This window comes from Frankia sp. AiPa1, from assembly GCF_023243075.1.
Classification (GTDB): domain Bacteria; phylum Actinomycetota; class Actinomycetes; order Frankiales; family Frankiaceae; genus Frankia.
The window spans coordinates 173,015-285,919 of record NZ_JALKFZ020000001.1; the positions used below are offsets into that span (position 1 = coordinate 173,015).

At 69.9% G+C, this 112,905-nt stretch carries 114 protein-coding genes and 4 tRNA genes (2 of these 118 only partly in view); 17 read left to right on the plus strand and 101 right to left on the minus strand.

The annotated features are described in order from the left end of the window. The 3 genes from MXD95_RS00655 to MXD95_RS00665 form a co-directional block, all read right to left on the minus strand. Nucleotides 1–1,361 carry the 5' portion of an NAD(P)H-hydrate dehydratase gene (locus MXD95_RS00655; protein WP_250638502.1) on the minus strand. It extends 325 nt beyond the left edge of the window, so 1,361 of the gene's 1,686 nt are visible here — the first part of the coding sequence; its start codon is at nt 1,359–1,361; the stop codon falls past the left edge of the window. 224 nt (nt 1,362–1,585) lie between these two features. After that, nucleotides 1,586–1,942, minus strand: a complete 357-nt coding sequence (locus MXD95_RS00660; RefSeq protein ID WP_250638503.1) for a holo-ACP synthase — start codon at nt 1,940–1,942, stop codon at nt 1,586–1,588. Nucleotides 1,943–2,148: 206 nt separating this feature from the next. Beyond that, complete coding sequence (locus MXD95_RS00665) at nt 2,149–3,144, minus strand: PadR family transcriptional regulator (RefSeq protein ID WP_250638504.1); 996 nt, start codon at nt 3,142–3,144, stop codon at nt 2,149–2,151. Between the two features lie 208 nt (nt 3,145–3,352). Between MXD95_RS00665 and MXD95_RS00670 the strand changes: the two genes are divergently transcribed. After that, a complete protein-coding gene (locus tag MXD95_RS00670; protein ID WP_250638505.1) occupies nt 3,353–3,919 on the plus strand; it encodes an SWIM zinc finger family protein in 567 nt (188 codons plus the stop codon). Nucleotides 3,920–3,970: 51 nt separating this feature from the next. Here the strand turns inward: MXD95_RS00670 and glmS are convergent, their stop codons facing one another. The 6 genes from glmS to rplM form a co-directional block, all read right to left on the minus strand. Next, nucleotides 3,971–5,968, minus strand: a complete 1,998-nt coding sequence (gene glmS / locus MXD95_RS00675; RefSeq protein ID WP_250638506.1) for a glutamine--fructose-6-phosphate transaminase (isomerizing) — start codon at nt 5,966–5,968, stop codon at nt 3,971–3,973. Between the two features lie 136 nt (nt 5,969–6,104). Continuing rightward, complete coding sequence (locus MXD95_RS00680) at nt 6,105–6,533, minus strand: PTH2-like family protein (protein WP_250638507.1); 429 nt, start codon at nt 6,531–6,533, stop codon at nt 6,105–6,107. Next, a complete protein-coding gene (locus tag MXD95_RS00685; protein ID WP_250638508.1) occupies nt 6,530–7,096 on the minus strand; it encodes a DMT family transporter in 567 nt (188 codons plus the stop codon). The genes MXD95_RS00680 and MXD95_RS00685 overlap by 4 nt, the downstream gene beginning before the upstream one ends. Nucleotides 7,097–7,518: 422 nt before the next feature. Next, nucleotides 7,519–8,886 (minus strand): phosphoglucosamine mutase, encoded by a 1,368-nt coding sequence (gene glmM / locus MXD95_RS00690; RefSeq protein WP_250638509.1) that lies wholly within the window; start codon nt 8,884–8,886, stop codon nt 7,519–7,521. 109 nt (nt 8,887–8,995) lie between these two features. Further along, on the minus strand, nt 8,996–9,403 hold the full coding sequence (gene rpsI, locus MXD95_RS00695; RefSeq protein ID WP_250638510.1) for a 30S ribosomal protein S9: 408 nt from the start codon (nt 9,401–9,403) through the stop codon (nt 8,996–8,998). A 94-nt stretch (nt 9,404–9,497) separates the two neighbouring features. Next, entirely contained in the window at nt 9,498–9,941 is a 444-nt protein-coding gene (rplM, locus tag MXD95_RS00700) for a 50S ribosomal protein L13 (RefSeq protein WP_250638511.1), read from the minus strand. A 501-nt stretch (nt 9,942–10,442) separates the two neighbouring features. Here rplM and MXD95_RS00705 point away from each other — a divergent pair. Further along, nucleotides 10,443–12,122: a hypothetical protein gene (locus tag MXD95_RS00705; protein ID WP_250638512.1), complete on the plus strand. Its 1,680-nt coding sequence runs from the start codon at nt 10,443–10,445 to the stop codon at nt 12,120–12,122. A 51-nt stretch (nt 12,123–12,173) separates the two neighbouring features. Here MXD95_RS00705 and truA read toward each other — a convergent pair whose 3' ends face one another. The 36 genes from truA to rpsL all read right to left on the minus strand — a co-directional run bounded on the left by truA (nt 12,174) and on the right by rpsL (nt 36,347). Continuing rightward, on the minus strand, nt 12,174–13,103 hold the full coding sequence (gene truA / locus MXD95_RS00710; protein ID WP_250638513.1) for a tRNA pseudouridine(38-40) synthase TruA: 930 nt from the start codon (nt 13,101–13,103) through the stop codon (nt 12,174–12,176). A 223-nt stretch (nt 13,104–13,326) separates the two neighbouring features. Beyond that, on the minus strand, nt 13,327–13,965 hold the full coding sequence (gene rplQ, locus MXD95_RS00715) for a 50S ribosomal protein L17 (RefSeq protein WP_250638514.1): 639 nt from the start codon (nt 13,963–13,965) through the stop codon (nt 13,327–13,329). Nucleotides 13,966–14,083: 118 nt separating this feature from the next. Further along, on the minus strand, nt 14,084–15,133 hold the full coding sequence (locus MXD95_RS00720; RefSeq protein WP_250638515.1) for a DNA-directed RNA polymerase subunit alpha: 1,050 nt from the start codon (nt 15,131–15,133) through the stop codon (nt 14,084–14,086). Nucleotides 15,134–15,407: 274 nt separating this feature from the next. Beyond that, nucleotides 15,408–16,037 (minus strand): 30S ribosomal protein S4, encoded by a 630-nt coding sequence (gene rpsD, locus MXD95_RS00725; RefSeq protein WP_250638516.1) that lies wholly within the window; start codon nt 16,035–16,037, stop codon nt 15,408–15,410. A 62-nt stretch (nt 16,038–16,099) separates the two neighbouring features. Continuing rightward, complete coding sequence (rpsK, locus tag MXD95_RS00730) at nt 16,100–16,504, minus strand: 30S ribosomal protein S11 (RefSeq protein WP_011435061.1); 405 nt, start codon at nt 16,502–16,504, stop codon at nt 16,100–16,102. Nucleotides 16,505–16,591: 87 nt separating this feature from the next. After that, nucleotides 16,592–16,972, minus strand: coding sequence for a 30S ribosomal protein S13 (gene rpsM, locus MXD95_RS00735; protein ID WP_250638517.1), 381 nt, complete (start codon nt 16,970–16,972; stop codon nt 16,592–16,594). A 215-nt stretch (nt 16,973–17,187) separates the two neighbouring features. Beyond that, nucleotides 17,188–17,397: a 50S ribosomal protein L36 gene (gene rpmJ / locus MXD95_RS29500; protein ID WP_480024039.1), complete on the minus strand. Its 210-nt coding sequence runs from the start codon at nt 17,395–17,397 to the stop codon at nt 17,188–17,190. 46 nt (nt 17,398–17,443) lie between these two features. Further along, entirely contained in the window at nt 17,444–17,665 is a 222-nt protein-coding gene (infA, locus tag MXD95_RS00745) for a translation initiation factor IF-1 (protein WP_006541558.1), read from the minus strand. 282 nt (nt 17,666–17,947) lie between these two features. Then, on the minus strand, nt 17,948–18,793 hold the full coding sequence (gene map / locus MXD95_RS00750) for a type I methionyl aminopeptidase (RefSeq protein WP_250638518.1): 846 nt from the start codon (nt 18,791–18,793) through the stop codon (nt 17,948–17,950). A 241-nt stretch (nt 18,794–19,034) separates the two neighbouring features. Beyond that, nucleotides 19,035–19,688, minus strand: coding sequence for an adenylate kinase (locus MXD95_RS00755; protein ID WP_250638519.1), 654 nt, complete (start codon nt 19,686–19,688; stop codon nt 19,035–19,037). Further along, nucleotides 19,688–20,980, minus strand: a complete 1,293-nt coding sequence (gene secY / locus MXD95_RS00760; protein WP_250638520.1) for a preprotein translocase subunit SecY — start codon at nt 20,978–20,980, stop codon at nt 19,688–19,690. Before secY ends, MXD95_RS00755 begins: the two co-directional genes overlap by 1 nt. Before the next feature lie 437 nt (nt 20,981–21,417). Beyond that, nucleotides 21,418–21,942: a 50S ribosomal protein L15 gene (gene rplO / locus MXD95_RS00765; RefSeq protein ID WP_250638521.1), complete on the minus strand. Its 525-nt coding sequence runs from the start codon at nt 21,940–21,942 to the stop codon at nt 21,418–21,420. A 2-nt stretch (nt 21,943–21,944) separates the two neighbouring features. Continuing rightward, a complete protein-coding gene (rpmD, locus tag MXD95_RS00770) occupies nt 21,945–22,130 on the minus strand; it encodes a 50S ribosomal protein L30 (RefSeq protein ID WP_250638522.1) in 186 nt (61 codons plus the stop codon). After that, nucleotides 22,130–22,741: a 30S ribosomal protein S5 gene (gene rpsE / locus MXD95_RS00775; RefSeq protein WP_250638523.1), complete on the minus strand. Its 612-nt coding sequence runs from the start codon at nt 22,739–22,741 to the stop codon at nt 22,130–22,132. Before rpsE ends, rpmD begins: the two co-directional genes overlap by 1 nt. 62 nt (nt 22,742–22,803) lie before the next feature. Beyond that, nucleotides 22,804–23,178, minus strand: coding sequence for a 50S ribosomal protein L18 (rplR, locus tag MXD95_RS00780; RefSeq protein WP_250638524.1), 375 nt, complete (start codon nt 23,176–23,178; stop codon nt 22,804–22,806). A gap of 10 nt (nt 23,179–23,188) precedes the next feature. After that, nucleotides 23,189–23,725, minus strand: a complete 537-nt coding sequence (gene rplF / locus MXD95_RS00785) for a 50S ribosomal protein L6 (protein WP_250638525.1) — start codon at nt 23,723–23,725, stop codon at nt 23,189–23,191. A 12-nt stretch (nt 23,726–23,737) separates the two neighbouring features. Next, complete coding sequence (rpsH, locus tag MXD95_RS00790) at nt 23,738–24,148, minus strand: 30S ribosomal protein S8 (RefSeq protein ID WP_250638526.1); 411 nt, start codon at nt 24,146–24,148, stop codon at nt 23,738–23,740. Between the two features lie 165 nt (nt 24,149–24,313). After that, complete coding sequence (locus MXD95_RS00795) at nt 24,314–24,499, minus strand: type Z 30S ribosomal protein S14 (RefSeq protein ID WP_011602308.1); 186 nt, start codon at nt 24,497–24,499, stop codon at nt 24,314–24,316. Nucleotides 24,500–24,503: 4 nt separating this feature from the next. Next, entirely contained in the window at nt 24,504–25,088 is a 585-nt protein-coding gene (gene rplE / locus MXD95_RS00800) for a 50S ribosomal protein L5 (protein ID WP_251077549.1), read from the minus strand. A gap of 41 nt (nt 25,089–25,129) precedes the next feature. Then, a complete protein-coding gene (rplX, locus tag MXD95_RS00805; protein ID WP_250638527.1) occupies nt 25,130–25,456 on the minus strand; it encodes a 50S ribosomal protein L24 in 327 nt (108 codons plus the stop codon). A 2-nt stretch (nt 25,457–25,458) separates the two neighbouring features. Continuing rightward, nucleotides 25,459–25,827: a 50S ribosomal protein L14 gene (gene rplN / locus MXD95_RS00810; protein WP_250638528.1), complete on the minus strand. Its 369-nt coding sequence runs from the start codon at nt 25,825–25,827 to the stop codon at nt 25,459–25,461. A gap of 133 nt (nt 25,828–25,960) precedes the next feature. Next, a complete protein-coding gene (gene rpsQ, locus MXD95_RS00815; protein ID WP_374121929.1) occupies nt 25,961–26,308 on the minus strand; it encodes a 30S ribosomal protein S17 in 348 nt (115 codons plus the stop codon). Then, entirely contained in the window at nt 26,305–26,565 is a 261-nt protein-coding gene (gene rpmC / locus MXD95_RS00820) for a 50S ribosomal protein L29 (RefSeq protein ID WP_250638529.1), read from the minus strand. Before rpmC ends, rpsQ begins: the two co-directional genes overlap by 4 nt. After that, nucleotides 26,565–26,981, minus strand: coding sequence for a 50S ribosomal protein L16 (gene rplP / locus MXD95_RS00825; RefSeq protein WP_250638530.1), 417 nt, complete (start codon nt 26,979–26,981; stop codon nt 26,565–26,567). Before rplP ends, rpmC begins: the two co-directional genes overlap by 1 nt. A 3-nt stretch (nt 26,982–26,984) precedes the next feature. After that, a complete protein-coding gene (gene rpsC / locus MXD95_RS00830; protein WP_250638531.1) occupies nt 26,985–28,040 on the minus strand; it encodes a 30S ribosomal protein S3 in 1,056 nt (351 codons plus the stop codon). Continuing rightward, nucleotides 28,040–28,468, minus strand: a complete 429-nt coding sequence (gene rplV, locus MXD95_RS00835; protein ID WP_250638532.1) for a 50S ribosomal protein L22 — start codon at nt 28,466–28,468, stop codon at nt 28,040–28,042. The genes rpsC and rplV overlap by 1 nt, the downstream gene beginning before the upstream one ends. Next, nucleotides 28,461–28,742, minus strand: a complete 282-nt coding sequence (gene rpsS / locus MXD95_RS00840) for a 30S ribosomal protein S19 (RefSeq protein WP_011435043.1) — start codon at nt 28,740–28,742, stop codon at nt 28,461–28,463. The genes rplV and rpsS overlap by 8 nt, the downstream gene beginning before the upstream one ends. Before the next feature lie 87 nt (nt 28,743–28,829). Then, the gene (gene rplB, locus MXD95_RS00845) at nt 28,830–29,663 is read right to left on the minus strand and encodes a 50S ribosomal protein L2 (protein WP_250638533.1); all 834 of its coding nucleotides are present in this window, start codon (nt 29,661–29,663) and stop codon (nt 28,830–28,832) included. A 67-nt stretch (nt 29,664–29,730) separates the two neighbouring features. Then, nucleotides 29,731–30,027, minus strand: a complete 297-nt coding sequence (gene rplW, locus MXD95_RS00850) for a 50S ribosomal protein L23 (RefSeq protein ID WP_250638534.1) — start codon at nt 30,025–30,027, stop codon at nt 29,731–29,733. After that, on the minus strand, nt 30,024–30,752 hold the full coding sequence (gene rplD / locus MXD95_RS00855) for a 50S ribosomal protein L4 (RefSeq protein ID WP_250638535.1): 729 nt from the start codon (nt 30,750–30,752) through the stop codon (nt 30,024–30,026). Before rplD ends, rplW begins: the two co-directional genes overlap by 4 nt. Next, nucleotides 30,749–31,450, minus strand: coding sequence for a 50S ribosomal protein L3 (gene rplC, locus MXD95_RS00860; protein ID WP_250638536.1), 702 nt, complete (start codon nt 31,448–31,450; stop codon nt 30,749–30,751). The genes rplD and rplC overlap by 4 nt, the downstream gene beginning before the upstream one ends. 17 nt (nt 31,451–31,467) lie before the next feature. Further along, complete coding sequence (gene rpsJ, locus MXD95_RS00865) at nt 31,468–31,776, minus strand: 30S ribosomal protein S10 (RefSeq protein ID WP_007514815.1); 309 nt, start codon at nt 31,774–31,776, stop codon at nt 31,468–31,470. 355 nt (nt 31,777–32,131) lie between these two features. Then, nucleotides 32,132–33,325, minus strand: a complete 1,194-nt coding sequence (tuf, locus tag MXD95_RS00870; RefSeq protein WP_250638537.1) for an elongation factor Tu — start codon at nt 33,323–33,325, stop codon at nt 32,132–32,134. 74 nt (nt 33,326–33,399) lie between these two features. Further along, nucleotides 33,400–35,496, minus strand: coding sequence for an elongation factor G (fusA, locus tag MXD95_RS00875; protein WP_250638538.1), 2,097 nt, complete (start codon nt 35,494–35,496; stop codon nt 33,400–33,402). A gap of 6 nt (nt 35,497–35,502) precedes the next feature. After that, nucleotides 35,503–35,973, minus strand: coding sequence for a 30S ribosomal protein S7 (gene rpsG, locus MXD95_RS00880; protein WP_101832667.1), 471 nt, complete (start codon nt 35,971–35,973; stop codon nt 35,503–35,505). Beyond that, a complete protein-coding gene (gene rpsL / locus MXD95_RS00885; RefSeq protein ID WP_009740532.1) occupies nt 35,973–36,347 on the minus strand; it encodes a 30S ribosomal protein S12 in 375 nt (124 codons plus the stop codon). The genes rpsG and rpsL overlap by 1 nt, the downstream gene beginning before the upstream one ends. Before the next feature lie 679 nt (nt 36,348–37,026). Between rpsL and mug the strand changes: the two genes are divergently transcribed. Further along, the gene (mug, locus tag MXD95_RS00890) at nt 37,027–37,869 is read left to right on the plus strand and encodes a G/U mismatch-specific DNA glycosylase (protein ID WP_250638539.1); all 843 of its coding nucleotides are present in this window, start codon (nt 37,027–37,029) and stop codon (nt 37,867–37,869) included. 189 nt (nt 37,870–38,058) lie between these two features. Here mug and MXD95_RS00895 read toward each other — a convergent pair whose 3' ends face one another. The 10 genes from MXD95_RS00895 to MXD95_RS00940 form a co-directional block, all read right to left on the minus strand. Further along, nucleotides 38,059–38,934 (minus strand): RluA family pseudouridine synthase, encoded by an 876-nt coding sequence (locus MXD95_RS00895; RefSeq protein WP_285223472.1) that lies wholly within the window; start codon nt 38,932–38,934, stop codon nt 38,059–38,061. A 173-nt stretch (nt 38,935–39,107) separates the two neighbouring features. Continuing rightward, the gene (locus tag MXD95_RS00900) at nt 39,108–42,998 is read right to left on the minus strand and encodes a DNA-directed RNA polymerase subunit beta' (protein WP_250638541.1); all 3,891 of its coding nucleotides are present in this window, start codon (nt 42,996–42,998) and stop codon (nt 39,108–39,110) included. 46 nt (nt 42,999–43,044) lie between these two features. After that, nucleotides 43,045–46,470 (minus strand): DNA-directed RNA polymerase subunit beta, encoded by a 3,426-nt coding sequence (gene rpoB / locus MXD95_RS00905; protein WP_250638542.1) that lies wholly within the window; start codon nt 46,468–46,470, stop codon nt 43,045–43,047. Between the two features lie 1,027 nt (nt 46,471–47,497). Next, complete coding sequence (rplL, locus tag MXD95_RS00910; protein WP_250638543.1) at nt 47,498–47,890, minus strand: 50S ribosomal protein L7/L12; 393 nt, start codon at nt 47,888–47,890, stop codon at nt 47,498–47,500. Nucleotides 47,891–48,119: 229 nt separating this feature from the next. Beyond that, on the minus strand, nt 48,120–48,695 hold the full coding sequence (gene rplJ / locus MXD95_RS00915; RefSeq protein WP_250638544.1) for a 50S ribosomal protein L10: 576 nt from the start codon (nt 48,693–48,695) through the stop codon (nt 48,120–48,122). Nucleotides 48,696–49,339: 644 nt separating this feature from the next. Further along, complete coding sequence (gene rplA / locus MXD95_RS00920) at nt 49,340–50,056, minus strand: 50S ribosomal protein L1 (RefSeq protein WP_250638545.1); 717 nt, start codon at nt 50,054–50,056, stop codon at nt 49,340–49,342. Nucleotides 50,057–50,150: 94 nt separating this feature from the next. Further along, nucleotides 50,151–50,585 (minus strand): 50S ribosomal protein L11, encoded by a 435-nt coding sequence (rplK, locus tag MXD95_RS00925; RefSeq protein WP_250638546.1) that lies wholly within the window; start codon nt 50,583–50,585, stop codon nt 50,151–50,153. Nucleotides 50,586–50,638: 53 nt separating this feature from the next. Continuing rightward, complete coding sequence (nusG, locus tag MXD95_RS00930) at nt 50,639–51,559, minus strand: transcription termination/antitermination protein NusG (RefSeq protein WP_250638547.1); 921 nt, start codon at nt 51,557–51,559, stop codon at nt 50,639–50,641. A gap of 161 nt (nt 51,560–51,720) precedes the next feature. After that, a complete protein-coding gene (gene secE, locus MXD95_RS28780; RefSeq protein WP_308301418.1) occupies nt 51,721–51,969 on the minus strand; it encodes a preprotein translocase subunit SecE in 249 nt (82 codons plus the stop codon). A 47-nt stretch (nt 51,970–52,016) separates the two neighbouring features. Next, nucleotides 52,017–52,089 (minus strand) — tRNA-Trp (locus MXD95_RS00940). A gap of 301 nt (nt 52,090–52,390) precedes the next feature. Here MXD95_RS00940 and MXD95_RS00945 point away from each other — a divergent pair. Then, entirely contained in the window at nt 52,391–53,599 is a 1,209-nt protein-coding gene (locus tag MXD95_RS00945) for a pyridoxal phosphate-dependent aminotransferase (protein ID WP_250638549.1), read from the plus strand. A 143-nt stretch (nt 53,600–53,742) separates the two neighbouring features. Here MXD95_RS00945 and MXD95_RS00950 read toward each other — a convergent pair whose 3' ends face one another. From MXD95_RS00950 to MXD95_RS00970, 5 genes are all read right to left on the minus strand, one after another. Beyond that, nucleotides 53,743–54,171, minus strand: coding sequence for a MaoC family dehydratase (locus MXD95_RS00950; RefSeq protein WP_250638550.1), 429 nt, complete (start codon nt 54,169–54,171; stop codon nt 53,743–53,745). A 70-nt stretch (nt 54,172–54,241) separates the two neighbouring features. Next, nucleotides 54,242–54,700, minus strand: coding sequence for a MaoC family dehydratase N-terminal domain-containing protein (locus MXD95_RS00955; protein ID WP_250638551.1), 459 nt, complete (start codon nt 54,698–54,700; stop codon nt 54,242–54,244). Nucleotides 54,701–55,019: 319 nt separating this feature from the next. Then, nucleotides 55,020–55,184, minus strand: a complete 165-nt coding sequence (rpmG, locus tag MXD95_RS00960; RefSeq protein WP_009740545.1) for a 50S ribosomal protein L33 — start codon at nt 55,182–55,184, stop codon at nt 55,020–55,022. A gap of 93 nt (nt 55,185–55,277) precedes the next feature. Beyond that, nucleotides 55,278–55,351 (minus strand) — tRNA-Met (locus tag MXD95_RS00965). 101 nt (nt 55,352–55,452) lie between these two features. Continuing rightward, nucleotides 55,453–55,525, minus strand: a tRNA-Thr gene (locus MXD95_RS00970). A gap of 425 nt (nt 55,526–55,950) precedes the next feature. On the opposite strand from MXD95_RS00970, the gene MXD95_RS00975 reads away from it, so the two are divergent. Both MXD95_RS00975 and MXD95_RS00980 read left to right on the plus strand, forming a co-directional pair. Then, nucleotides 55,951–57,309: a GH25 family lysozyme gene (locus MXD95_RS00975; RefSeq protein ID WP_250638552.1), complete on the plus strand. Its 1,359-nt coding sequence runs from the start codon at nt 55,951–55,953 to the stop codon at nt 57,307–57,309. Nucleotides 57,310–57,597: 288 nt separating this feature from the next. Continuing rightward, nucleotides 57,598–58,257, plus strand: a complete 660-nt coding sequence (locus MXD95_RS00980) for a DUF7144 family membrane protein (RefSeq protein ID WP_250638553.1) — start codon at nt 57,598–57,600, stop codon at nt 58,255–58,257. 4 nt (nt 58,258–58,261) lie between these two features. Here the strand turns inward: MXD95_RS00980 and MXD95_RS00985 are convergent, their stop codons facing one another. Continuing rightward, nucleotides 58,262–58,693 (minus strand): gamma-glutamylcyclotransferase family protein, encoded by a 432-nt coding sequence (locus MXD95_RS00985; RefSeq protein ID WP_250638554.1) that lies wholly within the window; start codon nt 58,691–58,693, stop codon nt 58,262–58,264. 42 nt (nt 58,694–58,735) lie between these two features. On the opposite strand from MXD95_RS00985, the gene pyrE reads away from it, so the two are divergent. Beyond that, nucleotides 58,736–59,266 (plus strand): orotate phosphoribosyltransferase, encoded by a 531-nt coding sequence (gene pyrE / locus MXD95_RS00990; protein ID WP_250638555.1) that lies wholly within the window; start codon nt 58,736–58,738, stop codon nt 59,264–59,266. 101 nt (nt 59,267–59,367) lie between these two features. On the opposite strand, the gene MXD95_RS00995 is transcribed toward pyrE, so the two are convergent. Then, nucleotides 59,368–59,452: transfer RNA gene (locus MXD95_RS00995), tRNA-Tyr, on the minus strand. Nucleotides 59,453–59,638: 186 nt separating this feature from the next. Here MXD95_RS00995 and MXD95_RS01000 point away from each other — a divergent pair. Continuing rightward, nucleotides 59,639–60,127, plus strand: a complete 489-nt coding sequence (locus tag MXD95_RS01000) for a YajQ family cyclic di-GMP-binding protein (protein WP_250638556.1) — start codon at nt 59,639–59,641, stop codon at nt 60,125–60,127. A 245-nt stretch (nt 60,128–60,372) separates the two neighbouring features. Here MXD95_RS01000 and htpX read toward each other — a convergent pair whose 3' ends face one another. Together htpX and MXD95_RS01010 are read right to left on the minus strand one after the other, a co-directional pair. Next, nucleotides 60,373–61,242: a zinc metalloprotease HtpX gene (gene htpX, locus MXD95_RS01005; protein WP_250638557.1), complete on the minus strand. Its 870-nt coding sequence runs from the start codon at nt 61,240–61,242 to the stop codon at nt 60,373–60,375. A 237-nt stretch (nt 61,243–61,479) separates the two neighbouring features. Next, nucleotides 61,480–62,400: a Rossmann-like and DUF2520 domain-containing protein gene (locus tag MXD95_RS01010; protein ID WP_250638558.1), complete on the minus strand. Its 921-nt coding sequence runs from the start codon at nt 62,398–62,400 to the stop codon at nt 61,480–61,482. 586 nt (nt 62,401–62,986) lie between these two features. Between MXD95_RS01010 and MXD95_RS01015 the strand changes: the two genes are divergently transcribed. From MXD95_RS01015 to MXD95_RS01025, 3 genes are all read left to right on the plus strand, one after another. Beyond that, a complete protein-coding gene (locus MXD95_RS01015) occupies nt 62,987–64,870 on the plus strand; it encodes a 2-oxoacid:acceptor oxidoreductase subunit alpha (protein ID WP_250638559.1) in 1,884 nt (627 codons plus the stop codon). Continuing rightward, the gene (locus MXD95_RS01020) at nt 64,867–65,928 is read left to right on the plus strand and encodes a 2-oxoacid:ferredoxin oxidoreductase subunit beta (RefSeq protein WP_250638560.1); all 1,062 of its coding nucleotides are present in this window, start codon (nt 64,867–64,869) and stop codon (nt 65,926–65,928) included. Before MXD95_RS01015 ends, MXD95_RS01020 begins: the two co-directional genes overlap by 4 nt. Nucleotides 65,929–66,461: 533 nt before the next feature. Further along, the gene (locus MXD95_RS01025) at nt 66,462–68,570 is read left to right on the plus strand and encodes a hypothetical protein (protein ID WP_250638561.1); all 2,109 of its coding nucleotides are present in this window, start codon (nt 66,462–66,464) and stop codon (nt 68,568–68,570) included. A gap of 30 nt (nt 68,571–68,600) precedes the next feature. On the opposite strand, the gene MXD95_RS01030 is transcribed toward MXD95_RS01025, so the two are convergent. The 16 genes from MXD95_RS01030 to MXD95_RS01105 all read right to left on the minus strand — a co-directional run bounded on the left by MXD95_RS01030 (nt 68,601) and on the right by MXD95_RS01105 (nt 87,609). Next, complete coding sequence (locus MXD95_RS01030) at nt 68,601–69,617, minus strand: polyprenyl synthetase family protein (RefSeq protein WP_250638562.1); 1,017 nt, start codon at nt 69,615–69,617, stop codon at nt 68,601–68,603. 7 nt (nt 69,618–69,624) lie between these two features. Continuing rightward, nucleotides 69,625–71,190 (minus strand): NADH-quinone oxidoreductase subunit NuoN, encoded by a 1,566-nt coding sequence (gene nuoN, locus MXD95_RS01035; protein WP_250638563.1) that lies wholly within the window; start codon nt 71,188–71,190, stop codon nt 69,625–69,627. Beyond that, nucleotides 71,187–72,995, minus strand: a complete 1,809-nt coding sequence (locus MXD95_RS01040) for an NADH-quinone oxidoreductase subunit M (RefSeq protein WP_250638564.1) — start codon at nt 72,993–72,995, stop codon at nt 71,187–71,189. Before MXD95_RS01040 ends, nuoN begins: the two co-directional genes overlap by 4 nt. 1 nt (nt 72,996) lies before the next feature. Then, complete coding sequence (gene nuoL / locus MXD95_RS01045; RefSeq protein WP_250638565.1) at nt 72,997–74,946, minus strand: NADH-quinone oxidoreductase subunit L; 1,950 nt, start codon at nt 74,944–74,946, stop codon at nt 72,997–72,999. Between the two features lie 92 nt (nt 74,947–75,038). Further along, on the minus strand, nt 75,039–75,338 hold the full coding sequence (nuoK, locus tag MXD95_RS01050) for an NADH-quinone oxidoreductase subunit NuoK (RefSeq protein ID WP_250638566.1): 300 nt from the start codon (nt 75,336–75,338) through the stop codon (nt 75,039–75,041). Beyond that, entirely contained in the window at nt 75,335–76,210 is an 876-nt protein-coding gene (locus MXD95_RS01055; protein ID WP_250638567.1) for an NADH-quinone oxidoreductase subunit J, read from the minus strand. The genes nuoK and MXD95_RS01055 overlap by 4 nt, the downstream gene beginning before the upstream one ends. Beyond that, the gene (nuoI, locus tag MXD95_RS01060) at nt 76,207–76,878 is read right to left on the minus strand and encodes an NADH-quinone oxidoreductase subunit NuoI (RefSeq protein ID WP_250638568.1); all 672 of its coding nucleotides are present in this window, start codon (nt 76,876–76,878) and stop codon (nt 76,207–76,209) included. Before nuoI ends, MXD95_RS01055 begins: the two co-directional genes overlap by 4 nt. A 3-nt stretch (nt 76,879–76,881) precedes the next feature. After that, entirely contained in the window at nt 76,882–78,225 is a 1,344-nt protein-coding gene (gene nuoH, locus MXD95_RS01065) for an NADH-quinone oxidoreductase subunit NuoH (protein ID WP_250638569.1), read from the minus strand. After that, nucleotides 78,222–80,843 (minus strand): NADH-quinone oxidoreductase subunit G, encoded by a 2,622-nt coding sequence (locus MXD95_RS01070; RefSeq protein WP_250638570.1) that lies wholly within the window; start codon nt 80,841–80,843, stop codon nt 78,222–78,224. Before MXD95_RS01070 ends, nuoH begins: the two co-directional genes overlap by 4 nt. A 4-nt stretch (nt 80,844–80,847) precedes the next feature. Further along, on the minus strand, nt 80,848–82,176 hold the full coding sequence (gene nuoF / locus MXD95_RS01075) for an NADH-quinone oxidoreductase subunit NuoF (protein WP_250638571.1): 1,329 nt from the start codon (nt 82,174–82,176) through the stop codon (nt 80,848–80,850). A gap of 2 nt (nt 82,177–82,178) precedes the next feature. Further along, nucleotides 82,179–82,892 carry an NADH-quinone oxidoreductase subunit NuoE gene (gene nuoE / locus MXD95_RS01080; RefSeq protein ID WP_250638572.1) on the minus strand — a complete coding sequence of 238 codons (714 nt, stop codon included), beginning with the start codon at nt 82,890–82,892 and terminating at the stop codon, nt 82,179–82,181. Then, on the minus strand, nt 82,892–84,238 hold the full coding sequence (locus tag MXD95_RS01085; RefSeq protein ID WP_250638574.1) for an NADH-quinone oxidoreductase subunit D: 1,347 nt from the start codon (nt 84,236–84,238) through the stop codon (nt 82,892–82,894). The genes nuoE and MXD95_RS01085 overlap by 1 nt, the downstream gene beginning before the upstream one ends. A gap of 13 nt (nt 84,239–84,251) precedes the next feature. Next, entirely contained in the window at nt 84,252–84,980 is a 729-nt protein-coding gene (locus MXD95_RS01090; RefSeq protein WP_250638575.1) for an NADH-quinone oxidoreductase subunit C, read from the minus strand. Continuing rightward, on the minus strand, nt 84,977–85,795 hold the full coding sequence (locus MXD95_RS29105) for a NuoB/complex I 20 kDa subunit family protein (protein ID WP_374121930.1): 819 nt from the start codon (nt 85,793–85,795) through the stop codon (nt 84,977–84,979). The genes MXD95_RS01090 and MXD95_RS29105 overlap by 4 nt, the downstream gene beginning before the upstream one ends. Then, a complete protein-coding gene (locus MXD95_RS01100; protein WP_250638576.1) occupies nt 85,786–86,148 on the minus strand; it encodes an NADH-quinone oxidoreductase subunit A in 363 nt (120 codons plus the stop codon). Before MXD95_RS01100 ends, MXD95_RS29105 begins: the two co-directional genes overlap by 10 nt. A 147-nt stretch (nt 86,149–86,295) precedes the next feature. After that, entirely contained in the window at nt 86,296–87,609 is a 1,314-nt protein-coding gene (locus tag MXD95_RS01105) for a geranylgeranyl reductase family protein (RefSeq protein ID WP_250638630.1), read from the minus strand. 415 nt (nt 87,610–88,024) lie between these two features. Between MXD95_RS01105 and MXD95_RS01110 the strand changes: the two genes are divergently transcribed. After that, a complete protein-coding gene (locus tag MXD95_RS01110; RefSeq protein WP_308301419.1) occupies nt 88,025–88,708 on the plus strand; it encodes a dienelactone hydrolase family protein in 684 nt (227 codons plus the stop codon). On the opposite strand, the gene MXD95_RS01115 is transcribed toward MXD95_RS01110, so the two are convergent. Genes MXD95_RS01115 through mqnC form a run of 3 tightly spaced genes read right to left on the minus strand, consistent with a single transcriptional unit; the run spans nt 88,705 to nt 91,708 of the window. Beyond that, complete coding sequence (locus tag MXD95_RS01115) at nt 88,705–89,415, minus strand: demethylmenaquinone methyltransferase (protein ID WP_250638577.1); 711 nt, start codon at nt 89,413–89,415, stop codon at nt 88,705–88,707. The two genes, MXD95_RS01110 and MXD95_RS01115, sit on opposite strands and share 4 nt — an antisense overlap. Then, nucleotides 89,412–90,491, minus strand: a complete 1,080-nt coding sequence (add, locus tag MXD95_RS01120) for an adenosine deaminase (protein WP_250638578.1) — start codon at nt 90,489–90,491, stop codon at nt 89,412–89,414. The genes MXD95_RS01115 and add overlap by 4 nt, the downstream gene beginning before the upstream one ends. Then, a complete protein-coding gene (gene mqnC, locus MXD95_RS01125; RefSeq protein ID WP_250638579.1) occupies nt 90,488–91,708 on the minus strand; it encodes a cyclic dehypoxanthinyl futalosine synthase in 1,221 nt (406 codons plus the stop codon). Before mqnC ends, add begins: the two co-directional genes overlap by 4 nt. 501 nt (nt 91,709–92,209) lie before the next feature. Between mqnC and MXD95_RS01130 the strand changes: the two genes are divergently transcribed. Further along, the gene (locus MXD95_RS01130; RefSeq protein ID WP_250638580.1) at nt 92,210–93,448 is read left to right on the plus strand and encodes an HNH endonuclease signature motif containing protein; all 1,239 of its coding nucleotides are present in this window, start codon (nt 92,210–92,212) and stop codon (nt 93,446–93,448) included. Nucleotides 93,449–93,482: 34 nt separating this feature from the next. Here the strand turns inward: MXD95_RS01130 and MXD95_RS01135 are convergent, their stop codons facing one another. Together MXD95_RS01135 and MXD95_RS01140 are read right to left on the minus strand one after the other, a co-directional pair. Continuing rightward, nucleotides 93,483–93,776 (minus strand): hypothetical protein, encoded by a 294-nt coding sequence (locus MXD95_RS01135; RefSeq protein ID WP_250638581.1) that lies wholly within the window; start codon nt 93,774–93,776, stop codon nt 93,483–93,485. 60 nt (nt 93,777–93,836) lie between these two features. After that, nucleotides 93,837–95,357: a serine/threonine-protein kinase gene (locus MXD95_RS01140; RefSeq protein WP_518455021.1), complete on the minus strand. Its 1,521-nt coding sequence runs from the start codon at nt 95,355–95,357 to the stop codon at nt 93,837–93,839. A gap of 172 nt (nt 95,358–95,529) precedes the next feature. On the opposite strand from MXD95_RS01140, the gene MXD95_RS01145 reads away from it, so the two are divergent. Next, the gene (locus MXD95_RS01145; protein WP_250638582.1) at nt 95,530–96,510 is read left to right on the plus strand and encodes an NAD(P)/FAD-dependent oxidoreductase; all 981 of its coding nucleotides are present in this window, start codon (nt 95,530–95,532) and stop codon (nt 96,508–96,510) included. A 4-nt stretch (nt 96,511–96,514) separates the two neighbouring features. Continuing rightward, complete coding sequence (locus tag MXD95_RS01150) at nt 96,515–96,913, plus strand: sirohydrochlorin chelatase (RefSeq protein ID WP_250638583.1); 399 nt, start codon at nt 96,515–96,517, stop codon at nt 96,911–96,913. Here the strand turns inward: MXD95_RS01150 and cobA are convergent. The 6 genes from cobA to MXD95_RS01180 form a co-directional block, all read right to left on the minus strand. Further along, entirely contained in the window at nt 96,885–98,348 is a 1,464-nt protein-coding gene (gene cobA, locus MXD95_RS01155; protein ID WP_250638584.1) for a uroporphyrinogen-III C-methyltransferase, read from the minus strand. The two genes, MXD95_RS01150 and cobA, sit on opposite strands and share 29 nt — an antisense overlap. 38 nt (nt 98,349–98,386) lie before the next feature. Beyond that, a complete protein-coding gene (locus tag MXD95_RS01160; RefSeq protein WP_250638585.1) occupies nt 98,387–99,058 on the minus strand; it encodes a phosphoadenylyl-sulfate reductase in 672 nt (223 codons plus the stop codon). Nucleotides 99,059–99,077: 19 nt separating this feature from the next. After that, nucleotides 99,078–99,308, minus strand: coding sequence for an Insertion element protein (locus MXD95_RS01165; protein WP_250638586.1), 231 nt, complete (start codon nt 99,306–99,308; stop codon nt 99,078–99,080). Beyond that, nucleotides 99,295–101,007 (minus strand): nitrite/sulfite reductase, encoded by a 1,713-nt coding sequence (locus tag MXD95_RS01170; protein WP_250638587.1) that lies wholly within the window; start codon nt 101,005–101,007, stop codon nt 99,295–99,297. The genes MXD95_RS01165 and MXD95_RS01170 overlap by 14 nt, the downstream gene beginning before the upstream one ends. A gap of 60 nt (nt 101,008–101,067) precedes the next feature. Next, nucleotides 101,068–101,259, minus strand: coding sequence for a putative leader peptide (locus MXD95_RS01175; RefSeq protein ID WP_250638588.1), 192 nt, complete (start codon nt 101,257–101,259; stop codon nt 101,068–101,070). Between the two features lie 229 nt (nt 101,260–101,488). Next, the gene (locus tag MXD95_RS01180) at nt 101,489–102,499 is read right to left on the minus strand and encodes a helix-turn-helix domain-containing protein (protein ID WP_250638589.1); all 1,011 of its coding nucleotides are present in this window, start codon (nt 102,497–102,499) and stop codon (nt 101,489–101,491) included. Between the two features lie 737 nt (nt 102,500–103,236). Between MXD95_RS01180 and MXD95_RS01185 the strand changes: the two genes are divergently transcribed. Further along, nucleotides 103,237–103,599 (plus strand): response regulator transcription factor, encoded by a 363-nt coding sequence (locus MXD95_RS01185; protein WP_250638590.1) that lies wholly within the window; start codon nt 103,237–103,239, stop codon nt 103,597–103,599. Here the strand turns inward: MXD95_RS01185 and MXD95_RS01190 are convergent. The 8 genes from MXD95_RS01190 to MXD95_RS01225 form a co-directional block, all read right to left on the minus strand. Next, nucleotides 103,590–104,474 carry a menaquinone biosynthetic enzyme MqnA/MqnD family protein gene (locus MXD95_RS01190; protein ID WP_250638591.1) on the minus strand — a complete coding sequence of 295 codons (885 nt, stop codon included), beginning with the start codon at nt 104,472–104,474 and terminating at the stop codon, nt 103,590–103,592. The two genes, MXD95_RS01185 and MXD95_RS01190, sit on opposite strands and share 10 nt — an antisense overlap. Next, entirely contained in the window at nt 104,471–104,719 is a 249-nt protein-coding gene (locus MXD95_RS01195) for a DUF4229 domain-containing protein (protein ID WP_250638592.1), read from the minus strand. Before MXD95_RS01195 ends, MXD95_RS01190 begins: the two co-directional genes overlap by 4 nt. Further along, entirely contained in the window at nt 104,719–104,988 is a 270-nt protein-coding gene (locus tag MXD95_RS01200; RefSeq protein WP_250638593.1) for a hypothetical protein, read from the minus strand. The genes MXD95_RS01195 and MXD95_RS01200 overlap by 1 nt, the downstream gene beginning before the upstream one ends. An 11-nt stretch (nt 104,989–104,999) precedes the next feature. Next, a complete protein-coding gene (gene mqnE, locus MXD95_RS01205; RefSeq protein ID WP_250638594.1) occupies nt 105,000–106,148 on the minus strand; it encodes an aminofutalosine synthase MqnE in 1,149 nt (382 codons plus the stop codon). A gap of 64 nt (nt 106,149–106,212) precedes the next feature. Further along, complete coding sequence (locus tag MXD95_RS01210; RefSeq protein WP_250638595.1) at nt 106,213–106,554, minus strand: DUF4229 domain-containing protein; 342 nt, start codon at nt 106,552–106,554, stop codon at nt 106,213–106,215. Between the two features lie 121 nt (nt 106,555–106,675). Further along, on the minus strand, nt 106,676–107,359 hold the full coding sequence (locus MXD95_RS01215) for a UbiX family flavin prenyltransferase (protein ID WP_374121931.1): 684 nt from the start codon (nt 107,357–107,359) through the stop codon (nt 106,676–106,678). Between the two features lie 44 nt (nt 107,360–107,403). Continuing rightward, nucleotides 107,404–108,360, minus strand: coding sequence for a menaquinone biosynthesis prenyltransferase MqnP (mqnP, locus tag MXD95_RS01220; RefSeq protein WP_250638596.1), 957 nt, complete (start codon nt 108,358–108,360; stop codon nt 107,404–107,406). Next, the gene (locus tag MXD95_RS01225; protein ID WP_250638597.1) at nt 108,357–109,808 is read right to left on the minus strand and encodes a menaquinone biosynthesis decarboxylase; all 1,452 of its coding nucleotides are present in this window, start codon (nt 109,806–109,808) and stop codon (nt 108,357–108,359) included. The genes mqnP and MXD95_RS01225 overlap by 4 nt, the downstream gene beginning before the upstream one ends. Before the next feature lie 441 nt (nt 109,809–110,249). On the opposite strand from MXD95_RS01225, the gene MXD95_RS01230 reads away from it, so the two are divergent. Next, nucleotides 110,250–110,669, plus strand: coding sequence for a PLD nuclease N-terminal domain-containing protein (locus tag MXD95_RS01230; protein ID WP_250638598.1), 420 nt, complete (start codon nt 110,250–110,252; stop codon nt 110,667–110,669). Between the two features lie 78 nt (nt 110,670–110,747). Here MXD95_RS01230 and ccsB read toward each other — a convergent pair whose 3' ends face one another. Together ccsB and MXD95_RS01240 are read right to left on the minus strand one after the other, a co-directional pair. After that, a complete protein-coding gene (gene ccsB, locus MXD95_RS01235; RefSeq protein ID WP_250638599.1) occupies nt 110,748–111,932 on the minus strand; it encodes a c-type cytochrome biogenesis protein CcsB in 1,185 nt (394 codons plus the stop codon). Continuing rightward, a protein-coding gene (locus MXD95_RS01240) for a cytochrome c biogenesis protein ResB (protein WP_250638634.1) crosses the window boundary here: on the minus strand, nt 111,932–112,905 show its 3' portion. 694 nt of this gene lie beyond the right edge of the window; only the last 974 of its 1,668 coding nucleotides appear in the window; its start codon lies beyond the right edge, outside the window; its stop codon occupies nt 111,932–111,934. Before MXD95_RS01240 ends, ccsB begins: the two co-directional genes overlap by 1 nt.

The following is a 112,905-nucleotide window of genomic DNA, read 5'->3' on the forward strand; positions in this document are numbered from 1 at the left end:
CGCACGGTCCCGAGGCGGTCCGCGGCCAACTGCTCCGCGATTTTAGCTGGTTCGTCGCCCAGCGCGCGGGCGACGAACCGGCCGAACTCGCCCTCATGCGGGGTGACGAGCACCGGGGCGGCGCGGCGGTGCAGGCGGGCCCGGTCGGCGGCGAGCAGTTCGCCGAGCAGGTCGAGGGCACCCGCGTCCGCGATCAGTGGGACGTCGGTGCCCACCAGGGCGTCCACCAGCTCGCGGGTGGAGGCGACGCTGGGCAGCCCTGGGCCGACCGCCCAGGCCTGAACCCGTCCGGCCGCGAGTAGCGCCGCCCGGTCCCCGGCCTCGATCTCGGTGACCACTGTCTCCGGATACACCGCGCGCACAAGGTCCCCGGCCCGTCCGCGGATCTCCCCTGACGCCGTATCCGCCCGCCCCTCGGCGACGACCCGCAGATAGCCGGCGCCGCCGCGCAGCGCACCGCCGACGGCGAGGACGGCCGCGCCGGGGTAGGCGTCGCTGCCGGCGAGCAGACCCAGAACGCCCCGGCGGTACTTCGACGCGGCCTCGTCCGGGACCGGCAGCGCCGCGCGGACGTCGGCGTCATCGAGGGAACGCAGGTCCGGCTCGGGCAACGTGAGGCCTATGTCGACGAGCTCGACCGGGCCGGTGTGCGCCGCCCCTGGCATCAGCCAGAGGCCACGCTTGTACGTGCCGAAGGTGACCGTGGCACTGGCCCGGATCGCGTCTCCGGCGACGGCGCCGGTGTCGGCGTCCACGCCGCTGGGCAGGTCGACCGCGACGGTGCGCCGCGGTGGGGCCCAGGCAGCCAGCCGGGCATGTGCCGGGCGCAGACCACCGCGTCCACCGATGCCGAGCAGTCCATCCAGGACGAGGTCAGCCTCCGTCAGCAGGGCGCGCAGCGCCGCGTCCTGCGCCTCGACCCCGCCGTCCGCGTCGGGGCGCGAGGAGCCGGGACGAGGGGCCTGCGAATCCGGTGGCTCGGAACGCGAGAACCCGGGACGCGAGGACCCGGGATGCGAGAACCCGGAACGCCAGGGCTCAGGGTGAGGGTGCGGCCCGTGCAGGCGTCCGCCGGCGGCGAGCAGGGCGGCGGTGCCCTCCTGATGGGTCTGGCTGGGGGCGATGGCATCCACGCGGGCCCCGCGGGCGGCCAGTCGGGCGCCCGCCCACAGAGCGTCACCGCCGTTATCGCCGGGGCCCGCCAGCACGACGATCCGGGCGCCGTGCACCCGGCCGAGACGACCGACGACATAGGACACCAGCCCATGTACCGCCCGTTGCATGAGTGCGCCCGGCGGCAGGACAGCCAGCAACTCCGCCTCGGCGCTACGGACCTGGGTCACGGTGTGCGCGTTCCGCATGCTGCCCATGCTGCCCGTTTGACGGCCCGGCAGACAGCTCACCGGGCAGACAGCTCACCGGGCCGGGCGGATCAACGGGCTGGCATACGGCGGCGCCCCGGTCGGGGACCGGCAACCCGACGGAACGTCGCGGATTCCGGCGGAACGGGGAACCCGACGGAAAGCCGGAAGAGCCTGGAAGCGGAAGGAAGGCGGGAAACCCCGCTCAGGCAACGGGACGTCGGTCAGGATTCGGCGACGACCATGGCAACCGCCATGCCGCCGTCATGGGTGAGCGACAGATGCCAGGAGGCGATGCCGAACCGCGCCGCCGCAGCGGCCACCGTTCCGCCGACGCGCAGGTTCGGACGGCCGCCCACGCCCGACAGCACCTCGGCGTCGTGCCATTCCAGCCCAGGCGGCGCCCCAAGCACCTTGGCCACCGCCTCCTTGGCCGCGAACCGGGCGGCGAGCCGCTCCGGCCGGGTCAGGGCGCGTTCCGCCGGGGTGAACAGGCGCATCGCGAGGGCCGGGGTGCGGGCGAGGGTCGCGGCGAAACGGTCGATGCCCACCACGTCGACCCCGATGCCCACGACCGCCATCGGGCAAGACTCCCACATCGGTACTCTCACCCCCGGGTCGGCGGCGCCGGCGCCGCGGACCCGGCCGAAGTACCAGCTGGCGTGGATGCGGCACGCTGGACACGACCGCCGATCGGGGCGACCGCACGTCGTCGGCGGCAGCCCCGATCGCTGGGACCGTGGATGCCACGATCGACCGCGGGATCCACGTCACCGTGCCCACGCGCTCAGGACTTCGCGTCCCACCGCGGCTGGCCCGGCGTGTCGGGACCGCCTTCCTCGGGCGTGTCCGCCACGGCGGCGGCATCCGTCGCAGACCCCGGCGTGGCGGTGGAACCGGCGGTGGCGGAGCTCCCTGCGGCAGAGCCCTCAGTGGCAGAGCCCTCGGCGGCGTCGCTGGACGCGGGCCTGTCGGCCTCCTCCTCGTCACCCACCAGGATGCGGTAGAGACCGCGGCGGGTCTCGGTGAGCAGGGCACGGGCGGCCGCGATCTGCTCGTCGTCCCCGGCCTGGGCGACCTGGACGACGGCACCGGCCACCGCGAAGGCCAGCGAGCGCAGGCCCACCAGCTCCTCGTCAGCGCCGTCAGCCGCGGTCTCCCAGGGCCGACGCTGGCCGGCCCTGGACTCGACGTGGGCCCGGCCGGTGTCGGTGAGGTGGAAGACCCGCTTGCCGTCGGCCTCCTCGGCCCGGACAAGCCCCTCGTCAGCGAGCATGGACAGCACCGGGTAGACCGAGCCGGGGCTCGGCCGCCAGGTACCGCCGCTGCGCTCGGCGAGCTCGCGGATCATCTGATAGCCGTGCATCGGCTCCTCGGCGAGCAGGGCGAGCAACGCCTCGCGGACGTCGCCGCGCCCCACCTTCGGCCCGCGGCCGAATCCAGGGCCGCCGAAGCCCCCCGGCCCACCGAAACCCGGGCCGGGAAAGCCCGGGAAGCCTCCGAAGCCCCAGCCCGGTCCGCCGCGCCGCCCGCGGCCCTCACCACCACGGTCACGCCGGCCACCGTGGCCGCCGTGACCGCCGCCATGGTCGCTGCCGCGAGTGGCCTGGCTGGTGCGGCCCCGCCCCGAGGACTCCCGTACGGGGGCACGCCAGTCGGCACATCCGGTCAGCGTGTCAAGGGCCTCCGACAACCGCGCCGGATCGACCAGGAAGCCCCGGCCAAACCGAGCGGCCCAGGGACCCCATGGGCCCCACGGGCCCGGAATCGCTTGCGATGTCATGATCTTTTCCTTTCGGAGAGGGGTGCGCCCCATCCAGGCCAGGCCCGCCAGGACGCACTACAGAAAACCAACGACGGCCATCAAACCGTCGTGGCGTACGCTCACGATATATCGCGATCGTACGGATGACAACCCCTCGTGCGGTAGCTCGCAGGCGGGCGGACGACAGGCCGACACCGTTCGCGCGTGAATTCCGTAGGATTAGCCGGTGATCATTTCTGTGTCCGGGGAGAACGGGCACGACGGGGACGCCGTCACCCCGCTCGAAGCGGCCTTCGCCGAACGTGCGTGCGCGCAGCACGCCGGCACCGACGTGTTCGTCGAGGGTGTGAACCTCGCCCTGCTCGGGCGGGTCGAGCAGCTGCGCATCCGGCCCACAAACGCCTCCGGCACGGTGGACGACGACGGGCCGCACGAGGTCCGCCTGGAAGCGGCCGATGACGGGCCGCGCACCGGGTGTACCTGCCCCGAAGGCTCCGCCGGTTCGTTCTGCCGTCATGCCGTGGCAGTCGCCCTGGTCGCGACCGGATCCGCCGGCCTCGCCGACGACGACGAGGACGGTGTCGACGAGGACGAGACCATCGAGGAGAGCTCGCTGTTCGCCGACGATCCGGTGCATGCGGCGATGCGGGTGTTCCTCAGCCGGGTGCCGCGCGCCGAGCTCGTCGAGACCCTGCTCGACGCCGCCGACGAGAACGAGGCCGTGGCCGACGCGCTGTGGGAGGCGACCGTCGCCTGGCACGGCCGCCAACACGGCGCCGCGCCCTCGACCTGAGCCGCGCGGCCCGAGCCGCGTCGCCCGCCAGACCCGCGGCGCGGCCCCGCGTCACTCGACGGTGACGGACTTCGCCAGGTTGCGGGGCTGGTCGACGTCCAGGCCGCGGGCGAGCGCGAGCTCGCAGGCGAATACCTGCAGCGGCAGGGTGGTCACCAGCGGCGCGAACAACGAGGTCGTCTCCGGTACCCGGATGAGGTGGTCGGCATAGGGCTCGACCGCGGTGTCACCGTCCTCGGCGATCACGATCGTGCGAGCTCCACGGGCGCGGACCTCCTGGATGTTGGAAACGATCTTTCCGTGCAGGTTCGCCCGTCCTCGTGGTGAGGGCACCACGACCAGCACCGGCAGGCCCGGCTCGATCAGCGCGATCGGCCCGTGCTTCAGCTCGCCGGCAGGAAAGCCCTCGGCGTGCATGTAGGCCAGTTCCTTGAGCTTGAGCGCGCCCTCCAGCGCCACCGGGTAGCCGACGTGCCGGCCGAGGAACAGCACGGCCTTGGCGTCGGCGAGTTCCCGGGCAAGCTCCCGGATGGGCTCGAGCCGATCGAGCGTGCGCCGCACCAGGTCCGGCATGCGCTGCAGCCGCTCGACGTAGGCGGCTACCTCGTCGCCGTAGAGGACACCACGCACCTGGGCCAGGAAGAGGCCGACGAGCAGGCACGCCGCCACCTGGCCGAGGAACGTCTTGGTGGAGGCGACGCCGACCTCCGGCCCGCAGCGGGTGTACAGCACGGCGTCGGACTCGCGTGGGATGGTCGAGCCGTTGGTGTTGCAGATCGCGAGCACGCGGGCCTTCTGTTCCCGGGCGTGTTTGACCGCCATCAGCGTGTCGAGGGTCTCGCCGCTCTGGCTGATCGCGATGACGAGGGTGGAGCGGTCAAGCACCGGGTCTCGGTAACGGAACTCCGAGGCCATCTCGACCTCGCAGGGCAGCCGGGTCCAGTGCTCCACGGCGTACTTGGCGATGAGACCGGCGTGATAGGCCGTCCCGCAGGCGACGATGAAGACCTTGTCGACGTCGCGGAAGTCCTGGGCGGACAGCCGCTCCTCGTCCAGGACGATGGCGCCGTCCGCGGACAGCCGCCCGCGCAGGGTGTCGGCCAGCGCGCTCGGCTGCTCGTTGATCTCCTTGAGCATGAAGTACGGGTAGCCGCCCTTCTCGGCGGCGCTGGCGTCCCAGTCGACGTGGTAGCGCCGGCCCTCGACGATCCGCCCGGCGAAGTCGGTGACGGTGACCCCGTCGCGGCGGGCCTCGACCACCTGGTCCTGCCCGATCTCGAGTGCCTCGCGGGTGTGGGCGATGAACGCCGAGACGTCGCTGGCCAGGAACGACTCTCCTTCTCCCAGGCCGACGACCAGCGGGCTGTTGCGCCGGGCGCCGACGACGACCTCGGGGAAGTCCCGGTGCAACACGACCAGGGTGAACGCACCCTCCAGCCGAAGGCAGACCCGCCGCAGCGCGCTGGTCAGGGGGTGTGTACCCGGACCCCCATCGGACGCGCCGGCAGCCGCCGCGCCAGCCACCGGCGGGACGACGGCCCCTGCCCCACCTGTCACCGCCCCGGCGGCTGCCGCGCCGGCCAGGTTCGCGCCGGCCAGGTCCGCCCCAGCGGACGGCTCGCTGCCGAGCTCGTCCTCCAACAGGTGTGCGACGACCTCCGTGTCGGTCTCGCTGGCCAGCTCGTGCCCGCGTGCCTCCAGCTCCGCGCGCAGCTGGGCGAAGTTCTCGATGATGCCGTTGTGGATGACGGCGATCGCACCGGTGCAGTCAGTGTGCGGGTGGGCGTTCATGTCGGTCGGGCCACCGTGGGTTGCCCAGCGGGTGTGTCCCATCCCGGTCGTCCCGGGCATCGGATCCATGTCCGGACCCTCGGCGAGTAGCTTCTCCAGGTTTGCGAGCTTGCCTGCCCGCCGGGCCGTCCGCAGCGCACCCGCGCCGACGATCGCGACCCCCGACGAGTCGTATCCCCGGTATTCCAGCCGCCGAAGGCCGTTCAGCGCGATGTCCAGGGCCGACTGGTCACCGACGTACCCGATGATCCCGCACATGCGCTCAGCCTACGCAGGTACCGTCCCAACGCCCGGCACTCCCCCGCGCCAGCCGCGGGTGTTGTCCGAAGTTCACCGAGTCCAGTTCACCGGGTTCGCCGACAGTCACGGGCCGACAGCCCACGGGACCGCATACCTACTCGTGCCGGTCGGCACCGCGGATCACCCGGTCGACCTCCCGCCTGTCCCCGCGGACCGCGATGCCGGCCAGCACCAGCTGATCGGTGGGAACCTCGGCGATAGTCGCCCGGTTGTCGTCGTCGTTGTCCGTCTCGAAGATCGCCTCGGGGTAGACGCTGAAGACGACGTCGCGGCGCAGGGCCCGCGTCAGGATGGTCTTCATGCGCTCGGCGTCCGCCCTGAGGATGAAGACCGGCTGACGGAACATCGGCAGGTACTTGACGCCGTCGCCGTCGACGTACGGTTCTCCGGTGACGTCCTCCACCGTCGCCGCGATGCCGCTGGTGGCGAAGGCGGTGACGTTGAGCTTCTGCCAGGTCTTGAGATCCTCCCGGAGTACCACGGCGATTTTCGTGTCCCAGTCGAACCTGGTGGGGGCGGTCATGGGCGCGGCTTCTGCCTTTCCAGTCGGAGCGGATTCTCCGGCCGCCCGTCGCGGTGGGACGGGATACCACTCGGGAAGGGCGCCGGTCGTGCCTGGTCGAGTTGTTTCGGTCGGTCACCGCTGCCGCCGTGATCCTTATACTCGTCGACCTGGGGCGACGGCGTCGGTTTATTCTCCCGCGCAATCAGGACCAGCCCCAGACCCACGGTCGCGGCGCCGACCGCCTGCACGGCATTCGGTCGTTCGCCAAGTATCGCAAAAGCGAGGACGACCGCGGTCATCGGCTCGGCGAGGTTGAGCGTCGCGACGGAAGCCGGTGTGGCGCGGGTCAGGCCACGGGCGTTCAGCCAGAATCCAAGCGCGCTGGTGGCGACACCGAGATACCCGGCCATGGCCGCGCCCGAGGCGGTGCCGAGCCAGCCCACGCCGGATTCGAGAACCAAGGGAAGGAGAAGTATCCCGGACAGCAAGACCGCGATGGTCGTGACCTCGATGACCGTCGCACCGGCGTCGAGCATCCGGCGGCTGAGCACGGTGTATCCCGCCACGGGATCCTCCGCCACCGGGAACCTTCGGCGCCGCGCTTCGTCTGCCACCGCGCGACCGGCCGCCCCGTCGTTTCCCGAGCGCGCCGGGCTGGCCGTTGAATCCGGCGCCAGGGCACGGCGTGAGGTGAGGGTCAAATTCGCCGCCCAGTGTGACAGACACGCCGGCAAATGGGATGCCGTAGCCACATTCCGGAAAGGATCAAAGAAAGTAGACAAGCCGACTATAGTCAGCGTAAATCGCGCGAGCAAGCTCGGCCCGTGAACTCGGCGCGGCCGGTAGCACGTGCCGGGAAGCCGTTCAGCCCGGACGAGGGTTCTGGTCTCGGTATTCGCGCAGCGTGGAGTGGCCGTACCTGTTCGATGATCCCGAGGGACGGGCGTCGGATGTCGGGTGAGCGTCACCCCCGATGGTCGCGACGGCGGCGCCCGCTCGGTCACTAACCGACAGCGGGCAGGGCTCCCTGGACGACGGCCGCCAGCCGATGGGCGACGTCCCGCGCGGCGTGGTCGGTCTCGGCCTCGACCATGACCCTGACCAGGGGCTCGGTGCCGGACGGGCGCAGCAGCACGCGACCGGCGTCCCCGAGCTCGGCCTCGGCCTCGGCCACCGCGGCGCGCAGCGCGGACGAGCTGCCGACCTGCGTGCGGTCGACTCCGCGCACGTTCACGAGCACCTGGGGCAGCCGGGTCATGACCTTCGCGAGCTCGGCGAGCGGCTGGCCGGTCTCCGCCACCCGGCCGAGCAGCCGCAGCGCCGTGAGCAGGCCATCGCCGGTCGTCGCATGATCGAGGAAGACGACGTGGCCGCTCTGCTCACCGCCGAGGGCATACCCGCCGGCACGCATCGCCTCGAGCACGTACCGGTCCCCGACGGGCGTGGTCACCACCGAGATGCCGGCCTCGCGCATGGCGTGGCGCAGACCCAGATTGGACATCACGGTGACGACGACCGTGTTCGCGGTGAGCTCGCCGCGTTCAGCCAACGCGAGGGCGCATACGGTAAGAATCTGATCGCCGTCGACGACTTCGCCGGCCGCGTCGACGGCCAGGCAGCGGTCCGCGTCCCCGTCGTGGGCGATACCCACGTCGGCACCGTGCTCGAGCACGGCCGCGCGCAGGCTGTCCAGATGAGTGGCCCCGCTGCCCTCGTTGATGATGGTGCCGTCGCCGTCGGCGTGCAGGGGGATGACGTCCGCGCCCGCGGCGCGCAGCACGCTCGGGGCCAGCGTACTGGCCGCGCCCTGAGCACAGTCGACCACGACCCGCAGACCGCCGAGCCGGGTCGGCAGCGCGGCGAGCAGGTGCTGGGCATAGTCGTCGACGAGCCCGGGGACGTCACGGACCCGGCCGACGCCTCGGCCGACGGGCCGGTGGGTCGGCGGATGCGCCATCCGCCGCTCGATGGCGTCCTCGATGTCGTCGGGGAGCTTCAGCCCACCGGCGGCGAACAGCTTGATGCCGTTGTCGGGCATCGGGTTGTGGCTGGCGGACAGCATCACGCCGAACGTCGCCCCGCTGGTGGCCACCGCGTGCGCCACCGCCGGCGTCGGCGCCACCCCGATCCGGGCTACGTCGGCGCCCGAGGCGGCGAGGCCAGCGACCACCGCGGCTTCGAGGAACTCCCCGGACGGGCGGGTGTCCCGCCCGACGATCACCAACGGGCGCGGCATGTCGGGCGAGCCAGCGGCCTCACCGGGCCGCCCGAGCAGCTCCACGGCCGTGGACGCGAGCGCGAGCGCCTGCTCCGCGGTGAGGTCGACGTTGGCGACACCCCGCACGCCGTCGGTGCCGAAGAGCCTCGTCACTGAGGGTCTCCCATGGTTGAAGGATCGGGCGGAGACCCGGACACGCACCGGCGGCGTCGGGCCCCCTGACGCGCGCTCGCCTGAGAGCGCGGCGGTCAGGAGGCTCGGGTCAGCGCTTGCTGTACTGCGGAGCCTTACGGGCCTTCTTCAGCCCGTACTTCTTGCGCTCCTTGACCCGGGCGTCACGGGTCAGGAAGCCGGCCTTCTTCAGGGTAGGCCGGGACTCCTCCTCCGCCAGCGTCAGCGCGCGGGCAATGGCGAGTCGCAGCGCGCCGGCCTGGCCCGACACGCCGCCGCCGTGCAGGCGGGCGATGATGTCGTAGGACTCGGCGCGCTCCAGCGTCTTGAGCGGCTCGTTGACGAGCTGCTGGTGCACCTTGTTCGGGAAGTACTCCTCGAGCGTGCGCCCGTTGAGCGTCCACTGCCCCGTGCCAGGCAGCAGCCGCACCCGGACCACCGCCTCCTTGCGCCTACCCGTGGCGCGGGGGTTGCCCTGTACGTCGGTCACGACAGCCACGTCGCGTTCCTTCCTCGGTTGAAGCGTGGTTCCCGAAGCCGGCGACCAGGACGGCGTCGCGCCGCCCTGGGTACCGACCGGAGGAGGTCCGCGGTTACTGCGCGACCTGGATGATCTCGAAGGGGGTGGGCTGCTGCGCCTCGTGCGGGTGCGTCGAACCCGCGTAGACCTTCAGCTTCGTGCCCTGCGCGCGACCGAGCCTGTTCTTCGGCAGCATGCCCTTGATCGCCTTCTCGACGATGACCTGCGGCCGCGTGTCGAGCAGCTCCCCGTAGGAGGTGCTGCGCAGACCGCCCGGGAACCCCGAGTGGCGGTGGTACTGCGCCTGCTGGCGCTTGTTGCCGCTCAGCGCCACCTTGCCGGCGTTGATCACGATGACGAAGTCACCGGTGTCGATGTGCGGGGCGAAATACGCCTTGTGCTTGCCCCGCAGCAGCGTGGCGGCCTGGGTCGCCAGCCGGCCGAGCACCACGTCGGTGGCGTCGATGACGTGCCACACGCGCTGAACGTCCGCGGGCTTGGGCTGGTACGTGCGCACAGGTCTGCCTTCTCGTTCGGACGGGCCCGTCCGGCGGCTCCCGAGAAGCCGGCGACCTGGACTCGTCAAGAAATCAGGACTCGTCAAGAATGTGGAGTGCGCGGACAGGACGTGTCACGCGCAGCAGTCTTTGAGGTTACCAGGCGACTGGGACAACCCGCGCGGCGACCACCCACCGGCGTCCCCGACACCGGCCCGCCCCGTACCCCGTACCCCGCACGGCCACCAGCACCGCGGCGGACCGGCCCAGCCGTGCGCGACGCCGACGCTCACCGTCGCGAGCTTGCGACCCGACGGGGGTTCGGCCCGACAACGGGGGAAGCGAGCAACCTCGTGGTTCATCACCGTACCCACCTCGGAGCGCCGGCGCCCGGACAGCCGAGAGTCAGAGTCGGTGTCGGCCATACCGTCACCGGGACAGTTCACCCGGAACCCCCATAGAACGGCCGTACTGTGCGCGGGCGTCCGACCCGCCCGCAAACGCTGGCTATTCTGGCCGGGATGACTGAATTGGACGGCGAGGATCAGACGGGGCACAGCACCCCTGGTCACGCGGGCCCCGACTCGCCGGACCTGGCAACCCGGCAGTCCAACGGCCCCACCGGTCACAGGCCCGGCACCACGGGCATCACCTCCCCCCGGGGCGCGGCTGGCTCCCCAGGTTCGGCTGGGCGGAACGCCTCCCCGCCGGGCGCCTCCCCGGGGAGCAGTGCGGCCGGCCCAGGCGCCTCGCCGGGCCAGGCCACGACCTCTGGCCCGGACCTGCACGGCCGCTATGTGACCTACGACGGGTGGACACCCCCGAGCGACGATCCGCTGTTCGGCGGTCCACGCAGCTACGCGTTCTCCTTCGACCACCTCTCGCCCGCAACGTCCCCGGATCAGCCGATCACCTCGGCCCCGTCGGCGTCGGGCTCGGCAGCCGGCGAGCACCCGGCTTCGATGGGACCCGCGCCATCCCCGGGAGCGTCCACGGCGGCTTCTGGCGCACCCGCGGCCGGTCCCGACGGGCCGTCCACCGATCCTGGCTGGCCGACTGGTCCCGGCAGGCTCGCCGACACCAGCTGGGGCGCCGAGGACGAGCACGAGTGGCCGGGCCGGTACGAACGGCCAGCGGCCCGTGCGGCGGGCCCGTGGGGAGGCGCCGCGTCCGATGGAGGCGCGGTGCCTGATGGAGGCACCGCATCCGGCCCGAGGCTCGACGACGGCTATCGCCCTGGCGCCACCGAGACGGCCCAGCCTGGCACGACGGCCTGGACGACGCCGCGTGGCGATGCCGCTCCCGTGCCCCCCCTGCGGGCGACGAGAGACACGGCGCCCGGCTATCCCGGCTTCGACACGGCCAGGTTCTCCGGCGGCGGTTTCGGCCCGAACGATGGTTCCGGCCAGCATGACGATCTCGGCCGCGACGATGGCTACGGCCACGACAGCCACGAGGCCGACGATCAGGAGCCGGGCCGCTCCCCTCGGGCCTGGCGGGTGCTGCTCACGGTCGCCGGCGCCGTTCTGGTGCTGGTGGCGGCGATTGCAGCCGTCGCGCTACGTAGCAACGGCAACGGCGCGAGCCCTCAGCCCGGCACAGCCGCCACGGCCGGTACGATCGCACCGATCCCGGCGAACTTCCTGGACAGCGTCACCACCGACGCGGATCCGATCAGAACCGGCGAGTTCTTCACCGACACCTCGGTCGAGCGCAACGGCCATCAATACCGGCGGCTCGCCGGTCGGCTCGACCACGGCTGCCCGCAGCTGACCAGCGAGCTCGCCAAACTGTTCACCAGCTCCAACTGCCTGCAGGTCGTGCGTTCGCTGTACCTGAGCACCCCCACCGCCGGCGCACGTCAGGTGCTCGCCGGCGTGACGGTGTTCCGCCTCGACACCAGCGCGACGGCGACCCGCGGCGCCCAGGCGCTCAGCTTCGGCGTCGGCGGCATCGCACCGCTGCCGATCCCGGCCGGCGCTCTCTCCGGCCCGCACGTCGCCAGCCCCGGCGGGAACAACTCCTGGCGGGTTGCCCAGGCTCGCGGCCACTACCTCGTGTTCACGCAGGTCGCCTACGTCGACGGAACTGCCGGGGCGGCGACCGACCCCGCGCTGAAGGCGGCCCAGACCGACCTCGCCCAACTCGCGGCCGAACCGATCGGCGACCGCGCCGTCCTCGGCCACGGCCCACGACACTGACCGGCACCGGAGCCACCCAGCTCGAGGTGCCGCGAGCCGTCAACCCGACCGTCAGCCCGACGAGGTGGTGGGAACGCGCACCGCCCGGGTGATCTCGGCCCGGGCGGCGAGTGCCGTGTCCGGCGGGTAGCGCACCTCGACGAGGGTCAGGCCGTGCGCGGGCGCCACCGTGACCGACGGGTCGCGCATCCCACGGCGCAGCACGGCCACCGGCCACTGCGGCGGCCGGCGTCCCTCGCCGACGGCGAGCAGCGCACCCACGAGCGCCCGGACCATCGAGTGGCAGAAGGCATCCGCCTCCACGTCCGCCGTGAGCACACCGTCCCGCTTGCGGGAGACGTCCAGGCGCAGCAGGGTGCGCACTGTGGTCGCGCCTTCCCTGCGCCGGCAGAACGCGCCGAAGTCGTGCTCGCCCAGCAGATGCAGCGCGGCAGCCGCCATGGCCGACGCGTCGAGGGGGCGTGGCCAGGCCAGGGTGTCGAAGCGCCGCAGCGGCTCGGCGCCGAACGCGGCGTCGGTGATCCGGTAGACGTACCGACGCGACAGCGCCGAGAACCGAGCGTCGAACCCGGCGGGTGCCGGGGCGAGACCAGTGATCCGAATGGACCGGTCGAGCACGCCGTTGAGCCGCCGGGCCAGCCCGCCGAGCGGTACCTCGGCCGGCAGATCGACATGCGCGACCTGACCGGCCGCGTGCACGCCGGAGTCGGTGCGTCCGGCGACGGTCAGACGGACCGCGGCGAGCCGGGTGACCCGCATGAGGGCGTCCTCGACGTCGCCCTGCACGGTCCGCTGCGCCGGCTGGCGCGCCCAGCCGGCGAACGGCGTCCCGTCGTAGGCGATGTCCAGCCGAAGCCGGACCAGCCCGTCGGTGGACCCGACCACGGCCGGCAGGCCACGGGGGCCGCGCACGCTCTCGGATCCGGGCGTGCCGTCGGAGCCGGGCGCGTCACGGGAGCCGGCTGCCGTGTCGTCGGACATCTGGTACTCCCCGAGCGATAGGCGGACACGCGACTGTCGTAACGCGCAAGGCCCGCCACCCCGAGACGGGGCAACGGGCCTTCGGCCGTCGGCGTGCGCGACCCGCCCCGCCGCATCTGCGCGCACTCTCCGCGCACCGGCCGGTCAGGACGGTGCCGACAGTTCGATCAGAGCGGCTCTGACGGGTCAGGACAAGTCAACAGGTCAAGAACTCGGCCGGGTGTCAGGAGGTGGTGCCGGAGTCGTCCTTGGCCTGAGTGCTCGCCTGCTCCTCGGTGGCCTGACCCTCGACGGCCTGACCTTCGACGGCCTGACCCTCGACGGCGGAGGGCGCCTCGCTGACGGTCGGGGTCTCGGCCGACTCGGCGGCGACGGCCGCGGCGGTCGGTGACTCCTTCGCCAGGTCCTCGGCAGCCTCGGCGGTGGCACCGGTCGGCTTTCGACGCTCCTCGAAACGGGTGCCACGGGCACGCTCAGCCTCACCGACCGCCTGCTGGCCGACGGTAAGCGCCTCGACCAGCTCGATGCGGGCCAGCGGCGCGTTGTCGCCCTTGCGGTTGCCGAGCTTGATGATCCGGGTGTATCCGCCCTCCCGGTTGGCGTACCGGGGGCCGATCTCGGTGAACAGGGTGTGCACGACCGAGTTGTCCCGGACCTGCCGCATCACCCGGCGACGGGCGTGCAGGTCGCCGCGCTTGGCGAACGTCACCAGCCGCTCGGCATACGGACGCAGCCGCTTGGCCTTGGCCTCGGTGGTGGTGATGCCGCCGTGCTCGAACAGCGCGGTGGCGAGGTTGGCCAGCAGCAGCCGCTCATGTGCGGGGCTGCCGCCGAGCCGGGCGCCCTTCGTTGGCGTGGGCATGATGAGTGCTCCTCGTTCCTTTCACTGTCCCGCCAGGCTGCCCGCCCGTAGGACGGCGGCATGCCGCCACCGGATGTCGTGCGGGGGCCCCCGCGTGTCGCGGAGGCCCCCGGGAAGGTCAGTACTGTTCGGTCTCGACGAACTCGGCGCCGTCGTCGTGCGGGTCGGAGAACGGCGCGTTGTAGGTGTCGGTGCCGTAGGTGTCGACGGCCTGCCGCGGGTCGAATCCGGGCGGGGAGTCCTTGAGCTGCAGGCCCATGGCACCCAGCTTCGTCTTGACCTCGTCGATCGACTTCTGCCCGAAGTTGCGGATGTCGAGCAGGTCGGCCTCGCTGCGCGAGACCAGTTCACCGATCGTGTGGATGCCCTCGCGCTTGAGGCAGTTGTAGGAGCGGACGGTCAGGTCCATCTCCTCGATCGGCAGTGCGAGGTCGGCCGCCAGCGCCGCGTCCGCGGCGGACGGGCCGATGTCCACGCCCTCGGCCTCGGCGTTGAGCTCCTGCGCCAGCCCGAACAGGCCGACGAGGGTCTTGCCGGCACTGGCCATGGCGTCCCGCGGGGAGATCGACGGCTTCGTCTCGACGTCGACGATGAGCCGGTCGAAGTCGGTGCGCTGCTCGACGCGGGTGGCCTCGACCTTGTAGGTCACCTTCAGCACCGGCGAGTAGATCGAGTCGATCGGGATCCGCCCGATCTCCTGGCCGGCCTGCTTGTTCTGGGCGGCGCTGACGTAGCCACGGCCCCGCTCGACGGTCAGCTCGATCTCGAGCTTGCCCTTGTCGTTCAGGGTGGCCAGGCGCAGCTCGGGGTTGTGCACCTCGACGCCGGCCGGGGGCGCGATGTCCGCCGCGGAGACCTCACCGGGTCCCTGCTTGCGCAGGTACATCACGGTCGGTTCCTCGTTGTCGGAGCTGACGACCAGTTCCTTGAGGTTCAGGATCAGGTCGGTCACGTCCTCCTTGACGCCGGGCACGGTGGAGAACTCGTGCAGCACCCCGTCGACCCGGATGCTGGTGACCGCGGCCCCGGGGATGGAGGACAGCAGGGTTCGGCGCAGCGAGTTGCCGAGGGTGTACCCGAAGCCCGGCTCCAGCGGCTCGATCACGAAACGCGAGCGAAACTCGGAGATCGGGTCCTCGACGAGAGTGGGACGCTGAGCGATCAACATGGTGTGGTGATCCTTCCGCCCACGGCGCCCGCCATATGACGCCGTGTGGTGCACGGCCACCGCAGGTGCGGGCGGCCAACGGACGGGACATCGGTCCGCCCCGTCCGGGAGTCCGGCGCGCACGGCGCCGGTGACACCCGTGCCCCTCCAGTGTGCACCGCGACAGGCGGTACGCACCGCACCGGGCCGCCGCGTGCAGGACGCACGACCCGAACGGTGGACTGGAGGGGTGGCGGGTGCCGCCTCTGCCGGGCCAGCCCGGCAGAAAGCAGTCCTACTTGGAGTAAAGCTCGACGATCAGCTGCTCCTGGACCTGGGTGTCAATCACCTGCCGGGCCGGCAGCGAGTGAACCAGGATCCGCATCTGGCTCGGGATGGCCTCCAGCCAGGCCGGCACCGTCCGCCCCTGGCCCGCGGTCTCCCGAGCGATCACGAACGGGGTGAGCGCCTGGGCCTTCGTGGTGATCTCGACGATGTCGTTCTCAGTGACCCGGTAGCTGGGAATGTCGACCTTGCGGCCGTTGACCTGCACGTGGCCGTGCCGGACCGCCTGGCGGGCGGCGTCCCGCGACGGCGCGAAGCCGCCCCGGTAGACGACGTTGTCGAGCCGCGACTCGAGGATCTTCAGCAGCTCGTCACCGGTCTTGCCAGAGCGCCGGTTGGCCTCGTCGTAGTAGCCGCGGAACTGCTTCTCCAGGATGCCGTAGATGCGCGCGCACTTCTGCTTCTCGCGCTTCTGCAGCAGGTACTCGGAGTCCTTGGTGCGGCCACGGCCGTGCTCGCCCGGCGGGTAGGGCCGGATCTCGATCGGGCACTTCGGGGTGTCGCACTTGCTGCCCTTGAGGTACAGCTTGGTCTTCTCGCGGCGGCAACGCTTGCAGTCCGCGCCGGTGTAACGGGCCATCTATTCCTTCTCTCTCGTTTCCTGGCGCGAACTCGAACGCGGCCGGTCACCCAGCCGCATGGTCACACCCTGCGCCGCTTGGGCGGACGGCAACCGTTGTGCGGGGTCGGGGTGACGTCCTGGATCGCCCCGACCTCCAGACCCGCCGCCTGCAGCGAACGGATCGCGGTCTCCCGGCCGGAACCGGGGCCCTTCACGAACACGTCGACCTTGCGCATGCCGTGCTCCTGCGCCTTGCGGGCCGCGTTCTCGGCGGCCATCTGCGCGGCGAAGGGAGTCGACTTCCGTGAGCCCTTGAAGCCGACGTGGCCGGCGGAGGCCCAGGAGATCACGTTTCCGCTGGGGTCGGTGATCGAGACGATCGTGTTGTTGAACGTGCTCTTGATGTGAGCGTGCCCGTGGGCAACGTTCTTCTTTTCCTTGCGCCGGACCTTCTTGGCGCCGGCGGCGCGGGTCTTGGGAGGCATCTTCGCGTCTGGTCTCCGTCTGCGAGAGGTCGTCGATCAGTGGTCATCCGCGGACGGGCCGGACTGGCCCGCCGGGCGGCGCACCGACTACTTCTTGCCGGCCTTCTTCTTGCCGGCGATGGCACGACGCGGGCCCTTGCGGGTACGCGCGTTGGTGTGGGTGCGCTGACCGTGGACCGGCAGGTTACGCCGGTGCCGCAGACCCTGGTAGCAGCCGATCTCCATCTTGCGCCGGATGTCCTGCTTGATCTCCCGGTTGAGGTCGCCCTCGACCCGGTAGTTCGCGTCGATCCAGTCGCGCAGCCGGACGATCTCGTCCTCGCTCAGGTCCCGCACGCGTGTGTCGGGGTTGATCTCGGTGGCGGCGAGCGTGTCCCGCGAGCGGCTACGGCCGATGCCGAAGATGTACGTCAGCGCGATCTCGACCCGCTTCTCACGGGGAAGATCGACGCCGGAAATGCGTGCCATCGAGCGGTGTTTCCTTCCTGCAACCGGAGGTCTTGGGCGATGCCGTCCCGATCGGCGTGGCGCCGATCGGGCCCCGGCCTCCGACCGGGGGTGGCAGCGCCCCGCGCGGGGACGCCTGGCATCGCTCGTGAGGGTGGCACCTGGCCCCGCGGGGCCACGGACGGCGCCCATCCTGGACGCCTGCCCGCACGGCCGGGCCCACCTTGCCCGGGCTTTCAGCCCTGGCGCTGCTTGTGACGCAGATTGTCGCAGATGACCATGACGCGACCGTGACGCCGGATCACCTTGCACTTGTCACAGATCTTCTTGACGCTTGGCTTGACCTTCACGGCTGTTGCGAACCTCCTGCGCAGCCGCGGGCCGCGCGTGGCAAGGGAGACAGGTGGGCGATGGAGCAGATGGACCTGGAGGCGGATACGCGGCACCGGCGACCAGGCGGAACCTGATCACCGGATGCGACGATCCACCACGCTACTTGTAGCGGTACACGATCCGACCGCGGGACAGGTCGTAGGGCGAGAGCTCGACCACGACGCGGTCCTCCGGCAGGATCCGGATGTAGTGCTGGCGCATCTTCCCGCTGATGTGGGCGAGAACGCGATGACCGTTCTGAAGCTCCACCCGGAACATGGCGTTCGGGAGCGGCTCCACCACACGGCCCTCGATCTCGATGGCCCCGTCCTTCTTCGGCATGTCCTCCGCTGTCCTGACGTCGACGAGTAAGCCGGCGGTACGGCCGCGACCGGTCGAGAGGCCCGGGCACAAACCCAGAACAACCCAGGTCACAGCCCCGAACACCCCTGAGGGGAGTCCAGGACTGCCGACCACACTGCCACCGACCGCAACTGCCACGAATCAGGACTGCTATCGACGCGGTGGAGCACACCGGCGTGAGAAGACCGCCAACTGGAGAGTGTACGTGGCCCATCCGTCAAGGGCCAACAGGGCTCGGCCCCGCGGTCGGCAGCCGCCCGCTCAGCCGATGCCACTGGGGGCGTCGGCGGGCTGCCCGCAGGCAATACCGAGGGCGGTGAGGCGGCCGGCCCCGCCGTCCGGCTCCGTCAGCACCCAGGGCCCACGCGGCGTGATCGCGACCGAGTGCTCGGTGTGTGCCGCGAGGCTGCCGTCGCTGGTGGCCACCGTCCAGTCGTCGGCGAGCACCCGGGTATCCGGCTTCCCCATCGTGATCATGGGTTCGATGGCCAGGGCGAGGCCCTCCACCAGCTTGATCCCCCGGCCGGGCCGGCCGTAGTTGAGCACATGCGGCGGCTGGTGCATCTCGGTGCCGATGCCGTGCCCGCCATAGTGGTCGACGATTCCGTAGCCATGGGGGCGGACATACCGCTCGACGGCGTTGCTGATGTCCGTGAGCCGGCCGCCGAGCTGGGCCGCCGCGAGCCCCGCCCACAGCGCGCCCTCGCAGGCCTCGATCATGGCATGGACCTCGGGTGGCACCTCGCCGACCGGCACAGTGATCGCCGCGTCACCGTGCCATCCGTCGACGATCGCGCCGCAGTCGATCGAGATGATGTCGCCGTCGCGCAGCACCCGCTTCTTGCTGGGGATTGCATGGACGACCTCGTCGTTGACCGAGCTGCAGATCGACGCCGGGTAGGGCGGCTGGGCGTAGCCCTTGAACGAGGGAATGCCGCCGTCCGCCCGGATCGTCTGCTCGGCCAGGGCATCAAGATCAGCGGTGGTGACGCCGGGGGCGACCGCCTCGCGTAGCCGGGCGAGCGTCTTGGCGACGAGCAGGCCGGCCACCCGCATCTTGGCGATCTCCGCCGCCGACTTGATCTGGACGTGTTCTCGTCGCGCCACGCTCTCGTCCCAGTGTGTGTCCGTGTGCAGGTCCGTTCCCCGATGCTAGCCGCCCACGCCGACAGCCATCGGCCGAACGACTCGCCAGCCAAGCTCCCGGCCCCGCTGGGCTGCGGGTATCGACGGGCGGCTACCCCTTACACCGCTGTGCCGCAGCCGTCTCCCGTCCGCCCGGCCGGCAGCAGGACTCGGGCGCCCACGCCGGACCCGGCCGGCCCGGGCTGTCTGACCAGCCAGTTGCTCAGTCTCCGTAGTGCCGTAGACCGTCCAGCGCGCGGTCGGTGACGTTGTCCACCGGTCCGGTGGCATCGATACCGATCAGGATGCCCTTCTCGGCGTAGTAGGCCACCAGGGGGGACGTCTGGTCCGCGTAGACCTCGAGCCGGTGGCGGACCGTCTCGGAGCGGTCGTCGTCCCGCTGGAACAGGTCACCACCGCAGCGGTCACACACGTCCTCCACCGACGGCGGGTCGAAGTCGAGATGCCAGATGTGGCCGCAGTTGCGGCAGGTCCGTCGGCCAGACAGCCGCCGGACCACCTCATCGTCATCGACGACCAGCTCGAGAACCACGTCCAGCTTGGTCCCCATCGCATCGAGCATCTGACCGAGGACCTCGGCCTGCGGGACGTTGCGGGGGAAGCCGTCGAGCAGGAAGCCCTTCACGGCGTCGTCCTCGGCGAGCCGGTTGCGGACCATCCCGATCGTGATCTCGTCGGGGACGAGGTCGCCGGCGTCCATGAAGGCCTTGGCCTTGATGCCCAGTTCCGTTCCCTGTCGCACGTTCGCTCGGAAAATGTCCCCCGTGGAGATCTTGGGGATCGACCGCGCCTGGGCGATGAACGCGGCCTGTGTACCTTTTCCGGCTCCGGGCGGTCCCACCAGTACGAGACGCACTACCGGAGGAAGCCTTCGTAGTTGCGGAGCATGAGCTGGCTCTCGATCTGCTTCACCGTCTCCAGCCCCACCCCTACCATGATCAGAACCGACGTGCCCGCGAACGGGAACGGCTGGTCCTTGGTCAGGTTCAACAGTGCCAACGGAAGGACCGTGATCACTCCGAGGAACAACGAGCCCGGCAGCGTGATCCGGTCAAGTACGTGTTTGAGGTACTCCACCGTCGGGTTGCCCGGTCTGAGCCCAGGGATGAACCCACCATACTTCTTCATGTTGTCGGCGACCTCCGTTGGGTTGAAGGTGATCGCAACATAGAAGTAGGTGAAGAAGATGATGAGTGCGAAGTATGTCACCAGGTAGAGCGGATGGTCGCCGCGTGAGAGATAGCGCTCCTCGAAGTCCTGGAACCCCCGGTTGCTCCAGACCTGCCCGACCAGCTGCGGGAGCTGCAGCAGCGACGAGGCGAAGATGACCGGGATGATCCCGGCCTGGTTGACCTTGATCGGCAGGTAGGTCGAGGTCCCGCCGTACATCCGGCGCCCGATGAGCCGCTTGGCGTACTGGACCGGGATACGCCGCTGCGACTGCTCGACGAACACCACGAACACCACGATGGCAAGACCGAGCAGGATCACCAGGCTGAACACCACACCGCCGGCGACCTGCAGGATGCTGCTGCCCTCCGAGGGCAGCCGCGCCGCGATCGACGTGAAGATCAGCAGGGACATTCCGTTGCCGACGCCACGAGCAGTGATCAGCTCACCCATCCACATGATGACCGCGGTACCAGCGGTCATCGTGATCACGATGGTGGTGATCCGGAACAGGCTCGTGTCCGGGATGATGGCCGACGAACAGCTCGGGAACAGCCGGCCGCTGCGCGCCAGGGCCACGATGCCGGTCGCCTGCAGGATGCCCAGGGCAATGGTGAGGTAGCGGGTGTACTGGGTGAGCTTCTGCTCGCCCGCGCTGCCCTCCTTCTTCAGCTGCTCGAGCCTCGGGATCACCACGACGAGCAACTGGATGATGATGCTCGAGGTGATGTAGGGCATGATGCCGAGCGCGAAGATGGACAGCTGCAGCAGGGCCCCGCCGCTGAACAGGTTGATCAGCGAGTACACGTTGTTGCCTTCGGCACTCGCCTGGTTGAGGCAGGTGTTGACCGCCCGGGTCGAGACACCGGGCGACGGCATGACGCTGCCGAACCGGAACAGCACCACGACCCCGACGGTGAACAGCAGCTTCTTACGCAGGTCAGGAGTGCGGAATGCCCGTGTGAAGGCGGTGAGCACGGCTCCTCCTGCTGGAGATTGCGGACCGACGGGGAGGGTGGACATTCTGCCCGGAGCGGAGCACCGAGGCCGGCCGTCAGCCGATGTCGGTGAGGCGACTGTAACAGGACACCCGGTCCACTCGTCCGGACATCACGTCCGGTAAGCAGCAGAAGCCGGAACGGACCCAGTACCGTGCGCGACGACCGGCACCGACAATCTTGGACAAGGTGTCAGGAGAGGCCTTCGGAGAGCTCCCAGGACAGGCTCCGGGATGCGAGCGTGTCGCAGGACACGGACACGCGGTGCCTCCCGGTAGGCGGTACATCCGGCAGGCAGAGCGTCTGGACGCGCAGTGCGCCCGGCCCGAGATCAGAGTCTGGACCAGGGCCCGGACGCCCACCGAGGTCCGGACACACGTCGGGCGGGGATCGCCGCAGCCACCCCCGCCCGCCGGATCAACTCTCGGTAACGCTCCCACCGGCAGCCGCGATCTTCTCCCGTGCGGAGGACGAGAACGCGTCCGCGGTGATGTGCAGTGCGACGCCGAGGTCGCCGTCGCCCAGCACCTTGACCGGCGACTTGGCGCGCACCGCGCCGCGGGCCACCAGGTCGGCCTTGCTGACCTGGCCGCCGTCGGGGAACAGCTCGGCGAGGGTGGCGACGTTCACCACCTGGTACTCGACCCGGTTCGGGTTGTTGAAGCCCTTGAGCTTGGGCAGCCGCATGTGCAGCGGCATCTGACCACCCTCGAACCGGGCGGGCACCTGCTTGCGGGCCTTGGAGCCCTTGGTGCCGCGACCGGCCGTCTTGCCCTTGGAACCCTCACCGCGGCCGACCCGGATCTTCTTGCGGTGAGCACCGGGCGCCGGGCGCAGGTGGTGCACCTTCAGGCCACGACCACGCTCGGCTCCCGCCGCCGACGCGGTGGCGGGCTCGGCGCCGGTGGACCCGGCGTCGTCGGTCTTCGTCAGCTCGGCCATGGCTAGGCGTCCACCTCCTCGACCCGGACAAGGTGGGTCACAGTCCTGATCATCCCGCGGACCTCGGGACGGTCCTCGCGGACGGTCGTCGCGTTGATCTTACGCAGCCCGAGGGTACGCAGCGTCGCCCGCTGGTTGTGCGTGCCGCCGATCCCGGAACGGATCTGCGTGATGCGCAGCTTCGCCATCACGCACCCGCCCCGGCCGCCGAGCGGGCACGCAGCATGGCGGGCGGCGCGACGTCCTCGAGCGGCAGGCCACGCCGGGCCGCGATCTCCTCGGGCCGCATGAGACCGCGCAGGGCAGCCACCGTCGCGTGCACGATGTTGATCGGGTTCGACGAGCCAAGCGACTTCGAGAGCACGTCGTGGACGCCCGCGCACTCCAGCACGGCACGCACCGGGCCGCCGGCGATGACGCCGGTACCGGGCGAGGCCGGCTTGAGCAGGACGACGCCCGCGGCCTCCTCTCCCTGCACCGGGTGCGGGATGGTCGAGCCGATCCGCGGCACCTTGAAGAAGTGCTTCTTGGCCTCCTCCACACCCTTGGCGATGGCGGCCGGCACCTCCTTCGCCTTGCCGTAACCGACGCCCACGGTCCCGTCGGCGTCACCGACGACCACGAGCGCGGTGAAGCTGAACCGACGACCACCCTTGACGACCTTCGCCACGCGGTTGATCGCGACGACCCGCTCGACGTAGGCGTTCTTCTCCTGGGCCGGGCCGCCGCCCGACCGGTCCCGGCGTTCCCGACGGTCGGAGCCGCCGGAGCCGCCGCCGCGGCGCTGCTGGCCTGGCATCTACAACATCTCCCTGTTCTGGCTGTGCTGTGCGGCCGGGATGGCCTGTCGCTGGTCGGTCATCAGAAGTCCAGCCCGCCTTCGCGCGCCGCGTCGGCGAGCGCGGCGATCCGGCCGGCGTAGGTCCGTCCGCCGCGGTCGAACACGACAGCGTCGACCCCCACGGCCTTCGCCCGCTGCGCGACCAGGTCGCCGACCCTGCGGGCCAGTGCCGTCTTGTCGCCCTCGCCACCGCGCAGGGTGACGTCCAGGGTCGAGGCCGACGCCACCGTGTGACCGGCGACGTCGTCGATGACCTGGGCGTAGATGTGCCGCGAGGACCGGGTGACGACGAGCCGGGGACGGGACGGGGTGCCCGCCACCTTCTTGCGCACGCGGGAGTGCCGACGGAGCTTCGCGGTCCGTCGCTTCGCGCTGACGCCAAGGCTCACTGCCATGATCTATCTCCTACTTCCCGGTCTTCCCGACCTTGCGGCGGACGACCTCACCCTGGTAGCGCACGCCCTTGCCCTTGTACGGGTCGGGCTTACGCAGGCCGCGGATCTTCGCGGAGACCTCGCCGACCTGCTGCTTGTCGATCCCGTGGACGACGAAGCGGGTCGGGGTCTGCACCTCGAAGCGGATGCCCTCAGGGGCCTTGACCGGGACGGGGTGGCTGTAGCCGAGTGCGAACTCGAGGTCCGAGCCCCTGGCCTGCACGCGGTAACCGACGCCGACGATCTCCAGGGTCTTGGAGTACCCGGCCGTGACGCCGGTGACCATGTTCGAGACCAGGGTGCGGGTCAGGCCGTGCAGCGACCGGGACCGGCGCTCGTCGTCGGGACGGCTCACGACGAGCTGACCGTCCTCCCGACTGACCGCGATCGGCTCGGCGACGGTGTGGCTCAAGGTGCCCTTGGGGCCCTTGACCGTGACGGTGGGTCCCTCGACGGTGATGTCGACACCGTTGGGGACGGGGATGGGCAGGCGCCCGATCCGAGACATCGCTCGCCCTCCTTACCAGACGTAGGCGAGGACTTCCCCGCCCACGCCCCGCTTGTTCGCCTGCTTGTCGGTCAACAGCCCCGACGAGGTCGAGATGATCGCGACGCCCAGCCCCCCGAGCACCTTGGGAAGGTTCGTCGCCTTGGCGTAGACCCGCAGGCCCGGCTTGCTGATGCGCTTGATCCCGGCGATCGAACGCTCGCGGTTCGGGCCGTACTTGAGATCGATGACCAGCGTGTGGCCGACGCCGCCGGCCGAGGTCGCGTCCTCGACGTGCCAGCTGGAGATGTAGCCCTCCTGCTGGAGGATCTCGGCGATATGCGTCTTGATCTTGCTGTGCGGCATGACCACACTGTCGTGGTACGCCCGGCTTCCGTTGCGGACACGGGTGAGCATGTCCGCGATCGGGTCGGTCATCGTCATGGCGTGACGCCTTTCTCGCGGTGGTTCCCACCGGCTCCGGAACGCTGTTCCGGCGGCCGGGTTGCAGGCCTACCGCGATCGGGGGGAAATGCGGGGTTGGTACGGTTGCGAGTCTCGTTGTGCGTCTCGGGCTACCCGGAGCTCCGAACTACCAGGAACTCCGAACTACCAGGAACTCTTGGTGATGCCCGGCAGCTCGCCGCGGTGCGCCATCTGGCGCAGGCAGACCCGGCAGAGTCCGAAGACCCGGTACACCGAGCGGGACCGCCCACACCGCTGGCAGCGGGTGTAGCCACGCACGGCGTACTTCGGCTTGCGGTTCGACTTCTCGATCAGTGCCTTCTTGGCCATCTGTCTAGTTCTCCCGGAAGGGGAAGCCCAGCGCCCGCAGGAGCGCCCGACCCTCGTCGTCGGTGGTCGCGGTGGTCACGACCGTGATGTCCATGCCCCGAACCCGGTCGATGCGGTCGATGTCGATCTCATGGAAGATCGACTGCTCGACCACGCCGAAGGTGTAGTTGCCCCGGCCGTCGAACTGCTTCGGCGACAGTCCGCGGAAGTCGCGGATGCGCGGCAGTGCGATGCTGACCAGGCGGTCGAGGAACTCCCACATCCGGTCGCCGCGCAGAGTGACCTTCGCGCCGATCGGCATACCCTCGCGCAGCTTGAACTGGGCGATGGACTTGGTCGCGCGCCGCACGGCCGGCTTCTGGCCGGTGATGGCCGCGAGGTCACGCACGGCACCGTCGATGAGCTTCGCGTCCCGGGCGGCGTCGCCGACACCCATGTTCACGACGACCTTCACGACGCCGGGGATCTGCATGACGTTGGCGTAGGAGAACTCCTGCCGCAACGCCGAGGCGATCTCGGAGCGGTACCGCTGCTTCAGGCGCGGCACCGGACGGGCATCCGCGGTCCGGTCTTCGGTGGTGACAGTCATGTCTGGTCTCGATTCCCCACTGCTCTCGACTGCTCGCCGGTCTACAGCTCGGTGCCGGTGCGCCGGGAGATGCGGACCTTGGTGCCGTCCTCGTTGATCCGGTAGCCGATGCGGGTGGGCCTGCCATCCGACGGGTCGATGATCTGCACGTTGCTCACGTGGATCGGCGCTTCCTGGGTGACGATCCCCCCGGACTGCGAGCCACGCGCGCTCTGCTGGACGCGAGTGTGCCGGGTGATCCGGTTCGCACCCTCGACCAGAACCTTGTTCCGCTCCGGGTAGGCCCGTATCACCTTGCCCTTGAGGCCACGGTCCTTACCGGTGATGATCTGGACCGTGTCACCCTTCTTGATCTTAAGGCTGGCCACGGTCACAGCACCTCCGGCGCCAGAGAAATGATCTTCATGAACTTCTTGTCCCGCAGCTCGCGGCCGACCGGCCCGAAGATGCGGGTACCCCGGGGCTCACCGCCGTCCCGGATGAGCACCGCAGCGTTCTCGTCGAACCGGATGTAGGAGCCGTCCGGCCGCCGGCGCTCCTTCTTGGTGCGCACCACGACCGCCTTGACCACGTCGCCGCGCTTCACGCCGGCGCCGGGCAGGGCATCCTTGACCGTGCCGACGATGATGTCGCCGATCCCCGCGTAACGACGCCCAGAGCCGCCAAGCACCCGGATGCACAGAATCTCCCGCGCTCCGGTGTTGTCGGCGACCCGAAGTCGCGACTCCTGCTGAATCACTTTCCGCTCCTGATCACCCGGTACTACTGATCACCCGGTACTACTGACCAACCGGTACTGCCTGGCCGGGGGGCGTCGCCCCGGGTAACTCCTGTGCCTGTCCCGAGCGGTGGTGCCGCCCGCGAGGGTCGAACTACTTGGCCTTCTCGAGGACCTGGACGATCCGCCAGCGCTTGGTGGCGGACAGCGGCCGGGTCTCCATCAACAGCACGCGGTCGCCGACACCGGTGGTGCCGCTCTCGTCATGCGCCTTGATCTTCTTCGTCCGGCGGATCGTCTTGCCGTACAGCGGGTGCTGTACCCGGTCCTCGACGGCGACGACGACGGTCTTGGTCATCTTGTCGCTGACGACCAGGCCCTCGCGGACCTTGCGGAAGCCGCGCTCGGCCACCACCGCGTCAGCCGTGCCATCCGGGGCTGCGGCCGCCTGGGCCGGAGCCTCCTGCGAGGCGGTCTCGGTCTCGTCTGCCACTGCACTCACGCCCGTTCCGTCGCGTCGTCGTCCGCCGTACCGGCGGCCAGCGCCGGATCCTCGGTGATCCCCAGCTCCCGCTCGCGCATCACCGTGTAGATCTTGGCGATGTCACGCCGCACGGCACGCAGCCGGCGGTTGTTGGTCAGCTGCCCGGTCGCCGCCTGGAATCGGAGGTTGAACAGCTCCTCCTTGCCCTCCCGGAGCTTGTCGACGAGTTCCTCGCCGGACAGACCCCGCAGCTCGTCCGCGGTAGCGACAGCCATCACGCACCACCTTCACGAACCACGAACCGGCACTTCATCGGCAGCTTGTGGATGGCCCGCCGCATGGCCTCCCGGGCCACGGGCTCCGCGACTCCGGACAGCTCGAACATCACCCGACCGGGCTTGACGTTCGCGACCCACCACTCGGGCGAGCCCTTACCGGAACCCATCCGGGTCTCGGCCGGCTTCTTGGTCAGCGGACGGTCCGGGTAGATGTTGATCCAGACCTTGCCACCACGGCGGATGTGCCGCGTCATCGCGATACGAGCCGACTCGATCTGGCGGTTGGTCACGTAGGCCGACTCGATGGCCTGGATGCCGTACTCGCCGAAGGTGACCCGCGTACCGCCCTTGGCCGCACCGGTGCGCCCGGGGTGGTGCTGCTTGCGGTGCGCGACCTTCCGGGGAATCAGCATGATCTACTCCTCCGCCTTCTCCGGAGTGCCCGCGGCCGGCGCGCCGGCCGTCTCGGCCACAGCCGCGGTCGTCTCGGGCGCCTCGGCCGCGGTCGCCTTGGGCTCGATCACCTTGGAGTCGGTTGCCTCTGGCGCGGTCGCCCTGGGCTCCGTGGCCTCGGTGGGCTTCGTCTCGGTGGGCTTGGCCTCGGTGGGCTTGGCCTCGGTGGACTTCGCCTCAGCGGGCTTCGCCTCAGCCGACGTCGCCTCGGACGAGGTGGACTCGGTGGCGGGCGCGTTGCCGCCGCGACCGCGGCGCTCGTTGCGCGCCGCCGCGCGGCCGGCGTCGGTGCCGCCCTGGGTGGTGCCGGACGAGCCGGAGCGCGGACCACGGCGCGGCCGGTCCCGGCGGGTCTGGCGCTGCAGCGCCTCCTGCGCCTCACGCTCGGCGCGGCTCTGCACGATGTCGCCCTTGTAGATCCAGACCTTGACACCGATCCGGCCAAAGTTCGTCCGGGCCTCGTAGAAGCCGTAGTCGATGTCCGCGCGCAGCGTGTGCAGCGGGACCCGACCCTCGCGGTAGAACTCCGAGCGGCTCATCTCGGCGCCGCCAAGGCGACCGGAGCACTGCACCCGGATGCCCTTGGCGCCGCCCTTCATAGCGGTCTGCATCGCCTTGCGCATAGCCCGGCGGAAGCTGACCCGGCTGGAGAGCTGCTCAGCCACGCCCTGGGCGACCAGCTGCGCGTCCACCTCGGGGTTCTTGACCTCGAGGATGTTGAGCTGCACCTGCTTGCCGGTGAGCTTCTCCAGGTCGCCGCGGATGCGGTCAGCCTCGGCGCCACGGCGGCCGATCACGATGCCCGGGCGAGCGGTGTGGATGTCCACCCGCAGCCGGCCCTGGGTCCGCTCGATGTCGACCCTGCTGATCCCGGCCCGCTCCATGCCCCGCGACATCATCTTGCGGATCTTCACGTCCTCGCCGACGTACGCCTTGTACAACTTGTCGGCGTACCAGCGGGACGTGAACTCCGAGGTGATGCCAAGCCGGAACCCGTGCGGGTTAACCTTCTGCCCCACTACCGGGCCCTCCTTGTCGTCTTCGCGCCCCGGCCGCCGGCCGCGGCGAGCGGCTCGCGGCTCTCCACCACGACGGTGATGTGGCTGGTGCGCTTGCGGATCCGGTAGGCCCGGCCTTGGGCACGGGGACGAATGCGCTTGAGCGTCGGCCCCTCGTCCACGTACACCTCGCCGACCCAGAGCGTGGCCGGGTCGAGGCCGTGGTTGTTCTCCGCGTTCGCCGCGGCGCTGGCGACGACCTTGTACACGTCGTCGCTGGCGGCCTGCGCGGCGAAGCGCAGGATGTCAAGCGCCTCGCTGACCGAACGGCCGCGGACCAGGTCGACGACCCGGCGGGCCTTCATCGGCGAGACCCGAACGTAGCGGGCCGACGCCTTCGCGCCCGGCAGGCCGGCCCGGGTCAGGCCGTCGACGAGATCGTCAGCCACGGCGTGACCTCCGGTCCTCCTTGACGTGCCCGCGGAAGGTCCGGGTCGGGGCGAACTCGCCGAGCTTGTGCCCGACCATGCCCTCGGTGATGAAGACCGGGACATGCTTGCGGCCGTCGTGCACGGCGATGGTGTGCCCCAGCATGTCGGGGATCACGGTGGAACGCCGCGACCAGGTCTTGATGACGTGCTTGGTGCCCTTGGAGTTCTGCAGGTCCACCTTCTTGAGCAGGTGGTCGTCGACGAACGGGCCCTTTTTCAGACTGCGTGGCATGGTTGTGTCTCCTCCTTCCTGCTCAGATCCGGTGAACGGGATACGACAACGGGCCGCGGGTGGCTATGGTCCGGATTCGCACGGTCACTACCGCCGCCTGTTCTGCTTACGCCGACGCACGATCAGCGCGTCGGAGGCCTTCTTGTGGGCCCGAGTCCGGCCCTCAGGACGGCCCTTCGGATTGACCGGGTGGCGACCACCGGAGGTCTTGCCCTCACCACCACCGTGCGGGTGGTCGACCGGGTTCATCGCGACACCACGGACGGTGGGCCGGCGGCCCTTCCAGCGCATCCGGCCGGCCTTGCCCCAGTTGATGTTGCTCTGCTCGGCGTTGCCGACCTCGCCGACGGTCGCCCGGCAGCGGACGTCGACGTTACGGATCTCGCCCGAGGGCATCCGCAGCTGTGCGTACGGGCCGTCCTTCGCGACGAGCTGCACGCTGGCGCCGGCGCTACGAGCGATCTTGGCGCCGCCGCCGGGACGCAGCTCGATGGCGTGGATCACGGTACCGGTCGGGATGTTGCGCAGCGGGAGCGCGTTGCCGGGCTTGATGTCGGCGCCGACCCCGGAACTGACCTGGTCGCCCTGCTTGAGGCGGACCGGGGCGAGGATGTAGCGCTTCTCGCCGTCGGCATAGTGCAACAGCGCGATCCGGGCGGTGCGGTTCGGGTCGTACTCGATGTGCGCGACCTTGGCCGGCACGCCGTCCTTGTCGCGACGGAAATCGACGACCCGGTAGGCCCGCTTGTGGCCGCCGCCCTGGTGCCGGGTGGTGATCCGGCCGTGGGCGTTGCGACCACCCTTGGAGTGCAGCGGGCGGACCAGTGACTTCTCCGGATGATCGCGGGTGATCTCGACGAAGTCGGCCACGCTCGCGCCTCGACGCCCCGGCGTCGTCGGCTTGTACCTACGAATACCCATGGCTTCCTACCGTCCCTGGCCCGTCGATCCTCGGCCCACCGTGCTCTGGTCTGCCGCCGTGTCGCGCTCAGCCACCAGGACCGCCGAAGATCTCGATCGTGTCACCGGGGGCGAGGCTGACCAGCGCACGCTTGGTTGCCGACCGGTGGCCCCAGCCGTGCTTGGTCCGCTTGCGCTTGCCCTGCCGGTTGATGGTGTTCACCCGCAGGACCCGCACATCGAAGATCTGCTGGACGGCCAGCTTGATCTGCGTCTTGTTCGCGTCCGGGTGCACGATGAACGTGTAGACGTTCTCGTCGAGCAGGCCGTAGCTCTTCTCCGAGACCACCGGCCGCAGGATGACGTCACGCGGGTCGGGAATCACTTGTTCTCCTCCGCCCCGGCCGCGGGCTGCGCTGCCGGACGGCTGTCGCGGGCGAGGAACGCGGCCAGCGCTTCCTCGGTGAAGACGACGTCGTCGCTGACCAGCACGTCGTAGGTGTTGAGCTGGCCCGGGTCGAGCAGGTGCACCGCAGCGGCGTTGCGCAGGCTCTTCCAGGTCAGCTCGTCGGTGCGACTGGCGATGACGAGCACCCGGCGGGTGTCGGCGATCGCGCGCAGCGTCGTCACGGCGGACTTCGTCGACGGGGCCTCGCCAGTGACCAGTGCGGCGACCACGTGGACCCGGTTGTTGCGCGCCCGGTCAGAGAGCGCGCCGCGCAGCGCGGCGGCCTTCATCTTCTTGGGCGTGCGCTGGTCGTACTTGCGCGGCGTGGGGCCGTGCACGACGCCACCGCCGGCGAACTGCGGCGCCCGCAGTGAGCCCTGCCGGGCGCGCCCGGTGCCCTTCTGCCGGTACGGCTTGCGGCCACCGCCGCGCACCTCGCCGCGGGTCTTGGTGTCGTGGGTGCCCTGGCGGGCGGCCGCGAGCTGTGCCACCACGACCTGGTGGATCAGCGGCACGTTCAGTGGGACGTCGAACACGCCACCGGGCAGATCAACGCTGCCGCCGCCGTGCACCTCGAGGGAGCGCGTCGTGGCGCCGCTGTCCGAGGTGCCGCTGTTCGAGGTGGAGGCGTCCGCGTCGGACGCCGTCGCCACCGGGGTCATGCCGAGACCTCCTGTCCGGTACCGGCCGCGACCGAGGTGAAGTCCTCGGGCGCCGGGCGCTTGGCCGCGCTGCGCACGAAGACCAGTCCACCGTCGGGACCGGGCACCGCGCCCTTGACCAGCAGATAGCCACGCTCGGTGTCGACAGCGTGGATCGTCAGCCCGGGCGTGGTGGTGCGCGCGTGGCCCATCCGGCCGGCCATCCGCAGACCCTTGAACACGCGGCCGGGGGTGGCACAGCCGCCGACGGAGCCCGGCGAGCGGTGCTTGCGCTCGACGCCGTGCCCGGCGCCCAGGCCCTTGAAGCCGTGGCGCTTCATGACACCGGCGAAGCCCTTGCCCTTGGAGGTGCCGGTGACGTCGACGACCGCGCCGACGGGGAACACCTCGTTCGTCAGCTCCTGGCCGGGTCGGTAGTTGCCGGCGTCGGCGGTGCGCAGCTCGGCAAGGTGACGTCGTGGGGTGACACCGCTCGTGGCGAAGTGCCCCCGGGCCGGCTGGTTGATCCTTCGCGGGTCGACATCGCCGTACCCGAGCTGAACGGCCGAATAGCCGTCGGCGTCCGGCGTCTTGACCTGCGTGACGACATTGGGTCCGGCCTGGATGACGGTGACCGGCACGACGCGGTTGTTCGCGTCCCATACCTGGGTCATCCCGAGCTTGGTGCCCAGGAGCCCTCTGTAGTTGCGGATGAGCATGACTGCGCCGGCCCCTCTTACAGCTTGATCTCGATGTCGACGCCGGCGGGCAGGTCGAGGCGCATGAGCGAGTCGACCGTCTTCGGCGTCGGGTCAAGGATGTCGATCAGCCGCTTGTGCGTCCGCATCTCGAAGTGCTCGCGGCTGTCCTTGTACTTGTGCGGCGACCGGATGACGCAGTAGATGTTCTTCTCCGTCGGCAGCGGCACCGGTCCCGCGACCTGCGCACCCGTCCGGGTCACCGTCTCGACGATCTTCCGCGCCGAGCTGTCGATGACCTCGTGGTCATAGGCCTTGAGCCGAATGCGGATCTTCTGTGCCGCCATGGTGGGCTTCGCCTGTCCTGTCTGTCTCGTCCGGCCGGTACCGCTTACCGGGTCACCGCCCGTAGACCCCGTCCGCCGGGGGCGCCCTGAGGCGCCCCGCCGCCGGCGGCGCGGGAATCTGCCGGTTGTACCGCTGTCTCGTGCCGGTCCCCCGCCGACGGAGTCGACGGCGCGGTTCCGGTTGGCTGCCGTGGTGCTGGCTGCCGTGTCGCGTTGCCACGTCGGCGGCCGGGCACCCGGCAGCCGGCCCACCCAGCAGTCCTGCGCCCCGCGGCGACCACCGCGCCGCACAGGATGTCCGGGCAAGCAATGCGGGCGGTGGGTCCGGATCACCCGGACCCACCGCCCGCATGCACTACTTGAGAACCTTCGTGACCTGGCCCGCGCCGACGGTCCGGCCACCCTCGCGGATGGCGAAGCGCAGACCCTCCTCCATGGCGATCGGCTGGATGAGCTCGACCGTCATCTCGGTGTTGTCGCCCGGCATGACCATCTCGGTGCCCTCGGGGAGGGTCACGACGCCGGTCACGTCGGTGGTGCGGAAGTAGAACTGCGGCCGGTAGTTCTTGAAGAACGGCGTGTGGCGGCCGCCCTCGTCCTTGTTCAGGATGTAGACGCGGGCCTCGAACACCGTGTGCGGAGTGATCGACTTCGGCTTCACGATGACCTGGCCGCGCTCGACGTCCTCACGCTTGATGCCGCGCAGGAGCAGGCCGACGTTGTCGCCCGCACGCCCTTCGTCGAGCAGCTTGCGGAACATCTCGACGCCGGTCACCGTCGTGGAGGTCGTCTCCGCCTTGATACCGACGATCTCGACGGTCTCGTTGACCTTGACGATGCCACGCTCGACGCGGCCGGTGACGACCGTGCCACGACCGGTGATCGTGAAGACGTCCTCGATCGGCATGAGGAACGGCCGGTCGATGTCACGCTGCGGCTCGGGGATCGACTCGTCGACCGCGGCCATGAGCTCGAGGAGCTTCGCGCCCCACTCCTTGTCACCCTCCAGCGCCTTGAGCGCGGAGACGCGGATGACCGGGACGTCGTCGCCGGGGAACTCGTAGGAGCTCAGCAGCTCGCGGACCTCGAGCTCGACGAGCTCCAGGATCTCCTCGTCGTCGACCATGTCGGCCTTGTTCAGCGCGACGACGATGTACGGCACGCCGACCTGACGAGCGAGCAGCACGTGCTCCTTCGTCTGCGGCATCGGGCCGTCGGTCGCGGAGACCACCAGGATCGCGCCGTCCATCTGGGCGGCACCGGTGATCATGTTCTTGATGTAGTCCGCGTGACCCGGGCAGTCGACGTGCGCGTAGTGCCGGCTGTCGGTCTGGTACTCGACGTGCGCGATGGAGATGGTGATACCGCGGGCCTTCTCCTCCGGCGCCTTGTCGATCTGGTCGAACGGCGTGAAGGGGTTGAGGTCCGGGTAGGCGTCGTGCAGGACCTTGGTGATCGCCGCGGTCAGAGTGGTCTTGCCATGGTCGATGTGACCGATGGTGCCGATGTTGACGTGCGGCTTGGTCCGCTCGAACTTCTGCTTCGCCACGGGTGTCCCTCCAAGGACGGGTGGTGTCGTGCTGGTGTAGTCAGGGTGGGGTGCTGCTCACGCCGTGCGGGCGCTCACTCCCCCCGCGCCTTGGCGATGATCTCCTTGGCGACGTTCGCGGGAACCTCGGCGTAGGAGTCGAACTGCATCGAGTAGCTGGCCCGGCCAGAGGTCTTCGACCGCAGGTCACCCACGTAGCCGAACATCTCTGACAACGGAACCGTGGCCCGCACGATGCGGGAACCGCCGCGCTCCTCCATCGCCTGGATCTGCCCTCGCCGCGAGTTCAGGTCGCCGATCACGTCACCCATGTGGTCCTCGGGCGTCGTGACCTCGACCGCCATCAGCGGCTCGAGCAGCACCGGGTCGGCCTTGCGGGCCGCGTCCTTGAACACCATGGAGCCGGCGATCTTGAACGCGAGTTCGGAGGAGTCCACGTCGTGGTACTGCCCGTCCAGGAGGGTCACCTTGACGTCGACCAGCGGGTAACCGGCGAGCACGCCGAACTCCATGGCCTCCTGGCAGCCCGCGTCCACCGAGGGGATGTACTCCTTGGGGATGCGCCCGCCGGTGACCTTGTTCTGGAACTCGTAGCCACCGCCGTCGCCGCCGGAGGGCTCCAGGTTAATGATCACGCGGGCGTACTGGCCGGAGCCACCCGTCTGCTTCTTGTGGGTGTAATCGACCTTCTCCACCTTGCGGCGGATGGTCTCCCGGTAGGCGACCTGCGGCTTGCCGACGTTCGCCTCGACGCTGAACTCGCGGCGCATCCGGTCTACCAGCACGTCGAGGTGCAGTTCGCCCATGCCGGCGATGATTGTCTGACCGGTCTCCTCGTCGGTGCGGACCTGGAAGGTCGGGTCCTCCTCGGCGAGCCGCTGGATCGCGGTACCCAGCTTCTGCTGGTCGGCCTTGGTCTTCGGCTCGATCGCGACGTGGATGACCGGAGCCGGGAAGGTCATCGACTCCAGGATCACCGGCGCGTTCGGGTCACAGAGCGTGTCACCGGTGGTGGTGTTCTTCAGCCCGACCACGGCGACGATCTGGCCCGCGCCGACGCCGTCGCGGTCCTCCCGGTGGTTGGCGTGCATCTGCAGGATGCGGCCGATCCGCTCCTTACGGTCCTTCGTGGAGTTCAGGACCGGGGAGCCACCGGAGATCTTGCCGGAGTAGACCCGGATGTAGGTCAGCTTGCCGACGTACGGGTCGCTCATAATCTTGAAGGCGAGCGCGGAGAACGGCGCGTCCTCGCTCGGCTCCCGGCGGACCTCGACGCTCTCGTCGCCGACCGCGTGGCCGATGGTGGCGTCGATGTCGAGCGGGTTCGGGAGGAACTCGACAACCGCGTCGAGCATGGGCTGGACGCCCTTGTTCTTGAACGCCGACCCGCACAGTACCGGGTTGACCTTGCTGCCAAGGGTCGCCCGCCGCAGTGCCGCGACCAGCTGCTCCTCGGTGGGCTCCTCGCCCTCGAGGTAGAGCTCCATCAGCTCGTCGTCGTTCTCGGCGACGGTCTCGATGAGCTTGTCTCGCCACTCCTGCGCCGCTTCGGCGTGGTCGTCCGGGATGTCAACGGTGTCGTAGGACGCACCCTTGTCCTCGGACTGCCACAGGAGGCCCTTCATCCGGATGAGGTCGATGACGCCGCGGAAGTCCGCCTCCACGCCCCAGGGGAGCTGGATGACGGCGGGTGTCGCGTCGAGCCGGTCGACCATCATGTCGACGCAGCGGTGGAACTCCGCGCCGACCCGGTCCATCTTGTTGACGAAGGCGATCCGCGGCACGTCGTAGCGGTCGGCCTGTTTCCAGACCGTCTCGCTCTGCGGCTCAACCCCGGCAACCGCGTCGAACACCGCGACCGCACCATCCAGGACACGCAGCGAGCGTTCGACCTCGACGGTGAAGTCGACGTGGCCGGGCGTGTCGATGATGTTGATGGTGTGGTCGCGCCACATACAGGTGGTGGCGGCGGAGGTGATGGTGATCCCCCGCTCCTGCTCCTGCTCCATCCAGTCCATCGTGGCGCCGCCCTCGTGGACCTCACCGATCTTGTAGTTCACACCGGTGTAGAAGAGGATGCGCTCGGTGGTGGTGGTCTTGCCCGCGTCGATGTGGGCCATGATCCCGATGTTGCGGGTCCTAGCCAGCGAAGAGGCTGCGTCAGAAGGCATATCGAGCTACCAGCGGTAGTGGGCGAAGGCCTTGTTGGACTCCGCCATCTTGTGGGTGTCCTCCCGGCGCTTCACGCTCGCGCCGAGACCATTGCTCGCGTCGATGAGCTCGTTCATCAGCCGCTCGGTCATCGTCTTCTCACGACGAGCCCGGGAGTAGCCGACGAGCCAGCGCAGCGCGAGCGTCGTGCTGCGACCGGCCCGCACCTCGACCGGCACCTGGTAGGTGGCGCCACCTACCCGGCGGCTGCGCACCTCGAGGGTGGGCTTGACGTTGTCCAGCGCTCGCTTGAGCGTGACGACCGGGTCGTTGCCGGTCTTGTTCTTCGCGCCCTCGAGCGCGCCGTACACGATGCGCTCCGCGACGGACTTCTTACCGCTCATCAGCACCTTGTTCACCAGCGCGGTCACCAGCGGCGACCCGTACACCGGGTCGACGACGACGGCGTGCTTGGGCGCGGGCCCCTTGCGCGGCATCAGCCCTTCTCCTTCTTCGCGCCGTAGCGGCTGCGAGCCTGCTTGCGGTTACGGACGCCCTGCGTGTCGAGAGCGCCACGGACGATCTTGTAGCGGACACCCGGAAGGTCCTTCACCCGGCCACCGCGGACGAGGACGATCGAGTGCTCCTGCAGGTTGTGGCCGACACCGGGGATGTAGGCAGTGACCTCGATCCCGCTGTTCAGCCGGACACGGGCCACCTTGCGCAGCGCCGAGTTGGGCTTCTTCGGGGTGGTCGTGTAGACGCGGGTGCACACGCCACGACGCTGAGGGCTCCCCTTGAGTGCGGGGGTCTTGGTCTTCTCGACCTTGTCCTGCCGGCCCTTGCGGACCAGCTGCTGGATCGTGGGCAACGCCGCTCCCGTTCCTGTCACGCCTCGTCGTACTGCCTTGGGCAACCAGACCGGTACCCGGCCTACCTGCATGTCCGCCCGCGCCCCCGCACCCGAGCCACTCCCGCGATGCCAGCCGCACCTGGATCACTCCCGGTGCTGCCCAGCGCCACGCGGCTCCCGTGACGCCGCTGGCACCCCGTGCTGCCACACGGTGCCACCTGGTGACTTCGATCGGACTTCCGACCCACGCGGTCGGGCGTGTCGCGCCATCTGAACCGCAGAGGATCCAGACATTGAGGATCCATCCGCGGTGTGGAAAGCGCGCCAACCCGCCCGGCCGCGTAGCGGAACCGAGCCCGACTGTCGCCGACGGCTACCTGAGCGGTGACGTTACGTCAACCAGCCTGGCACCACGGCGCCACATCGAAGTACGGGACGCACGCCAGAACCACGTGGGCTCCGGCCACAGGAATCAACAGTACTCCACGGCCGCGTCAGGTGTCGAACGGGGTGCCCGGCGGACACTCACGCCGACACACCCCACCACGACATCACGCCGTGCTCCGCCCGCCGCACCCATGTCGCCCCTGCTCACTGTGCCCATGGCTGCCACTCATAACCCTGTTCAGGGCGGCTGACCATGGCTGCCGACCGGGACCGGCGCTGGCAGGCTGTACCGGACAGGACGATACCGGCAATGGAGGCCCAGAAGGACATGTTCGACGCAGAAGACAGCCGCCTCCGGCCCGCCGCCCACCCGGCCCCAGCCAACACCGGCGCCGCCGATGCCAGCGCCGCCGATGCCAGCGCTACTGACACCGGCGGCGCCACCACCCGCAACACCGCCGCCAAGGCGCCCCCCGCCGCCACCCGGAACAGCGCGGCCCAGAACGCCGGGGCCCGGACGCGTCCCGCCGACGCGCGGGGCCGCCCGAGCCGGGAACAGGTGCTGGCCGCCCACGGCACGACCGTCCCCAACCTGGTAGCTCCCGAGACCGTCGTCCTGCTCTGCGGGATCAACCCGTCCCTGGAGTCCGGCGCGACCGGCTTCCATTTCGCCAACCCGAGCAACCGCCTTTGGCCGGTCCTACACCAGGCCGGCTTCACGCCGCGCCGCCTGCATCCCAGCGAGACCGACGAACTCACCAGCCGCGGCATCAGCATCACGAGTCTGGTCATGCGCGCCACCGCCCGCGCGGACGAGATCGACGACGACGAGATCCGCGCCGGTGTCGGCCCCCTGACCGACCTGGTCGAACGCATCTCCCCGCGCTGGGTCGCCTTCCTCGGGCTGGCCGCTTACCGCATCGGCTTCCGCCGACGCACCGCCCGCGTCGGCCACCAGCCCGAGACTCTGGGCCCCGCTGGCATCTGGCTGCTCCCGAACCCCAGCGGACTCAACGCTCATTACCAGCTCCCCGACCTCGTCCGCGTCTACGGCGAGCTGCACGCGGCCGTCTCTGCACCTCGGGCCCGCCCGGTGACGGGCTCTGCCTCGACCCTTCGGCAGAGCCACGAAGGTACGGTGACGCTACTGTAGGCTCTTACCCCCACCCGTCCGGTTTGTCCCCCCAGAAGCCGTACATGGCGATGCTGATTGGCGTCTGGGCCAACCGAGAAGGTCGAGGCCGAGCGAGCCGGGTGCTGGCGGTAGTTGGCGGGGCCTGTGCCGCGGCTGAGGCCGCCGCGGCCAGGTATCGGTCCGGTCCCCCGAGCGGCGTCGGACCTTTCATGCAGGCCGACGACGACCAGGTCGGCGTGACGACGAGGCCGGTGACGACGAGGCCGGTGACGACGAGGCCGGTGAGGACTGGAGCGGTGAGGGCCAGGCCAGGGTTTGGGGCAGATCCGCGGAGAAGCGCGGAGGAAGAAGGTCGCCGACCAGGGCCCAGAAATCGGCACCGGGGGCCGCCTCGAGCCGTAGGCGTTCGTCGGAGTCCGCGCCGGCGCTGTCGAAGGCCAGCCGCCAGGAGTGCAGGTGGGTCCGCCCGGTGACGGTGCGCTCGAACAGCGGGTCACCCTCGATCGGATGACCGATCCAGGCCAGGTGGACGCGGATCTGGTGACGCCGGCCGCTGACCGGTGTCGCCGCCAGCAGCGTGAAGTCCCCGCCTTCCCACAGCCGCTTGAAGGTCGTCACGGACGGGTAGACGCGAACATGTCCGAAGACCGCCTCGGCCGGAACCGACCAGCGCCCGGCCGTCATGTCAGGGTCCCCGCCGTCGACGGAAGCCGGCGCGGCGGGGGAATCGGTGGTCGTTTCGATGGCGGCGCGGTCAGCGGCGACGCGGACGCGGTTCTTCCGTCCGACGCTGAGCGGCAGATCGATCGTCCCGGTCAACGGCAGGCCGCGGGTGCGGGTGAGCAGCAGGTAGGTCTTGTCGACGGTGCGGCGCTGGAACTGACGGGTGAGGTCGCCGTGGTGGCGCAGCTCGCGGGCGAACAGGATCAGGCCCGAGGTGACCTTGTCAATGCGATGGACGGGAAAGAGCTCCTCGCCCTCCGCCGCCGCCAGCCGGACAAGGTCGGTGTCGTGGCGCTCCCCCATCACCGAGATCCCGGCTGGCTTGTTCAGCGCCAGCACCGCCTCATCCTCGAACAGCAGATGTCGCCTGCGGATCTGCGCCCAGGGCACGGACGTCGCCGCAGCCGTCGTTCCCGCCTGGCCGTCGATCGTCACCGGTCGTCCATCCCTCCGGAAATGCCGAACGGCGGCCCGGCGCCCCTCGATTGGGAGGGGAGGCCGGGCCGCCGTCAGGTTACGCGTGGATCAGCGGCTCAGCGGAAGTCGCCAGAGCTGCGGTAGTCGAAATCGTCGAGCGGGACGGCCTGCCCGGAGCCCGTGCCGAAGGCGCCGTACTCGACACTGCCGCCATCCTCGTAGGCCCCGACGGAGTACATCGCCGCGCGCGCCTCCTCGGTCGGCTCCACCCGGATGTTGCGGTACCGGGAGATGCCCGTGCCCGCCGGGATCAGCTTTCCGATGATGACGTTCTCCTTCAGGCCGACGAGCGAGTCCGAGCGCGCGTTGATCGCCGCGTCGGTGAGCACTCGGGTCGTCTCCTGGAAGGAGGCCGCCGACAGCCAGGACTCGGTGGCCAGCGACGCCTTGGTGATTCCCATCAGCACTGGCCGGGCCGAGGCGGGCTGGCCGCCCTCCTCGACGACGCGCCGGTTCTCCGATTCGAAGCGGGCCCGCTCGCACAGCTCGCCGGGCAGCAGGACGGTCTCGCCGGACTCGAGCACGTTCACCCGCTTGAGCATCTGGCGGATGATGATCTCGATGTGCTTGTCGTGGATGGACACGCCCTGCGACCGGTACACCTCCTGGACCTGTTCGACCAGGTGGAGCTGAACCTGACGCGGGCCGAGGATGCGTAGCACCTCGTGCGGGTCGACGGCACCGTCGACGACCTGGTTGCCGACCTCGATGCGATCGCCCTCGCGGACACGCAGCCGGGAGCGACGGGAGACCGGGTAGGCGATCTCCTCGCTGCCGTCGTCGGGAACGACCACGACCTTGAAGGTCTTCTCGGTCTCCTCGATCTTGATTCGGCCGGAGACCTCGGTGATCGGCGCCTTACCCTTGGGGCTGCGGGCCTCGAACAGCTCGACGACACGCGGCAGACCCTGGGTGATGTCGTCGCCGGCGACGCCGCCCGAGTGGAACGTACGCATCGTGAGCTGGGTGCCGGGTTCGCCGATGGACTGGGCAGCGACGATGCCGACGGCCTCGCCGACGTCCACCAGCTTGCCGGTGGCCAGCGACCGGCCGTAGCACTGGGCGCACACGCCCATCCGGGACTCGCAGGTCAGGGCGGAGCGGACCCGGACGTTCTCGATGCCGGCCTCGATGATCTGGCCGATCGCGACATCGCCGGCGTCGGTGCCGGCGGGCACGATGATCTCACCGTGCTCGTCGACGGCGTCGGAGGCGAGCGTGCGCGCGTAGGCCGAGGTTTCGGCGTAGCGGTCGCGCACCAGGACGCCGTCGGCGCCGCGGCTGGCGATCCGGGTGAGGATGCCGCGCTCGGTGCCGCAGTCCTCCTCGCGCACGATGACGTCCTGGCTGACGTCGACGAGCCGGCGGGTCAGGTAGCCGGAGTCGGCGGTACGCAGGGCGGTGTCGGCCAGACCCTTTCGGGCACCGTGGGTCGAGATGAAGTACTCGACCACAGTGAGGCCCTCGCGGAAGTTCGCCTTGATCGGCCGCGGGATGATCTCACCCTTCGGGTTTGAGACCAGACCACGCATGCCGGCGAGCTGCCGGATCTGCATCATGTTTCCGGCGGCACCCGAGCTGACCAGCACATGGACCGGGTTGGTCTTCGGGAAGTTCGCCTCCATGGCCTCGGCGATCTTGTTGGTCGCCTCGGTCCAGATCTGGACAAGCTCGCTGCGGCGCTCCTCGTCGGAGAGGAAGCCGCGGTCGAACTGCTTCTGCACCCGGTCGGCCCGCTGCTCGTACTCGTCGAGAATCTGCGCCTTGTTCGGCGGCGCGACGACGTCCTCGATGGCGACGGTGACCCCGGACCGGGTCGCCCAGTAGAAACCGGCGCTCTTGAGCGCGTCCAGCGTCGCCGCGACCTGGATCTTCGGGTACCGCTCGGCCAGGTCGTTGACGATAGCGGCCTGGGCCTTCTTGTTCAGCTGGTCGTTGATGAAGGGGTAGCCCTCCGGCAACGCCTCGTTGAGCAGGCAGCGACCGAAGGTGGTCTCCAGGGTGAAGACATCCCCGGTGATCCAGTCGGCCGGCGGCGTCCACTCCGAGGGCGGGGTGGTGTCGCGCAGCCGGACGCTGATCCGCGCCTGCAGCGCGATCTCCTTCGCGTCGAAGGCCATCTGCGCCTCGGCCACCGACGAGAACGCCCGACCCTCGCCGATGGAGTCCTCGGCCATCGTCGAGAGGTGGAACACGCCGGTGACCATGTCCAGCGAGGGCATGGCCAGCGGCCGGCCGGACGCCGGCGAGAGGATGTTGTTGCTCGACAGCATCAGGATCCGCGCTTCGGCCTGGGCCTCGGCGGACAGCGGCAGGTGCACCGCCATCTGGTCACCGTCGAAGTCGGCGTTGAACGCGGTGCAGACCAGCGGGTGGATCTGGATGGCCTTGCCCTCGACCAGCTGCGGCTCGAAGGCCTGGATGCCCAGGCGGTGCAGGGTCGGTGCCCGGTTGAGCAGCACCGGGTGCTCGGTGATGACCTCTTCGAGCACGTCCCACACGACCGGGCGGGCCCGCTCGACCATCCGCTTGGCCGACTTGATGTTCTGCGCGTGGTTGAGGTCCACCAGGCGCTTCATCACGAACGGCTTGAACAGCTCCAGTGCCATCTGCTTGGGCAGACCGCACTGGTGCAGCTTGAGCTGCGGACCGACGACGATGACCGACCGGCCGGAGTAGTCGACCCGCTTGCCGAGCAGGTTCTGGCGGAACCGGCCCTGCTTGCCCTTGAGCATGTCGGACAGCGACTTGAGCGGACGGTTACCCGGGCCGGTGACCGGCCGGCCGCGGCGGCCGTTGTCGAACAGCGCGTCGACGGCCTCCTGCAGCATCCGCTTCTCGTTGTTGACGATGATCTCGGGCGCGCCGAGATCGAGCAGCCGCTTGAGCCGGTTGTTCCGGTTGATCACCCGGCGGTACAGGTCGTTGAGGTCGGAGGTCGCGAAGCGGCCACCGTCGAGCTGCACCATCGGCCGCAGGTCCGGCGGGATCACCGGCACGCAGTCGAGCACCATCCCCATCGGGGAGTTGCGGGTGTTCAGGAACGCGGAGACGACCTTGAGCCGCTTGAGCGCACGGGCCTTCTTCTGCCCCTTGCCGCTGCGGATGGTCTCGCGCAGCGACTCCGCCTCGGCGGCCAGGTCGAACTCGGAGATGCGCCGCTGCAGTGCCTCGGCGCCCATGCCACCGTCGAAGTACTGGCCGAACCGGTCGCGCAGCTCGCGGTAGAGCAGCTCGTCCGGCTCCAGGTCCTGGACCTTCATGTTCTTGAAGCGGTCGAAGACCCGGCCAAGATCGTCGATCTTACGCTGCGAACGGTCGCGGATCTGCCGCATCTCGCGCTCGGCCGACTCGCGGACCTTGCGCCGCGCGTCGCCCTTGGCGCCCTCCGCTTCGAGCTGCGCGAGGTCGCCCTCGAGCCGCTTCTGCCGGGTCTCGACGTCGGCGTTCTTCCTGTCCTCGAGCTGCTGCTTCTCCACGCCGATGCGGGCCTCGAGGGTAGGCAGGTCGCGGTGGCGCGCGTCCGTGTCCACCTTGGTGATCATGTAGGCGGCGAAGTAGATGACCTTCTCAAGGTCCTTCGGTGCCAGGTCCAGCAGGTAGCCAAGGCGGCTCGGGACACCCTTGAAGTACCAGATGTGGGTGACCGGGGCGGCGAGCTCGATATGGCCCATCCGCTCACGGCGCACCTTCGCCCGGGTGACCTCGACGCCACAGCGCTCGCAGATGATCCCCTTGAACCGGACCCGCTTGTACTTGCCGCAGTAGCACTCCCAGTCCCGGGTCGGCCCGAAGATCTTCTCGCAGAAGAGGCCGTCCTTCTCGGGCTTCAGGGTGCGGTAGTTGATCGTCTCCGGCTTCTTGACCTCGCCGTGCGACCACTGTCGGATGTCGTCCGCGGTGGCAAGACCGATGCGCAGTTCGTCGAAGAAGTTGACGTCCAGCAAGACTGTCGCCTGCTCTCTCTATTTCGGTCGGGACGCAGGGAGTCGGTCAGACTTCCTCGACGCTGTTCGGCTCGCGCCGGGACAGGTCGATCCCGAGTTCCTCCGCCGCACGGAAGACGTCCTCGTCGGTGTCACGCATCTCGATCTGCACACCGTCGCTCGAGAGCACCTCGACGTTGAGGCACAGCGACTGCATCTCCTTGATGAGCACCTTGAACGACTCCGGGATACCGGGCTCCGGAATGTTCTCGCCCTTGACGATCGCCTCGTAGACCTTGACCCGGCCCACGACGTCGTCCGACTTGATAGTCAGCAGCTCCTGCAGGGCGTAGGCGGCGCCGTAGGCCTCCAGCGCCCAGACCTCCATCTCACCGAACCGCTGGCCACCGAACTGCGCCTTACCACCCAGGGGCTGCTGGGTGATCATCGAGTAGGGGCCGGTCGAGCGAGCATGAATCTTGTCGTCGACCAGATGGAGCAGCTTGAGGATGTAGATGTAGCCCACCGCCACCGGGTACGGGTACGGCTCGCCGGTACGGCCGTCGAACAGCGTGGCCTTGCCGGAGGAGCCGATCAGCTGGACGCCATCGCGGTTCGGCAGGGTCGAGTCGAGCAGGCCGGTGATCTCCTCCTCTCGCGCGCCGTCGAACACCGGGGTCGACACGTTCGTCCCGGCGGGGGCGGCGTCGGCGCCGATGCCGCGCAACCGCTCCTTCCAGCCCTCGGTACCGGCATCCACCTGCCAGCCGGTCTTGGCGACCCAGCCGAGGTGGGTCTCCAGGATCTGGCCGATGTTCATCCGGCGGGGCACGCCGTGCGGGTTGAGCACGACGTCGACCGGGGTGCCGTCCTCGAGGAAGGGCATGTCCTCGGCGGGGAGGATCTTGGCGATGACGCCCTTGTTGCCGTGCCGGCCGGCGAGCTTGTCGCCATCGGTGATCTTCCGCTTCTGGGCGACGTACACCCGGACCAGCTCGTTGACGCCGGGGGGCAGCTCGTCGCCGTCCTCGCGGGAGAACACCCGCACGCCGATGACCTTGCCGGACTCGCCGTGCGGCACCTTCAGCGAGGTGTCGCGGACCTCGCGGGCCTTCTCGCCGAAGATCGCACGCAGCAGCCGCTCCTCCGGAGTCAGCTCGGTCTCGCCCTTCGGGGTGACCTTGCCGACCAGGACGTCACCGGTCTGCACGTCGGCACCGATCCGGATGATCCCGCGCTCGTCGAGGTCGGCCAGGACCTCCTCGGCGACGTTCGGGATGTCCCGGGTGATCTCCTCCGGGCCGAGCTTGGTGTCGCGGGCGTCGACCTCGTGCTCCTCGATGTGGATCGACGAGAGCACGTCGTCCTGCACGAGGCGTTGCGACAGGATGATCGCGTCCTCGTAGTTGTGCCCCTCCCACGGCATGAAGGCGACCAGCAGGTTCTTGCCAAGCGCCATCTCGCCGTTGTCGGTGCACGGGCCGTCCGCGATGACGTCGCCGGCCTCGATCCGGTCGCCCTCGAAGACGATCGGCTTCTGGTTGATGCAGGTGCCCTGGTTTGAGCGGCGGAACTTGGCCAGCCGATAGGTACGCCGGGTGCCGTCGTCGTGCATGACGGTGATGTAGTCGGCGGAGAGGTCCTCGACCACGCCGGCCTGGACCGCGACGATCACGTCACCGGCGTCCTTGGCCGCGCGAGCCTCCATACCGGTGCCGACCAGCGGCGCCTCGGAGCGCAGCAGCGGCACCGACTGGCGCTGCATGTTCGAGCCCATCAGCGCGCGGTTGGCGTCGTCGTGCTCGAGGAACGGGATCATGGCCGTGGCCACGGACACCATCTGCCGCGGCGAGACGTCCATGTAGTCGACCTCGTCCGGCGGGATGAACTCGACCTCACCGCCCTTGCGGCGGACCAGGACGCGGTCTTCGGCGAACGTCCCGTCGGGACGCAGTGGCGTGTTCGCCTGCGCCTTGACGTGCCGGTCCTCCTCGTCCGCGGTCAGGTAGTCGATCTGCTCGGTGACCCGGCCGCTGACGACCTTGCGGTACGGGGTCTCGACGAAGCCGAACGGGTTGACCCGCGCGAACGTCGACAGCGAGCCGATCAGGCCGATGTTCGGGCCTTCCGGCGTCTCGATCGGGCACATCCGGCCGTAGTGGCTGGGGTGCACGTCTCGGACCTCGAAGCCGGCCCGTTCCCGGGACAGACCACCCGGGCCCAGCGCCGACAGGCGGCGCTTGTGGGTCAGGCCCGCCAACGGGTTGGTCTGGTCCATGAACTGGGAGAGCTGGCTGGTGCCGAAGAACTCCTTGATGGAGGCGACGACCGGCCGGATGTTGATCAGGGTCTGCGGCGTGATCGCCTCGACGTCCTGGGTGGTCATCCGCTCCCGGACGACTCGCTCCATCCGCGCCAGGCCCAGGCGGACCTGGTTCTGGATGAGTTCGCCGACCGTGCGCAGCCGCCGGTTGCCAAAGTGGTCGATGTCGTCGACCTCGTACTCGGCCGGGTCGGCACCCGCGTGCAGCTTGACGACGTACTCGATCGTGCGCACGATGTCGTCCTCGGTGAGGACGCCGACATCGTGCGCGACCTCGAGCGAGAGCTTCTTGTTGACCTTGTAGCGGCCGACCTTGGCCAGGTCGTAGCGCTTCGGGTTGAAGAAGAGGTTCTCCAACAGGGTCTGCGCCGACTCCCGCGTCGGCGGCTCGCCCGGGCGCAGCTTGCGGTAGATGTCCAGCAGCGCGTCATCCTGGCTGGCGGTGTGGTCCTTCTCCAGGGTGACCCGCATCGACGGGAAGTCGCCGAAGCGCTCCAGGATGCGCGCCTCGTCCCAGCCGAGCGCCTTGAGCAGCACGGTGACGGACTGGCGGCGCTTGCGGTCGATGCGGACGCCGACGGTGTCCCGCTTGTCGATCTCGAACTCGAGCCAGGCGCCCCGGCCCGGGATCACCTTGCAGGAGTAAAGGTCCTTGTCGGACGCCTTGTCGAGGCTGCGTTCGAAGTACACCCCGGGGGACCGGACGAGCTGGCTGACCACCACGCGCTCGGTGCCGTTGATGACGAAGGTGCCCTTGGGGGTCATGAGCGGGAAGTCGCCCATGAACACCGTCTGGCTCTTGATCTCACCGGTGGTGTTGTTGGTGAACTCGGCCGTCACGAACAGCGGAGCCGAGAACGTCATGTCCTTGTCCTTGCACTCCTCCACGGAGTACTTGGGCGGCTCGAACCGGTGGTCCCGGAAGGACAGGGACATGGAGCCGGAGAAGTCCTCGATCGGGGAGATCTCCTCGAAGACCTCCTCCAGACCAGAGGTGATCGGAACATCGTCCCGACCCGAGTCGATGGCCTCCTGAACCCGCTCCGCCCAGGTGTCACTGCCGATCAGCCAATCAAAGGACTGCGTCTGAAGAGCAAGGAGATCCGGGACCTCGAGGGGCTCGATGATCTTAGCGAACGAGATGCGGGAGGAAGAGCGCGAGGCGGCCAAGGTGGTCCTTCCGGTGGCCTGATCGTCGGGCTGGCGTCGCGGACGTCAAGGATCCGTCGGGGGGTGGTCAGGTGATCAGTGTCTCGCTACGGTTGTCGGGAACACCGGCGGGGGTGCCCCGCCAGTGAGAGGATGACCGCGGGACGCAATCGTGCGGGGCGGCCGGCGCAGATCGTTCTGCCGGTTCGAACTGCCCCGCCGACTCAAACGGCCCTGTTGGCTCGGCGGCCGGTCGCGCGGTCGGAGTAAACCCTCGTCCCGCAGCGGGGTCCGTCGGTTCCTGGTCCATCGGTCCGCAAAACCGCAGCCGATCGGTGCGGCCGGCCTTCGGCTGACTGCGGGCACGCCGAAGGGCCGTCGCGGCGCGAGCGCGCGGCGAGGCCAGTGTCCGCTGAGAACAACGGGTCGGTGCACAGGCGTTGGGATCCTCGGTGTGGCTGCTAAAAGCCGTGCCAGGCACCAGCACGACCAGCGCGCCCCCGCGTCGAACCGACCCGCCGTAGACGCGGCTCCGGCGAGCCGCCGGGGCCACCCGGCGGCATGGACCGAACCCCCATTGGAGAGCCCGACCTCACCGGGGAACCGGCGTCTCGGAGCCGATGCAACGAAAAGGGCAGCGCAAACTAGCAGTGTAGCCGAAGGGCACACCGCTGGCAAGGCCGTGCGCGGGAGGACCGCGCGCAGGGAACGTAGCTCAACGCATCTGCTTCCCGACGAGTGTTCGCGACATGATGGAACCCCGATCCACAGAGGCCGTCAACCCCCTTGGGAAAACGTCACGAACGACTCGACCTGCTCAACCGCTTACGTAGCAGCGCATCCGGGCATTTCGTCCCGCCGGACACGGCATGGGCCGGGACACCTCGGAGGTGCCCCGGCCCATGCCGTGTGGCGTTGCGGCCAACGACCGCGTGCGCTCCGGGACGGGGCCGTTGAACGACCTCCCGGAGCGCGCCCGGCAGCCGGCAGCAGAGCTTGCCGACCGCCGCCGGTGCGCCGCTGGCCTACCGCTGGGAGCCGACAGTGACTACTTGACGGTGACCGTCGCGCCAGCGCCCTCGAGGGCCGCCTTGGCCTTGTCCGCGGCCTCCTTGGCAACCTTCTCCAGAACCGGCTTCGGGGCGCCGTCGACGAGGTCCTTGGCCTCCTTCAGCCCGAGGCTGGTCAGCGCACGGACCTCCTTGATGACCTGGATCTTCTTGTCGCCGACCGACTCGAGGATCACGTCGAACTCGTCCTGCTCCTCGGCGGCCGGCGCGTCGGCACCCGCGCCACCGGCAGCCGGGACGGCGGCCACGGCGACCGGCGCGGCCGCGGTGACGCCGAAGGTCTCCTCGAACTGCTTCACGAACTCGGAGAGCTCGAGCAGGGTCAGTTCCTTGAACGCGTCCAGCAGCTCTTCGGTGGACAGCTTCGCCATGGTGGCGTTTCCTTCCTCGTCAGTCTGTGCTCAGGTAGGTCTGTTCCGGGGACAGGCAGCGCCCTACGGCAGCGTTGCGCCGCACCTGGCGCACCGGCCTCCAGAAACCGGAGCGACCCGGGATGGCCCGGACCAAACGGTGCCCCGGATCAAACGGGTGCTCGGGATCGAGCGGGTGCTCAGGATCGAGCGGTGCCCGGGCCTGCGGTCTGCACGCCCTGGCGGTGCGTCACTGCGCGGCGGCCTCGGCGGCGACCGGCGCGGCATCGGCAGCGTCCGCCGCCGGGGCCGCGCTGGCCTTCTGCTCGCGCAGTGCCTCGGCGAGCCGGGCGACCTGCGACAGCGGGGCGGCGAACAACCCGACCGCGCCGGCCAGAGAGCCCTTCATGGCCCCGGCCAGCTTCGCCAGCAGAACCTCGCGGGACTCGAGATCCGCGAGCTTGCGGATCTCGTCAGCGCTCAGCGGCTTGCCCTCGACGACGCCGCCCTTGACGATGAGCGCCGGGTTCGCCTTCGCGAAGTCGCGCAGGCCCCTCGCCGCCTCGACCGGGTCGCCGGCGACGAACGCGACCGCGGTCGGGCCGACGAACAGCTCGTCGAGCCCGGTGACCCCGGCCTGGTTCGCCGCAATCTTGGTGAGGGTGTTCTTGACGACCGCGTAGCGGGTGCCGCCACCCAGGGCACGCCGCAGCTCGGTGAGCTGGCTGACCGTCAGGCCGCGGTACTCGGTGAGCACCGCGGCGTTCGAGGAGCGGAAGTCCTCGGCGATCTCCGCCACCGCGGCGGTCTTCTCAGCTTTCGCCATGGGGCTCCTTCGGGATGTGCGCCGGTCATCCGCCCATCCGCCCGACCGCCCCGGGAAACGACAAACGCCCCGGCGCAGGCGCACGGGGCGTGACAACCGCGGATCCGTCCGGGGACAGCAGCCCACCTGCGCTGCCGACCGCCCTCAGGCTGCCGCGATCCATCGCTTTCCGCCACCTACGCGGGCCGCCCGGGAGATCGGGCCTTCGGCTGCCGTCCCACCACCAGCGGGCGGAGCCCACCAGGGAGAACGACGGCGACCAGCGGTCTTCGGTGAAAATGTGTGATCGCTGTCAAGTATACGCGACGCCCAGCCGGCATCGACCGCGGCCACCGCCACCGCCACCGGTCCGTCGACCGCCCCGCGGCGCCTCCGACCCGCCACACAGCCAAAGTCACGCTCTGCGATCGAAACCCAGAGCCGCGCGGGGGTCAAGATCTAAACAGGTCGCCGTGGGGGCGTTCGCGTCCGATTTGCCCCCTACAAGGACCTGTGTAACCAGATCTTGCTCGATCGCCCATCCCGGTGCGTAGCGATCTCAGGTCCGGAACAGCGGCCGGCCCGGACAGTACGGGAGACTGTCCGGGCCGGCGCGCAGAGCAGGTGAAGCAGAGCAGGTGAAGCGGCGCTCGCGGGCGGAGCCGTCAGGCGGCGGCGACGTCCTCGAGCAGGTTGCGAGTGCGGTTCGGGTCAACCGGAATGCCGGGGCCCATGGTGGTGGCGAAGGTGATCTTCCTCAGGTACCGGCCCTTGGCCGCCGACGGCTTGACCCGGACGATCTCGTCGAGGGCCGAGGTGTAGTTCTCGATCAGCTGCGCGTCGGTGAAGCTTGTCTTGCCGATGACGATGTGCAGGTTGCCCTGCTTGTCAACCCGAAAGTTGATCTTTCCGCCCTTGATGTCGGACACGGCCTTGCCGATGTCCAGGGTGACGGTGCCGGTCTTCGGGTTCGGCATCAGGCCGCGAGGGCCGAGGATCCGGGCGATCCGGCCAACCTTGGCCATCTGGTCCGGCGTGGCGACCGTCGCGTCAAAGTCCAGGAAACCCTCCTGGATGCGGGCGACCAGGTCGTCGCTGCCGACAATGTCGGCGCCGGCGGCGCTCGCCTCGGCGGCCTTCTCACCAGCGGCGAACACCGCGACCCGCGGCGATTTGCCGGTTCCGTGCGGGAGATTGACGGTACCCCGGACCATCTGGTCGGCCTTGCGCGGGTCGACGCCAAGCCGGATCGCGACCTCGACCGTCGCGTCGTACTTGGTCGTGGACGTCTCCTGCGCCAGCCGGACCGCCTCCAGCGGGCTGTACAGGTTGTCCAGGTCGATCTTCTCAGCTGCGGCGCGGTAGGACTTGCTGCGCTTCATGGTGTCTCCTCGTGGTGCCGGCGGACGGTCGGACGACCGGTCAGGGCCGTCCGCACGCCCTCCCACGGCGTCGGATCGGGTCGTGCGGGTACTGCTAGTCGCCGACGGTGATGCCCATCGACCGAGCGGTGCCGGCGATGATCTTCTCCGCGGCCTCGATCGTCGTGGCATTGAGGTCGGGGAGCTTGGTCTGGGCGATTTCGCGCACCTGGGCGGGCGTCAGCTTGGCGACCTTGTCCCGGTGCGGGGTGCCGCTGCCCTTGTCGACTCCGGCTGCCTTGAGAATGAGCCTCGCGGCCGGCGGAGTCTTGGTGACGAACGTGAACGACCGATCATCGAACACGGTGATCTCGACCGGCACGACGTTGCCGGACTGCGACTCGGTCGCCGCGTTGTACTGCTTGCAGAACTCCATGATGTTCACGCCGTGCTGACCCAGCGCAGGGCCGACCGGCGGCGCCGGGGTGGCCTTCCCGGCGTTGATCTGGAGCTTGATGATCGCAGTGATCTTCTTCTTCTTGGGCGGCATGTGCTCGTCTTCCTGCCGGGGCTGCTGGCTTTCGGGTTACGCGGACCGGATGGTCAGATCTTCGCGACCTGGTTGAACTGGAGCTCGACGGGTGTTTCCCGACCGAAGATCGAGACCAGCACCTTCAGGCGCTGGGCGTCGAGGTTGATCTCGCTGATGGTCGCCGGAAGAGTGGCGAACGGGCCGTCCATGACGGTGACCGACTCGCCGACCTCGAACTCCTGGACCCGGACGGTCTCGACCTTCTTCTCCTTCGGGGCCGCCGGCGCGAGGATGGACAGCACCTCCTCGCGGCGCAGCGGCGAGGGCCGGTTGGTAAGCCCCACGAACCCGGTCACACCCGGCGTGTTGCGAACTGCGGACCAGGACTGGTCGGTCAGATCCATCCGGACATAGATGTACCCGGGGTACTTCTTCTGCAGGACCATCTGCCGCTTGCCGTTCTTGACGACCGGGACCTCCTCGGTCGGCACCTCGATCTGGAAGATGTAGTCCTCCATGTTGAGGCTGGAGATCCGGGTCTCGAGGTTGGTCTTGACCTTGTTCTCGTAGCCAGCGTAGGAATGCACGACGTACCACTCGCCCGGCGCGTCCTCGATCGCGCGGCGCAGCTGCTCGTCCTCGTCCTCATCCGCGGGCGACGGTGTGGAACTCGCCGGCTGCGCTGTGGCCTCGACCGCGCCGCCGCCGTTGAGGGCACCAGAGCCGTTGAGGGCGCCAGAGCCGTTGAGGGCGCCGCGGTCGGCGCCAGTGTCGGACCCGGGATCCACGGACTCCTGGTCGGACGGATCATCCAGCGCGGCCGGCTCCGGCGAGGCGGAATCGGCGGCGAGCGTCGCATCACCGAGGACGTCGTCGGGCTCAGCGCCGGCGTCCGTGCTCGCCACCTCGTCACGCTCGAACGCCGCCAGGGGATCGAGACGAGAGAGGGCTTCCCCCTGCTCGGAGGAGGCGTGCTCGGGCGACTGGGACACGCGGGCGATCCTTTGCTCGTAAACGCTGCTGCTGTGACACCGCTCCAGCGGGACGCTGCGCGGGCGTGGTGCGAGGGTACGGCCGCCGACCGGCTGGCGACCCGGCGTCGACCACCCGCCGCCCGTCTGCCCACCCCGACCCGGTCGGCCGGCGAGCTCGGTCAGCCGAAGATCGCGAGGATCGCCTTCGTCAGCCCGAAGTCGAGACTGGCCACAAAAGCTGTCACCACGGTGACAAAGACAAGCACGACCGCCACGTACGTGACCAGCTCGCTTCGCCCCGGATAGACCACCTTCCGGAGCTCCGCCATGACCTCGCGGATGAACTGGACAGGCCGATACCGGCGCCGAGCCGCGGTACGTGTGGCCCCCCTGGGACGCGGTGCCGCGTCACGGGTATCGGTCGCCACTCACTCCACCCACTCTGTCGCCGAATCAGCCGGACCATCGAACAGCGCAGGGGCGACAGGACTCGAACCTGCAACCGCCGGTTTTGGAGACCGGTGCTCTACCAATTGAGCCACGCCCCTAGAACGCGCCCCGACCCCCGGAACCGTCACCGACCCGCACGTTGCGCACCTCCACCGTAACGCACGGTTCGGGCTGCGGGCCGGTTACCGGAATGGGTACCCGGGCGGACCGAGCATACCCCTTCATCGGCCGGACTCCGCAGGCACCGATCGCGCGAGGTGCTCCAGCCGCAGCCGACCGCCGTCCGAACCGGGCCCGGTGGGCCCCGCTGCCCGGTCCGTCCGGACCGTCGAGCGCGGCCATCCGGATCTGTCGATCCCGGCCGCGTGCTTGGCGCCCCCCCGTGAGCACCATGGCAGCATGGGCGGCATGAGCAGGATCTCACGCCGCATCGGCGCCATCGCCCCATCCGCCACGCTCGCCGTGGACGCGACGGCGAAGGCGATGCGCGCCGCCGGTCAGGACGTCGTCGTCTTCGGTGCCGGTGAACCGGACTTCCCGACGCCGGACCACATCGTCGCCGCTGCCGAGAAGGCATGCCACGAACCCAGGTTCCACCGCTACACCCCCTCCGGCGGACTGCCGGAGCTGCGTGCCGCGGTCGCCGAGAAGACCCGGCGCGACTCCGGCGTCTCGGTGACCCCGAGCCAGGTTCTGATCACCAATGGTGGCAAGCAGGCCGTCTACGAGGCGTTCGCGACTCTGCTGGATCCAGGGGATGAGGTACTGCTGCCAGCGCCGTACTGGACGACCTACCCCGAGTCGATCCGGCTGGCGGGCGGCGTACCAGTCGAGGTCGTGACCGGCCCCGACGCCGACTACCGGGTCACCGTCGAACAGCTCGATGCCGCCCGCACCGAGCGCACCAAGGTGCTGCTGTTCTGTTCGCCCTCCAACCCGACCGGCGCGGTGCACACGCCGGAGGAGGTCCGCGCGATCGGCGAGTGGGCGGCCCGCAGCGGGATCTGGGTGCTGGCCGACGAGATCTACGAGCACCTCGTCTACGGCGAGGCCCGGTTCTCCTCGATCCTCGCCGAGGTCCCGGACCTGGCCGAGCGATGTGTCATCGTCAACGGCGTCGCGAAGACCTACGCGATGACCGGCTGGCGGGTTGGCTGGCTGCTCGGCCCCACCGACGTCATCGGTGCCGCGACGAACCTGCAGTCCCATGCGACGTCGAACGTGTCGAACATCGCCCAGGCCGCCGCCCTCGCCGCGGTCACCGGCCCGCTGGACGCCGTTGTCGAGATGCGCACCGCCTTCGACCGGCGCCGCCTGACCATGCACCGGATGCTCAGCGAGATCAACGGGGTCCGGTGCCCGGTGCCGCAGGGGGCCTTCTACTGCTACCCGTCGCTGCAGGAGGCGCTCGGCCGTCCCCTGCGCGGGCGGCTGCCCGCGACCAGTTCGGAGCTCTGCCAGCTCATCCTCGAGGAGGTGGGCGTGGCGATCGTCCCCGGCGAGGCGTTCGGGACCCCGGGCTTCGCCCGGCTGTCGTACGCGCTCAGCGATGATGATCTGGTCAAGGGCGTCGACCGGGTCGCCGCGCTGTTCGCCGAGCTCGGCTGACCGGGCGATATCCCCTTACCTGCGGGAGTCACTGAGGACGAGCTCGGTGCGGGAGCGAGGCGCACCGAGCCCGTCCAGGGACCAGGTTCCGGCGCGTCTCCCAGGCGCCGGAACCCGGGCTCGGGGGCGCGCCTCCGGCCGACTCAGGGCAGCCGGAGGGTGGCCCGCGAGGCCATCAGAACCTTCTCCCCGCGGCACCGGGTGGTGAGATTCACCACCACATGGTTGCCGTCGAGCTTCTTCTCCACGACACCGCGCACGGAGACGAGGGCGCCCTCGTCGTCATCGGGAACCACGACCGGGGAGGAGAACTTCACCCCGAACTCGACGATCGCCCCGGGGTCACCAGCCCAGTCCGTGACCAGCCGGGCCGCGGTCGCCATGGTGAGCATCCCGTGCGCGATCACCCCGGGCAAGCCGGACTCGGCCGCCGCCCGATCGCTCCAGTGGATGGGGTTGAAGTCGCCGGACGCCCCGGCATACCGGACGAGGTCGGACCGACGCAGCGGGAACAGCCGCTCGGGCAGCTCGGTGCCGACCTCGACGTCGTCATACGCGATCGTCGCCGTCATCGTCGTACTCCCTACGCAGTCAGCTGTCCCGCTGTCATCGGATCGCCGGGCGGCGCCGGGCGCGTTCGGGTCACTCGCGCGGCGCGGCGGTTCCTCGCGACACCAGGGTGCAGGTACCGGTGGCGACCTGTTCACCGGCGGTCGTCTCGTACTGGTAGGTGGTGACGAGCACCTCGTTGCGGCCCACCGACCGGATGCTCGTCAGCGTCGACGCCGTAACCAGCTCATCCCCGGCGAACACCGGACGGCGCTGACTGAAACGTTGCTCGCCGTGGACGACCAGCGTGTAGTCCAGACCGAGCGCCGGGTCGTCGGTCGGCAGGCCCAGCGCGCCGGGAATGGCGTTGACCAGGAACGTTGGCGGCGCGACCAGATCGGGATAGCCGGCGGCCTTGGCCGCCTCCACATCGTGGTAGAGGGGGTTGTCGTCTCCGATGGCCTGGGCGAACCGTCTGATGTGCTCCCGCCCGACCTGGAACGGCACCTCGGCGACGAAGCGTCGACCGACGAAGTCCTGGTTGAGCGGCATCACGGCTCCGTCTCTGGGTGTCGAGGCTCCTGGGCGACCAGGATCCTGGGCGACGAGGATCCCCGGGCGACGAGGTCTCTGGCGCCGCAGCTTCTGGGGCCGCGGTTCCCGGGTAGCGAGGTGTCAGGAGCACCATCCCACCACGCGGGCTCGTCGCACGGCCGATGTGGACCAGCCCGATGGTGGCGTCATCCGTCGACACTGCACACCTCGACATGGCACACCTCGACATGGCACGCAAAACAGCCGACCAGGTTGATACCTGGCCGGCTGTCGCGGATCATCGACGAGCGCCGAGACGCGCCCGAGCCGAGTCGCCTCAGCGGGTCTCGCGGTGCTCGGTGTGCTTGCCGCAGTTCGGGCAGAACTTCTTCAGCTCAAGACGATCCGGGTCATTACGCCGGTTCTTGCGCGTGATGTAGTTCCGGTGCTTGCACACCTGGCACGCCATCGTGATCTTTGGGCGAACGTCAGTGGCGGCCACGGCGTGATGCCTCTTTCTAAGTCGACTGCTGAACTGAGTGGGGTAGCGGCAGGCCGCGAACCCCAAGAGGGCACGGCCCGCCGCGCCCCGACGTAGCGGTGGCCGGACTTGAACCGGCGACACAGCGATTATGAGCCGCTTGCTCTGCCAGACTGAGCTACACCGCCAGGATGGCCACCCGGATCACCGGGGACCGGACCAGCTTACCCGGGAGAACCGGCGGAACCGCTCAACCCAGACACGAACCCGCCCGAAGACCGGAACGCGGAGCCCCTTTACGGAATCGAACCGTAGACCTTCTCCTTACCATGGAGACGCTCTGCCGACTGAGCTAAAGGGGCGCGAGGTCGCGGAGCTCAGATTACACGACGCCGGGCGCGAGTGGGTGGGCCACCCCCTGTCGATTCGTCCGCCAGCCGCCGCCCGTCCCGTCGGGCTTCCCCCCGCCCTCCGTCCGCGCGGGCTCCCATCCGCGGGCGTCGGCCTCGCCGCAGCGGACAGCCACCCTTTGGGCTCCCTTCATCCCCCTTCGCCCGATGGCGCGCCGCCACGCCCGACCCGCCGCCCACTGCGTCCCGAAGATGGCGTGACGCCCGGGGAACACAACTGTCCGTAGTTAGTAACTCGAGCCACCTCAGCTTTGGTAGCTGTAAGTAATTCCTCGAATGCTTAGCGTGTAGCCCGCCTGGTGGTCCGTCCTTGCCTGACGCGACCGACCGGCTCCCGAGCCTCCTGAGCGTCGCCTCCCGAGCATCGAGGGTTGCCCATGCGCCTCACTCCGCGTCCTGGCCAGTTCCCGCACCCACGAGCCGTCCCGCCCGATCACGCCGCCCACCCGGGCGGATCCATTCCGGCTCCCTCGACCCAGGACCGGACGATGCTCCCCGTCCCGCTACCGCGCCGGTTGTTCAGCATCGCGATGCTCACGGCCGCGACGCTCACCCTGTCCGGCACGACCGGTGTCGCGCACGGCGCGACCCCCTCACCGCTGTGGCCACGCGGGGTGGACGTGGCGTCCTGGCAGCATCCCGGCGGCAGGCCGATCGATTGGAAAGCCGCCCGGCTCTCCGGTGTGAGCTTCGCGATCATCAAGGCAACCGAGGGCCTGCGGTACGCCAACCCCTACTACGCCGCCGACCGCGACGCGGCGGCCCAGGCCGGACTGGTGGTCGGGGCGTACCACTACGCGCGACCCTCCGCGTCTATCGGTACCGCCGTGGAACAGGCGAAGCACTTCGTTGCGGTGACCGGCCTGACCCGGGCCCCCGCAACCCTCGCCCCGGCACTCGACCTCGAGGACAGCGGCGGGCTCGACCCGAAGACACTCGTCGCGTGGACCAGGGCGTTCCTCGAGGAGGTCGAGTCGCAGACCGGCCGCACGCCCACTCTCTACACCTACCGGTCGTTCTGGACCGACAGGATGGGCGACTCCCACGACTTCACGAAGTACCCGATCTGGTTCGCGATCTACAACAAGGAGGCGACACCGGGCAGGCTGCCGGGCGGCTGGCCGGGCTGGGCACTGTGGCAGTACACCTCGGGCGGGGAAGTGCCGGGAATCGCCGGCGCGGTGGACACGAATGTCGTGTGCTGCACGCCGGCGGCGCTGGCCGCCCACGCGGACGGCACTCTCAGCGAGATCCAGAAGTGGCACGCCGGTGCGGGACTGACCGCGCTCGTGCTCGGCGCCCCGATCTCGGTGGAGAACCCGGCCGGTGGCGGGGGGCGCTGGCAGCAGTACGCGAACGGGCTCGCCTTCTGGTCGGTCTCGACCGGCGTGCACGCCCTGTACGGCCCGATCTCCACGAAGTACCTCGCCCTCGGCGGCTCCAACAGCCTCCTGCGCCGCCCGATCAGCGACATCGAGTTCACGTCCGCGCCCGGCGGCCAGCAGGCCCGCTTCCAGGGGGGCTGGATCTACTGGAGCGCCGCGACGGGAGCACACGAGGTGCACGGCCAGATCCTGCGGACCTACCTGGCCCTGGGCGGTTCGGGTTCCGCGCTGGGCCTGCCCACGTCGGACGAGTACTCGGTGCCCGGCGGTCGACAGAGCAGCTTCCAGCATGGCCGGCTGCGCTGGGACGCGGTCACGGGCAAGGTCACCCCACTTCCCCCAGGCCCGTAGCCTCGGGACGACCAGGGCTGTGGGAGACCAGGGCTGTCGGCGAGCAGGGCTGTCGGCACGCAGGCACGCGGATGAAGAGGGATGACGTAGGCGGGCGGCGGGTATCGCACCCTAGCGGCGGATGGTAGTCATTCAAATACCAGCGGCTACTGGTACGTCGCCGGACCGCATGGTGCGGGCATCGACCCGCCGCGACCACAAGGTCGCGCCGCCGATCCCGGATGTCCGCCCTCACCGGGCACGGCGGTTCCTGCCGTGCGCGATGCCGGCGGGCAAGGGGAGGACCAGATGGCAGGAAACCGGGCAGCGGTCCCGAGAGGTGGATGGCTCACCTTCGCCGCTGTCATCATGTTCATCGTCGGATTCCACAATCTGATCTACGGCATCGCCTCACTGCGCGACTACACCGTGATCGTGAACAACCTGACCACCGGCGACGTCAACGTGCTGTACGCCGACCGGAACTTCTGGGGCTGGTTGTTCATTTTCATCGGCATCGTGGAGATGGCGATCGCGTTCGGGGTCTACGCCCGCAACGAGGCGGCCCGCTGGGCCGGAGTGGTGATCGCGTCGATCAACGCGATCGGCCAGCTCGCCTACCTCGCGGCGTTCCCGGTGTGGTCGGTCGTGATCATCGCCATCGACGTCCTGGTGATCTACGCCCTGCTCACCCATGAGTTTGCGCCCGCCGGAGGTGGCCACGGGCAGCCCTACCCGAGTGACCGGCCGGGCGTCGGCGCTCCCGCCGGCCGCGCCGCCGGCGTCGGACGGCCGACCGAGCACGCGACCGCCGCACCTGGCGGATCCGGCGCGGCGGCAGGCGGTCGCCCGGCTGCTGGCGGCTCCGCCGAGCCGCCGGGATACGGCGGGCCACCCGGCTATGACGCTCCCGGACCTGACGCTCCGACCGGATACGGCCAGCACGGCGAGGGACGTCCGTCGCGGTGAGCCGTCAGGACCGCTCGGTGAACCGGGCGTGCCAGATCGCGCATCGGCGCGCGTAGTCGTCGAGGTGGCGCTCGCTGAACGCCTGAGGGTCCCAGACCTGGGCGGTCACCTCGGCGAGATCCTTCCAGAGATAGGCGAACACGGCCCGCCCGTCCGTCAGGACGAGCGGGCCGACCTCGTAGGCGACCCCCTCGAAGGCGTCGAGAACACCCGTCTGCGCGGTATCGAGTCCCAGCAGCACCTGGCCGGACGTCTGGGACGCAGGATCCGGCACGAGTCCCGGGTAGAGGCGGTCCCGCAGACCCGCCGCCCGCCAGCCGGCGACAGCGGCCCGCTCCATCCGCGGCACCCGGCCGAGCAGGATGGCCAGTACCTCGGGGAACATCAGCGTCCCGTAGACGAACAACGGCCGGTGACCCTCGACGGGACGCGTCATGAGATCACGCTAGCGGCCGACGGCGCACTAAAGTGCACGGACGTGAGCGACAACGCGGCGCTGGCCGCTCAGGTACGGGCTGCCTCCCACCTCACCGGCACCTTTCTGCTGCGGTCCGGTCGAACGAGCAACGAGTACTTCGACAAGTACCTCTTCGAGGCGGATCCGGCCCTGCTCGCCGCCATCGTCGACGGCCTGGTCGGACTCGTGCCGCCGGAGGCGGAGATCCTCGCTGGTCTGGAACTGGGCGGTGTGCCACTGGCGACCCTCCTCGCTGCGCGCACCGGGCTGCCCGCCCGCTTCGTTCGCAAGAAGGCCAAGGAGTACGGCACCCGGCGGATCGCCGAGGGCGGAGCAGTCGCCGACCGCCAGGTCGTCCTGGTCGAGGACGTGGTGACCTCCGGCGGTGCCGTGTTGGACGCCACCCGGGTGCTGCGCGAGGAGGGCGCGGTAGTGACGGACGTGCTCTGCGTCATTGACCGCGCCGAGGGCGGCCGGGAACGGCTCGCCGAGCTGGGCCTCACACTGCACCCGTTGCTGACCCGCGCCGAGCTCGACGCCGCGGCCGGCTGACTCGGCCCGAACCGACGAGGAAGAACTCCCCCGTCATGGCGACAGGCCCCGGAAGTGCTTCCGGGGCCTGTCGCGCAGCATGATCCGATCCGGATCGGGGGTGGTGGCAGGTGATGGATTCGAACCATCGTAGGCTGAGCCGACGGTTTTACAGACCGCTCCCTTTGGCCGCTCGGGCAACCTGCCGCTGTGGACGAGCATACCGGTCCTGACGGAGCATCGGGACGCGGGCCCACCACAGACGACATCACGCCACCCGATCAGCGCGGTGTGTAGTTAGATATTCGGCTGTCGCGGCCGCCACGACCGCCACCAAGGGCGCTCGCGTCGCGCCATTCGCCCCATACCGCATCGAACAGGAGGTCCGTACTCGTGGCCGACCCGTCCTTTGACATCGTCAGCAAAGTTGATACCCAGGAGATCGACAACGCCGTCAACCAGACGGCCAAGGAGATCCGGAACCGGTTCGACTTCCGGGACACCGGCGCTTCGGCATCCCTGTCGGGCGAGTCGATTCTGCTGATAGCGAACACCGACGAGCGAGTCAAGGCTGTGCTCGACGTCCTGCAGGAGAAGTTCGTCAAACGCGGCATCTCGCTCAAGGCGTTGTCCTTCGACGAGCCGAAGGCGTCGGGCAAGGAGTTCCGCCTGCCCGTGACCGTGCAGCAGGGCATCTCTGAGGAGAAGGCCCGCGTGATCGCGAAGAAGATCCGGACGGATGGGCCGAAAGGGGTACAGGCTCAGATCCAGGGTGATCAACTGAGGGTCACCGGGAAGAAGCGGGACGACCTACAGCGGGTCATCCAGCTGCTGAAGGGCGAGGACTTCGATGTCCCGCTCCAGTTCGTCAACTACCGCTAGGTTTCGCCGGCCGCGCGCCGAGAGTCGTGGCCTCATAATGACGCACCCCGCCCGATGGGGGGTCCGGGCGGGGTGCTTGCGGCGGAGCCTGGGGGTGTGCTCCGCCGCGGTCAGGTTCGCGGGTGGCGGCCATAGCGGCCATCTGCCCGCGCACGCCGGCCATGGAGAAATATTACGCCGCAGCGACGACCGTAAACCTGCGACACCACGACGGACAACAACGTTGTCATCCGGCTGGGTCACCGCTACGGATTCATTCGCGACATCTGCTCCAGCCGCGCGATTCGTTCGTTCATGGGCGGATGCGTCGAGAACAGCTTCGCGACGCCTCCGCCGCGGAACGGGTTCGCAATCATCAGCGCGGCGGCCGGGCCCACCCGTGAGCTGGGCACCAGCGGCCGGGCCGCCGTGCCAAGCTCCAGCTTGCGCAACGCGCTTGCCAGTCCCATCGGGTCGCCGGTGAGCGTCGCACCCGATTCATCCGCCTGATACTCCCGCGCCCGGCTGATGGCGAGCTGGATGATCGTCGCCGCGACCGGACCCAGGATCATCAGCAGGAGAAGTTCAAAGATACCCGGACCGTTCTCATCGTTCCGGCCGCCACCGAAGATAGCGAGGAACTGGGCCATGTTGGCCAGATACACGATGACGCTGGCCAGCGCTCCGGCCACGGACGCGATGAGTATGTCCCGGTTGTAGACATGACTGAGCTCATGCCCAAGGACGCCCCGCAGCTCACGGTCGTCCATGAGTTCCATGATGCCTTCCGTGCAGCAGACCGCCGCGTTACGCGGGCCTCGGCCGGTCGCGAAGGCGTTCGGCGCGCCGGTGGGGCTCAGATAGAGCCGCGGCATCGGCATCCGGGCCTGGCGGGCGAGATCGCCGACGATGGCGTACAGCCGGGGCTGCTCGACCTGGGTCACCGGATAGGCACTCATCGACCGCAGCGCGATGCGGTCGGAGAAGAAGTAGGAAATACCGTTCATCGCCAGCGCAACGAACAGCGCAACGAGCAGACCAGCCCGACCGAACAGAGAGCCGACCAGCAGGATGGCGGCGGACAGCACGCCGAGGAGCAGCGCGGTCTTCAGACCGTTGAGGTGGCGGTGTGACATGGCGATCGGGGTCCGTCCTCTGTGACGACATCCGTCCGCTGGCGATGACCAGGGCCGTAGGTACCCGGAACCGTGGCGACCAGGCCAGGTCGGCGACCGTCGGAACGGCAGTGCGTCTGAACCAGCACCGCTTCAGGAACCGCGGTGCACCCGAACCAACGTGGCAGGGCCAGGGCAACGTTCCCGGGGGGAGCCGGTCCCGGCGGGGATGTGGCCCACACCTGTGGGTCCTGCCCCTCAGGTCTCGGTCAGACCACCGCGCAGCCGGATGGCATCCACCGGGTCGAGGAGGCCGGCGCGGGCGAGCTCGCCGGCGGTGAACAGGGCCAGCGCCCGGTAGACCTCGGCGGCGGCGGGGTCCACCCGGGCCAGGGCGTGCTGGTGCGCGAGCAGTGTGCCCAGGTCGGCGCGACGGACGGGCCCGGTAGCCGCCGCCCAGCCACCGGCCAGCGCGTTGCGGAGAGACGCATGCAGCAACGGGCTCAGAGCGGCGGCCGGATCGGCGATTCCGACGTCCGCGAGGAGGTCCCGGGCAACAGCGGTCAAACTGGCCAGAAAGTTGCCACCGAGGACCAGGGCAGCATGATATTGGTCACGATGCTCCTCCGGAACGTCAAGGGGGACACCGCCGATATCGGCCACCAGGCGCCGCGCTGCCACGATGGCCTGGGCATCCGCGGTGATGCCGAACGGGACGCCCACAAACATCTCCGCCTCGCCACCGGGGAGCCCGTCGGGTTCATCGACGTTCCCCGGCAGCGTCATGATCGGGTGTAGTGCGACGCGGTGAGCGCCGTGGCCCTGTCCAGCGGCCAACACCGCGAGTCCGTGCCGACCGCTGAGGTGCGCGAGGAGCTGACCTGCCCGCACGGCCCCGACGGCGACCAGCCGAGCCGTGACCTGCGCGATCGCGTCGTCGGGCACGGCCACAAGGAGAAGGTCGGCCTGCCGCAGCCGATCCGCGATCCCCGCCGCGGGGCCGGTCCAGGCGGCGGGGAAACGGGCCGCCGCCCGGGCGCGGGCCGACTCGGACCGGGTGCCCACCGCCACCACCGTGTACCCCGCGCCGACGAGGGCGAGAGCCAGAGCGCTGCCGGCCCGGCCGGCTCCGACCAGGCCGACGGCGCTCGCGGCCCGAACAGTCGCAGGTCGGCTCATACCGTCCGCCCGGCCTGTGCCCGGGGGTGGCTGCTCACCATGTGTTCCTTACGCCCGCACCGCGGTACTCCCGCGCGGGGGTACCGAGGCTTAGAGCGGTTGCGCAGGCCCGCGTCGGGCGGACGACACCCCGACGGCGGTTCATGGGCCGATACTCTCGGTGTGGCGGAACCCTCTGCGTGGCAGCTACGGAGGATTGCAAAGCGAAGACAGAGAGTTACTCTAAACACTGACAGACGCCCCCGCATGCCGACAGATCTCGCGGTGGGGGGTGCACAGACAATCAAGGCTCGCCACGTTACGGGCCGATGTCAACACGATCATCGGCGCGACGCCCCGGGAGCGGTTCGCCCGCCGACCACCGCACCATCGGTCACACCCATACGAAGTACTCCGGCCGAACCACGGGGCGCGCATATATACACAGAGTTGACAGTCAATCACCACCAGGGCAGAGAACCGTAGATCATCTAATTCGGGTCCGATCGGTAGGCCGTGTCCGAGCTCTCGGAGAGCCTCGGCTCGCCGCACGCACCTCATTGCGGCAGCCGCTAGGCTGGTGTGGTACCCGAGGAGGTTACTGAAAGTGTCTGAACAGGTCAGGGAGAGGGAGACCCGCCGACTCGACCGGGTCGTCGTGCGCTTTGCGGGCGACTCCGGCGACGGTATGCAACTCACCGGAGAACAATTCACCAGCGAGACCGCCACGTTCGGCAACGACCTGTCGACGCTCCCGGACTTCCCCGCGGAAATCCGCGCGCCAGCCGGCACGCCGGCCGGGGTATCCGGATTCCAGTTGCACTTCTCCGACCACGACATCCTTACCCCGGGCGACGCCCCGGACGTCCTGGTCGCGATGAACCCTGCCGCACTGAAGGCGAATCTGAAGGATCTGCCCTCCGGCGCAAATCTCATCGTCAACACCGATGCATTCACCAGCGGAAACCTGAAAAAGGCTGGATATGCGACGGACCCGCTGACCGACGGCACGCTCGACGAATATGTCGTCCATCGGGTGCCGCTGACCTCGATGACCATTACCGCCGTCCATGCGACGGAAGGCAGTGGTGGGGTCAACAAGAAAGAGGCCGAGCGGGCAAAGAACATGTTCGCCCTCGGCCTGATGAGCTGGCTGTACCACCGGCCCACCGGCGGTACCGAGGCGTTCCTCAACAAGAAGTTCGCGAAGCGCCCGGAGATCGCCGCGGCAAACATCGCGGCCTTCCGCGCCGGTTTCAACTACGGCGAGACGACCGAGTCGTTCACGGTCACCTACGAGGTGGCTCCGGCGCGGATGAAGTCCGGTACCTACCGGCGCATCAGCGGCAACCTGGCCCTGTCCTACGGGCTTGTCGCCGCAGGTGAGCTGACCGGTCTGCCGATCTTCCTCGGGTCCTATCCGATCACCCCCGCGTCGGACATCCTGCACGAACTCAGCAAGCACAAGCGGTTCGGCGTGCGCACCTTCCAGGCCGAGGACGAGATCGCCGGCATCGGCTCGGCGCTCGGTGCCTCGTTCGGTGGCTCGCTCGGCGTCACCACGACCTCCGGTCCGGGCGTGGCGCTCAAGAGCGAGACGATCGGCCTCGCGGTCAGCCTGGAGCTCCCACTGGTGATCGTGGACATCCAGCGCGGTGGCCCGTCAACCGGCCTGCCGACCAAGACCGAGCAGGCCGACCTGCTGCAGGCGATGTTCGGCCGCAACGGCGAGGCCCCGGTGCCGATCGTGGCCCCCCGTTCCCCCGGCGACTGTTTCGACGCGGCCATCGAGGCCGCGCGCCTCGCGACGAAGTACCGCACGCCGGTGTTCCTGCTCTCCGACGGCTACCTGGCCAACGGCTCCGAGCCATGGCTGCTGCCGACCCGCGAGGAACTGCCGGACCTGCGTGTCAGCTTCACCACCGAGCCGAACCACACCGGTGCCAAGGGGCCGGAGTTCTGGCCGTACCTGCGTGACCCGGAGACCCTCGCTCGCCCGTGGGCCATTCCTGGCACGCCGGGCCTCGAGCACCGCATCGGCGGCATCGAGAAGTCCGACGGACAGGGAAACATCTCCTACGACCCAGCCAACCACGACCGGATGGTCCGGCTTCGGGCCGCCAAGGTCGCCGGTATCGCGAACGACATCCCCCCGCTGGAGGTGGATGACCCGTCCGGCACCGCCCAGGTGCTCGTGCTGGGCTGGGGCTCGACCTTCGGTCCGATCGCGGCCGGCTGCCGGCGGGTCCGTGCCAAGGGCCTGCAGGTCGCCCAGGCGCACCTGCGCCATCTCAACCCCTTCCCGGCGAACACCGGGGAGATCCTGCGGTCGTACGACAAGGTGCTCATCCCCGAGATGAACCTCGGCCAGCTGCGGACCCTGATCCGGGCCGAGTACCTCGTCGACGCGATCGGTTACAACCAGGTCCGTGGGCTGCCGTTCAAGGCCGCCGAGCTGGCCGGTGTCTTGGAGGACGTGATCAACCAGTGACCGTCACGACGAACCGTTCCGGAATCAGCAACCGTCTGCTCGACCTGGTGCCCGCCGCGCCCGGACCGCAGAGCCGCAAGGACTTCACCTCCGATCAGGAGGTGCGCTGGTGCCCGGGTTGCGGTGACTACGCCATCCTCGCCACTGTCCAGGGTTTTCTGCCCGAGCTCGGCATCGCGCGCGAGAACGTCGTGTTCATCTCCGGGATCGGCTGTTCCTCCCGTTTTCCGTACTACCTGCAGACCTATGGGATGCACTCCATCCATGGCCGCGCACCGACGATCGCCACCGGCCTCGCCACCTCGCGGCCGGATCTGTCGGTCTGGGTCGTCACCGGAGACGGCGACGCGCTCTCGATCGGTGGCAACCACCTGCTGCACGCGCTGCGCCGCAACGTCAACCTGAAGATCCTGATGTTCAACAACCGGATCTACGGTCTGACCAAGGGCCAGTACTCGCCCACCTCGGAGGTCGGCAAGATCACAAAGTCGACGCCGTACGGCTCGCTGGACCGGCCTTACAACCCGGTCTCGCTGGCCCTCGGCGCGGAGGCGACGTTCGTCGCCCGCTCGATCGACTCCGACCGTGCACATCTGACCTCGGTGCTGCGCGCCGCCGCGGAGCACCCGGGCACGGCGTTCGTCGAGATCTTCCAGAACTGCAACATCTTCAACGACGGCGCCTTCGACCCGCTCAAGGACCGCTCGACCCGTGACGACGTGACGCTGCGCCTCGTGCACGGCGAGCCGCTGGTCTTCGGCGCCGAGGGCGACAAGGGTATCCGGCGCACGGACGACGGCGGCCTGGCGGTCGTCTCCGCCGACGCGCCCGGCGTCCTCGTCCACAACGCGTCGGCCGCGGACCCGAGCCAGTCGTTCGCGCTGTCCAGAGTCACCGGGGACTCCCATGGGGTCACCCCCATCGGCATCTTCCGTAACGTCGATGTTCCGACCTACGACGAGGCGCTCAACAGGCAGATCGTCGATGCGAAGAGCAAGCAGGGTGACGGGGACCTGATGAACCTGATCTCCGGCGGGGAGACCTGGACCATCGCCTGACCCCAGCTGCCTTCTGACTCCGGAGCGGCGGCTGACCCGGATCGGCACCAGGCGAGGCCGGGCGCGCGTTTCCCCCGCGCGTCCCGGCCTCGTCGTGTATCCGCACACGTTTTGTGGAGATATATCCGATTTATGCACCCGATCTCGCTTTACCGCTCGGCGCAGAAGGCGGTGACGCCAGCCCGATATGCCGGCTGCCACGCGGGAGAACAGAGACGGATCCGATAGACCGCGTCCGGATGTCTGACATCAGCCGGCTACGGCGCCTTAACGCGCGCCCTGTCTGATGGTTGCCGCTCCGCGCTGGTCCGGTAGGGTAAGGACTGCGCGTGGGGGTGCCGTGCGGCCCGGGGGGGCTCACCACACCAGTGCAGCCGGAGGCATAGTGCGGGGTCATCGAGCCCTCCGCCCACGGCCCGCGGGAGCTCCGCGTTCGCCGTTGGGTCCTGTTCATGCGTCCGTGGCCACGACGGCTTGCTCCCGTCGTCCCGGGTCGACGCAGCCGCGCATTTCTGAGCGCGCCGGAGGCCACCGTGGGTAGTCATTCCGCCGGCCGCCATGCCCGGCACACAACCGCCGCCCGAAACGGCGACGAAGGCCGCGAGGCCGTCACCCGCCGTCCCATCGTCACCGCGGCCTGGCCCCAGGCGACACCGCCGGACGCCGCCGTGGTCCTCGACCCCAGGCGGCGGGCCGTGCACCCGGCCTGGCCGGGCCGCAGCGGCCAGGCGGCACCGTCCAGGCCGTCGGTGCTGATCAGCCCGGTGCCCACCGGCCCAGAAGGACAGGTTTCGGGGCGGCCGCCAGCCCGGCCGACCGTACCTCCTCCTGGTGAGCGGGACACGATCACCGGTCCTCTCTCGGTCAGCACCACCGCACGCCGAGATCAGGAAGCTGCCTCCACCGGCCTCCGGTGGCGAGCCGATCACGGCCACGCCCTCTCCCCTGGTAGCTCGGCCGGTCCCGGCGGCGCTGGTCATAGCGGCGGCTCGGGCCGTTCCGCTGCGGGCTCCATCCTCGTGACCGGTCCCGACGACGCTCCGCGGTCGAGTGCGGTGGGCGCGTCGTCCGCCACGGCATCCACGTTCTGGGCCGATCCGTACCCGTCCACCGGTGGCCACGCCGTTGCTGCTGCCGGTCGCCTCGACGCGGCCGAGGTCGGTGGTGGCCACAGCGCCCCGCACGCCTACGACGTCGGTGGTCATCGCGATGCTGGTTCCCACAACGAGCCGACCGGTGTCGGCGGAGCCCCGACCGGCCTTGATGGGGATCCGGACGGCCTGTACCGCGACGCCGTCGGCTGGTACGGCGGTGCCGAGCTCCACGGTGGTGCGGGTCGGCACGGCGGTGCAGGCGCCCATGGCAGCACCGGCCGGTATGACGGCCCCGGCCACCGGGATGACGCCGACGAGGTGTGGTCGGCGCCGCCGCCAGACCAGGGCTGGACGGACCAGGGCTGGCCAGAACAGAGCCGGTCAGGACCGGGCACCGAGCCGGCCTCCGACGGGATGTGGGGCACCAGCGATCTCTCGGGCGCGGCCTGGGCCGCGGGGGCCACGGCCAGCGAAGGCCACGGCTCGGCCCGATACGGCAGCCGGTGGGGCAGTCTCGGCCACCGGGGCTATGACGCTGCTCGCCGTGACGGCCAGGAGGTTGCGGGTCAGTGGTGGGCGCAGGGCAACTCCCGGACCAACGAGGCCGCCGCGATGGACGAGGCCGCCGACTGGGCCGTGGACACGGACCTGGCCGCCGAGTCGGGCCTGGCCGAGCAGTCGAACTGGGCTGATCGGTATGGCACGGCCTGGCAGTCAACCTCGTCTCGCCGGGCCGGTGATTACGGGGGCGGTACCTTCACCGCCAGCCGGATGCCCGTCGTTCCCACCACCCGCACCGAGGCGGTCCTGGCGCCCCGCTCGGAGGACACACAGGTCATCCGCCTCCCAGGCGCACACCGGGCACCCGCTCGGCGTGGCAGCCGGGGCAACGGCCGGGTGCGCTTGGCCGCCGCCGGCACCGTGTCGATCGCAGGCCTGTCGGCCATCGTCGCGGGCGTGACCCTCGGCGGCGAACAGCCCGGTTCCGCGACCGTCCCGAGCAGCGGGGACGCCTCGCGGATCCAGTACAACGGCCGCACCGACGCGCTCGCCCTGGGCTCCACGCAGAACCAGGCTTCACGTGGTTCCACCCGCGGCACCCCGCCCCGGGCCGAGCCCGCACCCCATCCCAGCCAGGCCGGTCAGGGTGGCTCCAGCTCGTCGCTTGGCACGGGACACAGCGCTGTCACCACCGCCACGCTCGGTCCGTCGACCGCACCGGTCCCGATCATCACGCTGGTGCCGCAGGGCAGCGCCACTGGCCCGACCGACCTGCGCGGCCTCACGCCGAGCACCTCCGCGTCGACCTCTCCGACGGCGCCGGACACCTCGGCGACCCTGAGTACCAGCCCGTCGAGCACCGGCCTTGGCGGTCTCCCGTTCGACCCGGAGGCCCCCTCGACCTCGGCGACGCCCCTGGCGACGACCACATCGAGCCCCTCGGCGTCCGCGTACGCGGACGAGAGCGACCTGCTGTCGACGGCGTCGTCCATGCCGATCAGCATCACCCCACTGCTGCCCAGCGCGAGCGCGGCCTCGGCGCACTAGCGGCCCGCACCGGCTGGCCCGATAGGCGGGTCAGCCGGTGCGGTCGATGACGAAGTCGGCGAGCGAGCGAAGAGCGGTCTTCACCGGGCTGTCGGGAAGGGGCGCCAGGCAGTCGCGCGCCTGGGCGGACCAGGCAGCGAGCTCACGGCGGGCACGGGCCAGCCCGTCATGGTCGCGGAGCAGGTCAAGTGCCTCGGCGACGCCCTCGTCGGGGTTCCCACCACCCGCGGCGAAGTCGGAGACGATGAGCTCCCGCAGCCGCCGGGCCCCGGCGTCGTCGGACTGCAGCGCGTACAGCACCGGCAGGGTGGGCACGCCCTCCCGCAGATCGGTCCCGGGGGTCTTGCCGGAGTCCGCCGCGTCGGAGGCGACGTCGATGATGTCGTCGGAGAGCTGGAAGGCGACTCCGAACAGCTCGCCGAACGTGGCCAGCGTGTCCACAGTGATCGGGTCCGCGCCGGAGAGCATCGCTCCCAGCCGCCCGGAGGTGGCGATCAGCGACGCGGTCTTCTCCCGGACCACCCGCAGGTAGTGGGCGACCTGGTCCTGGCCGGCCGACGGGCCCACCGTCTCGCGAATCTGGCCCTCGCACAGCGTCGCGATGGTGCGGGCGAGTATGCGGGTCGCCTCCGGGCCGAGATCCGCGGTGATGTCGGAGGCGCGGGCGAACAGGTAGTCGCCGGTGAGGATGGCGACCGTGTTCGTCCAGCGGAGGTTGGCGGACGCCGCGCCACGGCGGCGCGGCGCCTCGTCCATCACGTCATCGTGGTACAGGGTCGACAGATGGGTCAGTTCGATCGCGACCGCGGCCGGCACCACCCCGGCGGCGCGCGGATCGGCGAAGTGCGCCGCCAGCAGCACAATGATCGGGCGGAACCGCTTGCCCCCCGCATCGACAAGATGCCGTGAGGTCTCGGTGACGAAGGCGAACTCGCTGCGCACCGAGGCACGCAGCAGCTCCTCCACCTGAACAAGACCTTCTCGCACAGCTTTTTCGAGATCAGGATCGGTCCTGATCCCCATGACGTCCAGCCCGATAGCGCTCATACCACCGTCAGCGTACGAAGCCGGACGAGGCAGCGGTGTTCGCCAGGTCAAGAAGCGGCTGTGGCGCTACTCCCAGGACGAGGGTGGCGAGCGTCCCGATACCCGCCGTGGCGAAGGTGAGCGTGGGCCGGGTAATGACAACCGGCCCGTCGGCGAGCGGCTCGGAGAAGAACATCAGCACGATGACGCGCACGTAGAAGAACGCCGCGATCGCGCTGCACACCAGGGCGATCACGACCAGCGGGGTGGCGTGCCCGGCGACCGCCGCCTGGAAGACCGCGAACTTGCCGGTGAACCCGCTGGTCAGCGGGATGCCGGCGAGCGCCATCAGCAGGAAGGAGAACGTCCCGGCAACCAGCGGCGAGGTGCGGCCTAGCCCGCGCCACTGGGACAGGTCACTGGCCTCGCCGTCCGAGGTGCGGACCAGGGAGACGACGGCGAACGCGGCGATCGTGGTGAAACCGTAGGTCACCAGGTAGAACATCGCGCCACGCAGTCCGTCGGTGTTCGTGCCCGCGATCCCGACGAGCAGGAATCCGGCGTGCGCGATCGCCGAGTAGGCGAGCATCCGCTTGATGTCCCGCTGGGTGAGGGCGAGGACGGCGCCGACCACCATGGTCAGGATGGCGACCGCCCACAGCACCGGTCGCCAGTCCCACCGCAGCGGGCCGAAGGCGATGTAGAAGACCCGCAGGATCGCGCCGAACGCGGCCACCTTGGTACCGGCGGCCATGAACGCCGTCACCGGCGTCGGCGAGCCCTGGTAGACGTCGGGCGTCCACGAGTGGAACGGCGCGGCACCCACCTTGAAGAACAGGCCGACCCCGATCAGCGCGACCGCGAGGTAGAGGTAGGTGTCGGTCCTGCCGGTGGCGCCGACCGCGTCGGCGATCTTCCCGAGCTCGACGCTGCCAGCGAACCCGTAGGCGAACGCGACCCCGTAGAGGAAGAACGCCGAGGAGAACGCGCCGAGCAGGAAGTACTTCATGGCCGCTTCCTGCGACAGCAGGCGCCGACGGCGGGCCAGGCCCGCGAGCAGGTAGAGCGGCAGCGAGAGGATCTCCAGCGCGACGAACATGACCAGCAGGTTGTTCGACGCGACGAACAGCATCATGCCGGTCACCGAGAAGACCATCAGCGGGTAGGCCTCGGTCTGCATGTCCGCGGAGTTCCGTGCGGCGGTCGACCCCTTCGAGCCCGGTGTGATCGCCGCGGAGGCGACGATCGCGCCGCCGGAGGAGTCCAGCTGCCGCTCGGCCACCAGCAGCACCGAGAGCAGCGCGAACACCAGGATCGTGCCCTGCATGAACAGGGTCGGCCCGTCGATCGCCACCGCCCTCGCGGCGAGCAGTGCGTGCCGGCCGTGCAGGATCGCGATGGCGACCAGGGCCGCGATGAACCCGCCGCCGGCAAGCACCGGCTGGATCACCCGCCGGGACTCGCGCGCGGCGAAGGCGTCGACGAGCACCCCGACCAGCGCCACCACGAAGACGATGAGCAGCGGGCTGAGGGAGGAGTACTCGATCGACGGCGGAGTGATCTTCTGCGTCTCCGCGAGCAGCACTGCGCTCACGAGTGGCCTCCGGACTGGGCGGCGGGAACGGGGTGGGTCGGGGCCGGATCGGACTTGCCGATGTCGGCATAGGTCGCCGTCACGGTGGGCCGGATGATGTCGATCAGCGGCTTGGGGTAGACCCCGAGCCCGATGATCAGCGCGATCACCGGGGCGACGACGACCTTCTCCCGCAGGGACAGATCGGGCAGCAACCGGTTGGCCTCGTGGGTGACCGGGCCCGTCATCGTCCGCTGGTACAGGTACAGCACGTAGATCGCGGCGAGAACGATGCCGGTGGTGGCGACGATCGCCAGCGCCTTGTTGTAGGTGAACGTGCCGACCAGGACCAGGAACTCACTGACGAAGCTGTTCGTGCCGGGCAGCGCCAGCGACGAGAGCCCGGCGATGAGGAACGTCCCGGCCAGCAGCGGCGTCACCTTCGCCAGGCCCCCATAGGCGCCTATGTCCGGGGTGCCCCGCCGGGCGACCAGGAAGCCGACAACCAGGAACAGCAAGCCGGTCGACAGACCGTGGTTGACCATGTAGAGGACCGAACCGGTGCCGGCCTGGCTGGTGAAGGCGAACAGACCCAGGGCGATGAACCCGAAGTGGGCCAGCGACGTGTAGGACACCAGCCGTTTCATGTCCCGTTGCCCGATCGCCAGCAGCGCCCCGTAGAAGATCCCGATGACCGCCAGTGCCAGTACGAGCGGCGCGAACCAGTCCGACGCCTCGGGGAACAGCGGGATGCAGTAGCGGATCAGGCCGAACGTGCCGACCTTGTCCAGCAGTCCGACGAGCAGCACCGCGCCGCCGACGGGTGCCTGCGCACCGGCGTCGGGCAGCCAGGTGTGGAACGGGAACAGCGGCGCCTTGATCGCGAATGCGATGAAGAAGCCGAGGAACAGCAGCTTCTGCACCCCGGGGGTGATGTCGAGCTGACGCAGCGCGGCGAAGTCGAAGGTGCCGTGGGCGAGATGCTCGGCGGACACGACGTACAGACCGATCACGGCGGCGAGCATGAGCAGGCCACCGAGCAGGCTGTAGATCAGGAACTTGACCGCCGCGTACGAGCGCTGCGCCTGCTCCTTCACCGGGCCGAAGCTGCCGATGAGGAAGTACATCGGGATCAGGATCGCCTCGAAGAAGACGTAGAACAGGAACACGTCGGTCGCGGCGAACACGCCGACGAGCCCCGCTTCGAGCGCGAGCAGCAGCGCGCAGAACACCGGTACGGAGCGCTGCCGGGGCGCCGCGGCGGACGGCGCGGCGACCGGCTCGGCCGGGACCGTCTCGGCGGACACCGGCGGCGCTGCCACCAGCACCGCCGTTCCCCCGCCGCCCGCAGGCGCGCCGACGGCCGCGACTGCACCGCCAGAACTTCCCCCGCCGGAACCGCCGGAACCGTCGGAACCGCCGCTCCCGACGCCACTGCCCGGGGCGCCGTCGTGCGTCCCGGTGAGGGATCCGCCGTCCACGGGCCCGCCTGGCTCGTCGCCGTCGAACTCGTTCCAGGACGACAGCACGACCACCGGCACCAGGAACGCGGTGAGCAGGATCAGCACCAGCGAGATGCCGTCCGCGCCGACCGAGTACGAGATGCCGAACGTCGAGATCCAGTCGTGGTGCTGGGCGAACTGGAAGCCGGCCCGCTTCGGGTGGTAGGCGAACGTGGCCAGCACCGCGAGCACCAGCACGGCCAGGGTGACGGCGAGCGTCAGCTGCTTGGCCTGGGTCGCCAGCCGCCGCGGAAAGGCGGCGACGACGATCGCGGCGACCGTCGGCACGAGCAGCAGAATGGTCAGCCAGGGGACTGTGTTCACGTCAGCCGCCCCAGACCAGCAGCAGTGCGCCGACCATGAGGACGGCACCTCCCAACATCGACAGAGCGTAGGACCGGACGAACCCGGTCTGCAGGCGGCGCATCCGCCCGGACAGGCCGCCGATGCCGGCAGCGCTGCCGCGCACGAAGCCGTCGACGCCGACGAGGTCGAGCCAGACCAGGAAGCGGGTCAGGTACTGGCCGGGCCGCATGGCGACGGTCTCGTTGAAGGTGTTCGCGAACAGATCGTGGCGGGCCGCCACGGTCACCAGGGTCACCTCGGAGTCGGGTCGGGCCGTCGCCTCGACCGGGCGAGCCTGGTAGCGCAGCCAGGCGGCGGCGAACCCGCCGACGACCACGACCAGGGTGAGCAGGGTCAGCACGAGGGGGCTGAACGTGTGCACACCCTCGACGCCCTCGCCCGCCACCGGCTCGAGCCAGTCCTGCATGCTGTGGCCAAGCACGAACAGGCCGCCGGCGAACGTCGAACCAACCGCGAGAACGATCATCGGGCCGGTCATCGTGACCGGCGACTCGTGCGGGTGCCTGGCGTTCTCGCCCTCACTGGACCAGCGCGGCTTGCCGTGGAAGGTCATCAGGAACAGTCGGGACATGTAGAACGCGGTGATGCCGGCGCCCAGCAGCGCGATCGAGCCGAGCAGATAGCCGGACGTGCCGCCCTTGTCGAAGGCGGTCTCGATGATCCGGTCCTTGGTGAAGTAACCCGACAGGCCCGGGAAGCCGATGATCGCCAGGAACCCGAGACCGAAGGTCGCCCAGGTGATCGGCATCTTGCGCCAGAGCCCGCCGTAGTGGCGCAGGTCCTGGTCGTCATCCATGGCGTGGATGACCGAGCCCGCGCCGAGGAACAGGCCGGCCTTGAAGAAGCCGTGGGCGAGCAGGTGCATGATGCCGATCGCGTAGCCGGCGGGGCCGAGGCCCACCGCCAGGAACATGTAGCCGATCTGGCTGACCGTCGAGTAGGCCAGCACCTTCTTGATGTCGTCGTAGGCGCAGCCGATGACACACCCGATGAGGATCGTGGCCGCGCCGATGATGACGACGACGGTCCGGGCCGCCTGGGTCTCGTCGAAGATCGGCCCGGCCCGGACGATCAGGTAGACGCCGGCGGTCACCATCGTCGCCGCGTGGATCAGTGCGGAGATCGGGGTGGGGCCCTCCATCGCGTCCGGCAGCCACGCCTGCAGCGGGAACTGGCCGGACTTCCCGCAGGCACCGAGCAGCAGCAGCAGCGCCATCGCGGTGATCGTGCCGTAGCCGATCACGTTGGCGCTGGCCGCGCCGAACACGTCCGCGTAGCTCGTCGAGCCGACGGTGGCGAACATCAGCATGATCGCGATCGCCAGGCCGACGTCGCCGACCCGGTTCATGTAGAAGGCCTTGTTCGCCGCGGTGGCCGCGGCCGGCTTGTACTCCCAGAACTTGATCAGCAGGTACGAGGAGAGTCCGACCAGCTCCCACCCGGCATACAGCGAGAGGAAGTTGTTGCCGAGGACCAGCAGCAGCATCGACGCCAGGAAGAGGTTCATGTAGGCGAAGAACTTCCGCCTGGCCGGATCGTGCGCCATGTAGCCGATCGAGTAGATGTGGATCAGCGTGCCGACCCCGGTGATCAGCAGCACGAAGACGATCGAGAGCTGGTCGACGAGCAGACCGACGTCCACCTGGAAGCCGTTTACCGGAATCCAGGAGAACAGATGCTGGGAGAGCGCGCGGTCGTCGCCGTCACGGCCGAGCATCGCGGCGAACAGCACCACGCCGACCACGAAGCTGGCGAGGGCGGCGAGGGTGCCGATCAGATGCCCGAACCGGTCGGTCCGCCGGCCGCCGAGCAGCAGCACGGCGGCGCCGGCCAGCGGCAGCGCGATGAGCAGCCAGGACAGCGAGAACGCGCCGGAGGCTGCGGCGTAGTGGACCGGGGCGGGGCTCATCGCGCCTCCGCGCGTTGGCGAGATTGCGTCACTGCAGTCTTGTCCGTTCTTCCATGACCGCCGCGGAGGGAGGTCAGGTCCCTAGGCCTGGGTCAGTACTTCAGCAGGTTCACGTCGTCCACCGACGCCGAGCGACGGGTGCGGAAGATGCTGAGGATGATGGCCAGGCCGATCACGACCTCGGCCGCGGCGACGACCATCACGAAGAACGCCATGACCTGGCCGTCGAGGGTGCCGTGGATGCGGGAGAAGGTGACCAGGGTCAGGTTCGCGGCGTTGAGCATGAGCTCGATCGACATGAACACGACGATGGCATTGCGTCGGATCAGCACCCCGGCCGTGCCGATGGTGAACAGCAGCGCCGCGAGGATCAGGTAGTTCGCCGGGTTCATCGCTGTTCCCCCTTGCCCACGTGCGCGAGCGCCGCGTCGTCCCCACCGAGCTGGCCGTCATCGGCACTGGGGCCGCCGCCACTCGGACCGGAACCCGACCCGTCGTCGTCGTCGGCCGGGCCGCCGTTCGCCGGGCTCTCGGGCGCCGTGCCCGCAATGCCACCGATGCCCGAGGCGCGACCGCCGCCGGGCAGCAGGCCGAGGGTGTCGGCGGAGTCGTGCCGGGCGAACACTCCGGGACCGGGCAGCGGGGTTGCCTGCCGACCCTCGGTGAAGCGGCGACGCATCCATTCGCGCTGGTTGATCCGGCCGCCCTCGCGCTCGCGGTGGCCGAGGACCATCGTCCCGATCGCGGCGACGACGAGCAGCGCGGAGACCGCCTCGAAGACGAAGAAGTACTGGCTGAACAGCAGGCGGCCGATCGCCTGGACGTTGCCGCCCGCGTTGGCGGACTCGAGCCCCTTGCCGTGCACGCCGTCGATGGCCGAACCGATCGGGAACACCAGCAGCCCGGCGAAGCCGAGGCCGAAGATCACGGCGCCGAGCCGCTGCCCACGGATGGTCTCCACCAGCGAGTCGGACGAGTCGACACCGACGAGCATGAGCACGAACAGGAACAACACCATGATCGCGCCGGCGTAGACGATGATCTGCACGAAGCCAAGGAACGGCGCCTGCTCGAGCAGGTAGAACACCGCGACGCAGAACAGGTTCGCCACCAGCAGCAACGCCGAGTGCACGGCGCTGCGGACCAGGATCATGGCGAGCGCGGCCAGGACCGCGACCGGCGCGAGGATCCAGAACGTCACCGCCTCGCCGGTGGAGGTGCTGGTCAGCTCGCCCGCCGCGGCGAGCACAACCGCGTGGTTCATCGGGCCCGCTCCGTTCCCGCACCATGAGCGGGCACCTCGTCGGCCCGGGAGTGCTCACCGGCAGTGCGCCGCTCGATGACGTCCGCCGCCTGCCCCTGGGCGTCCCCGTCGGTGCCGGAGCTCCCGTCGGTGCCGGCCTCCCGGTCGGCGACCTGCCAGGGCAGGGGCGCGTCCGGGTCACGCAGGTAGTAGTCGGTCTCGCTCTCCCCGAGGCGCATCGGGTGCGGCGGAGCCTCCATGCCCTCGCGCAGCGGCGCGAGCAGCTGCTCCTTGGTGAAGATCAGATCCCGCCGGCTGTCGTCGGCGAGCTCGTAGTCGTTCGACATCGTCAGCGCCCGCGTCGGGCACGCCTCGACGCACAGCCCGCACAGGATGCAGCGCAGGTAGTTGATCTGGTAGACGCGCCCGTACCGCTCGCCCGGGGAGAAGCGTTCGGTCTCGGTGTTGTCGGCACCTTCGACATAGATGGCGTCGGCGGGGCACGCCCAGGCGCACAGCTCGCACCCGACGCACTTCTCCAGCCCGTCGGGATGCCGGTTGAGCTGGTGACGGCCGTGGAAACGTGGCGCCGTCGCCTTCTTCTCCTCGGGGTACTGCTCGGTCGTCGGCTTCTTGAACATCGTCGAGAAGGTGACGCCGAAGCCCTTGTACGGATCGAACAGGCCCATGTCTCAGCCCTCCTGGCGCGGAGCATGCTCCGCAGGGACCACGGTGGCCGACCCGTTCCCGTTCCCGTTCGCCAGGCTGCCAGCCTGAACGCCGGTGAGTTGCGGGGGTGGCCACGGAATGCGTTCAAGGCTGGGTGCCTCGTCAAGCTTGCGCTGCTCGGCCTCCTCCAGCTCCTGCTGGTGTTTCGCGCCGCCCGGATCCACCAGCGCGACGATGACCAGGATGCCGATGACCACGCCGATGCCGATCAGCCACGGCGTGCGGTCGTCGACGTCCTTCTGGTAGGCGCGGAACACGGCGATGACCAGCACCCAGATCAGCCCGACCGGGATGAGTACCTTCCAGCCGAAGGCCATGAACTGGTCGTAGCGCAGCCGGGGCAGCGTCCCCCGCAGCCAGATGAACAGGAAGATGAACAGCAGAAGCTTGATCACGAACCAGATCAGTGGCACCCAGCCGTGGTCGAGGCCGGACAGGCCCGGAATCGGCGGGGGCTGCCAGCCGCCCAGGAACAGGGTGGTCGCGATCGCCGAGACGGTGACCATGTTGATGTACTCGGCGAGGAAGAAGAACGCGAACTTGATCGAGCTGTACTCGGTGTGGAATCCACCGACCAGCTCGCCCTCGGCCTCGGGCAGGTCGAACGGCGTCCGGTTCGTCTCACCGACCATCGAGATGACGTAGAGCACGAACGACGGGACGAGCGCGATGTACCAGCGCCCCGACTGGCTTTCGACGATCCCCGAGGTCGACAGCGTCCCGGAGTACATGAACACCGCGACGAACGACAGCCCCATCGCCACCTCGTACGAGATGATCTGGGCCGCCGAGCGCAGCGAGCCGAGCAGCGGATAGGTCGACCCGCTCGACCAGCCGGACAGGATCAGCCCGTACACCCCGAGCGAGGCCGCGGCCAGCAGGTACAGCACGCTGACCGGAAGGTCGGCGAGCTGCAGCGTGGTGTGGTGACCGAAGATCGAGACCTCGGGCCCGAACGGGATGACCGCGAAGGCGAGGAACGCCGGGATCGCGGAGACGATCGGCGCCAGGATGAAGATCGGCTTGTCGGCGAGCGCCGGGATGAGGTCTTCCTTGAGCATCAGCTTCACGCCGTCGGCGAGGCTCTGCAGCCAGCCCTTCGGGCCGTGCCGGTTCGGGCCGATCCGCTGCTGCATCCGGGCGACGACCTTACGCTCGAACACGATCGCGAACAGCGTCATGAGCAGCAGGAAGGCGAACACCGCGACGGCCTTGAGCAGGATCAGCCAGAACGGGTCGCGGCCGAAGCCGGACAGGTCCGGATCCACCGGCGCGGCAATGATGATCGAACTCACCGCGGCGCTCATCGCCGTCCCTCCGCCGGCTTCGAGCCGTTCACGCCCGGAGCCGAGGGCGCCGATGGTGCCGGCGGCGGAGGCGTTCGGACCTGCACGGTCGTGTCCCGGGCGGCGCTGAGGTCGGCGCCGAGCGCGGTCCCGCGCCACTGGTCGACGGGAAACGTGTCGTCCGCGGCCGGCCGGGGCAGGGCGCTGGCGGCGATCCGCACGACCGCGCCGGCTGTGACGCCCAGGGCCCGCCGCACGTGCGAACCCGGCGAGTGGGTCGGTACCCAGACCACCCGGTCCGGGAGGGCTGCGAGCTCGAGCGGCAGGGTGATGGAGCCGCGACCGGTCGAGACCCGGACCGGCTCTCCGGCCCGCGCGCCGATCTCGGCCGCGGTCGCCGCCGAAAGCCGCACCACCGGCGGACGGGCGGTGCCGGCGAGATACGGCTCGCCGGAGAGCAGGGCGCCGTCGTCGACGAGCTGATGCCAGCTGGCGAGCAGCGCCTGCCCGGCGGCGGGAACGGCCGCGGGAGCCGCGGGTTGCGCCGGCGCCGGCGCCCGGGTGACCGCGTCACCGGCCCGTCCGACGGCCCGCAGTTCCCGCGCGGCCGCGCCGGTGTCGGGCAGCCGGAGGTCAAGGCCCATCTCGGCGGCGATCAGATGCAGGACCCGCACGTCGGGCAGCGCCGGAGTCTCCAGCGCCCGCTGGAACGGCCGCAGCCGCCCCTCCCAGTCGACGAACGATCCCGCCTTCTCCGCCACCGGGGCCACCGGCAGCACCACGTCGGCGACCTCGGAGATCGACGAGCGGCGGATCTCCAGCGAGACGCAGAACGGCACCCGGGCCAGCGCCGCGAGTGCGGCGGCGGGGTCGGACAGGTCTTCCGCGTCGACCCCCGCCACGAGCACGCCGTCGAGGCGGCCGGCGGCAGCCGCGGCCAGGATCCCGTCGGTGTCGAGCCCGGGTGCGCCGAGCAGCCGGGCCCCCCAGGCCTGCTCGACCTCGGCACGGGCGGCGGCGTCGGCGACCGGGCGGCCACCGGGCAGCAGCGAGGGCAGCAGCCCCGCGGACACGGCGCCACGGTCGCCGGCGCGCCGCGGCACCCAGGCGAGCGCGGCACCACTGGCCTGTGCCAGCCGCAGCACCGCGGACAGCGTGCCCGGGATCTGCCCGGCCCGCTCCCCCACCAGGATGACCGCGCCGGGCTCGCGCAGCGCAAGCGCCGTAGCGGCCAGCGGGTCGGTTCCGGCAGCGCTGGCCCCCGCGGTGGCCAGCGCGTCCAGGACGGCGGGCTCCGCGCCGGGCTCCGTCGTCACCAGCGTCCCGCGCAGCTTCGCAAGCCCGCGCGTGGCCAGCGGCGCGAGCGCGTGCACGGCGGTGGCGTGCTTGTCCGCGGCCTTGCGCAGCCGCAGGAAGACGATCGGCGACTCCTCCTCCGGCTCGAAGGCGACGAGCAGGACCGCCGGCGCGGCTTCCAGGTCCGCGTAGGTCACCCCGATGCCGGTCCCGGCGACCGCGTGGCCGAGGAACTCCTCCTCCTCGGCCGAGTGCGGCCGGGCGCGGAAGTCGACGTCGTTGGTGCCGAGTGCCACCCGGGCGAACTTGGCGTAGGCGTAGGCGTCCTCCCGGGTGAGCCGGCCGCCGGCCAGCACCCCGACGCCGTTGCGGCCGCGGCACTCGGCAAGACCGCGGGCGGCGTACTCCAGCGCCTCGCTCCAGGTGGCCTCGACCAGCTGCCCGGTCTCATCGTCGCGGATCAGCGGGGTGGTCAGCCGCTCGGACCCGCGGGCGTAGGTGAACGCGAAGCGGCCCTTGTCGCAGTTCCACTCCTCGTTGACCGCCGGGTCGTCGCCGGCGAGGCGCCGGGTGACCTTGCCCCGCCGATGGTCGGTGCGCAGGCTGCACCCCGACGCGCAGTGCTCGCAGGCCGTCGGGGTGGAGACCAGGTCGAACGGGCGGGCCCGGAACCGGTAGGCGGCGCTGGTCAGCGCGCCGACCGGGCAGATCTGCACGGTGTTGCCGGAGAAGTAGGACGAGAACGGCTGGCCGTCGCTGACCGCGACCTGCTCGTTGGCGCCACGTTCGAACAGCTCGATGAACGGGTCGCCGGCGATCTGGGCGGAGAAGCGGGTGCACCGTGCGCACAGCACGCAGCGTTCCCGGTCGAGCAGGATCTCGGTGGAGATCGCCAGCGGCTTCGGATAGGCCCGCTTGGTCTCCTTGAACCGCGAGGTCGACCCGCCGTTCTCCATCGACTGGTTCTGCAGCGGGCACTCGCCGCCCTTGTCGCAGATCGGACAGTCAAGCGGGTGATTCAGCAGCAGGAACTCGATCGTTCCGGCCTGCGCCTTGCTGGCCACGGGCGAGGTGAGCTGGGTTTTCACCACCATGTCGGCGGCCACCGTGGTGGTGCAGGCGGCCACCGGCTTGCGCTGCCCCTCGACCTCGACGATGCACTGCCGGCAGGCCCCGACCGGGTCGAGCAGTGGATGGTCGCAGAACCGCGGAATCTCGATGCCGAGCAGCTCGGCCGCCCGGATGATCAGCGTGCCCTTGGGGACGCTGACCGAGAGCCCGTCGACGGTGAGCGTGACGAGGTCCGGGGCGGCCGGCGCGGCCGGCTTAGCTGGGGCGGTCATGATCTCAGTGCGCTCCCGCGTAGGCCCCGTCGGGGCTGGTGTTCGGCTCCGGTGTCCCGACGGTCCCGTCCGGCCCGGCGGTCCTCGTGGTCACCGCGCTCACCGGGATGAACTCGTCCCGGAAGTACTTGATCCCCGACACGATCGGGGAGGTGGCCCCGTCGGCCAGGGCGCAGAACGCCCGGCCGAAGATGTTGTCGCAGGCGTCGACGAGGGTGTCCACGTCCTCGGCGTCGCCCCGGCCGTCCTCGATCCGCTCGAGGATCTTCACCATCCAGCTCGTGCCCTCACGGCATGGCGTGCACTTGCCGCACGACTCGTGCGCGTAGAACTCGGTCAGTCGGCGCACGACCGGCAGCATCTCCGTCGTCTCATCCATGATCATGAGCGCGGCGGTGCCGAGCAGCGAGCCGGCCTCCTGCATGCCCTCGAAGTCCAGCGGGGCGTCGAGGTGGTCCGCGGTGAGCATCGGAGTGGACGAGCCGCCCGGGGTCCACGCCTTCAGTTTCCGGCCGCCGCGGACCCCGCCGGCGATCTCCAGAAGTTCCCGCAGCGTGGTGCCCATCGGCGCCTCGTACTGGCCCGGCCGGGTCACATGCCCGGACAGGCTGTAGATCTTCGGCCCTGGGGACTTCTCCCGACCCATCGACCGGAACCAGTCCGCCCCGTAGTTGACGATGAACGGGACGCTCGCGATGGTCTCGACGTTGTTGACGACCGTCGGCGACGCGTACAGCCCATGGGTCGCGGGGAACGGCGGTCGCAGCCGGGGCTGGCCACGCCGTCCCTCCAGCGAGTCGAGCAGCGCCGTCTCCTCGCCGCAGATGTAGGCCCCCGCGCCGGAGTGCACCACCAGGTCGAGGTCGAACCCGCTGCCGAGGATGTCCCGGCCGAGGAAGCCCGCCGCGTACGCCTCGTCGACGGCGGCGCGCATCCGGCGGGCCGCGTGGATGAGCTCGCCGCGCAGGTAGACGAACGCCCGGCTGGCCCGCACCGCGTAGGCGGCGATGATGATGCCCTCGATCAGCGAATGCGGATCGGCCTTCATCAGGGGCGCGTCCTTGCAGGTGCCCGGCTCGCCCTCGTCGGCGTTGATGACCAGGTAGTGCGGCTTGCCGTCGCCCTGCGGGATGAAGCCCCACTTCATCCCGGTGGGGAACCCGGCGCCGCCGCGCCCGCGCAGGCCCGAGTCCTTGACCAGCTTGATCAGGTCGTCCGGGTCGCCGGCGAGCGCCGTGCGCAGCGCGAGGTAGCCGTCGAGCCGGCGGTAGGTGTCGATCGTCCAGGACTCCGGCGTGTTCCAGCGCCGGGTGAGTACCGGAGTGACAGGCATCCTCAACTCCCCTTCGGCTCGGTGCTGGCCGGCGTGGTCGCCGCCGGCCGGACCAGTGGCGCCGGCGCCTGTTCGGCGCTCCAGCCGGCGGCCTCGGCGACCAGCAGGCCCGCCACCGACGGTTCCCCGACGCCGGGACCCGCGACGCCCTCGGGCCGCGGGTCGGCGTACCCGGCGAGCTGGCGTGAGGTCTCGGCGAACGAACACAGCGGGCCGCCGCGGGTCGGTGCGGGTCGCTGCCCGGCCTGCAGTCCCTCGACGATGGCCTGCGCGCCATCCGCGTCGACCTGGTCGTAGAACTCGTAGTTCACCGTCAGCACCGGCGCGTAGTCGCAGGCGGCGAGGCACTCGGCGTGCTCGAGGGTGATCTGGCCGTCCGGGGTCGTCTCGTCGTGGCCGACCCCGAGGTGCTTCTTCAGCCGCTGGTAGACGTCCTCGCCCCCGAGCAGGGCGCAGGACAGGTTCGTGCAGACCGAGACGAGGTACTCGCCGACCGGGCGGCGCTTGTACATCGTGTAGAAGGTCGCGACCGCGCCCACCTCGGCCGCGGTGATGCCGAGCTGGTCGGCGCAGAACTCGACCCCCTCGGTGGTCACGCGATTCTGCTCGGCCTGCACCAGGTGCAGCAGCGGCAGCAGCGCCGAGCGGGACCGCCCGGCCGGGTAGCGGGCGATGATCTCGGCTGCGGCGGCGTGGGTCTGCGGCGAAAGCGCCATCAACGATCAACTCCCCCGAGCACCGGGTCGACCGAGGCGACGCCGACGATCGTGTCCGCCACCTGGCCGCCCTCGCACAGCGCCGGGACGGCCTGCAGGTTGACGAAGCTTGGGTCGCGGACATGGACGCGGAACGGTCGGGTGCCGCCATCGGAGACCACGTGGTAGCCGAGCTCGCCGCGCGGCGACTCGATCTGGGTGTACACCTGGCCCGCCGGCACCCGGAATCCCTCGGTGACCAGCTTGAAGTGATGAATGAGAGCCTCCATCGAGGTCCCCATGATGTTCCGGATGTACTCGAGCGAGTTGCCCATCCCGTCGGAGCCGATCGACAGCTGCGCGGGCCAGGCGATCTTCTTGTCGGCGACCATCACCGGTCCCGGCCGCAGCCGGTCCAGGCACTGCTCGATGATCTTGAGTGACTCGCCCATCTCGTCCATCCGCACCAGGTAACGGGCGAAGGAGTCGCCCTCCAGCCGGGTCGGCACGTCGAACTCGTACGTCTCGTAGCCGCAGTACGGCATGGTCTTGCGCAGGTCCCAGGGCAGCCCCGCGGCCCGCAGCACCGGGCCGGTGGTGCCCAGCGCGATGCAACCGGCCGCGTCGAGGACGTTGACGTCGACCATCCGAGCCTTCCAGATCGGCTGGCCGGTGAGCAGCTTGTGGTACTCCCGGATCCGCTTCGGCATGTCGGCGAGAAACTCCCGGATGGCCCGCTCGGTGCCGTCCGGCAGATCCTGGGCGAGTCCGCCCGGCCGGATGAACGCGTGGTTCATCCGCAACCCGGTGATGAGCTCGAGCAGGTCGAGGACCTTCTCCCGCTCCCGGAAGCCGAAGATCATCGCAGTGGTGGCGCCCAGCTCCATGCCGCCGGTCGCCAGCCACACCAGGTGGGAGGCGATGCGCTGCAGCTCCATCACCAGCACCCGGATCACGGTCGCCCGCTCGGGGATCTGCTCGGTGATGCCCAGCAGCCGCTCGACCGACAGGCAGTACGCCGCCTCGTTGTACAGCGGCGACAGGTAGTCGGCCCGGGTGAGGAAGGTGACCGCCTGGGTCCAGGTCCGGTACTCGCAGCTCTTCTCGATGCCGGTGTGCAGGTAGCCGATGACCAGACGGACCTCGGTGACCGTCTCGCCCTCGATCTCCAGCACGAGACGCAGTACGCCGTGGGTGGACGGATGCTGCGGCCCCATGTTGACGACGATGCGCTCGGCGTCCTGCTCCCCGTGGCCGAGGATGTCCTCCCAGTCACCACCGGTGACCGTGTAGACCCGCCCATCGGCGGACTCGGCATAGCCGGCCTCGTAGGGCTGGGACGTCGCCGTCCCGCTGTTCGGCGTCATAGCGAACCTCGGATCACGAGTAGCTCCGGCGCTCGTCCGGCGGAGGAACCGTGGCGCCCTTGTAGTCGACTGGGATGCCACCCAGCGGGTAGTCCTTGCGCTGCGGATGCCCGATCCAGTCGTCCGGCATCATGATCCTTGTCAGCCCCGGATGACCGGCGTAGATGATGCCGAACAGGTCGTAGGCCTCCCGCTCATGCCAGTCGGCGGTCGGCCAGACCGACGTCAGGCTCGGCAGCGTCGGGTCGTCGTCGCCGACGCTGACCTCCACGCGCAACCGGCGACGGTAGGTCATCGACGTCAGGTGCGCCACCGAGTGCAGCCGGCGCCCGGTGAGATCGTCCGGGTAGTCCACGCCGGACACCGAGGACAGGAGCTCAAAGCGCAGGTCAGGATGGTCCCGCAGCGTCTGCGCCAGACTTGTCAGCGCCTCGCGTCGCACGTACAGGGTCAGCTCGCCACGATCGTGCACCACCCGCTCGACAGCCTCGCCGAGCTGCGGGAACGCCCGCTCCAGCGCGTCGTAGACGGCGTCGGCGTCGGCATCCCCGAAGGGCCGCTGCGAGCTCTCGAGAACCGGCACGGGCGCCACGAGCCGGCCGAACCCGGAGGTGTCGCCCGTGCCGCCGGCGCCGAACGCGTCGTGCTGCCGTCCGGGCTGCCGGGCCTGCCCGGACACGACCAGTTCGCTGGCCGCATCCTCGTCGAAGCCGTTGCGGCCGGCACCGTTCTGGCTGGTCATCGGTCAGCCTCGCCCTCGCCGTCGGTGCTGTTCGCGCCGCTCGCGCCGTTCGCGCCGTTCGCCGAGCGGGACTCATCGGTGGGCTTGAGGTCGACCGGCACCCGCTTGGTGCGACCGAACACCGACGGCGGCGCGATCGCCGCGGGTCGCCGGGCATCGAGGACCGGTTCGACCGCGCCACGTCCGGTGGTCGACGGCGCGCCGGCCGGGATGCGGAACCGCTTGCGGTCGTTGACCGACAGGGTGCGGGTGTCGAGCTCGCCCTCGGGCAGGCCCGCCCGCGCGGTGGCCACGTCGATCGGCTTCGGGTAAGGCGAGTCGCCGGGTTCGGTCCACGCCGTCTGCCCGCTGATCGGGCCCGCGAGGATCTTCTCGTGGAGCTTGAGGATCGCGTCCATCAGCATTTCCGGCCGTGGCGGGCAGCCGGGCAGGTACATGTCGACCGGGACGATGTGGTCGACGCCCTGAACGATCGCGTAGTTGTTGAACATCCCGCCGCTGCTCGCGCACACGCCCATCGACAGCACCCACTTGGGGTTCGGCATCTGGTCGTAGATCTGCCGCAGCACCGGTGCCATCTTCTGGCTCACCCGGCCGGCCACGATCATCAGGTCGGCCTGGCGGGGGCTGGCCCGGAAGACCTCCATGCCGAACCGGGACAGATCGTACCGACCGGCACCGGTGGACATCATCTCGATCGCGCAGCAGGCCAGGCCGAAGGTCGCCGGCCACAGCGAGGACCGACGTGTCCAGTTGGCAAGCTTCTCCACGCTGGCGAGCAGGATACCTGCGGGCAGCTTCTCCTCTAGTCCCATTCCAGACCTCCACGGCGCCATTCGTAGGCGTACGCGACGAAGATCGTCGCCATGAACAGCGCCATCGCCCCGAGCCCGAACACCGCGAGGCTGTCAAACGCGATCGCCCACGGGAACAGGAAGATGATCTCGATGTCGAAGACGATGAAGAGCATCGCGGTGTTGTAGTACTTCACCGGAAAACGCTGCGGGCCGGCCGGAGCCGGGGAGGGCTCGATGCCGCACTCGTAGGCGTCGATCTTCGCCCGGTTGAACCTGCGCGGACCGGTCAGCGCACCGGCCGCGACGGAGCCGACCGCGAACAGCGTCGCGATCACCATCAGAACGAGGATCGGCACGTAGTTCGAGAGCATGCCGAACTCCTCCCCTTCAAAAGAGTGTTACCGGATGTTATGACGTACTGCACCCCGGTGAACGAATGGCCGCCAGCCAGATTCCCAGCAGGAAAAACCCTTCGATCCGACCCTCATAGAAGTCCTGGGGACCGAGCCGGATAACAGTCAGGCCGCAGGGGTCAGACGGGTCATCGCATTGATCATTCGGTCCATCGCATCACCTCCCCGAGGATCGGTGAGATTTGCCATGATCTTCAGCAGGAATCGCATGAGAACCGGGCGCGGCAGACCATATTTCGTGCCGAGCGCCATTACCGTCGGATTCCCGATGAGCTGGACAAAACGACGCCCGAGAGTGTAATAGCCCCCGTATCGGGCGCGCATCAGCTCGGGATAATGCCCCAGAGCGCGCTCCCGAGCCGGGCCCTGCGGACGGGCCAGCGCCTGTACGGCGACCTCAGCGGCATACCGACCCGATTCGAGCGCGTAGGCGATGCCCTCGCCGTTGAACGGGTTGACCATCCCGCCGGAATCACCGACCAGCAACACACCGTCCCGATAGTGGGGGGTGCGGCTGAAGCCCATCGGCAGCGCGCTGCCGCGCACCGGGCCGGTCGCGTTCTCCTCGACGAATCCCCATTCGGGCGGCAGCGCGGCCAGCCAACGGCGTAGCAGATCCTGGTAGTTGGTGTTCTGAAAGGCGCTGGTCGTGTTCAGCAGGCCGAGTCCCACATTACTGGTGCCATCGCCCACTCCGAAGATCCAGCCGTAGCCGGGCAGCAGCCGGCTCTGCCGCGGCGTGCCCTCCCACAGCTCCAGGTGCGACTCGAGATGATCATCGTGCGTGCGGGCGCTGCGGTAGTAGCGGCGCACCGCGACGCCGAGCGGACGGTCCTCCCGGCGACGGATGCCCAGCGCCAGGGCGATTCGCGCGCTGTTGCCGTCGGCCGCGATGACGAGCGGGGCCCGGTAGGTCACCGGCTCGCGATCGGACCCCGTGCGGGCCCGCACTCCGACCACTCGCCCGCTGCGCTCGTCGAGAAGCGGGCCGGTGACAGTCGTGCTCTGCGCCAGACGGGCACCGGCCTTCTCCGCGTGCCGGGCCAGCAGATCGTCGAAGTCGAGCCGAGGGCGAACCAGCCCGTAGTCCGGCCAGTGGGCAAGCTCCGGCCAGGGAAGTTCCAGGCGCACACCGCCGCCGACGATACGCAGCCCCCGATTGCGTGCCCAGCCGGCGGAGACCGAGGTGTCGATACCCATCTCGACCAGGCTGCGCACAGCGCGGGGCGTCAGCCCGTCGCCGCAGACCTTCTCCCGCGGGAACGTCGTCTTCTCCAGCAGCAGGACGTCCAGCCCCGTGCTGGCGAGGTGGTATGCCGCTGAGGAGCCCCCGGGCCCGGCACCGACCACGATGACGTCGGCATCGGCGTCGGCAGCCCTGCCGCCATCGCCGCCGCCATCTGTGCCTGCCGTCACCATCGCCACCCAGCGCTCCGGATCCTCGCTCGGAACCATCCGTTCGGGCCGCTCGTGAAATTCTTCACGAGCACCCCCGGCGAGTGTAGGCCCTACGCAGGCCAATCGCATCAACCAGGACGCGAGGAGGCCATGACGAGTCGATGACGCACACCTTATGAACACAGTAAGCGACGATCACACACCCATCGCCACCGGGCATCGGCCTCGTTCGTCACATCTGCCGACAGCAGAGCGTATAATCCGCGCCCCGAGCAGCCCAGCGGCGCCCCGCGACCCAGATCACCCGGCATGTCGCAGGTCACACCCAACTACTGAAGGCTCGGACCGTAGGGGCGGGCCGCGATTCTCAGCGATGATCGCTGGCACTTTCGTGCTATCACGTGGGATCACCGCCCGAGCCGGGTAGAAGCCCTTCGTGCGGCCGGGAATCGAGGATCCGATGACAGTCGTCCTGCCCACCCCGGACGGACCGGCGAGGGCGATTCTGGCCGAGCCGGAGGATGTTCCCGTACTCGGCGGGATCGTCGTCCTGCACGAGGCCGATGGGCTGACCGGCCATGTCCGTGATCTGTGCGCCCGCCTGGCCCGCGTGGGCTGGCGGGCGATCGCCCCGGATCTGTACCACCGGTCCGCGGTGCTGACGGGGACCGAGGTGCTCGATGACGTCGACGCGGCGATGGGTGTTCTGGCGGAGGAGGGCACCGCTCTCGACCGGTGCGCGGTCGTCGGGTTCTGCCTGGGCGGCACCGTCGCGTTTCACGCCGCGGTGGACCGGCCGTTCGCCGCCGCCGTCACCTTCTACGGCGACGGCATCCGCGCCCGGCAACTCGGCGAGCCCAGCCAGCTGGAGCTTGCGGGCCAGCTCCAGGCTCCATGGCTCGGGCTCTACGGCGGGCAGGACGTCAATGTGCCCATCTCGGATGTCGAGGCCCTGCGCACCGCCACCGCCGGCGCCCCCGTTCCCGCCGAAATCATCATCTATCCCAACGCGGGCCACGCCTTCCTCAACGACTCCCGACCGGATGCGTACCAGGGCCCGGCCGCCCGCGATGCCTGGTCACGCACTCTGACCTGGCTGGGCTGGCGCATCCCGACCTAGGCGGCATGCCCACGGTGCAGGGCGACAACGCCGCCGGTGAGGTTTCGCCAGTTGACCCTGGTCCAGCCGGCCGCCCGGAGCAGGTCGGCGAGCTCGGCCTGCGCCGGCCAGGCCCGGATCGACTCGGCCAGGTAGACATACGAGTCGGGGCTGCTGCTGACCGCCTGGGCGACCCGCGGCAACGCACGCATCAGATACTCCAGGTAGACGGTTCGCCACGGCGCCCACACCGGTCGGGAGAACTCGCAGACGACGAGAATGCCGCCCGGCCGGGTGACGCGTCGCAACTCCGCGAGGCATCGCCGAGTATCGGCCACATTGCGAAGACCGAAGGAAATGGTCGTCCGGTCGAAGGTCGCGTCGGGAAACGGCAGATGCAGTCCGTCCCCGGCGGACAGCACCACCCGCCCGGCCGCGGGACGTTCCGCCAGCCGCCGCTGCCCCGCCCGTAGCATGCCTAGCGAGAAATCGCAGGCCACGACATCCGCGCCGGCTGCGGCGAAGGCTCGCGACGAGGTCGCTGTGCCGGCCGCGAGGTCCAGCACGCGCTGACCAGGCGACAGTTCGAGCGCCGCCGCGGTGGCCTGCCGCCAGGTGCGGTCCAAGCCGCCGCTGAGCACGGCGTTCGTCAGGTCGTACCGTCCGGCAACCCCGTCGAACATCGCGGCGATCTCCCGCGGCTGCTTGTCCAGCCCCGCCCGGCTCACCGGGCCAGCACCGCCGGATCGAGGCGGGCGAGTGCTGCCGGCGCGGCGGATCGCGCCACCTGTTCGGCCGCATCCCAGTCGGTCTCCGCGCCGATGCGGCGCAGTCGTGCTCGGAGGGGCTCATCACACAGCGCACCCTCGACGCCCGCCGCGTACAGATCGCGGGCCCGGACGCCGAGCCCGGCGGCGACCGCGTGCTCGGTCTCCAGATCGGTGCCGAACATCGCCGGATCGTCGGTGGCCAGGGAGCAGGCGACGCCTGCGGCCTGCAGCGCCCTCAGCGGATGCTCCCCAAGCGTGGCCACTGACCGGGTACGAAGGTTCGACACCGGGCACACGTCCAACACGATCCGCTCGTCGGCAAGCCTGCGCACCAGCGCCGGATCCTCAAGCGCACGAATGCCATGGCGGATCCGACGGGCCCCGAGGGCGTCCAGCGCACCGCGCACCGACTCAGCGCCCACGGTCTCCCCCGCGTGGGGAACGGCGGCAAGCCCCGCCCGCGCTGCCCGGGCGAACACCGGCGCGAACTGCTCCGGTGGATACTCCGCCTCGGGGCCACCGAGCCCGAGCCCGACGACGAGACGCTCAGAGCCCCGGTCCGCGAACCGCGCCGACCAGTCGGCCACCCGCATTGCCTCATCCACGGGCAGAACCCGGTCGATGTCCGGCGTCAGGCGTACCTCGACGCCATACCGCTCTCTCGCCTCGATGGCTCCGTCCACATAGCCGTGGAAGATCTCCTCCACCCGCACGCCGCGGTGCACCCGGTACCACGGCGAGAAGATGCCCTCCACGTACACGGCCCCGGCCGCGGCCGCCTGCGCGGCATACTCGACGACCACCTGCCGAAAGTCCGCTTCGGTCCGCATCACGTTCGTCGTCATGATCCAGACCTGGATGAAGTGGCTGAAGTCGCGGAACCGGTAGAGCTCGGCGAGCCCCTCCACCGTGTGCGCGGGCAGCGCCTCACCGTTGCGCCGGGCCATCGCCAGCAGCGTCGCCGGCCCTACGGTGCCCTCGAGATGGACATGCAGCTCGATCTTCGGCCCGGTAACCGCGGCCGCCCCCCTCACGTGGTGCTGACCAACGGCAGCGCCGTCGAGGAGAAGTGGGAGGCGACCCGGTCGTCGACCGGGTCGAGCGCCGGGTCGCGATGGACCACCAGATGCCGATAGAGCGTGTCGCGCTGCGCCGGGATGCGCCCGGCCGTGCGGATCAGCGAGATCAGTTCGGAGCGGTTGGTGCGGTGCCGCGCGCCGGCCGCGGACACGACGTTCTCCTCCAGCATCACTGAGCCAAGATCGTCAGCGCCCATGTGCAGGGTCAGCTGCCCGACCTCCTTGCCGGTGGTCAGCCACGAGCCCTGCAGATGAGCGATGTTGTCGAAGAACAGCCGGGCGACCGCGACCAGACGCAGGTACTCCAGCGTCGTCGCCTGCGTGCGCCCGCCGAGGTGGTTGTTCTCCGGCTGATAGGTCCATGGGATGAACGAACGGAAGCCCCCCGTGCGATCCTGCACGTCACGGATCATCCGCAGGTGCTCGATGCGCTCGGCGTTCGTCTCCCCGGTGCCCATCATGAACGTGACGGTCGACTCGACACCGAGAGTATGCGCGGTCTCCATCACCGACAGCCAGACGTGGCCGGCCTCCTTGAGCGGGGCGATCGCACGCCGGGGACGCTCGGTAAGGATCTCCGCACCGGCTCCGGCGAAGCTGTCGAGCCCCGCGTCCCGCAGCCGGGTGATGGCCTCCGTGATGGCGATGTCCGAAGTGCGGGAGATGTGGACGACCTCGCTGGCTCCCAGCGAATGCAGCGCGAGCTGCGGATAGGCCCCCTTGATCGCCGAGAACGTCCGCTCGTACCACTCGATGCCGAACTCCGGATGGTGCCCACCCTGCAGCATGATCTGGGTCGCACCAAGCTCCACCGCCTCGCCGCACTTGGTGATGAGGTCGTCGAGGTCGCGGACCCAGCCCTCCTCATGCTTCGGCGGCCGGAAGAAGGCGCAGAACCGGCAGGCGGTCACGCAGACGTTCGTATAGTTGATGTTCCGGTCGATGATGTACGTGGCGATCCCGTCGGGGTAGCGCCGCCGCCGCACCGCGTCCGCCGCGCGCCCGAGCGCGTGGAAGGGCGCACGCGTATAGAGCAGCAGAGCCTCCTCGGGCGAGATCCGCCCGCCCTCAGCTGCCCGCTCGAGGATCACGCGGATCGCCGGGGCATCGTCCCCAGCGTCGCCGTCGCCCCGACCCACCGGAATCTCGCCGTCGGCATCCACAACGCTCACCCCAGGATCGTACGACCTACCCTCCGGACAACGGCCGGATCACCTGGCGACCAACCATGTCGGACGGTTCCGCGGAACCGCGTCACGACACCCTCCGAAAATGCGGCATCACGGAGCACGACTGGGCGTCGCCGCACTGACGACGAGCAGCCTTCCATCCAGCCGGTTCCGCGGAACCGCACCGAACCGCACCCCACGCGACCAGTCACCCACTCCTGGTCACCTACTCTCATGTTTCACCCACTCCATGTCGATCATATGTTCGATTTTCGCTGACCGGGGCACCGCTGTCAACCATCCAAGCGGGGCGCTGCCGCAGCTCTCCGAGTCGAAAAAATGTTCGATGATTTTCGCTCAGACGATCGAATCTGAGGCCCGCCTGTGCGACACTGGCAGTCGTCAGCCCGCACGTTCCTCACCCCTGAACCGGTGATGACCATGAGCTCAACCCCGCCACACTCTCCGTCGGCTCCCAGCGCGGTGTCCGCCACCAGCATTGACGTGGAGTCCGCTCCCTTGGAGCAGGTAGAAGAGGCGATCTGCCGCTGGTCCGCTCGACTCGCCGCCGCCACTCATACCTGGCTCATGACCATCGCCGCGTTCGACCGCCGTCAGGGCTGGACCGGTCTCGGAATCCGCTCCTGCGCGCACTGGCTGGCCTGGCGCTGCGGCCTGGACCTACGCACCGCCCGCGAGCAGCTCGCGACCGCCCACGCGCTGGCACAACTACCTGCCGTCCGCGCTGCCTTCGCCTCCGGAGAGCTCTCCTATTCGAAGGTTCGCGCCATCACTCGGGTCGCCACCCCTGCCGACGAGGAAGGCTGGCTGGACCATGCCCGCAAGATGTCCGCGGGCCAGCTCGAGCGGCTCACCTCTCGCCGCCGGCAGCAGAAGTCCGACCCCGCTGCTCTGCGTGCTGACCGCAAGCTCGCTCTGCGCACGACCCCTGACGGCACGATTCGTCTAACGGCGACGCTCTCTCCGGACGACGGAGCGTTCCTGCTCGCCGCGCTGGACGCTGCCCGCGCCAGCCTTGAGACCGGCCCCGACGGTCCGCCCGAGGATGACGAGCTCGCTTACACCCCACGCGGACAGGCCCGTGACGCTGATGCCCTCATCGCCCTGGCTGAGGCGTTCCTGCACCACCACGCTCCCGCCCTCCAGGACTCCCCCCACACCCTCACGCTCCACGTCCCCGCCCAAAGCACCAGCGCTGCTTCGAACCAGAGTGTTCCGCGGAACCGCACACATGACGACGTCGACGGGCGTGATCGCAACCAGGAGCACAAGCATCAACCTGGCCGGTTGCCTGCCGGCACTGGCGCCGTTGCCGGCCGGGATATCGGCCTACCCGCCGCCATGGTCGCGCGGCTCGGCTGTGACGCCCTGATCCGCGCTCTCATCGTCGACTCCGACAACAATCCACTCCATCTCGGTCGACGTAACCGGCTCCCCACCGGCCGGCTCCGCGACGCCGTCTACGCCCGTGACCAGGGAATCTGTCAGTTTCCCTCCTGCGATCACACGATGTGGCTACAGATTCACCATTGCGCTGAGTGGGACGCCCACAACGGCAAAACCGACGTCGAGGACCTGCTGCTCATCTGCGGCACCCATCACCGCGCCATCCATGACCATGGTCTCGTCGTTCGCCGCCGCCGCGACGGTACCGTGACCGTTCAGGCACCCGACGGGCGCACCATCAGCAGCATTCCCGGATCGTATGACCTTGCGAGCTAAAGACGGGCGCGGGGTATGCGCCCGTCCACTCTGCCTAACTTCCGGGACGCGCGCCCGGATCCGCGCGGCCGGCGTCTGGGGCCACATCCGTCTCGTAGCCGCTGGTCGGCATGCTCGACGGGTTCTGGTCGACATCATTCGGGTCCGGACTGCCCGGGGCGGGGGTGTGCTGGCCGTGACCGCGGGTGCGGCTGGCAATCTTCTCCTGCATCTGCTTGATCTTCTGACGGTTCTCGGGATTAGTCGCCGCGGTCTTGGCCTTGTCGACCATCTCCCGCGTCTTCGGGCTGTGCAGAAAATCATTGATCTTGGTTGTAATGCTCGCCATGGTGGTGGTGTACCTACCTGGCGGCAGGTTTACGCCTGTTGGAAGTGCGACGTGACCGGCCTAGCCGCCGGAGGATCCGGAAAAAGTGTCCTTCGCCTGGTTCCACCAGGCATCCAAGTGATCATTGAAGCCATCCCGGACGGAGGTGGTTGCCCGATTCCAGAAGCGGGTGCGCTGCTCGTCCACCATGGAGGCGATCTGGTCGGCGGCGGACAGGAGCAGAAGCACCAGCACGACGAACACGATGGTCCGCTTGAACGGAATCCGCAGCCGTCGGCGGCGTCGGCGCGGCGCTGGGCCCGCATAGGGCTCCGCCTGCGGGCGAGGCCGCGCAGAACGCTCGTCGACCAGCTGCGCGGGACGGCCGCCGAACTCCGGCCGCGGCTGGGCCGGCAGCGGCGCGGGCGGTGGGGCCGCGCGGTCGCGAACGGCGGGGGCGATCACTGGCCGCTGCCGGTCCTCGTACTCGACGAATCCGCCACGTCGGCGCCTGCGGTTCGGCGCCCCGAAGTCTTCCGGACCCGGCAGTGGCGGCGCAGGTGGGTCGGCGGGATCCTCCCACCAGCGACGCTGCTCGCTGGCTCCGGCGAGCCGGGTCGGGTCGTACCGCTGACCGGCAACCGCGACCGCGCTGCGGCCGCGTGGCCAGGTGCCGTCCAGTGCCGCGGAGGCAGCAGTGTCGGCAGCGGCGGCAGTGTCGGCAGCGGCGGCAGACCGGGGGTCACCACCGTCGCCGAGCAGCATGAACAGCAGCCGCTCGCTGGACGGCCGGGCCAACGGGTCGCGGGCGAGTGCGGCGTGGACGATGGGGACGAGGCCGGCGGGGACGTCGCGCAGGTCGGGTCGGCCGGTAAGGATCTTCTCAGCCATCTGCTGATAGGTGCCGTCGCCGTACGGGTGGCCGCCGGTGGCGGCGTAAGCGACGACCAGGCCCCAGGCAAAGACATCCACGGCTGGACCGAGCGGCGCGCCGCCGTCCATCTGCTCGGGGGCCATCCAGCCGACGGAGCCGAGGACAAAGCCGGTCTGGGTCCGGCCCTGCGCCGCGTCCAGAGCCCTGGCGATCCCAAAGTCGATCACGCGGGGGCCGGAGAAGGACAGCATGACGTTGCTCGGCTTGAGGTCCCGGTGGACGATGCCGACCCGGTGGATGGCGGTCAGAGCACTGGCCACGCCGATCGCCACGCCCTGCAGCGTCGACAGCGGCAGCGGCCCGGACTCGGTGATCTCCTCGTCGAGGCGCACTCCATCGATGTACTCGGTGACCAGATACGGGCTGCGTGCGTCCGGGTCGGCATCGAGGACCTGGGCGGTGCAGAAGGGCGCGACGCGGCGGGCTGCGGCGACCTCGTCCCGGAATCGAGCCCGGAACTCCGGATCGGCAGCCAGGCTCGACCGGATGACCTTCAGGGCAACGGGGGCGCCGGCCGGCGAACGGGCAAGGTAGACCGTTCCCATACCGCCCTCGCCCAGGCGGCGCAGGACACGGTAGGCACCGATGACAGTCGGGTCGCCGGGGCCCAGTTCCTCGCCCCTGGCCACACCCGCGGTCCGGCGTCGGTCTGTCGATCGATCCACCACTGGCACTCTCCGCCCGAGTCCACTCCAGGTTCCACGCTAGCCCCGTCGGGCCACGACACGCCGACATCTGTCCGTCATCCGACCAGGTGTCAGCCGGACGGCGGGGGCCCAGGCCAGGGCACGGTCTACGGCAGGATGGGAATGTCCCAGCAGCTCCGGAGGAAGGACCGCCATGCCCACCGAGACCGACCTTCTGATCATCGGAGCGGGGCCGGTCGGGCTGTTCGGGGCGTATTACGCGGGGTTCCGTGGGATGTCGGTGGCGATGATGGATGCGCTGCCCACGGTCGGCGGCCAGATCACCGCGATGTACCCGGAGAAGGTGATCTATGACGTGGCCGGGTTCCCTGCCGTGCGGGGGCGCGAGCTGATCGAGGCACTCGTCGCCCAGGCCGCGCGGTATCAGCCGACCTATCTGCTCGGCCGGCAGGCCATGGAGCTCAGCCACGAGGCGGATGCGGTGGTCGTGACCGATGCCACCGGCGGGCTGGTGCGGGCGCGGGCCGTCATCGTCACCGCAGGGATCGGGGCGTTCGCGCCGAAGCCGCTGGCCGGGGCCGCCGGGCACCTGGGGAGGGGGCTTGTGTACTTCGTCCCGCAGCCGGACGCACACGCCGGTCAGGACGTCGTCGTCGCCGGCGGGAGTGACAGCGCGGTCGACTGGGCGCTGGCGCTCGCGCCGGTTGCCCGGACGGTGACCCTCGTGCACAAGCGCGAGCAGCTGCGGGCGCATCCAGCGGCACTCGCCCGGCTCGAGGCGTCCGAGGTTCAGGTGCGCACGCTCACCGACATCGCTGCCGTGCACGGGGATGCCTGGGTCGAGAAGGTCGAGCTCGTCGACGCCCGCGACGGCAGCCGCGAGGTCCACCCGGCGCAGGCGATCGTCGCGGCGCTCGGTTTCGCCACCGATCTCGGGCCGCTGACCCGCTGGGGGCTGACCGTGCAACGGCGGAGGATCATGGTCGACCCGGCCATGTCCACTGGTGTCGCGCGGGTTTTCGCCGCCGGGGACGTCGTCGACTATCCCGGCAAGGTGCGCCTGATCGCGACCGGGTTCGGCGAGGTGGCGACCGCCGTCAACAACGCGGCACCCGTCATCGACCCGGCCGCCAAGGTCTTCCCAGGCCACAGTTCCGATGACGGCGCAGACTAGGGTCATGCGCGGACTTCTGGTGATCGGACACGGCTCTCGGCGGGGGGAGGCGAACGCCACCGTACGTGAGCTGGCGCGATGCCTGGCCGAGGACCGGGACTCCTGGGACGCGGTCGAGGCGGCCTTCCTGGAGGTGAGCCGCCCTGACATCGCCGAGGGCTATGCCCGCCTCGCCGGCGCCGGCTGCGCCGAGCTCATCGCCTATCCGTTCTTTCTGTTCGACGGCAACCACACTCACCATGACATCCCCTCGGCGCTGGATGCGGCCCGCGAGCGCCATCCGGCGACCCGCTGGGTGCTCTCCGAACCGCTCGGCCTGCACGCCTGCGTGGTCGAAGCCGTCCGCGCCCGCCTTCATGCCACCCTGCGCGGCCTCAACCCGGTAGCACCCGGCTCGCGGTGACGAAGTCGGCGATGGCGGCGGCAAGCGGGTGGACGCCGGGTTCGTCCGGGACGATGTCAACGCGCATGCCGGCGGCCTCGCAGGCCTCGGCGCTGCGGCGGCCCATGGCGGCGACGAGCAGGTCGGGCGGCAGGGGGCCGTAGAGCTCCGCCGTGCCGCGGGCCGCGGTGGAGGACGCGAAGGCGGCGACGTCGAAGTCCCCGTGGCGCAGCTCCTCGGCGATGCGTGGGTCCGGTTCGGCGGTCACGTCGCAGAGAAGCGCCACTCGCCGCACCGGTGCCGGCCACTCGGCCGCGCCGGCCACGATGACGGTGGCCGGGCCCGCGGCCAGTTCGCTGCGGGGCACCGAGGCAAGGCCCAGGGCATCGAGTGCCTCGGCAGCCTGCGGGCCGGCGGCGGCGAGCGTCAGGCCGGCCAGGGCGCGCACGTCGGCGCCGGCTGAACGCAGCAGGCTGACCAGGGCGGCGACCTCGTCGGGATCGGAGAGCAGCAGCGCGTGCGCGCCGTCCAGCGCGGCGAGCAGGGGTGTGCCATCGGCGGGCGCGGGCCGGGCGACGACCGTCTCCACCGCGTCCGCGCCGAGGGCCCGCAGCCGGCGGGCCAGCAGCCCGGGCCGGGGACGGGTACGGGCGACGAGGACGCGTACGCCGGTCAGCGGCCGAGCGACGACGTCGTCGACAGCACCGGCCGGTGCGTCGGTGCGGGCGGCGACCTTGCCCACGACGATCACCGCGGGCGAACGGACGCCGGCGGCGATCGCGTCGACGGCGAGGGCATCCAGCGTGGTGCGCAGAACCCGCTGGGCGGGAGTCCCGCCGCGTTCGATCACCGCGACGGGAGTCGCGTGCGGACGGCCGCCGGCAAGCAGAGCGTCGGCGATCGCCATCAGTCGGGCCACACCCATGAGGATGACCAGGGTCGCACGAGACGCGGCGAGGCCGGGCCAGTCGACGGTGGAACCGGGATGGCCGGGGGCGAGATGCCCGGAGACGATCGCGATCTCCTGCGCGACGTCGCGATGGGTGACGGGAATGCCGGCCAGTGCCGGCACCGCCAGCGCCGAGGTCACCCCGGGCACCACGGTGGCGCGCACACCCGCGGCGGCGCAGGCCTCGGCCTCCTCACCGCCGCGTCCGAGGACGTACGGGTCGCCGCCCTTGAGCCGGACGACCCTCGCTCCGGCCTGGGCCCGCTCCACGAGCAGCGCGTTGATCCGTTCCTGCGGCCAGGACGGCGCCGTCGCGCTCTTGCCGACGTGGACGGTCTCGGCTCCGGTCAGCAGCGGCACGGCGTCGAGCAGGGGAACGGCCAGTCGGTCGACGACCACGACGTCGGCCTTTGCCAGGAGATCACGACCGCGTACCGTGAGCAGACCCGGATCGCCCGGACCCGCCCCCACCAGCCAGACCTCACCCGTTGCCCGCCCGTCCGTCACGGCGTGCACCCTATCGCGCGGACCGGGCACCCAGCGGCTCAGTGGATGCCGCACTCCGTCTTGGTGCTGCCGGCCCAGCGACCGGAGCGACCGGCGCCGCGCTGGGTGCAGGGACGGCAGCCGACGGAGTCGTAGCCGTCGGACAGCAGCGGATTCACGATCACATTGTGCTCGGCGACGTAACGGTCGACGTCCTCATCGGTCCAGGCCACCAGCGGGTGGATCTTCACTTTGCCGCGCTTGTCATCCCAGTCGACGACCCTGAGGTCGCGACGGCTCTCCGACTCGGCCCGCCGCGAGCCCGCGGCCCAGGCCCGGTAGGGGGCGAGTGCCCGGTCCAGCGGGACAACCTTGCGCATCCGGCAGCACTGGTCAGGGTCGGTGCGGTAGAGGTCGGGGCCGTGCACGGCGTCCTGGCCGGCGACGGTGAGCTGCGGGCGGGCGCTGATCAGGGGGACGTCGTAGGTGGCCGCGACCGCGTCGCGGGTGCCGATCGTCTCGGCGAAGTGGTAGCCGGTGTCGATGAAGACGACCGGGATGTCCGAGCGCATCCGGGCGAGCATGTCGACGAGGATCGCCTCCGCCATGGACGCCGCGACCACCAGTCTGGGGCCGAACTCCTCGATCGCCCAGCCGAGGATCTCCTCGGCCGGAGCGCCCTCGAGTTCCTCGCCGGTTCGCAGCGCCCGGGTCTTCAACGCGGCATCCATCTCGGTCGTCTCCTCGTTGTCACGTACCCGGGACCCGCTCTGGGCCCTCGCCCGTTTCCCCGTTGGTCTGGCCGGCCGCGGGCAGGGCGACCGCGAGGGCCGTCAGGCGCAGCCGGAACGCGCGCCGGCACGACCGGCACGACCAGTGGCCGTGCCCGGAGCCGGATCCGTCCGGCGCGGGCTCGGGCACGATGTCCTCCTCGCCGCAGTACGGGCAGTAGAAGGGCACAGCACGATCACTTCCGGCCATCGGCTCCCCCACCGGTGAGGGCCGACTCGTCGGCACGCTGCGCCCAGTCGGCGAAGCTCTCCCCGTCGGCGCGCTGCTCCTGGTAGGCCGTCAGCAGGCCGGTGACGTAGTCGAGCAGGCCGTCCGCGGTGACCTTCAGGCCGCGGGACTTGCGCCCGAGCCGCGAATGCGTGCCCAGATGGCCACCAAGATGCACCTGGAAGCCCTCGACCATCTCCCCGGTGTCGTCGGGGACCAGCGAGCCCTTCAGGCCGATGTCGGCGACCTGGAAACGGGCGCAGGCGTTCGGGCACCCGTTGATGTTGATGCCGATCGGCTCGTCGAAGTCGGGCAGGCGCCGTTCGAGCTCGGTGATGAGGCTGCGGGCGTTGCCCTTGGTCTCGACGATGGCGAGCTTGCAGAACTCGATGCCGGTGCAGGCCATCGTGCCGCGGCGGAACACGCTGGGTCGCACGAGGAGATCCAGCCGCGCGAGCTGGCCCGCGAGCGCCTCGACCCCGTCGTCGGGGACGTCGAGGATGACGAGCTTCTGCATGGTCGTCGCGCGGATGCGGCCTTCGCCGTACTGGTCGGCGAGGTCGGCGACGGCCCGCAGGACCGTTCCGGACAGCCGGCCGGCGCGCGGCGCGAACCCGACGGCGTTGCGCCCGTCGCGCTGGCGGTGCACACCGACGTGGTCGCGGCCCTCGGTGCGGGGCGGCGCGGGCGGCGGGCCGTCGGGCAGTGCCGCGGTCAGGTACTCCTTCTCCAGGGTGGCCCGCACCCACTCGGCGCCCATGTCTGCGACGAGGAACTTCAGCCGCGCCCGGGTACGCAGCCGGCGGTAACCGTAGTCGCGGAACAGGCAGCACACGCCGTGCCACACCTCGGCGACCCGCTCGGTCGGGACGAACGTGCCCAGGCGCACGCCGAGCATCGGGTTCGTCGACAGGCCGCCGCCGACCCACAGGTCGTAGCCGGCGCCGAGCTCGGGGTGGACGACCCCGACGAAGGCGATGTCGTTGATCTCGTGCAGGGTGCAGTGATCGGCGCACCCGGAGATCGCGGTCTTGAACTTTCGCGGCAGGTTGGCGAGTGTCGGGTCGCCGACGTACCGCTCGACGATCTCGTCGATGACGGCGGTGCCGTCGATGACCTCGTCGCCGTCGACACCGGCCAGGGGGCAGCCGAGGATGACCCGCGGGGTGTCACCGCAAGCCTCGGCGGTCGTCATCCCAGCGCCTTCGAGCGCACCCCAGATCGCGGGGACGTCCTCGATCCGGATCCAGTGCAGCTGGATGTTCTGCCGGTCGGTGACGTCGGCCACGTCCCGGCCGAAACGGGTGGAGATGTCCGCGATGACGCGCAGTTGTTCGGCGCTCATCCGGCCACCGTCCAGGCGCACCCGCTGCATGAAGTAGCTGTCGTCGAGCTCCTCGGGCTCCAGCACCGCCGTGCGTCCCCCGGAGATCCCCGGGCGGCGCTGCGTGTACAGGCCCCACCAGCGCATCCGGCCCCGCAGGTCCTGCGGGTCGATGCTGTCGAAGCCGGTGTGCGGGTAGACGTTCAGGATGCGGTCGCGCACCTCCAGGCCGCCCTGGTCCTTCTTCATCCGCTCGTTGGCGTTGAGCGGTTCGGTGTAGCCCAACGCCCACTGGCCCGCGCCCTTGGGACGGGACGGGCGCGCGGCGGAACGGGCCGGACGGGCAGGAGAAGACATGAAGGATCTCTCGACGCGCGGGGATGCGCGGCACCGTCTACACGGCACCGCGCGGGGACGTCAGCGGGAGCGGCGACAGCCGGCGCTGGAAACCCGCAGCAGGTCCACGTGCAGGCGGGCGACGAGCATCGGCTCGATCACCGGGCACGGGGCTGCGGGGGACATCGCTACGCCACGCCGGGGTGCTGTGCCGACCGGACGGTCCGCCACTCGCACGACCGGCGCCCCAGGGGTGAGGGCGCGCGCGACCACGCCCCCATGCTTCCACAGATGTGACGCCGATGGGTGGGTTGTGAGGCTGCTGACCTCACACCGACCCCACCGCGGGCCTAAAGCGTCACAAGCCGGGAAAACCCCCTCGCTCTCCGTTCTCCGCCCACTGTCACATCAACTCTACCCCGCCGATAGAAAAAAGGAACAACGGGGCTGACGTTCACCTGGACGCACGGACACGTGCACGGACGCGTGCACGGACGCGCGCTCAGACCGGCGGCCGGAAGGCGTGGGACAGGCCGGTCTGCCGCGACAGTGGTCGGCGGTCGGCGGCGCCGAAGCGGTCAATCCGCCCCTTGACCAGACCGATGAGTCGGTGCTGACGCTCCCGACCCCCCGGCGCGGTCAGCATTTCCGCCAGCGAGTCCGCCGGAGCCTCGCCACCCGGGTCGGCCGGCCGACCCGCCTGCAGATCGGCGCTGGCCCGCTCCGCCCCGGGAGCGAGGGCACGCCCGGCGCCCTCGAGGCCGGCCTCATCCAGGGACGTCAGGCTGCCGGGGGACCCGGACTCGGCGCGGGTGGTGGCGTCGGAACAAGCCTTGCGGGCGGCGGCGTCGATCAGCCCGTTGACCGCCAGCGTCCAGGCCCGCAGGCCCTCGTGCCCGGTGAGCTCGGTGAACACGGCCGCCTCCAGGCAGCACGTGCTCGCGCCCGCGAGCTCGTCCACGTCGAGCAGGGAGATCGCCAGCAGGCCGGCGAGGTGCCCGGCCAGCATGAACAGACGGAACTGCTGGTGCGGTAGCAGGGGCGTGTCCAGCAGGTTGTCGACCACGTTCTGGTGGTCGAGCACGAGGGCGGTGACATCGGCCGGGTCGAGCCGGTCCGCCTTCGCGATGAGGTCGACCACCAGCCGGTCAAGGTAGTCCAACTCGCCGTCGCTGCGGCGGTGGTCGAGCAGGTCCGAGACCCGACGGCGGGACTCGGCCTCCGGATCCGGACCGCGGCGCAAGCGCTCGGCCCGGGCGGCGACGGCCGCCTCCCGAAGGTCGATCAGTGCCCCGCCCGCCTCGAGCGCCGCGTCCACCGCCGCGATCACCGGTCGGGACGGGATGCCACGGCTGGACTGCTCCAACTGGGCGATGTACTGGCGGCTGTAGCCGGTGCGCACGGCAAGCTCGTCGCGGGACAGCGCGCGCTCACAACGCCGCCGACGGACCTCGCCGGGGAGCTCGTCCTCGGCGGTCGCCGCGCCCTGCCGGCCTCGGCCCCGTTGCCGCATCTGTGATGTCCTTCCGCCCTGGCAGAGGTCACTTCCCGCCGCAGGAGGCCGGGAGTACGCCGCCTCGCACATCCGTCCGGCCATCCGGCCGGGATTCACTGATAGTGATCAGATTACTCCATGGAGCGCCCTTATAGGCTAGGGGTAGAAAGTCCCATACGCGAGCGGTCGAATTGGTTACTCTCCGTAGCGACATCCCGGGGTGAAGTCGGGAGTGAGGCCCGCGGAACCACCATTCATGAGATTCCCATCGACCCGACCGCGCCGCCACCGCCACCGCCACCGGGACGCCCTCTCTCGTCGAGACATTATGCCGCTTTTCTTGGGCGCTTGTTGGGAAACAGGAGTGACGGCTGCGAAGTGTCGCTGGAAACCGCGAGAATCCCGGCGAGTTCGCCCGTATGGCCTATTCCGGCAGCTGCCACGTCGTGCCGGCATCGTGGCTGGACCAGCTCGTCACGATCCCAGGTATCGCGTGGATGACCGGCCTGGGTCATCCACGAAAACCATCCTGAATGACGATGCGCCGGGTCACCCGGGGCGCGTACAAAAGAATCGTGGATACCGGTCGTTCGGTGGATGCCCACACCGTCAGGATCGGCCCCCCAGGGCCCGAATCCGACTCGGTTACCGGCTGGCGCGGGGCCGGCCCCGACGTCGTCCTGGGCGATCCTCGCGCTGCCGGCGAGGTCGCCAGTACCACCAGCCCGTCCGCGCCACCGCGACGGGTCGTCGTCGTGGACGACGCGGACGGCGTGCGGGATCTGTTGTGCCTGCTGCTTGGCACCGAGCCCGACTTCGTCATCGTCGGCGCGGCCTCGAACGGCGCGGAGGCCATCGACGAAGTGGTCCGGACCGACCCCGACCTGGTGCTTCTCGATCTCGCCATGCCCGTGTTGGACGGTCTCGGTGCCCTGCCGCGTATTCGGCACATTGTGCCGCGCGCCGTCGTCGTGATTTTCACCGGTTTCTCCGAGGACGCGGTGTTACACCAGGTGCTGACCCTCGGCGCCGACGCGCTGTTGGAAAAAGGCCTGGCCACCGGCGCCCTGGTCGAACAGTTGCGCCAGCTGTGCGCCGCTCGGGCAGCTCAGACCTGAGCGAAGGTCATGGCTCGCAGCGGCGGTACGTCACCGCGGCGCGCCGCCCGGCTGGCGAAGGCCCGGATCCCGGCCTGCTGGCGCACTCCGAGTGAGAAATCCAGCGTGGTGAAGTAACGGGCGAGTGTCGCCGGGTCGAACACCTCGAACCGGGCCGCCCGGGCCGCCACCTGTTCCACGTCACCCAGCGCAAGGTCGAGGCCCGCACGGAAGGAGTCGTGCACCTCCTTCACCATGCCTGGGTGACGCTCGGCGAAGGCGCGATGGGCCGCCCATACCGCGAACACCATCGGCAGGCCAGTCCACTCCCGCCACGCCGCGCCGAGGTCCATCAGGCCGAGTGGATGGCTCGCGCCGCCCCGCTCGGACTCATAGGTGGCCCGCAGCGCGACGTCGCCGATGACCACGGCGGCATCCGCCTCGCGCAGCATGTGCGGTAGGTCGGGCGGCATCGTGACATAGGTCGGATGCAGGCCGTGACGCTCCTCGAGCAGCATCCGGGCCAACAGCACGCTGGTGCGCGAGGTCGAACCCAGCGCGACCGTGCGGACGTCGGCCAGCGGTACCGCCGAGCTGAGGATGACCGACAGCACCGGACCGTCGGACCCGACCGCGAGATCCGGCAGGACGACGAGGTCATCGGCATGCCGCAGGTACTCGACCAGGCTGATCGGGCCGATGTCGAGGTCACCCGCGACAAGCGCCTCGCTGAGCCGGTCCGGCGTGTCCTTGGTCAGCTCGAGGTCGAGCAGCGCCCCCGAATGGACCAGGCCCCAGTACAACGGCAGACAGTTCAGGAACTGGATGTGCCCGACCCGGGGCCGGACCTCGTTTGTCTGTTGCGGATGCGGGCCTGCCGGGGCTGGCCCGCTCAACGCTGCCCGCCCTGACGGTTCTCCATCGCGTCGATCATGGCACGGCGTTGGCGCAGTGCCAGCGGGTAGCTGGCCAGTCCGCTGACGGCCAGCGCGAGCAGGAAGGCAAGCAGCCCGCCGAGCCCCAGCAGCAGAACCACTGCCAGCACCACCCCGAACAGCAGTGCCCGCACGGCGAAGTACCGCAGGTTGATGGCCAGCAGACCCGGCTTTCGACGCTGGACGGGACGGTGAGGCAGCTCCATCAGGACCTCCGCTTCTTGGCCGGCACCCAGCCGAGCCGGCGCAGCACGGTCGGGAAGAATCCCAGGCCGAGGAACACGGCGAGCAGCCCGAGCAGGCACGCCGCCCCGAGTGGCAGGCCGGCCCAGTGCAACAGCAGGTAGGCCAGCACGCCCGGAACGAGGATCACCACGAAGGCAAGCGCGAAGACCGAGGGGGTTCCGGGCGCCCCGATCGGGCGCGACGGGTACCGAGGGTTGCGCGCCGGCGTCGGCCGGTTGCCGCTGGTCATTGTCGGCCGCCTCAGGCGTCGATCGCCGTCGCGACTTCCCGACGGGCGGGGTCCGGCCCGTCGTAGGCACGGATCTCCCGGTACCGGGTGTCCCGCTCGACCGGCCGGAATCCGGCGTCCCGGATGATGCTCAGCAGATCCTCGCGCGTCATGGTGGTGGGGGTACCGAACCGGTCCGCATCATGGGTGATCTTGTACTCGACGACCGAGCCGTCCAGGTCGTCGGCACCGAAGTTCAGCGCGAGCTGGGCCGTGGTCAGCCCATGCATGACCCAGAAGCACTTGACGTGGTCGATGTTGTCGAACAGCAACCGGGAGACGGCGAAGGTCTTCAGCGCCTCAGCACCGGACGCCATCGGCTGGTTCATCAGCCGATTACGCGGGTCGCCCGCCGCGTCGTGCTGGAAACGCAGCGGAATGAACACCGCGAAGCCGCCGGTCTCGTCCTGCAACTCGCGCAACCGCAGAACATGGTCCACCCGGTGCCGTGGTTCCTCGATGTGACCATAGAGCATCGTGCACGGTGTGCGCAGCCCCTTGGCATGGGCAAGCCGGTGGATGCGGGACCAGTCCTCCCAGTGGGTCTCGTGGCCGACGATGTTCTGCCGGACCTCCCAGTCGAAGATCTCCGCACCGCCGCCGGTGAGCGACTCCAGGCCCGCGTCGATCAGCTCGTCGAGGATCTCGTCGGCCGGCAGACCGCTGATCTTCTCGAACCAGTGGATCTCCGTGGCCGTGAACGCCTTGAGCGCGACTCCCGGCAGCGCCGCCCGCAACTCGCGCAGCGACCGCGGGTAGTAGCGCCACGGCAGCGTGGGATGCAGCCCGTTGACGATGTGCAGCTCGGTGATGCCGGCCGGCTCCATCTCCCGCGCGAGCCGCACGGCCTCCTCGATGCGCATCGTGTAGGCGTCCGACTCGCCCGGCTTGCGCTGGAACGAGCAGTAGGCGCAGGACGCCGAGCACACGTTGGTGAGGTTCAGGTGCCGGTTGACGTTGAAGAACGTCCGATCCCCGTTCTTGCGGGTGCGCACCTCGTGCGCGAGCTCGCCCAGCCAGACGAGGTCATCGCTGGCGTACAGCGCCTCACCGTCGGCCCGGCTGAGCCGCTCCCCGTCCGCGACCTTGGCCTCGATCTCCCGTTTGAGCCCAGCGTCCATGCCGTCCAGACTAGCCCGATCGCCCGCCCGCTCCAGCGGTCGTGGCCCGGCTGGCCCGTCACAATCAGCGGCTGCCCGCACCGTCCGCGCTGCCCGCGTCGCCCCGCTCGCGCGGACCGCCGGTTCCTCCCCGCTGCGACGAGCGCTGCGCTGCCCGGCGTTGCATGCGCCCCAGGGGCCAGGTCAGCAGCCCGGCCACCACGAACCCGATCAGAACGGCGAGCACCACGTTCACCCCGGTCACCGCGAGCACGACCGTGACCACGACCAGCACGGCGAGCCGGGCGACGAAATACGGCAGCTGCGCCCGAAGATTCGGGTCGGCCGGCGGCGAGCCCTTGGCAGGCGGCTTCGGCCGATCCGTCTTCCCGCCGCGGCCCTTCGCCGCGCTGCCACCTGTAGCCATGTCCGTCCCCCTCGATCTGTTCCTGCCGTGTGCGCGTCCCGAAGCACCGCAGGTCCCGGGACCACTGTGCCTGTCCGGGCGCCTGGTCCGCCAGAGGTGACCGGCACTTCCCGTCAGACGATCAGCGGTTCCGCGGAACCGCCCCCCGGGCGGCGCCAAGCTCGCCGGTCCAGCGGCGGTAAAGCCCGTGCTCGACGCCGGCGGCGTCCAGGACCCGTCCGGCGACGAAATCGACCAGATCGCCGGCCTCGCGTGCGCCCGCGTAGAAGCCCGGGCTCGCCGCGGCCACCACCGCGCCGGCCTCGTGCAGGGCGAGCATGTGGCGCAACGTCGCCCCGGTGTAGGGCATCTCCCGGGGAACGACGACGAGGCGACGTCTCTCCTTCAGAGTCACGTCCGCGCAGCGTTGCAGCAGGTCCTTCGACAGGCCGAGGGCGATCCCGGCCAGGCACGCCGTGCTCGCCGGCACGACGATCATCCCGCGGGTGGGATACGAGCCGCTGCTCGGCGGCGCGGCGAGGTTCCCGGGCGCATGCACCGTGATGAGGGCGCGCACCCGCTCCTCGGTCACGGTGTCCCGGCCGCCGCGGCCGTCGATGTCGGGACCCACGCCGAGCGGCGCCGCCAGCCAGGCGGCCAGCGGGGCGGGCCAGGAGGTGTCGTGCCAGGCAAGGCCTGTCTCGTCGAGCAGGGTCAGGCGGGCCGCGCGGGAAAGCACGAGGTCGACGGGATTTCCGGCGGCGAGCAATCCGCGCAGCACCGCGGCGGCGTACGGCGTGCCGCTTGCGCCGCTGACCCCGACCACCCAGGGAATCCTCGGCCCCTCCTCGTCCCGCGGCGGCACGCGGCTCAGGCCGACAGTCCGCGGCTGAGCAGGTCGGCGAGGGCGAACACGAACAGGGCGATGCCCACGAAACCGTTGGCCGTCAGGAACGCCCGGTTCACCCGGGAGAGGTCCTTCGGCGAGACGATGGCGTGCTCGTAGGAGAACGCCGCCGCCGTGACCGCGAGCCCGGCCCACCACCAGGCGCCGGTGCTCTCCATCAGGCCGTAGGTCACGAACAAGGCGAACGTGACGATGTGGGTCACGGTGGAGCCGATCAACGCGCCGCGCACCCCGAACCGGGATGGCACCGAGCGCACCCCGATCCGCCGATCCACCTCGGCGTCCTGACAGGCGTAGATGAGATCGAATCCGCCGATCCAGCTCCCGACGGCGAGTCCGAGCACGAACGCCGCCCACGACCAGTGCCCGGTGACGGCGATCCAGGCCCCCATGGGCGCGATGGCCTGGGCGATCCCGAGGACGGCATGCGGGAAGTCGGTGAAACGCTTGGCGTACGGGTAGATCACCAGCGGGGCGACGGCGATCGGGGCGAGCGCGAGGCAGAGCCAGGACAGCGCCGCCGCCGCCGCGGCGAAGACAACCAGGGCGACGACCGAGCCCATCACGGCCGTCCGCACGGACATCGCCCCGGTGACCAGCTCGCGGTTCGCCGTGCGCGGGTTGCGGGCGTCGATCGCCCGGTCGATGATCCGGTTCGCGGCCATCGCGAAGGTGCGGGCGGCGACCATGGCGACGGTGACGAGCCCGAGGTCCGCCCAGTGCACCGAGCGTGACGCGTCGAAGCACGCGGCCAGCGCCGCGATGTAGGCGAACGGCAGTGCGAACACCGAGTGCTCGATGACGACGAGGCGCAGGAATGCCCGCAGGTGACCCAGCTCGTGCTCCTGCCCGCCGCCGGATCCCCGCCCGGGCGCCGCCGCGCCGCCGGAGGGCCCTGGCAGGAACGTCGCGTCGCTCACAGGCCGTACTCCTTCCAGCGCCGGGTGACCCGGTCGCGCACCGTGGCATCCATGACGATCTCCTCGGGCCAGCCGCCGTCGCGGCGGTAGCCCTCGGTCGGCAGCTTGCGGGTCGCATCCACGCCGATCTTGCCGCCCCAGAACTGCTCGTAGGAGGCGTGGTCGAGATGGTCGACCGGGCCGACGGTGGTGAGCAGGTCATGGGCGTAGTCCACGTTGCCGAACGCCCGCCAGGCGACCTCGTGGTAGTCATGCACGTCACAGTCGGCGTCGACGACCACGATCAACTTGGACAGCGAGAGCAGCCCGGCGCCCCAGACCGCGTTCATCACCTTCTGCGCGTGCTTCGGGAAACGCTTGTCGATCGAGACGATGCAGCAGTTGTGGAAGACACCAGCCTCGGGTAGGTCGTAGTCCACGATCTCCGGAATCATCATCCGGATCAGCGGCAGGAAGATCCGCTCGGTGGCCTTGCCCATCGGCCCGTCCTCCTGCGGCGGGCGGCCGACGACGATCGTCTGGAAGACCGGTTCGCGCTGCATCGTCATCACGTCGACGTGCAGCGCCGGGAACGGCTCGATCGGCGTGTAGAAGCCCGTGTGGTCGCCGAACGGGCCCTCCGGGCGCCGCTCGCCGGGCTCCAGCCAGCCTTCCAGGACGATCTGCGCGTTCGCCGGCACTCGCAGCGGGACGCTCAGGCAGTCGACCAGCTCCACCCGTTCGCCACGTAGATAGCCAGCGAACAGGTACTCGTCGATGTCGGCGGGCAGCGGCGCGGACGCGGCATAGGTGACCGCCGGGTCGCAGCCGAACGCGATCGCCACCGGCAGGCGCTCGCCGCGCCGCTCGGCGACGGTGTGGTGGGCGTTGGAGTCCTTGTGAATCTGCCAGTGCATGCCGACGGTGCGCGCGTCGTGGCGCTGCAGCCGATACATCCCGAGATTGCGCGCGCCGGTCTCCGGATGGCGGGTGTGGGTGAGGCCGAGGTTCAGGAACGCCCCGCCGTCGCTCGGCCACGCGTGCACGCCCGGCAGCCGGAACAGGTCGACGTCGGCCCCCTTGAGCACGACGTCCTGGCAGGGGGCGGTGCGCACCCGCCGGGGCGGCAGCGAGGTGAGCGAGGCGGCCTTACCCAGCGCGTCGCGCAGCCCCGACAGGCCGGTGGGCAGTTCGGGCCGCAGCAGCGCGGCGAGCCGCTCGCCGATCTCGTCGAGCCGGGTGACGCCGAGTGCCGCGGCCATCCGCGACTCGGTCCCGAACACGTTGATCGCAAGCGGCATGTCCGCGCCGAGCGGGGACTCGAACAGCAGCGCCGGGCCCTGCTCACGCACCACCCGGGTGACGATCTCAGTGATCTCCAGCTTCGGATCGACCGGTGCGGACACCCGGCGCAGATCTCGGTGCCGCTCAAGGTGCGCGAGAAACGCGCGTAGATCCGCCCAGGCCATGCCACCCATCCTCGCAGCCGCCAGCGACCGCCGCCGAATCTCCCACCACCAGTAGTGTTCCGTATACGGAAAGCTGGATGCCGGTGCCGGACGCGGCCGCCGGACCCCAGTCGCCGCCGGGTCTGTGGGCCGTCCGTCGGCGGGCCGTCCGCAACGCGGTTGGCAACCGGCCGGACGCGGGCCGGGGGCAGAGGGCACACTAGGGATACACGGGCCGGCCACCATCGCGACATGTGCGCCCTCAGGCACAGGGCGGCGCACGCCGTCTGACCCGTCCGGAGACGCCGCACATGGCCGGGCCCGCCGCGCCGGGACGACCGCCCGGAAAGTCGGGACGACCGCCCCGCCCGGGCGGGACTACATGACCCGTCCGTCGGCGTTGGTACCCGATATGTCGAGCACGATGTAATCGTCAAGCGAGCGGGAAGGAGCGACCAGCAGGTGCTGGGCCTCGCACTGACATTTGTGATCATCGGTGTCTGGGCGTATGCGATCATTGACGTGGTCGGAACGCCCCCGGACGAGGTACGGGTGGGGTCGAAACTGCTCTGGATCGTGGCGGTGGTGTTCTTCGGTGTCTTCGGGGCGGCTGCCTGGTTCCTCTTCGGTCGTCCGCGGGTGCACGGCCTGGGCGCCCGCGCGCCACGGCGGGCCGTGTCCGATCATCCGGCCTTCGGCGAGCGGTCGGCCTGGGAGATCACCCGCAGGGAGGCTGGCCTTGCCCGGCCGGGCTCGCGGATGGGGACCCGCCGCCCGGTGAGCCGGCCCAAGGGGCCGGACGACGACCCGGAGTTCCTGCGTGAACTCGCCGAACGGATTCGCGGCGGCGAGGCCGAGCCTCCGTCACCGTCACGCGGCTGACCGACGTCGCCGAGCCGGAACACGTGCACGACCTCCGGCTCGGCGTATCCGTCGTCAGACGCCTGCGTATATCCGTCGTCAGACGCCCGCGTAGGAGTGCAGACCGGTGATGACGAGGTTCACGACGTAGTAGTCAACGAACAGCGCGGTGAACGCGACCAGGGAGATGCCGGCGGCCCGCCGTCCGCGCCAGCCGGCGGTCGCCCGTGCGTGCAGGTAGGCGGCGTAGCAGACCCAGGTGATGAACGACCAGGTCTCCTTCGGGTCCCAGCCCCAGTAGCGGCCCCAGGCGGCTTCGGCCCAGATCGCGCCGGCGATGATCGCGAAGGTCCAGATCGGGAACGCGAACGCGATGATCCGATAGGTCAGCGTGTCCAGCGCGGCCGACGAGGGCAGCCGCAGGACGATACCGCCGCGGTTGCGCATCGCCCGGCTGGCCTCGGCCCGTCCGGACGCCACCTCGGCCAGGCGGTTCTCCCAGCGTTCCTTGATGAGGAACAGCACCGTGGTCACCGCGGAGACGAGGAACACTCCGCTGGCGACGATCGCGCCGACCACATGGATCTTCAGCCAGTACGAGTTGAGCGCCGGTACCAGCGGCCCGGGCGCCACGTAGAGCACCGTCCCGGCGAAGCCGAGGTACAGCACGACCGGCACCATGACGAAGACGCCCAGCCAGCGCACGTTGTGCCGGGTGATCAGGCCGAGGAACGTCGTGACCGCGATCAGGCAGATCATCGACGAGTACTCGTACATGTTGCCCCACGGCACCCGGTCGGCCGCGATCCCTCGGGTCACGATCGACGCGAGGTGCAGGGCCCAGCCGACCGCGGTGGCACCGACCGCGAACCGTCCGATCCACCGGGCCCGCGCCGGCACCTTGAGATCGCCGTCGTTGCCGCCGGCCAGCGAGTGCTCGGCCCGGTCCCGCTCGCGGACCGCCTCGATCTCCCGGGCCTTGGCCGCCTTCGCCGCCGCGTCATCGCCCGGATCCGGGGCATCGGCGCCGATGACCGATCCGGCCGGGTCGCCTGAGGCCGCGGTCGCGGCGCCGACCAGCACGGCCGGCCGGTCCGCCGACGTACGCGCGGCGGGCACGGCCGATGTCGCCGTCGCCTCGCCCGCCCCAGCCGCGCTCGGACGTGTGCCCAGTCGGCTGAACGCGAACTCGGCCGCGAAGCCGAGCATGGCGGCCGAGTACACCGCCATACCGCTACCAAACAGATGATCGGACAGGCTCGCGAAACCCTCGTTGACCGCCATCAGTGCTCCCGTTCCCCGGCCTTCGGCTTCCCGGCCTGTGCGTCGTGGGTCGCTGTCTCGCTGGTCGTGCTGGCCGTTGTCCCATCCGCCGCCGCGGCCGCGGCACTGCCTGGATCCGCGTCGCCGTCCGGTCCGGCCGCGGTGGCCTCACGAACCTGGCTGGTGAGACTCGCGAGCTCGGCGGCGAAGCCGTCTCCGTGGGAGCGGGACAGGCCGCCGATCTCGACGACGGACCCGCCGCCGGGAACCGGACGCGCGCGCACCCAGATCCGGCGGCGACGCACCCGCAGGCTCGCGACCAGTCCGACGACGATGAGCGCGGCGAACAGCAGCGCCTCCCGCTTCGTCGGGTCGGACTTCACCTGGAAGGTGGCGAACTCGGCGACGCTGTCGACCTCGAGACTCAGGCCGCCGGGCAGGCCGGTCAGCGTGCGCTGCTTCGAGTTGTCCGGCGCGAGGACCTGGGCCGTGCGGTTCGCACCGGCGGGCCCGGTCATCGCGATCTGCTTCATGTCCGCGGTGTCGACGGTGTAGACGTTCTGCGGCACGCCCTCGTCGAGGTGCAGGTTGCCGACGAAACCGGCGATCGTCAGGCCGGGCGCGGTGGCCGCCGGGAAGATCGACACGTACCCGCGGGTGGGGTCTAGCTGGGTCGTCGGGGTGAACACCCCGCTGAAGGCGAGCTGCTGCGGCTCACGGCGCGCTCCGACCGGCGCGAGGCCGGTGTCCGGGATCTTCACCGTGCAGGTGGAGGTGAACATGCCATCACGAGGTGTGCAGGCCACGTTACTCTGCCAGACGATGCGGCCCTTCGCGTCCCGCAGGATGAAATGCGGCGCGTAGCCGTGGCCGATCAGATAGATCTTGGCGTTGTCCAGCACCAGTGGATGGTTGACCCGGATGGTCGCCTTGTGGGTCGGGGCGTTCAGGTCGTCCGCGTAGCTGACGTCCGCCCGGAAGTCCGAGGGCTCTC

What these genes read in the sequence shown, in the direction of transcription:
- rplJ (WP_250638544.1), bottom strand. Translation starts at nt 48,695, where the DNA reads ATGGCGAAAGCTGAGAAGACCGCCGCGGTGGCGGAGATCGCCGAGGAC.
- MXD95_RS01150 (WP_250638583.1), top strand. Translation starts at nt 96,515, where the DNA reads ATGCGCGGACTTCTGGTGATCGGACACGGCTCTCGGCGGGGGGAGGCG.
- rpmC (WP_250638529.1), bottom strand. Translation starts at nt 26,565, where the DNA reads ATGGCTGTCGCTACCGCGGACGAGCTGCGGGGTCTGTCCGGCGAGGAA.
- MXD95_RS29105 (WP_374121930.1), bottom strand. Translation starts at nt 85,795, where the DNA reads ATGGGACTAGAGGAGAAGCTGCCCGCAGGTATCCTGCTCGCCAGCGTG.
- MXD95_RS01085 (WP_250638574.1), bottom strand. Translation starts at nt 84,238, where the DNA reads ATGACGCCGAACAGCGGGACGGCGACGTCCCAGCCCTACGAGGCCGGC.
- rplQ (WP_250638514.1), bottom strand. Translation starts at nt 13,965, where the DNA reads ATGCCCACGCCAACGAAGGGCGCCCGGCTCGGCGGCAGCCCCGCACAT.
- MXD95_RS01200 (WP_250638593.1), bottom strand. Translation starts at nt 104,988, where the DNA reads ATGACCAGCGGCAACCGGCCGACGCCGGCGCGCAACCCTCGGTACCCG.
- rplF (WP_250638525.1), bottom strand. Translation starts at nt 23,725, where the DNA reads ATGTCTCGGATCGGGCGCCTGCCCATCCCCGTCCCCAACGGTGTCGAC.
- rpsJ (WP_007514815.1), bottom strand. Translation starts at nt 31,776, where the DNA reads ATGGCGGCACAGAAGATCCGCATTCGGCTCAAGGCCTATGACCACGAG.
- MXD95_RS00950 (WP_250638550.1), bottom strand. Translation starts at nt 54,171, where the DNA reads ATGACGGCGACGATCGCGTATGACGACGTCGAGGTCGGCACCGAGCTG.
- truA (WP_250638513.1), bottom strand. Translation starts at nt 13,103, where the DNA reads ATGTCCGACGACACGGCAGCCGGCTCCCGTGACGCGCCCGGCTCCGAC.
- MXD95_RS00985 (WP_250638554.1), bottom strand. Translation starts at nt 58,693, where the DNA reads ATGACGCGTCCCGTCGAGGGTCACCGGCCGTTGTTCGTCTACGGGACG.
- rpsS (WP_011435043.1), bottom strand. Translation starts at nt 28,742, where the DNA reads ATGCCACGCAGTCTGAAAAAGGGCCCGTTCGTCGACGACCACCTGCTC.
- MXD95_RS00680 (WP_250638507.1), bottom strand. Translation starts at nt 6,533, where the DNA reads ATGACCGCCCCCACCAGGTTCGACTGGGACACGAAAATCGCCGTGGTA.
- rplK (WP_250638546.1), bottom strand. Translation starts at nt 50,585, where the DNA reads ATGCCGCCCAAGAAGAAGAAGATCACTGCGATCATCAAGCTCCAGATC.
- MXD95_RS01070 (WP_250638570.1), bottom strand. Translation starts at nt 80,843, where the DNA reads ATGACCGCCCCAGCTAAGCCGGCCGCGCCGGCCGCCCCGGACCTCGTC.
- MXD95_RS00665 (WP_250638504.1), bottom strand. Translation starts at nt 3,144, where the DNA reads ATGACATCGCAAGCGATTCCGGGCCCGTGGGGCCCATGGGGTCCCTGG.
- nuoH (WP_250638569.1), bottom strand. Translation starts at nt 78,225, where the DNA reads ATGAGCGCCGCGGTGAGTTCGATCATCATTGCCGCGCCGGTGGATCCG.
- rpsD (WP_250638516.1), bottom strand. Translation starts at nt 16,037, where the DNA reads ATGGCCCGTTACACCGGCGCGGACTGCAAGCGTTGCCGCCGCGAGAAG.
- rpmD (WP_250638522.1), bottom strand. Translation starts at nt 22,130, where the DNA reads ATGGCGAAGCTGCGCATCACGCAGATCCGTTCCGGGATCGGCGGCACG.
- nuoE (WP_250638572.1), bottom strand. Translation starts at nt 82,892, where the DNA reads ATGGCGCTTTCGCCGCAGACCCACGCCGCCGCAGCCGAGATCATCGCC.
- MXD95_RS00980 (WP_250638553.1), top strand. Translation starts at nt 57,598, where the DNA reads ATGGCAGGAAACCGGGCAGCGGTCCCGAGAGGTGGATGGCTCACCTTC.
- rplL (WP_250638543.1), bottom strand. Translation starts at nt 47,890, where the DNA reads ATGGCGAAGCTGTCCACCGAAGAGCTGCTGGACGCGTTCAAGGAACTG.
- mqnE (WP_250638594.1), bottom strand. Translation starts at nt 106,148, where the DNA reads ATGGACGCTGGGCTCAAACGGGAGATCGAGGCCAAGGTCGCGGACGGG.
- rplR (WP_250638524.1), bottom strand. Translation starts at nt 23,178, where the DNA reads ATGGCAGTGAGCCTTGGCGTCAGCGCGAAGCGACGGACCGCGAAGCTC.
- MXD95_RS01055 (WP_250638567.1), bottom strand. Translation starts at nt 76,210, where the DNA reads ATGAACCACGCGGTTGTGCTCGCCGCGGCGGGCGAGCTGACCAGCACC.
- rplP (WP_250638530.1), bottom strand. Translation starts at nt 26,981, where the DNA reads ATGCTGATTCCCCGGAAGGTCGCGCACCGCAAGCAGCACCACCCCGGG.
- MXD95_RS01160 (WP_250638585.1), bottom strand. Translation starts at nt 99,058, where the DNA reads ATGGATGCCGCGTTGAAGACCCGGGCGCTGCGAACCGGCGAGGAACTC.
- rplO (WP_250638521.1), bottom strand. Translation starts at nt 21,942, where the DNA reads ATGGCCGAGCTGACGAAGACCGACGACGCCGGGTCCACCGGCGCCGAG.
- MXD95_RS01135 (WP_250638581.1), bottom strand. Translation starts at nt 93,776, where the DNA reads ATGGCGAGCATTACAACCAAGATCAATGATTTTCTGCACAGCCCGAAG.
- MXD95_RS01195 (WP_250638592.1), bottom strand. Translation starts at nt 104,719, where the DNA reads ATGGAGCTGCCTCACCGTCCCGTCCAGCGTCGAAAGCCGGGTCTGCTG.
- rpsH (WP_250638526.1), bottom strand. Translation starts at nt 24,148, where the DNA reads ATGACGATGACCGACCCGATCGCGGACATGCTCACCCGTGTCCGCAAC.
- MXD95_RS01225 (WP_250638597.1), bottom strand. Translation starts at nt 109,808, where the DNA reads ATGGCCTGGGCGGATCTACGCGCGTTTCTCGCGCACCTTGAGCGGCAC.
- rpsM (WP_250638517.1), bottom strand. Translation starts at nt 16,972, where the DNA reads ATGGCACGCATTTCCGGCGTCGATCTTCCCCGTGAGAAGCGGGTCGAG.
- MXD95_RS00705 (WP_250638512.1), top strand. Translation starts at nt 10,443, where the DNA reads ATGACTGAATTGGACGGCGAGGATCAGACGGGGCACAGCACCCCTGGT.
- MXD95_RS01030 (WP_250638562.1), bottom strand. Translation starts at nt 69,617, where the DNA reads ATGAGCGCTATCGGGCTGGACGTCATGGGGATCAGGACCGATCCTGAT.
- fusA (WP_250638538.1), bottom strand. Translation starts at nt 35,496, where the DNA reads ATGCCTTCTGACGCAGCCTCTTCGCTGGCTAGGACCCGCAACATCGGG.
- htpX (WP_250638557.1), bottom strand. Translation starts at nt 61,242, where the DNA reads ATGTCACACCGCCACCTCAACGGTCTGAAGACCGCGCTGCTCCTCGGC.
- MXD95_RS00955 (WP_250638551.1), bottom strand. Translation starts at nt 54,700, where the DNA reads ATGCCGCTCAACCAGGACTTCGTCGGTCGACGCTTCGTCGCCGAGGTG.
- nuoI (WP_250638568.1), bottom strand. Translation starts at nt 76,878, where the DNA reads ATGGGCCTGTTCGATCCGTACAAGGGCTTCGGCGTCACCTTCTCGACG.
- MXD95_RS01090 (WP_250638575.1), bottom strand. Translation starts at nt 84,980, where the DNA reads ATGACCAGCCAGAACGGTGCCGGCCGCAACGGCTTCGACGAGGATGCG.
- MXD95_RS01180 (WP_250638589.1), bottom strand. Translation starts at nt 102,499, where the DNA reads ATGCGGCAACGGGGCCGAGGCCGGCAGGGCGCGGCGACCGCCGAGGAC.
- nuoF (WP_250638571.1), bottom strand. Translation starts at nt 82,176, where the DNA reads ATGCCTGTCACTCCGGTACTCACCCGGCGCTGGAACACGCCGGAGTCC.
- MXD95_RS01170 (WP_250638587.1), bottom strand. Translation starts at nt 101,007, where the DNA reads ATGTCTTCTCCTGCCCGTCCGGCCCGTTCCGCCGCGCGCCCGTCCCGT.
- nuoK (WP_250638566.1), bottom strand. Translation starts at nt 75,338, where the DNA reads ATGAACCCGGCGAACTACCTGATCCTCGCGGCGCTGCTGTTCACCATC.
- rplB (WP_250638533.1), bottom strand. Translation starts at nt 29,663, where the DNA reads ATGGGTATTCGTAGGTACAAGCCGACGACGCCGGGGCGTCGAGGCGCG.
- infA (WP_006541558.1), bottom strand. Translation starts at nt 17,665, where the DNA reads ATGCCGAAGAAGGACGGGGCCATCGAGATCGAGGGCCGTGTGGTGGAG.
- MXD95_RS01010 (WP_250638558.1), bottom strand. Translation starts at nt 62,400, where the DNA reads ATGAGCCGACCTGCGACTGTTCGGGCCGCGAGCGCCGTCGGCCTGGTC.
- rplA (WP_250638545.1), bottom strand. Translation starts at nt 50,056, where the DNA reads ATGAAGCGCAGCAAGTCCTACCGCGCCGCAGCTGAGAAGATCGACCTG.
- glmS (WP_250638506.1), bottom strand. Translation starts at nt 5,968, where the DNA reads ATGTGCGGGATCATCGGGTACGTCGGTGACCAGTCGGCCCTGGACATC.
- nuoL (WP_250638565.1), bottom strand. Translation starts at nt 74,946, where the DNA reads ATGAGCCCCGCCCCGGTCCACTACGCCGCAGCCTCCGGCGCGTTCTCG.
- rplD (WP_250638535.1), bottom strand. Translation starts at nt 30,752, where the DNA reads ATGACCCCGGTGGCGACGGCGTCCGACGCGGACGCCTCCACCTCGAAC.
- MXD95_RS01100 (WP_250638576.1), bottom strand. Translation starts at nt 86,148, where the DNA reads ATGCTCTCGAACTACGTGCCGATCCTCGTTCTGATGGTGATCGCGACG.
- MXD95_RS01165 (WP_250638586.1), bottom strand. Translation starts at nt 99,308, where the DNA reads ATGGCCGGAAGTGATCGTGCTGTGCCCTTCTACTGCCCGTACTGCGGC.
- rplC (WP_250638536.1), bottom strand. Translation starts at nt 31,450, where the DNA reads ATGCTCATCCGCAACTACAGAGGGCTCCTGGGCACCAAGCTCGGGATG.
- rplE (WP_251077549.1), bottom strand. Translation starts at nt 25,088, where the DNA reads ATGACTGTCACCACCGAAGACCGGACCGCGGATGCCCGTCCGGTGCCG.
- MXD95_RS00720 (WP_250638515.1), bottom strand. Translation starts at nt 15,133, where the DNA reads ATGTTGATCGCTCAGCGTCCCACTCTCGTCGAGGACCCGATCTCCGAG.
- MXD95_RS00975 (WP_250638552.1), top strand. Translation starts at nt 55,951, where the DNA reads ATGCGCCTCACTCCGCGTCCTGGCCAGTTCCCGCACCCACGAGCCGTC.
- MXD95_RS01105 (WP_250638630.1), bottom strand. Translation starts at nt 87,609, where the DNA reads ATGGTGACGGCAGGCACAGATGGCGGCGGCGATGGCGGCAGGGCTGCC.
- rpsE (WP_250638523.1), bottom strand. Translation starts at nt 22,741, where the DNA reads ATGCCAGGCCAGCAGCGCCGCGGCGGCGGCTCCGGCGGCTCCGACCGT.
- MXD95_RS00660 (WP_250638503.1), bottom strand. Translation starts at nt 1,942, where the DNA reads ATGGCGGTCGTGGGCATCGGGGTCGACGTGGTGGGCATCGACCGTTTC.
- MXD95_RS01145 (WP_250638582.1), top strand. Translation starts at nt 95,530, where the DNA reads ATGCCCACCGAGACCGACCTTCTGATCATCGGAGCGGGGCCGGTCGGG.
- MXD95_RS01210 (WP_250638595.1), bottom strand. Translation starts at nt 106,554, where the DNA reads ATGGCTACAGGTGGCAGCGCGGCGAAGGGCCGCGGCGGGAAGACGGAT.
- rpsK (WP_011435061.1), bottom strand. Translation starts at nt 16,504, where the DNA reads ATGCCTCCCAAGACCCGCGCCGCCGGCGCCAAGAAGGTCCGGCGCAAG.
- rpsG (WP_101832667.1), bottom strand. Translation starts at nt 35,973, where the DNA reads ATGCCGCGCAAGGGGCCCGCGCCCAAGCACGCCGTCGTCGTCGACCCG.
- MXD95_RS00945 (WP_250638549.1), top strand. Translation starts at nt 52,391, where the DNA reads ATGGGCGGCATGAGCAGGATCTCACGCCGCATCGGCGCCATCGCCCCA.
- mug (WP_250638539.1), top strand. Translation starts at nt 37,027, where the DNA reads ATGGAGGCCCAGAAGGACATGTTCGACGCAGAAGACAGCCGCCTCCGG.
- MXD95_RS00795 (WP_011602308.1), bottom strand. Translation starts at nt 24,499, where the DNA reads ATGGCCAAGAAGGCACTGATCGAGAAGTCGAACCGCAAGCCGAAGTAC.
- ccsB (WP_250638599.1), bottom strand. Translation starts at nt 111,932, where the DNA reads ATGGCGGTCAACGAGGGTTTCGCGAGCCTGTCCGATCATCTGTTTGGT.